Here is a 112,788-nt window from a genome sequence, read left to right on the forward strand (position 1 = left end):
CTGTGGTTACTTTAGCTAGAAAATCTATTGCCGGTTTTAAAATTCGTGATGGTTATCCAGTAGGATGTAAAGTAACTTTACGCCGTAACCAAATGTTTGAATTTCTTGATCGGCTAGTTACAATTGCTTTGCCGCGTGTTCGTGATTTTCGTGGTGTAAGTGGTAAATCTTTTGATGGTCGTGGTAATTATAATATGGGTGTGAGAGAGCAGATTATCTTTCCGGAAATTGAGTACGATAAAATTGATAATTTGCGTGGGTTGAATATTACAATTACTACAACTGCTAAAACTGATGATGAAGCTAAAGCATTGTTGTCTTTGTTTAAGTTTCCGTTTAAAGGATAATCATGGCTAAGAAAGCTCTAATTAATCGAGAAGCTAAACGTATTGCTTTAGCTCAAAAATATGCTGCGAAACGTTCGGCTATTTTTGCAGTAATTAATGACGCAAAAGTTACTGATGAAGAGCGTTTTGAAGCTCGTTTAAAATTACAAGCTATTCCACGTAACGCTGCTCCAGTTCGTCAACGTCGTCGTTGTGCGATTACTGGTCGTCCTCGTGGGACATTCCGTAAATTTGGCTTGGGCCGTATTAAAATCCGAGAAATCGCTATGCGTGGTGAAATTCCGGGTGTTATTAAAGCCAGCTGGTAAATAGGAGAGAATTAAAAATGAGTATGCATGATCCTATTTCCGATATGTTAACTCGTATCCGCAATGCTCAACGTGCTAATAAAGCTACTGTTTCTATGCCATCTTCCAAATTAAAATGTGCAATTGCAAAAGTTTTAGAAGAAGAAGGCTATATTGAAAAATATTCTGTTTCAAATGATTTGAAAAAAGTACTTGAAATTGAGTTGAAATATTACGCGGGTAAACCAGTTATAGAAAAAATTCAACGGATTTCAAAACCTGGGTTGCGAGTTTATAAAGGTTCTGGTGAGATTCCTATGGTTATGAATGGTTTGGGTGTAGCTATTGTTAGTACGTCCAAAGGTGTTATGACTGACCGTAAAGCCCGTGCTGTTGGAGTCGGTGGTGAATTATTGTGTGTGGTTGCTTAACTTAGGGAGAGTTTAAAGATGTCTCGCGTAGCGAAAAATCCAGTAACTGTTCCTACTGGTGTGGAAATTAAATTTGGAATAGATGCCTTAATTATTAAAGGTAAAAATGGCGAATTGTCGTTTCCTTTATGTGATGAAGTGAAAATTGAACAGAGTGCTGATCAGTTAACTTTTATTGCTGTTAATAGTAGTAAGCATTCTAGAGCAATGTCTGGCACAGCTAGGGCATTAGTTGCCAATATGGTAAAAGGTGTTTCTGAGGGGTTTGAGAAAAAACTCCAACTGATCGGTGTTGGCTATAGAGCACAAGCTCAAGGTAAAGTCTTGAATTTGTCGTTAGGCTTTTCTCATCCAGTTAATTATGAAATGCCAGAGGGTGTTACGGCACAAACGCCAACTCAAACTGAAATTGTATTAAGTGGTGCTGATAAACAAGTTGTTGGCCAGGTAGCTGCTGAAATTCGTGCATTCCGCCCACCAGAGCCCTATAAAGGTAAGGGTGTTCGTTATGTTGGCGAAGTAGTTGTGATGAAAGAAGCTAAGAAAAAATAATTGAGGTTCTATTAATGAATAAACATGCGACAAGACTTCGTCGTGCTAAAAAAACACGTGCGAGAATTGCAGATTTGAATATCGTTAGATTGTGTGTTTTCCGTACAAATAATCATATTTACGCACAAGTAATTAGTTCTAATGGTGAGCAAGTACTAGCTTCAGCCTCTACAGTGGAAGCTGATGTAAGAACACAGTTGAAATCAAGCTCGAATATTGAAGCTGCAATGCTTATTGGTAAGCGAATTGCTGAAAAAGCTAAAGCTGTTGGTATTAATTCGGTTGCTTTTGATAGATCCGGTTTCCAATACCATGGTCGAGTTAAGGCTTTAGCAGAAGCAGCTCGAGAAAATGGTCTGAGCTTCTAAAGATTTAAAAATTTTGGAGATCTGAAGATATGGCAAAACATGATACAGAAGACCGCGGTGATGGCTTGGTTGAAAAAATGGTTGCGGTTAACCGTGTAACTAAAGTAGTCAAAGGAGGTCGAATAATGGCTTTCTCTGCACTTACTGTTGTCGGTGATGGTGATGGTCGAATTGGCATGGGTAAGGGTAAATCTCGTGAAGTACCAGTTGCTGTTCAAAAAGCAATGGATCAAGCTCGCCGTTCAATGATTAAAGTTCCACTGAAAGATGGTACTATTCATCATGAAGTAATTGGCAAGCATGGCGCTACTCGGGTTTTTATGCAGCCTGCAAAAGAGGGTAGTGGGGTTAAAGCTGGTGGTCCCATGCGTTTAATTTTTGATGCAATGGGCGTTCATAATATATCAGCAAAAGTACATGGTTCAACTAATCCGTACAATATTGTTCGTGCAACCTTAGATGGTTTGTCTAAGTTGTATACTCCTGCTGAAATAGCAGCAAAACGTGGTTTGACAGTAGAAGAAATCTCTAGGTGATAATGATGAATGAGCAAAAAAAAATTAAGGTAACTTTAGTAAAAAGCCTAATTGGTACAGTTAGCTCTCATCGTAGTTGTGTCCGAGGTTTAGGGTTGCGTCATCGTCAACATACTGTTGAAGTTTTAGATACCCCAGAAAATCGCGGTATGATTAATAAAGTTAGCTACCTTTTAAAAGTGGAGTCATAAATGTTGTTAAATACTATTCAACCTGCTAAGGGTGCTACACATGCGAAACGTAGAGTTGGTCGTGGTATTGGTAGTGGTTTAGGTAAAACTTGTGGTCGTGGTCATAAAGGACAAAAAAGTAGGGCTGGTGGTTTTCATAAGGTAGGCTTTGAAGGCGGTCAGATGCCGTTACAGCGTAGATTGCCTAAACGAGGCTTTAAATCATTGATTGCAGGACTTTCAGCAGAAATCCGATTAAATGAATTGGATTTAGTTGCAGTCAAAGAAATTGACTTGTCAGTTTTAAAAAAAGCTGGATTAGTTCCTTCAAATACAATATCTGTAAAAGTGATAGCTTCGGGTGAAATCACAAATAGTATTCATTTGAAAGGAATTAGAGTAACAAAAGGTGCAAGAGCTGCTATTGAGGCTGTTGGTGGTAAGATAGAAGAATAAGGTTTAGTAAATTGGTTTATCAACAATCTAAAACAGGTTCTGTAAAGTTTAATGATTTAAAAAACAGATTGTTATTTTTACTCGGGGCGCTAATTATATATAGAATTGGTACTCATATACCTGTGCCAGGTGTTGATGCAGCTGTTCTTGCTAAAGCTTATGAGAATCAGAGTAGCGGAATACTGGGTATGCTAAATATGTTCTCCGGAGGTTCTTTGGAGAGATTTAGTATATTTGCAATTGGTATTATGCCTTATATTTCAGCGTCAATAGTAATGCAATTGGCGTCTGAAATATTACCTTCTTTGAAATCTTTGAAAAAAGAAGGGGATGCAGGTCGAAGGATTATTACCAAATATACGCGAATTGGTACTGTTTTATTGGCTACTTTACAAAGCATTGGTGTTGCAACTTTAGTTTATGGCCAAGAGAATTTAGTTGTCGTTCCTAAACTTGAGTTTTATATCTCTACTATAGTTTGCTTAGTCGGTGGAACTATGTTTCTAATGTGGCTGGGTGAGCAAATGACTGAGAGAGCAATTGGTAACGGCATTTCTTTACTAATTACTGCAGGGATCGCGGCAGGTATTCCTTCTGGAATTAAACAGTTATTTGTTTTAATGAGTAATGACTCTAGTAGCTTACTACAGGTTATTGCAATTGGATTAGGGATAGTTATTTTAGTTTATATCGTTGTGTGTTTTGAAAGTGCTTTGAGAAAAGTACCTGTTAATTACGCGAAAAGACAGATTATTGGTAACCAAAGCACACATATGCCATTTAAACTAAATATGTCGGGAGTAATTCCACCTATCTTCGCTTCTAGTCTAATTATGTTTCCTGCTACAATAGGAAGTTGGATTGGAAATAATCAAGATGAAACATGGTTGACACAATTAGTTTCCATGTTAGGACACGGGCAGCCTTTGTATTTATTATTATTTTCTTTTTTAATAATATTTTTTTGTTATTTCTATACTGCTCTTGTTTTTTCTCCTAAAGAAATGGCCGAAAATTTGAAGAAGAGTGGTGCTTTTATTCCCAATATCAGACCAGGGGAGCAGACCGCTGCTTATCTTGAAAAGCTTGTTATGCGCTTGACTTTTTTTGGTGCGCTTTACATAACAAGTATTTGCTTGTTGCCTGAACTTTTAACTTCTAAAGTTAATATTCCATTTTATTTAGGTGGTACATCTTTACTGATTCTTGTTGTTGTAACTATGGATTTTAGTGCACAGATTGCTTCTTATAAGATGACTGAAAGGTATGAGCATTTTAATATGAAGTCTTTGTCTCGTAAGTAATAAAATGGCTAAAGAAGATACTATACAAATGCAGGGCGAAATCTTAGAGACTTTGCCTAATGCTACTTTTAAAGTAAGGCTTGAAAATGATCATGTGGTTTTAGGTCATATCTCTGGAAAAATGCGTATGCATTACATACGGATTTCACCTGGGGATAAAGTAACAGTTGAACTAACTCCCTATGATTTAACTCGTGCTCGAATTGTTTTTAGAACACGATAATCTTGATGAAAGGAACTAATGATGCGCGTTCAGCCGTCTGTTAAAAAGATTTGTCGCAATTGTAAGGTTATTCGACGTAACCGAGTAGTTCGCGTAATTTGTACAGATCCTCGTCATAAACAGCGCCAAGGTTGATTTCTTGGTTTGAAGATTTTATGGTATAGTGACGAGTTTTGTCTTAAAGGAAATAAATATGGCTCGTATTGCAGGGGTTAATATCCCTAATAATTCCCACATCGTTATTGGCTTGCAAGCTATTTACGGTATTGGATCTACTCGTGCTAAATTGATTTGCGAAGCTGCTGGTGTACCTGCTAGCGCTAAAGTAAAGGATTTAGACGAAACTCAATTGGAAGCTTTACGTGAGCAGGTTGGCAAATATGAAATTGAAGGTGATTTGCGCCGTGAAGTAACAATGAGTATTAAGCGATTGATGGATATGGGATGTTATCGTGGATTCCGTCATCGTCGTGGTTTACCTTGTCGGGGTCAGCGTACTCGTACAAATGCGCGAACTCGTAAAGGTCCACGTAAAGCAATTGCAGGTAAAAAATAATTTTTTAAGGATTAATTTAGATGGCTAAAGCAAACACAGCTTCGCGTGTACGTAAGAAAGTACGTAAAACTGTGAGTGAAGGTATTGTGCATGTTCATGCATCTTTTAATAATACCATCATTACTATCACCGATCGTCAGGGCAATGCATTGTCTTGGGCTACCTCTGGCGGCGCTGGTTTTAAAGGCTCACGTAAAAGTACACCGTTTGCTGCTCAAGTAGCAGCAGAAGCAGCTGGTAAAGTTGCCCAAGAGTATGGCGTAAAAAATCTAGAAGTTCGCATTAAAGGCCCTGGTCCTGGTCGTGAATCTTCTGTGCGTGCCTTGAATGCTCTTGGTTTCAAAATTACCAGTATTACCGACGTTACTCCATTGCCTCACAATGGTTGCCGTCCGCCTAAAAAACGTCGTATTTAATTTTGGAGTGATTGAAACATGGCACGTTATACCGGCCCTAAATGTAAATTAGCTCGCCGTGAAGGCACTGATTTGTTTTTAAAGAGTGCTCGCCGCTCTTTAGAGTCTAAATGTAAAATTGATTCTGCTCCAGGTCAGCACGGTGGTAAAAAGCCTCGTCTGTCTGATTATGGTTTGCAGTTGCGCGAAAAACAAAAAATTCGTCGTATTTACGGTGTTCTAGAACGCCAATTCCGTCGTTATTTTGCTGAAGCATCTCGTAGAAAAGGTTCTACGGGTGAGTTGCTTCTACAATTGCTGGAATCTCGCTTAGATAATGTTGTTTATCGTATGGGATTTGGTTCTACCCGTGCAGAAGCACGCCAGTTGGTATCACACAAAGCAATTACTGTTAATGGACAAGTTGTTAATGTGCCTTCTTACCAAGTAAAAGCTGGTGATGTAGTTGCTGTACGTGAGAAAGCTAAAAAACAGGTTCGTATTCAAGAGGCATTGAGCTTGGCGGAGCAAATCGGTTTGCCTAGCTGGGTTTCTGTTGATTCTGCGAAGATGGAAGGCATATTTAAAAATATGCCAGAGAGATCTGAACTGTATAGCGATATTAATGAACAGCTAGTGGTAGAGTTCTACTCTAAATAACATTAGCTCAGTGAGGGACAGTTAAATGCAAAATAGCACTTCCGAATTTTTGAAACCTCGTCAAATTGATGTAGATACATTATCTGCTACCCGAGCAAAAGTATCTATGCAGCCTTTTGAACGTGGTTTCGGTCACACTTTAGGTAATGCTTTGCGCCGTATCTTACTGTCGTCCATGAATGGTTTCGCGCCTACAGAAGTTACTATTGCCGGTGTTTTGCATGAATACTCTACATTAGATGGTGTTCAGGAAGATGTTGTTGATATCTTGTTGAACATTAAAGGTATTGTATTTAAGCTTCACGGTTGTAGTGAAGTGTTATTGACTTTGAAAAAGTCTGGTGCAGGTCCAGTTCTGGCTAGTGATATTGATTTACCACATGATGTAGAGATCATTAATCCTGATCATGTGATTTGTCATTTGGCTAGCGCTGGTAGCATTGACATGGAAATCAAAGTCGAGCAAGGGCGCGGCTATCAGTCTGTCTCAGGTCGTCGTTTGGGTCGTGATGATAACAGAATTGGTTCTATTCAATTGGATGCAAGCTTTTCGCCTATTAGTCGAGTTAGTTTTGACGTAGAAGCTGCAAGGGTTGAACAACGTACGGACTTGGATCGATTAGTTTTAGATATAGAGACTAATGGTTCGTTAGATCCTGAAGAAGCAATCCGTAGTGCTGCACGCATCTTAATTGATCAAATGTCTATTTTTGCAGACTTGCAAGGTACCTCGGTAGAAGAAGTTGAGGAAAAAGCTCCTCCTATTGATCCGATTCTGCTGAGACCTGTCGATGATTTGGAATTGACGGTGCGTTCGGCTAACTGCTTAAAAGCTGAAGATATTTATTATATTGGTGATTTAATCCAGCGTACTGAAACGGAGCTGTTGAAAACTCCAAACTTAGGTCGTAAATCTTTAAATGAAATTAAAGAAGTATTGGCATCTAAGGGTTTGACGTTGGGTTCTAAACTAGAAGCTTGGCCTCCTGTTGGGTTGGAAAAGCCGTAAGTTTGAATATTAAAGGATAATGACATGCGTCATCGTAATGGTAACCGTAAATTAAACCGTACCAGCAGCCATCGTGCTGCAATGTTGCGCAATATGGCGAATTCTTTATTGTCACATGAAACAATTGTGACTACTTTGCCAAAGGCTAAAGAATTGCGCCGTGTTGTTGAACCTCTGATTACTTTGGGTAAAAAGCCTTCTTTGGCTAACCGCCGTTTAGCATTTAACCGCACACGTGATCGTGATGTTGTTGTTAAATTGTTTGACGATTTAGGTCCGCGCTTTGCTGCTCGTAATGGTGGCTATGTGCGTATCCTGAAATACGGCTTCCGCAAAGGTGATAATGCTCCTCTTGCTTTGGTTGAGTTGGTAGACAAAGCAGTAGAGGTGTCAGAGTCACTGTAAGTAAGTTTTATTCACTTAATACCGTTAGCAGTTTTAATTTGGCTTGCTAAGGGTTGAAAGGGCTGAAATCCATATTATTGGTTATGGAATTCAGTCCTTAAATGTTTTCAATGTATTATTTATGGTAAATAAACAAACCCTGTTATGGCTTGGATGTGGGGTAGTAAGTTTGTTTGCTATATCTTAAAAGTAAAGCGCAATTTTATAAGCTACTGAAGCAGTAAAAAATCGTGATGCTTGGCTGTCGCTCTGATGTCTGGTGCTTGCAGCAATTTTTAAAATTAAACAGCTATAGTAATCAACTTAACTTTTACTATGGCGTTGCTGCGCCTTAGCTTAAAGAGAACGATTTTGTAAGCTGCTAATGTATTGATTAACTATAAACCATGTTTTGTTGAAAATTATGTTTCAGACAGGGGTGGTTATGCTTGGTTGACTTATTTGGTTTGGACCAATGGGAAGAGGTAATTATTTACTCAAATCTTTTTTGACAAACAACGATTTAAATAAATTAAAATTTATACTTTCGAGAAATTCAGCTGTTTACCGCAGCAGAAGCAGACGATTTAACTCGGTAGTGTTTAATTTATCCTGCTTATGTGTTTTGATAGCTTATATTGATTAATCAGCCCCGCGATTACGGGTTTCCTGAAGGAAGTAGAACCTTGTTATGAAAAAAGTATTTATCCGTACTTTTGGTTGTCAGATGAATGAGTATGACAGCGAAAAAATGTTGTCAGTATTGGCTGAGGGTGAAGATTTAGAGCAAACTGATAATGCTGATGAAGCCGATATCATTTTGTTTAACACTTGTTCGGTGCGTGAAAAAGCGCAAGAAAAAGTGTTTTCCGATTTGGGGCGTGTGAGGCCTTTAAAAGAAAAGAATCCCAATTTGATTATCGGGGTGGGTGGGTGTGTTGCCTCTCAAGAAGGAGAGGCAATTGTCAAACGCGCCCCTTTTGTTGATGTGGTGTTCGGGCCGCAAACTTTGCATCGCTTGCCTCAAATGATTGACGAAAAGAAAGAAACCGGCAAATCTCAAGTGGATATTTCTTTTCCTGAAATTGAGAAGTTTGACCATTTGCCTCCTGCGCGTGTTGAAGGAGGTTCTGCGTTTGTTTCTATTATGGAAGGCTGTTCGAAATATTGTTCTTTTTGTGTGGTTCCTTACACACGGGGGGAAGAGTTTTCGCGCCCTTTAAACGATGTGCTAACCGAAATTGCAAATTTGGCGCAGCAAGGGGTGAAAGAGATTAATCTCTTGGGGCAGAATGTGAATGCCTATCGCGGATTGATGGATGATGGCGAAATTTGCGATTTTGCAATGCTGCTTCGGATTGTGCATGAAATTCCCGGTATTGAAAGAATGCGTTTTACCACCAGCCATCCGCGTGAATTTAACGATAGGATTATTGATTGTTATAAAGATTTACCTAAGCTGGTATCGCATTTGCACTTGCCGATTCAGAGTGGTTCCGACCGTGTGTTGAGTGCTATGAAGCGTGGTTATACGGCTTTGGAGTATAAATCGATCATCCGAAAACTGCGTGCCATCCGCCCGGATTTGTGTTTGAGCTCCGATTTCATAGTGGGGTTTCCGGGAGAAACCGAACAGGAATTCGAGCAGACTTTGAAGCTGGTAAAAGATATTGCTTTCGACTTGAGCTTTGTATTTATCTATAGCCCGCGCCCGGGCACTCCGGCGGCCAATTTGCCGGATGAGACGCCTCATGAAGAAAAAGTGCGCCGTCTTGAAGCTTTGAATGAGGTCATTGAGCAAGAAACGGCGCGCATCAATCAAACTATGCTGGGTACTGTACAGCGTTGTTTGGTTGAGGGCGTGTCTAAAAAGGATCCTGACCAGTTACAGGCGCGGACGGCAAATAACCGTGTTGTGAACTTTACCGGACATCCTTCTCTGATTAACCAGATGGTGGAATTGGAGATTACCGAAGCATTCACTTTCTCGCTGCGTGGTGAAATGGTGGCGGCTTAATGTATGAATGCCTGTCTGAAAACTTTCAGACAGGCATTCTGCATTTTTTATTAACTTCTATTTAATCCGAATGATTATGACTGACTCACAAAATAATCTGTTTGAAAAACTGTTCAAGCTTAGAGAAAACGGTACAAATGCCCGCACTGAGATATTGGCGGGTATAACCACTTTTTTAACCATGTGTTACATCGTGATTGTCAATCCGCTAACCCTGTCTAATACCGGTATGGATTTCGGCGCGGTGTTTGTGGCCACTTGCATTTCAGCGGCCATCGGGTGTTTCATTATGGGCGCGCTGGCCAATTATCCGATTGCGTTGGCTCCGGGTATGGGGCTGAATGCCTACTTTACTTATGCCGTGGTGGGCGGAATGGGGGTGCCTTGGCAGGTTGCGTTGGCAGCGGTATTTATGTCGGGCATCATTTTTATTGTGTTCAGTTTTCTGAAAGTGCGGGAGATGCTAGTTAACGCTTTGCCGATGAGCTTAAAAATGGCGATTGCAGCCGGTATCGGCATGTTTTTGGCGTTGATTGCGCTGAAAGGTGCGGGTGTGATTGTTGACCATCCGGCCACGCTGGTGGGCATGGGGCAATTCCGTATACCGTCGCCGGATAATCCTGAAGTGAAAGTGATTAACTGGCCGCCTGTTTTAGCATTGTTGGGCTTTTTTCTGGTGATTATGCTTGACCGCTTTCGTGTGAAGGGTGCGATTATTATTGCGATTTTAACGATTACGGCAATTGCGGCGGCTTTGGGTTTAACCAAGTTTGAAGGGCTGGTATCTGCGGTTCCCAGTATTGAGCCGACATTCATGCAGATGGATTTTAACGGTTTGTTTAACGGCAGCATGATTGCGGTGGTTTTCGTGTTTTTTTTGGTGGATTTATTCGACAGCACCGGTACTTTGGTCGGTGTGTCGCATCGGGCAGGGTTGTTGGTTGACGGCAAATTGCCGCGCTTGAAAAAGGCTTTGTTTGCCGATTCAACCGCTATTGTGGCCGGCGCCGCTTTGGGCACATCTTCCACCACGCCTTATATTGAAAGCGCTTCCGGTGTGGCGGCAGGCGGTAGAACCGGTTTGACGGCGGTTACCGTGGGTGTGCTGATGCTTGCATGTTTGTGGTTCTCTCCGCTGGCAAAAGCCGTGCCTGCGTTCGCTACCGCACCTGCTTTGCTTTATATCGGCGTACACATGATGCGCAGCGCAACGGAAATCGATTGGAACGATATGACCGAAGCCGCGCCCGCATTTATCACCATTATTTTTATGCCTTTCTCTTATTCTATTGCCGACGGCATCGCAATGGGCTTCATCACTTATGCCATCATCAAATTCATTTGCGGCAGAGCCAAAGAAGTTACGCCGATGGTTTGGGTGGTTGCAGTGGCTTGGGCGGCCAAATTCTGGTATTTGGGTACATAGTTTGAATTAAGGCGGTTATCTAAAAATGCCTGTCTGAAAGCAGTTTCAGACAGGCATGTTTGCTTTAATGGGCTGGGGGCTTATCAGCACACATCAACCAGCCAGCCGTATTTGTCTTCAACCACGCCGTATTGGATATCGGTAACGGCTTTGCGGATGGCGTAGCCGCGGTCTTGGCTTTGCACGGGGATTTCTTTGCCGTTGATAACGAACAAAGTTACCGGTGAAATCACTGCGGCTGTGCCGGTAAGGATGGCTTCCGCTCCGTTTTCCACGGCGGCTTTCAGCTCGTCGACGGTGAAGTTGCGCTCGCTCACGGTGTAGCCCAAATCTTTTGCTACGGTCAACACGGAATCGCGGGTAACGCCGTGCAGAAATTCATCGGTAAGTGGTTTGGTGATGATTTCGTTGCCGTTAATCAGGGCGAAGTTGGATGCGCCGGTTTCCTGCACATCGCCGTTGGGGCAGAACAAGACTTGGTTGGCACCGTATTCTTCTTTGGCTTTGAGCACCCAGGGCAGGGCTGAGGCGTAGTTGCCGCCGCATTTCACGCGGCCCATGTGCGGTGCGCAACGCATGTGTTCGGTTTCCACCAAAAGCTTCATGGGGGAACCGACTTTGAAATAGTCGCCCACGGGCGAGGCAAGGATGTAGAGCAAGGCGGTTTCGGAGGGTGTGCCGGCTTTGCCGATAACGGGGTCGGTGCCGATCAGGGTGGGGCGCAGATAGAGGGCGGCAGGTGCGTCGGGAACTTCGTCTGCCGCGCGTTTAACCAGCTCTACCAACGCGTTCAGATAGGCTTCGCTGTCGGGCACGGGCAGGTGCAGCAGGCGGGCACTTTGGCGCATGCGTTCGATGTTGGCCTGCGGGCGGAATAAAACGATGCGGCCGTTTTGCTGGCGGAAGGCTTTGAGCCCTTCAAAACATTCGCTGCCGTAGTGGATGGCGTGTGCGCCGGGGGATAAGGTGAGATCGTGTGCGGACTGCCAGCGCACGGGTTGCCATGCGCCGTTTTCATAAGCCAATACCGGCATTTCTTGGTGAAAGACGCTGCCGAATACGGCGGGAACGGTTCTGCTCATTGTTGTAACCCTTAATCGGAAATTTTCAAAACTATAAAGATACGCTTTCAGACAGGGGTTTGGCAAGGGCTTGCCCGGAATTGGGCGGCTGTGTGTAGTCGGTTGTAGCGGGGAGGAGTAGAATGCCTGTCTGAAAGGCGGTTTGATGCCTTGTGAATGTTTCGCGGCATGGTAACAATGATGCAGTTGGATTGGGAGCGGCCGGAATATTTCGGGTTTCAGAAGGCTTTGGCAATACTTCGGGCCGGTGTGCTTTCCGGAATGGTGTGTTTGGGAATAGGGATAACGGGCGGGCGGCTGCAAATGCCTGTCTGAAAGAATGATATGAAACCTTTTAGCCGTTTGTTGGGTGCTGCTGTTTTTCTGGTGGGCGTGTTTGCGTTTTTGCAGGTGTATGCGGTACAGGCGATTCTGCCTTTGCTGGTGCGGGATTTTCAGGCAACGGAAGTGCAGGCGGGCATGGCGGTGGGGGCGACCGTGCTCGGCGTGGCTTTGATGTCGCCGTTTATGGGCATGCTTTCGGATGCCGTCGGCCGCAAGGTGTTTATCGTAGGCTCGCTGTTTTTTCTGGCGCTGCCTACCGCGCTGCTGGCGGGCGTGCAGTCGATTGAGCAGATGATGGCATTCCGCTTTTTGCAGGGCGTGGCCGTGCCGGGGATTACGGTGGTGCTGATTGCCTATATCGGCGAAGAGTTTAAAACGTCAACCATGACGCGCCTGATGGCGTTTTATGTGGCGGGCACGGTGATGGGCGGCTTTATGGGGCGCTTTATGTTGGGGCATCTGAGCGAGATGACGGGCTGGCGCCCTGCGTTTTATGTGATGGCGGCGCTCACTTTGAGCAGCGCGTTTTTTGTGTGGAAGCAGCTGCCCGCATCGCGCCGCTTTGTGCCCAACCCGCATTTCAAAACAGCTTTGAACACGCTTTGGGGTCATCTGCACAACCGCTATGTGATTGCCGCCTGCCTGCTCGGCGCCTGTGTGTTGTGTTCGCTGGTGGGCTGCTTCACCTATATCAATCTGCATCTGGCCGCAGCGCCTTATCAGCTCAACAGTGCGGACTTGGCCAATCTGTTTTCCGTTTATTTAATCGGCATGGTGATAACGCCTTTGTCTGCCAAACTGATCAACCGTTTCGGCAGCGCGCGCACCATATTGATGGCGGTGGGCTTGTCTATGGCGGGCATGCTCGGCACGCTTGTGTCACCGTTGTCCGCAGTTATCGGCGCGCTGGCATTGATGTCGTCCGGCGTGTTTATCACACAGGCGGCTACCATCAGCTATATTGCGGCCAACGTGAAAGAAGGCCGCTCGCTCGCTTCCGGGCTTTACTACATGGCTTATTACGGCGGCGGCACCATCGGCGCCTGGCTGTGCGGGCTGGCTTATGCGCACAGCGGCTGGCAAGGCGTGGTGTGGGTGCTGCTGGGCGTGCAAACCGCGGCTTTGCTGATTACCTTCAAAGGCATGTTGAGGCCTGTCTGAAAACCCTTGCCGTACTTTTTCAGACAGGCATGCTCTACACGCCGGCGCAAATTAAGTTATGATGCGCCTTAAGTTTTCATCAACACGCACACTTATGCAGCCCACCATTTTCATCGCCGATCTCCACCTCTCCGACGACACGCCCGAGCTGAACCGCTTATTCTTACAAGCCTTAGAAAGCTGGCGCGGCAAAACCGGCGCGCTCTATATTCTCGGCGACTTGTTTGAAGTATGGCTGGGCGACGACATTCTCAGCGAAACCGCGCGCCAAACCGCCGCCGCTTTAAAAGCGTTCAGCCAAACCGCGCCCGTATATTTTATCTGCGGCAACCGCGATTTCCTGCTCGGCAAGCGTTACGCCGAAGCAGCAGGCATGACGCTACTGCCCGAAAACCAAATCATCGAGCTTTACGGCCAAACTTATCTGATTACCCACGGCGACGAAATGTGTACCGACGATATTTCCTACCAACGCTTCCGCCGCATCATCCGCAACCCGTGGCTGCGCAAAGCTTTGCTCTCCCTGCCGCAAAGCCGCCGCCGGAAAATCGCCGCTAAAATCCGCACCGCCAGCAAACAGAAAAAGCAGCAAATGGGTCGGACAGCGATTTCCGACGTTACCGAACAAGGCGTGCAGGCCGCCTTAAGTCGGCATCCGCAAGCACAGGCCATTATCCACGGGCACACACACAGGCCGCATGTGCACGGGCATGTGTTCAAGGGTAAAACGGTGAAGCGTTACGTGTTGCCGGATTGGCATGGTGCGCAGGGTGGGTATTTGTCGGTGTCGCCGGAGAGGGTGGAGATGGAGGTATTAGGAGAATGAATATTTTAACTGTTGGATAAAATAAAAAATGGTATGGCTATTTATGAAAAAAGGATAAATATAAATAAGAAAAATTTAATAACGATTAATATTAAATTTTAAGTTACAGTTACATGATTGATTTAGTCCTGTTAATAAATTAATATATTAACTAACTGATAAATAGCAGTTATTTTTTCATAAGCTTATAGGGATAGTATATTTTTAGGAGACTTAGAATGATTGGAACTTTGGGGAATAAAATGTATCCTTCAACATGTAGTTATGCTGCGGTTGCACACTATTTTTTTAATAGGAATATCTTATTGTTTTCTACTTTTGAGGAATGTATGACGGCATTGAAAGAAAGAAGCATTAATATAGGTGTTGTTCCTGCAGCATATCCCAAAATTAATCCTATCATTATGGATGACGATTTACAGGTTGCTGATACGTTCATGTATCGGATTCCTGATTTAGTTCTAGCTGCAAATCAGGAAAATAATATCAGGCATTTTCATCATTTATACTTTCATCCAGCAACAAAATCATTGTTTTCAAAAATTAATAGTCAATTTTCTTTTAAGGAAATAATTCCTGCTGATTCAAATACAGATGCAGCTTTAAAGGTTAAACAATCAGGACGAGAAAATAATCTGTGTATTACAAACGCATTGTGTGTTGCACAACAGGATTTAAAAGCATTACAAATTCTTAAAGAAGGGTTTGTAATGCCGTTTATTTGTTTTACACGAAAGGGGTTTTCTCCCAAATGAGTTTGTATACATTAATTTATTTCTTTGCTTCAAGCCTACTGATTGCCGCTCTGCCCGGGCCAGCGATGATGCTGGCGATACAAGGAGCGCTTAAAAGTGGCTGGCGCAAAGGTATAGAAGTTACAATAGGGATATTATTGGCTGATGCTGTGTTGTTGTTGGCTGTATGTGTAGGTTTGGGAGAGATGATGGCAGGCTCGCCCAAGCTATTGTTTATCATGGGTATTGCTGCTTCACTATATCTACTGTATTTGGGAGGCAGATCGTTATACGAAATTCGTCGTATTGTGGGTAATTTGCCGGAAAGTACAGACAATGCGGGCTGGAAAACAGGTTTTCTGATTACGGTGGTAAATCCGAAAACTATTGTTTTTCTGTTGGCATATTTTCCGCAATTTGTTAAGCCGCAAGAGCAGATACCGGAAAATGTACAGTTGATTGTGTTGTCGGTATTGTTTTTATTGGCGGTCGCGATAGTGATGACTGCTTATGTGTTTACGGCACACGCTGCAAGAAATCAGTTGTCGAAACCAGTTGTTCGTCGTTTGATATCTTTGATGTTCGGGCTGTTATTGATTTACATTGGTCTGGATGGGCTGATTGAAGTTTTCGGTTGATATATTTCTTAAGGATGCGGGCCGTCTGAACATATTTCAGGCGGCTTTTGTGTTGGTTTTATCTTTATTGAAAGAAAACCCCATTAGCCTTGTAAAACCGTTTAAAATAGCCTGCGTTTGGGCGGCTCTGCGCCGGTTTGGCCGCCTTGCTTTGAATACAAAGGAAAAATCATGAACTTCAACGACTTGTTCAACCAAAACGAATTTGCATCGCGCCACATCAGCTTTAAAGACGAAGTGGCTTTGCTGGAAGCGCTCGGCGAAAGCAGCATGGAAAGTTTTATCGACAACACCGTGCCGCAAAGCATCCGTATGCCGTCTGAACTCAACCTGCCCGAGGCCTTGAGCGAAGCCGATGCGTTGGCGAAGCTCAAAGGTGTGGCGGCGAAAAACAAGGTAAACAAAAGCTATATCGGCTTAGGCTATTACCCGACCCGCCTGCCGAATGTGATTTTGCGCAATGTGCTGGAAAACCCGGGCTGGTACACGGCTTATACGCCTTATCAGGCCGAGATTGCTCAGGGGCGTTTGCAGGCTTTGCTGAACTTCCAGCAGGTGTGCCTCGACCTCACCGGCTTCGACGTGGCGGGCGCGTCGCTGTTGGACGAAGCAACGGCGGCGGCCGAAGCGGTGGCGATGGCCAAACGGGTAAGCAAGTCGAAATCCAACCGTTTCTTTGTGGACGAGCGCGTGTATCCGCAAACTTTAGACGTGATGCAAACCCGCGCCAAATATTTCGGTTTCGAGTTGGTGGTGGGCGATTTTCAGACGGCCTCCGAAGGCGAATACTTCGGCGCGCTGTTCCAATATGTCGGCAAAGATGGCGACGTAGCGGATTTGGAAGCCGTGATAGGCCGTCTGAAAGAGCAAGGCGCGATTGTAGCGGTGGCGGCCGACGTGATGAGCTTGGTGCTGCTGAAATCGCCTGCTTCTTTGGGCGCGGACATTGCTTTGGGCAACACCCAGCGTTTCGGCGTACCGATGGGCTTCGGCGGCCCGCACGCGGCTTATTTTGCGTTTAAAGACGAATTCAAACGCTCGGCACCCGGCCGTATTATCGGCGTATCGAAAGACGCTTCGGGCAAGCCCGCGCTGCGCATGGCTTTATCGACCCGCGAGCAGCACATCCGCCGCGAAAAGGCGACTTCCAACATCTGTACCGCACAGGCCTTGCTGGCCAACTTGGCGGGCATGTACGCCGTTTACCACGGCCCCGAAGGGGTGAAACGCATTGCCAACCGCATTCACGCGCTGGCGGCGGCGTTTGCCGATGCGGTGGTTTCAGACGGCCTCAAAGTGGTGCATGAAGTGTTCTTCGACACCGTGGCCGTAGATTGCGGCGCGAAAGCCAACGAGATTTATCAAGCCGCCTTAAACGCGGGCTACAACCTGCGCCAAGTGAATGAAAACGTGTTGGCCGTGGCATTCCACGAAAAAACTTCTGCCGACGATTTTGCCAAGCTGGCGGAACTCTTCACCGGCAAAGCACAATGCCTGTCTGAAAAAGCCTCAAGCAAACTTTCAGACGGCCTGTTGAGAAAAGATGCCATCTTGCAGCACCCCGTGTTCAACAGCTACCACACTGAACACGAAATGCTGCGCTACCTGAAAAAGCTGGAAGAGCGCGACTTGGCGATGAACCGCAGCATGATTTCACTCGGCAGCTGTACCATGAAGCTGAACGCCACCAGCGAAATGCTGCCGATTACTTGGCCCGAGTTCAGCAGCATCCACCCCTTCGCCCCGCGCGACCAAGTGGCGGGCTACATGCAGATGCTTACCGATTTGCAAGACCAGCTCAAAGCCATCACCGGATTTGACGCGATTTCTATCCAGCCGAACTCCGGCGCGCAAGGCGAATACACCGGCTTGCTGTCTATCCGCCGCTATCACGAAGCCAACGGCCAGCCTAACCGCGACGTGTGCCTGATTCCCCAATCCGCGCACGGCACTAACCCCGCCACCGCGCAAATGTTGGGCATGAAAGTGGTGGTGGTGAAAACCGACGAGCAAGGCAACGTCGATATCGAAGACCTGAAAGCCAAAGCCGCCGAGCATCAACAAAACTTGGGCGCGCTGATGATTACCTATCCCTCCACCCACGGCGTGTACGAAGAAGGTATCCGCGACATCTGCACAATCATCCACGACCACGGCGGCCAAGTGTATATGGACGGCGCGAACATGAACGCCCAAATCGGCATCATGCAGCCCGCCGAAGTGGGCGCGGACGTGCTGCACATGAACCTGCACAAAACCTTCTGCATCCCGCACGGCGGCGGCGGCCCCGGTATGGGCCCCATCGGCTTGAAAGCCCATCTCGCCCCGTTTGCCCCGAGCCACACCGTATCGCCCGTTGAAGGCGCAACCGACGGCATGAGCGCGGTATCCGCCGCTCCCTACGGCTCCGCCAGCATCCTGCCGATTACTTGGATGTACATCACCATGATGGGCAAAACCGGCATGGAGCAGGCCACCCAATGGGCATTGCTGAACGCCAACTATGTCGCCAAAGAACTGAGCGCGGATTACCCGATTCTCTACACCGGCAAAAACGGCCGCGTCGCGCACGAATGTATCGTTGATCTGCGTCCGCTCAAAGCCGAAAGCGGCATCACCGAAACCGACATCGCCAAACGCCTGATGGACTACGGCTTCCACGCCCCCACCGTGTCGTTCCCCGTGGCCGGTACGCTGATGATCGAGCCGACCGAAAGCGAAAGCAAAGCCGAACTCGACCGCTTTATCGCCGCGCTGAAATCCATCAAACAAGAAGTGCTGAAAGTGCAAAACGGCATATGGCCGAAAGACGACAACCCGCTGGTGAACGCCCCGCATACTGCCGCCAACGTAACCGACAGCGAATGGACGCACCCCTACACCCGTGAAGAAGCCGTGTTCCCGCTGCCCTATGTGCGCGGAAACAAATTCTGGCCGAGCGTGAACAGGGTGGACGATGTGTACGGCGACAGGAATTTGGTCTGCTCTTGCCCGCCGATGGAAGTGTATGAAGAGTAAGCTTTAGACTGATGTGATAAGCACAAGTTGAATGCCTGTCTGAAAAAGTTTCAGACAGGCATTTTGTTTGATTGTTTAAATATGGAAGGCTCGTTAGTCAAAATAATTAACCGCTTGTCATTGACATTGTTATCAATTGTCGTGCAATATATCAGTACAAGTTTATATAAAAAAATTTTAAAGGCGAGTTGTCAAAGGAGAAACGATTATGAATCAGAAAAGCTGGATGACAGATGGTAGCGAGCGTGTTGTTTTGGTGTCAGACCCAAATCATTCGGGCAATATTTTGAATAATTTGCAACGGTCCGGCGAGTCGGTAAGCGTGCTTTCTTATCGTGTTCAAAACGGGGAAAGTATTAAAGTAGGTGCAGAACCGGTTAACGAATATGGTTATTACGACAATATCATCAAGATAGATTCGGACGGTTATTATTCGTTTGATGATTCTTATAAGAAATATCCTAAACAATATCCTTTGCGCGTGGATTATGTGTTGCAGCAAGGTAAAAACACAATCAGCTCTTTCATAGAATTTACGGATGGGAAAACTTTTTTCGGGCGTGAGAAACCGGTACCTAAATGGTATGATGCGCCGGAACATGTGGCCAGCAACCATTCTGAAAGCATTAAGGGTAATGTGCTTGATAATGTGGTGGTTTCGGAGGGTAAGAAACAAGATGTTTTTGTTGAATATTTTGGTATTCAGCCGGATTCCAAGCAGATTCCGCATGCAATAGTCAACGCGGGAGAGAAGCTGGTGTTGGCCGGAGTGGGCAGCATGCAGCTGAATCAGGACGGCTCTTATCTCTTTGTGCCGGAAAATGGTTACACAGGGCAGGTGCCCACGATCAATTATGCGGTAAAAAACAGCCGAGATAACAGTATTCAAACTTCAATGTTGGATTTATCTGTGCGTGCGGCAGAGCCCAACGATGCGGAGCGCACGGTGTTGTCCGATGGGGATGAACGCCTTGAGCTGGATTGGACAAACTGGAGAGTGAATCAATATTCAGTTAAGCTGCATACTGGAAATCTGTTGGATGCCGATGCCAATACTTTAGACGGCAAACCTACCGGCAAAGCCGAAATAGTTGATTTTACGTTGGATGGAAAAACTTATGCGGCAGGTGAAACGGCGATACATGATGATTTTGATTTAACGGTAAGGTCTGATGGTTTATATATTTTGTATCATAAGAATCAATATGATGGCCTTTGGCATAATATTCACTATACGCTAAGTAATGGGGTGCATAAGGATAAGTCTGTTTTTGAAGTATATATGTCCGGAGATTCTGACAGCATTTATGATCCGCCTTGGGATAGATATCAAGATCAATACATACCGAATCAAACAATAACGGTTAATGATACGAAATTAACAGGTTCGGTTTTTAAAGAACCCGTATATTTTTATGACGGCCTGATTTTAAGGGTGGAAAGCTATACCGTGGGCGGCATGAAATACAGAGTAGGGGAAACGGCAGCGATTTTCGGTGTGGGCACATTTACCTTAAACAAAAACGGCAGCTACACCGTTTCCATAGAAGGGCAGCGCCATACTGCATTTAAAATACCCGAAATTAAATATTCGATAGGTTGGGGCGGGCATGATATCCACTTTGGCGAAGGTGTTTTGAATGTCAATTTAAACAATAAAATCCCTGTTAACCATTATGCCGAAGCCAATGTTAAAGCAAACGGTCATGCTGATTTAACACAGACCAAGGTTTTGGAGAATTATATTGAAACCGGCAATGTGTTGGATGCTTATGGTGCAAAAGACAAACCTTATATTTCAGGCTTCAAAATAGGCGACACCTACTATGCAACCAATCAAAGCGTTGCGATTGACGGCGTGGGTGCGTTTACCCTTAACAGGGACGGAAGCTATTTTATCAATGTTACACAACTGCCCAACAGCGAACACAATTGGCAAATCCCTGATGTTGCGTTTACGGTAACCAACGGTTACAAAGCATCTTCTTCAAAATTGCATTTTCAGGCAGGCATTAAGTTGATGGAGAAAGAAAAGCCTGTTGTGGATGATGATGAAACGGTGATGTTGACAGGGCAGCAGTTGGAAGGCAGCGTGATTGAATCTCGCGAAGATGCTGCTTCGGAAGTAACCGCTTTTATTTTCGACGGAAAATCCTATCAAGCAGGACAAACTGTAGATAAGGAAGGAGTGGGTAGCTTTACCTTAAACGCAAACGGCACTTACCAATTTATTGCGGATTCTGCGCTGAAACACGACTTTGAGCTGCCTATTGTGTATAAGTTGGGTAGGGGAGGCATCAAGAGTGACGTTTCCGCTCTAACCATTAAATACGATCAAGCACACAATGCGGCATTGGCGGCCGATTTGAAAGATGTGGGAGAGTATTTGGCGCTTGATCCGTTTTGGGAAAAACAGGAAACCATTATTGTGCCCCACAAAGGCGGCTATTCGCCATTTGATGAAAACGGAATCCATGAATGGAAAGGCAATGTGTTGGCTAATGCCAGTAGCACGTTAAACGGCAAGCCGGTTGGTGAGTTGAGTGTGGTCGGTTTTACTGCCGATGGGCTTTATTATGATGCGGGTAGCACGGTTTATCTGAAGCAAGGTGTTTTCACTTTGAATGCAGACGGCAGCTTTGAATATAAAGATATTGGCTGGATTGCCGGGGATGGTGCCATTACTTATATTGTGAGCAATGGAGCAAAAACCACAGAGTCGGCCATGGAATATAGTTATTATGCCTATTGGAGGGAAGACTGGGTTACTGCTCCCCCTGATGTAGGCGAATCATCATATTATAAAGGTGAGGTTATAGCAGGTGATAATCGGAACGGCCTACCGGCAAAACTGGCTGCCAGCGACAGCCATGTGGCAGATTTGGTGGTAGGAGATGTTTATTCAAAAGAGGTTGCGACCACAGATGAACTGAATCCGGATGCTAAACCGAAGTTTATTAACAATCACGACGATATTTTTATAGGCGACCGTTTAAATATTGATAATCTGAGCTGGGATGTAGGCGGTGTAACTATAAAAGGTAGCAGCTATGAGAATTCTGTTGAAGGTTTGAGGGCTTATGTGAAAGCTGCTAAGATAGACGGTGGAGAGCATAAATATTTGAGTGAATGGGGCATGAGTGATAAGGATATTGTGGAATATGTTGCAGTTTCTTTTGTTCAGAGTAACTATGCCTCATTAATGGACACCAATCCGCAAGGAGGAGACGACACGATTATAGGCGGCAGAGGAGCTGATATCATCATTGGCAATGCAGGCAATGACACTTTAACCGGTAATTACGGAGAAGATACTTTCGTATTTATGTTCAACAGTAACAGTGGTCAAGATGTGATTACCGATTTTACAAAAGGTGCCGACAAAATCGTGTTCAGTGATGTGGTGGATACCTCCAAGTTGATTTGGGAGGCAGACATCCGCACGTTGAAATTCACTGGTGTACAAAACGGGCAAACCTACGAAAACAGCATTTATATTCAAAACGGTTCGGTTGACTTGAAACTGGAAGACTTGCTGGGCACCACTGGTTAATCCGTTCATGCCGTATGAACCATGCCTGTCTGAAAGCCGTATTCAAGGCTTTGCCGTTGTATGTTGTTAAGGTAGGGTTCGTTCCAATTTAAAAGTAAATTATCCTTAACCATGCCTGTCTGAAAACCTATATCCGGTTTTCAGACAGGCATTTTGTTTTGTCGCGGCAGGCGGTCGGTAAGCCAGGGCTGTTGAGCCGTTGCATGGGTTAGACCATTTCAGAAAGGAATAAAACAATTGTTGCGTGAAAGAAAACAATTTCGGGCGGAGTGTTAAATAGCTTAAATGCCTGTCTGAAACAACAACTTTTTCAGACAGGCATAGTCGTATGAAGAGAACAGTGTGAATGAATCTATAGTGCAAATAAGCTTATTCGGAAGTTAAGCAGTATAGAACTGGTTTCGGTGTCGACTTTTCAGCTTGCAAAACTCTTTGAGCTAAGGCACAGAATTAAGTTTGTTTGCCATAACAAATTTACCCCCACTTGAAACAGGAGAGTCTATATGAGCAATACCGATACCTTGCAAAACACAACAGTGCAACTTGCTGCTCAAAATGCGGCGGCCGAAGCCGGCAGAAAGCTGGTGGATGACAGCGAAGAGCTTCATGTGGTTTTGCCGCATGTCGATATCAAAACCGATATTCACACCGGTAATGTGTTGGACAATGCCCATTATTGGGAAGGCACGAATAAGGTTAAGGCGGAGGGTGCGTCTGTAACGGAGTTCACCTTAGACGGTAAAACTTATCAGCCGGGCGAAGTTGTGAAGGGCGGCGAATCAAGCAAGCTTAAGCATTTCACGCTGAATAAAGACGGCTCGTATGTGTTGGAAGTTGAAAACGGCGGCCAGATCAGCGGCTTGCAAATCGGCTATAAAGTTGCTGACGGCAATACTACGGTTGATTCAAATATCAACCTAAACATTGAAAGCTGGGGCGCCCATCTTGATCCTTCGGATGCCGCGGATATCATTGCCAACGACAAAGATTCGTTTTTGGATGCAGGCGAATGGGTGGACGACGCCACCGGCAAAGTGAGCGGCAATGTGCTGGAAAACACAGTAAACAAAGCCGGTAAAGAGTTAACGGTAGACGGCTTTGTAATCGACGGCATGAAATACGATGCCGGTGATGTGGCGGCTATTTTCGGTATCGGTACTTTCCAATTAAACGCAGACGGCAGCTATGAATTTTCAGTAGAAGGCCAGCGTGTGGATGCTGCCAAAATGCCGGTTGTCAGCTATATGATTAACAACGGCGAAGGTACGCAAAATGCCGTGCTTTATATTTCCATCGACCGCTGCCAGATTCCGGATGCGCCTTATGCCGAAGCCAACGACAAGGCCGATCCGATTGTGGATTTGAGTACCACGAAAGTACTGGGCGGCAGGGTGGACGGCAGCAATGTGCTGGATCAGTACGAAGGTGACGATAAACCTTATATTGCAGGCTTCCGTATCGGCAATGCCTATTATGCGGCGGGTCAAACCGTTACGGTAGAGAATCTGGGCGAGTTCACCATGAACCGCGACGGTTCTTACCGCATCAACGCCAGCGAGCTTGCGGATGAAAACGCTTGGGTGCCGAGCGTGGCTTATACCGTAACCAACGGTTATAAAGCATCTTCTTCGCTCATGCGCTTCCAGATTGATAAAGATGATCCGTCTGACGAAGATGAAAACGTAAACAGCACAGAGAAAACGGTAACCGGCCAAGTGTTGGAAAATACAAACTATACCGTAACCGAATTTACGGTAAACGACACCGCATATAAAGCCGGCGAAACCGTGCAGATCGAAGGCGTGGGCAGCTTTACTTTGAACGCCGACGGTACTTACACATTGGATGCAAGCAATGCCGCCGCCGGTGTAACCGTGCCCGAAATTGAATATACCGTGAGCAACGGCTTCAAAACCGACACTTCAAGCTTGGAGATTACACTGGGCAGCAGCGCACCCGAGCAACCCGCTCCTGAGCAACCTGCACCCGAACAACCTGCGCCGGAACAACCTGCGCCGGAACAGCCCGCTCCCGAACAGCCTGCACCGGAACAGCCTGCACCGGAACAGCCCGCTCCCGAACAGCCGGGTGGCAACGCTGCCCAAGCCGAGTTGGTTGATGAAGATGAAACGAATGGAGAAAATAACGGCAATGTGTTGGATAATGCTTCAAGCACATTAAACGGTCAGACTGTGGGTCAGTTGAGCGTAACGGGATTCACGGTTAACGGAATGAGTTATGCCGCAGGCGAGTCCGCACAATTTGATGCAGGCAGATTCACTTTGAATTCTGACGGCAGTTATAATTTTGATGCCAATGTTTCACAAACCGTTTACGACTCTCCTGAAATTACTTATACCGTAAGCAACGGTGCGAAAACCGATACTTCTACGCTGAAATTCGGCTATGACTGGGGACATCTTGAAGCAGACGGCCTCTTGCCGCTCCAACATGACTATGAAGTATTGGAAGGAGACAACCGTACAGGTGCGCCGTTTGACGCACGGGGCTTGCATTACGAAACCGATCTGATTATCGGCGACAATTATAAAGAAGCTCCTTCAACCGGCGACAAACTTGATGCGGGCAGCGTTTGGTACGGTACATCCAGTGATATTCTTGTGGGAGACCGTTTGAATATCGATTCGCTGGAATGGCAGTCCGGCACCACCACCATCAAAGGCAGCAGCTACAATGATGTGGAAGAAGGTTTGGACGACTACATGGAAACCCTCCGTCCTGGAGTGGACAGCGACGAGGCGGTGTACAACTATGTGCGCGAAAACTACGCCAAATTAATGGACACCAATCCGCAGGGCGGCGATGATGTTTTAATCGGTAGTCATAATGACGACATCCTGATCGGCAATGCAGGTAACGACACGCTTACCGGCAACGCAGGCAGCGATACTTTCGTGTTTATGATCAACAGCAACAGCGGTAAAGATACGATTACCGACTTTACCGTGGGCAAGGACAAACTCGAATTTACCGATTTAGTCGATAACAGCCAGCTGCTTTGGGATGCCGAAAGCCGCGTATTGAGCTTTACCGGCGAGCAGAATGGCCAAACCTATGAAAACAGCATCACGATCCAACATGCTTCAACCGATACGAAGCTGGAAGATCTGCTGATACCTGCCGCACCGCTTGTTTAACCGGGTAGCATGAATCAACGCCTGTCTGAAAACTTTTTCAGACAGGCATTGTCGTATCGGGAGAAACAGGATGAGTATGGCAAATAAACTTATTTTTGATACGGGGAAGAAAGCCGAAGACAGTACAGGTAGTACGGAACTGATTTTGTTGCTGCTTTGGCAGAGCTTACAAAATCGTTCTCTTTGAGCTAAGGGCAGAAACGCTGTAGCATAAATCAAGTTTATTTTTGATATAGATAAATACAGACAATTCAACAATGCCGTAATTATCTGTTTGGCATCGCCGCTCATGTTGTGGCGTAAACCGAATGCCTGTCTGAAAAGCTTTCAGACAGGCATTGATGATTCAAGCATCGGGCAAGCGGCTCATCCAGATGCCGCTGGCTAGGCAAATCACACCGGCAGCCGCGCCGATCCACCATTGTTCGGGGAAGCGGACGAACATAATTATGCAGGAAACCGTCATCATCGTCCAAGCCAGGTATTTGGCGCGGCGGGGGATGGCGCGATTGCGCTCCCAGTTTTGAATCATAGGGCCGAAGTAGCGGTGCTGATGCAGCCAGCGGTGAAGACGCGGCGAGGCGCGCGCCCAGCATACCGCAGCGAGCAAAACAAAAGGCGTGGTCGGCAACACCGGCAGAAAAATGCCGAGTATGCCCAGAGCCAAGGCAATCGCGCCGAAAAGCCAAAAAACAGAGCGGACTATCATAATCTTACCGTATGTGTGAGCGTGCCTGATGGCAGAGTATTATTTGTGTTTAACCGGGCAGGCTTGCGGAATTTCAAGCTTTTCCCAGCCTTCGTGCCCCATTTCTTCCAATAAAGCGATATTGCGGCCGAAAATCGCTTCGGCGTCGGGAAACGCTTCGGCAGCTTTGGCAATGCTGTCTTCCCTGATCAGATGCAGCGTGGGGTAGGGAGAGCGGTTGGTGTAGTTGCCGATGTCGTGTTCTTCCGTGCCTTCAAACATAAAGCCGGGGTGAAACGGTGCGATTTGGATGATGCCTTCCAAACCATTGTCGATAACCGCTTGGTCGGCAAAGTCAAGCATATCGTTAAACTGGTGGAAATCGGCGAACAATCCGGGATGAACCAGCAGGCTGGTTTCGGTTTCTTCCGGCGGCGTTTCTGCCAGAAGTTGCAGCTCGCGGTCGAGGTCTTCCAAAAATCCGTCAAGATGCTTGGCATGGCTCACGGCGATGCGCACGCGGTTTTTGGCATAGGGCGCTTTGGCAAACGGGCAGAGGTTCAGCCCGATTACGGCTTTTTCCAGCCAAATGCGGGTATGCTCGATAACGGTTTGGTCGGAAAGTGTCATAACACAATATTGCTTTATAAGAACGGGTTGCAATTATAACCATGCCTGTCTGAAAATACATAAGAAATTTTCAGACAGGCATGGTGTGGATATTTGTTGGAAAAGGCCTACAGCAACACTTTTTCAATACCGCCGTTATTGGCTTTTTCGACAAACTCGTTTTGCCAGTTGTCGCCGAGGATGTGTTTCGCCATTTCCACCACGATGTAGTCGGCGGGTATGGCGTTGTCGTCGGTGTAGCGGCTCAAACCTTGCAGGCAGGCGGGGCAGGAGGTGAGCATTTTGACCGGCTCGCCCTGCGGCAGCTGCTTGAGGTTTTTCTCGATTTCTTCCTGTTTGCGGAATTTCACTTGCGTGGCGATGTCGGGCCGTTTGACGGCAAACATGCCCGATTCGCCGCAGCAGCGGTCGCTCAACACCACTTCTTTGCCCATCAGTTCGCTGGTCATTTTGGTGGCGTTCATGGTTTTGATGGGGCTGTGGCAGGGGTCGTGGTAGAGATACTGCTGACCTGTGATGCCGTCGAGCTTGATACCTTTTTCCAATAAAAACTCATGAATATCAATGATGCGGCAGCCGGGGAAAATGTCTTCGAAACGGTATTTTTCCAGCTGGTCGTAACAAGTGCCGCAGCTTACCACCACGGTTTTGATGTCGAGGTAGTTTAAGGTGTTGGCCAAGCGGTGGAAGAGCACGCGGTTTTCGGTGGTCATCTGTTCGGCTTTGTCTTTGTTGCCGCCTGCGTCTTGCGGATAGCCGCAGCAGAGGTAACCCGGCGGCAGCACGGTTTGTACGCCGGCATGCCAGAGCATGGCTTGCGTAGCCAGTCCGACTTGGCTGAACAGCCGTTCGGAGCCGCAGCCGGGGAAGTAGAACACGGCTTCGCTGTCTTCGGAAAGCTGCGGGTTGCGGATAATCGGCACGGTTTTGTTGTCTTCGATGTTCAACCAAGCGCGGGCCGTTTTTATCGGCACATGGCGCGGCAGCGGGCGGTTGATGAAATGCACCACCTGCTCTTTAATCGGCGAACCGCCCGTGGTGGCTTTGGGGGCTTTTTTCAGGCGGCCTGCACCGATGTGGGCTTTCTTGCCCCAGTTGTAGGCCAGATTCTGCAATTTGAAACCGGCTTCCACCACGCCTTTGCGCAATACTTGGATGGTGCGCGGGTCTTTGGCGTTGAGAAAAGCCATGCCGGCGGCTACGGCGGGGTTGAATTTGCGTTTGCCGGCTTTGCGCAGATAGTTGCGGATGGCTACGGTTACGTCGCCGAAGTCGATGTTGACGGGGCAGGGCTTCACGCAGCGGTGGCACACGGTGCAGTGGTCGCCGACATCGTTCAGTTCGTCGAAATGGCGCAGCGATACGCCGCGGCGGGTTTGTTCTTCGTATAAAAAAGCTTCGGTGAGCAAGCCGACACCGAGGATTTTGTTGCGCGGGCTATAAAGAAGGTTGGCGCGCGGCACATGGGTGCTGCACACGGGTTTGCATTTGCCGCAGCGCAGGCAGTCTTTTACCGATTCGGCGATGGTGCCGAGGTCGGACTGCTCCATAATCAGCGATTCTACGCCGAGAAGCTCGAACGAAGGCGTGTAGGCGTTGCGCAAATCCGAGCCTTTCATCAGCTTGTGGCGGTTGAAGCGGCCCTGCGGATCGACTTTGGCTTTGTAGTCCCAAAAGGGCTGCATTTCTTCGTCGGTTAAAAATTCGAGTTTGGTGATGCCGATGCCGTGTTCGCCGGAAATCACACCATTGAGGCTGCGGGCGATGTTCATGATGCGTTCCACCGCTTTGTGGGCGGTTTGCAGCATCTCGTAATCATCTGAATTGACAGGGATATTGGTGTGGACGTTGCCGTCGCCCGCGTGCATGTGCAGGGCAACGAACACACGCCCGCGCACCACGCGGCTGTGAATCTTGGCCAAACCTTCCATGATTTTGGTGTCGGCCTTACCGCTGAAAATTTCAGACAGGGGTTTCATGACGTCGGCTTTAATCGACACGCGCAGGCGGAAATCGCGGAAAGCGATAAAACTGCTTTCTTCGTCTTTGGCTTCGGGCGCGGCGTGAACGGCATGGCCGTAACGCTGTTTGTATTCGGCCAGCGGTGCATCCAGATTGGCGAGCAGCCATTCCCAACGCTCTTTAACCGATTGAACGTGTGCCAATGCGTGTTTGGCGCGTTCGCCCAGCAATTCGCTGCTGGGCAGGTCGGTGCCCATTTTATCGACGGGCAGGTTGCCTTGCAGATATTGGATTAAGGCTTCGCACAAGGCCAGTTTGTTTTTAATCGACAACTCGATATTGATGCGCTCGATGCCGTCTGAATACTCGCCCAAACGCTCCAGCGGAATCACCACGTCTTCATTGATTTTAAAGGCATTGGTGTGTTTGGCGATGGCGGCGGTGCGGCTGCGGTCGAGCCAGAAGGTTTTGCGCGCTTCGGGCGTAACGGCGATAAAGCCTTCGCCGTCGCGGGCTTGCGCCAGTTTGACGATATGCTCGGCCGCTTCGATAACGGCGACTTCATCGTCGCTCACGATGTCGGCAATCAGCACCATTTTCGGGCGGCCTTTGCCCGCCGCTTTGGTGGCATAACCAACCGCGCGCACATAACGCCAGTCGAGATGTTCCAAGCCCGCCAGCTGTACCTGTTCGTGGCCGAGCAGATAATCGCGGATTTCTACGATAGACGGCGTGGCGTTGGCAACGGTGCCGAAAAACTCCAAACAAATGGTGCGGATGTGTTTCGGCATGGTGTGCAGCACGAAGGCCACACTGGTGATGATGCCGTCGGTGCCTTCTTTTTGCACGCCGGGCAGGCCGCTGAGGAATTTGTCGGTAACGTCTTTGCCGAGGCCGACTTTGCGGAATTGGCGGCCGGGGATTTCCAGCCGTTCGGTTTTAACGATGTTGAGGCCGTCTGAATCCAAAGTATGTACGTCGAAAACGGCGGTTTCTTCGTCGTGGATTTTGCCGAAGTTGTGGCGCACACGCTCGATTTTCAGCCACTCGCCTTGCGGGTTGACCATTTTCCAGTAGGCAAGATTGTCCAGAGCAGTGCCCCACAATACGGCTTTTTTACCGCCCGCGTTCATGGCCACGTTGCCGCCCACACAGGAAGCATCGGCGGAGGTAGGGTCAACCGCGAATACTAGTTTGGAGGCGGTGGCGGTTTCCTCCACCCGCCGCGTTACCACGCCCGCGCCGCAATGGATAATCGGGTGCTTGCCTTCCAATCCGGGCAGTTCCACATATTCCACGCCGTTGTGTTTGTCGAGTTTTTCGGTGTTGATGACCGCGCTCATGGCATCCAGCGGCACCGCGCCGCCGGTATAGCCCGTGCCGCCGCCGCGCGGAATAATGGTTAAATCGAGTTCGATTAAGGCTTTCACCAAAGGTGCGACTTCGGCTTCTGTGTCGGGATTCACCACCACAAACGGATATTCCACGCGCCAGTCGGTCGCATCGGTAACGTGTACCACGCGGGCGAGGCCGTCGAACATGATGTTGTGTTTTTTGGTGATTTTGGACAAGCGCGCCAGAATCTGTTCACGCTTTCTGCGGGTGGTTTCAAAGCTTTCGTCGAAACGGTGAACCGCTGCTTCTGCCGCCTGCAACAGTTCGGACACTTGTTCGTTGTTGTCGCGGCGTTTTTGGATTTCGTTCAAACGGTGGCGCATCTCCCGTACCAGTGCGGCAAGGCGGTTGGGGTGGTCGAGCAGGTCGTCCACCAGATAGGGGTTGCGGGTAACGACCCAAATATCGCCCAATACTTCAAACAGCATCCGTGCCGAACGGCCGGTTCTGCGTTGGCCGCGCAAGTCTTGCAATACGTTCCACGCTTCCGAACCCAGCAGGCGGACGACGATTTCGCGGTCGGAATAAGATGTGTAGTTGTAGGGGATTTCGCGTATGCGTTGCTGTGTGGCTGTGGTCATGGCGGGCGGTTCCGTTTTTCGATTTATTTGCTAATTATAAATTATTGGATTTGTTTTGATAGGTGATAGTTTGATTTTTATGTCCGGCAAATGAGGGTTTGCCGTGCCCTGGTGTCGGGTGGTTTACTCGGTTTTTTATCTGTTTTTGCTGCTTGGGCAAGGTGCTGCGTGTGCTGCCGGTATCTTGGTAAAGATGCTAATGTAGTGTAATTTAAGCTTTTTTTCAATTGAAATTTATAGTGGAAGTATATGCACTATTTTCATGAAGTGGAAAATTTGTCAACAATTTTCAATATGTTGGCAATCCAATCATGGGTGCTGCCGGCTTTGTAAATCGGTGGCTATCAGTTAGAATAAACCCTGATTTGAGAGCTGGTGTTTTCAGACAGGCATTGTGTGCATCCGATACAATGCCTGTCTGAAAACACCATTCGGTGCAAAATTTGTAGATATGTAGAGAAAGCTATGAGCCAATACGTTTATTCCATGCTGCGCGTGAGCAAAGTGGTGCCGCCGCAAAAAAACATTATCAAAGACATTTCCCTATCGTTTTTCCCAGGCGCGAAAATCGGCTTGCTCGGCTTGAACGGCGCGGGCAAATCCACCGTGCTGCGCATTATGGCGGGCGTGGATAAAGAGTTCGAAGGCGAAGCCGTGCCGATGAGCGGCATCAAAATCGGCTATCTGCCGCAAGAGCCGGAACTCGACCCGGAAAAAACCGTGCGCGAAGAAGTGGAAAGCGGTTTGGGCGAAGTGGCTGCCGCACAAAAGCGTTTGGAAGAAGTGTACGCTGCCTATGCCGATCCCGATGCCGACTTTGATGCGCTGGCGGAAGAGCAGGGCCGTTTGGAAGCGATTATCGCAGCAGGTTCTTCAAGCGGCGGCGGTATGGAGCATGAATTGGAAATTGCCGCCGATGCGCTGCGCCTGCCCGAATGGGATGCCAAAATCGGCAATCTTTCCGGTGGTGAAAAACGTCGCGTGGCCTTGTGCAAGCTGTTGTTGAGCAAGCCGGATATGCTGCTTTTGGACGAGCCGACCAACCACTTGGATGCCGAATCGGTGGAGTGGCTGGAGCAGTTTTTGGTGCGCTTTCCCGGCACCGTGGTGGCCGTTACCCACGACCGTTATTTCTTGGACAACGCCGCCGAGTGGATTCTCGAGCTTGACCGCGGTCACGGTATTCCGTGGAAGGGCAATTACTCTTCTTGGCTGGAGCAGAAAGAAAAACGCTTGGAAAACGAAGCCAAAACCGAAGCCGCCCGCCTGAAAGCCATGAAGCAGGAGCTGGAATGGGTGCGTCAAAATGCCAAAGGCCGCCAAGCCAAATCCAAAGCGCGTTTGGCCCGCTTTGAAGAAATGTCCAATTATGAATACCAAAAACGCAATGAAACGCAGGAAATCTTTATTCCCGTGGCCGAGCGTTTGGGTAATGAAGTGATCGAGTTTGTGAATGTGAGCAAGTCGTTTGGCGACAAACTCTTAATCGACGATTTGAGCTTTAAAGTGCCGCCCGGCGCGATTGTCGGCATCATCGGCCCTAATGGTGCGGGTAAATCGACCCTGTTTAAAATGATTGCAGGCAAAGAGCAGCCGGACAGCGGCGAAGTGAAAATCGGCCAAACCGTGAAAATGTCGCTGATCGATCAAAGCCGCGACGGTCTGCAAAACGATAAAACCGTGTTCGACAACATCGCCGAAGGCCGCGATATTCTGCAAGTCGGCCAGTTTGAAATCCCTGCGCGCGCTTATTTGGGCCGTTTCAACTTTAAAGGCAGCGACCAAAGCAAGATTGCAGAGAACCTTTCCGGCGGCGAACGCGGCCGCCTGCATTTGGCGAAAACCCTGTTGAGCGGCGGCAACGTGCTGCTGCTGGACGAACCTTCCAATGATTTGGACGTAGAAACCCTGCGTGCGCTGGAAGATGCTTTGCTGGAATTTGCCGGCAGCGTGATGGTGATTTCGCACGACCGCTGGTTCCTCGACCGTATCGCTACCCACATTCTGGCTTGCGAAGGCGATTCGAAATGGGTGTTTTTTGACGGCAACTATCAGGAATACGAAGCCGATAAAAAACGCCGCTTGGGTGAAGAGGGTGCCAAACCGAAACGGATTCGCTATAAACCGGTAACGCGTTGATTGCGGATTCAAGAAAATGCCTGTCTGAAAGCTGGTGTAGTTTGTTTTCAGACAGGCATTGTTTTGGATGCTATGCAAAAGCAGTTACTGCTCGATGCCGTTGTTTTTCAAGATTTGTGCAATCTGCTCGCGCACTTTTTGTTGCTTGGCTTCTTCGACCAGTCTTTCTTTAATTTGGCCGAAAGGCGGTATTTCAGGGCTGCGCTCTTCTGCGGCCAGCTTAATCAGATAAAACTTATCTTTGTATTGAACCGGCTCTTTGGTGACTTCGCCACGGGTCATGTGGGAAATGATTTTGCTGATGGCAGGGTCAAGCTCTTGCGGGTGAACAAAATTGCCCGAGTGCTGGTTTTGTTCGGGATAGCGCTTGATAAGCTCATCAAAACTGAGGCCTTTGCGCAATAGTTCTTGAGCTGCTTTGGCTTCCTCAGGAGTATTGAAGGCGATTTGCTGGATTTTTACCGTTCTGGCAATTTGGTCATAAAGTTGGCGTACGTCGTTTTCGCTCACTTCGGTTTTTTGTTCCAAATATTCGGTATAAGCGCTGGCATAAACTTCGGCTTCGATATTTTTCAATTGATTTTGCAGTTCGGTATCTTTATCCAAGCCGGCTTTGATGGCCTCGTTTTTCAATACTTCCATAGTTTGCAAACGGCGGATGGCCTGGCGGCGGATTTCTTCGCCGTCGATATTGCCTTTGCGGTTCGGATCCTGCTCGGCTTGTTTTAAAAACATGGCAGCCATGCTGTCGATGCGGGCTTTATCAATCTCGGGTGCGGCAAATGTGGCGCCGGTAAGGGTTAGGGTCAGTGCGGTTAATAATACTTTTCTTTTCATAATGTTTTCAGAAAATTGGGTTAACGGGCAGGTTGGATATTGGCTTTTTGCATCAGGTTGTCTACAGCTTCGGCAATGCGCGCTTCCTGCAGATCGCTGCCGATACGGGATTTGATTTGGTCAAAAGGCGGAATGGTAATGGCGCGTTTGTCATTTACATAAAAAATGGCATAGATTCCATTATTGTCTTGAAGCGGTTGCTCTGTGTAGGCGCCTTTGCGCAGATTGTGAACGGCTTGATACATCGGCGGGTTGGCCTGTTGTAAATCTTTAAGCGGAACATAAGTGGCTACGATACCGCCGGTCTGTTTGGCTTGCGGGTCAATCGAATATTTGGTGGCAACTTCTTGGAAGCTCTTTTTCTTTTTCAATTCGCCAAGGGCTTTTTGGGCATCATTGTTATTTTGGGTAACGATTTCCCCGAGCTGCACTTCTTGTGTGCCTTTGTAATGATTGGTCAAGCGGTCGTATGCTTGTTTGATTTCAGCTTCGGTAACAGGATTTTTTTTGGCAACATTGGCAAAGTAAGCCTGATTAAGGAGGTCGGTTTCATACATTGCCCATTCTTGTTTAAATGAAGGCTGTTTGTCTGCACCGGCTTTTTTTGCAGCAGCACGAGCCTGCTCGGCTGCCTGTTTGTATTCGGTGCTTTGATCAAGCTTCAATTTCTTTGCTTCTTGGGCAATGGCGGTGCTTACAGCCAAGCGGCGGGTAATTTCATTGCGCAGTTCTTGATTGTCGGTAATTTGGCCGTTGCTTTGCTGTTTAAGGTTTTGCACAACAGCATCTACGGTGCTGCTGTCGATTTTCGTACCGTTTACGGTAACAACGGTTTGAGCCATCAGACTGCCGGAAAACACGGCCAAAAAGGCGGCAAGATAAGTTTTTTGCATGTTTATTCTTTCTATGGGGGATTTTTTTAGGAAGTTAAGAGAAATACTCGTCAGGGGTTAGTGTACGCATGCTTAAAGCATGAATGAGGCCTTCGGAAAATAAATCGTGTAAAGCTTCTTTTACCATGCGTTGTCGGTTTAGACGGGAAATTTCGTTGAATCGTTCACTAACCACGACAATTGAATAGTGTCCGCCACCTTTATTGCCCGCATGTCCGATATGTAAATGGCTATCATCTTGAAACTCAAATACTTGAGGTTTAAGAAATTCGATGCGGCTTTGAATTGCGCTTTGTATGTCCATGATTTATCGATTTATTCAAACCGGAGTCAGAGAAACTAAAACACGGCTTTAAAGGGTTTGATCAATATTTCCTCATATACGCCTGCATCCACATAAGGGTCTGACTCCGCCCAAGCTTGGGCAGCATCTAAGTCTTCGAATTTGGCAATGATTAAGCTGCCGGACACACGCTCGGGATTCTCAGGAAGAGGGGTCGGTCCTGCAGTTAGCAGATCGCCTTGGGCTTTTAATTGTTCCAAGCGGGCGAGATGGTCTGGTCTGACGGCTATTCTCGCTTCATGTACATTTTCTCCGTCGGTCGCCAGTAGCATGAAATATTGTTTAGTCATTATTGCTGATTCTCCTGAGGAAGATGACGGCTTAAATAGAAGCCTTGTGCCAATACGAAGGCGAGCATTAAGCCGGTTGAACCATACATTTTATATTGAACCCAAATAGGTTCTCTTGCAGGGGTAAAAGGGTAAGCCACAGCTAAATTAATCACACCCATAATAAAAAGGAAGCCGATCCAGATGTAGGTTAAACGGTTCCAAATAGCATCGGGCAGCGTTAATTCTTTTCCCATCAAAGCTTTAAGCCCGTTTTTTTTCATGAGGTGGCTGATGCCGATGGCGATGGCTCCGGCCCAAAAAAGCAAAGTCGGTTTCCACATAATAAATGCGCCGTTTTTAAATAGAATGGTAGCACCGCCGAAAACCACTATTAAAACAAAGCTGACTTTCTGCATGGTATCAAGTTTTTTATGCTTCATCCATGTAAAGGCAGCCTGAATAATACCGATTACCAAAGCAACTGCAGTTGCCCAAATGATATTTTGGGTAAGAGAGTAGGTAATGAAAAAGAGTATAACAGCAATCAGATCACTTAGAATTTTCATAAATCGAATCTAAAGTATGTTTTTTGATGAAGTAACGACGGACTCGTCTGTTTGAGTAACAAATAGTTATCATAACAGAGTAAAAAGGGCTTGGACATCAAGATATGTTAAGACTGTTTCGTGAGAAATTCCGTTCGGATAAATTTCTTTGTGGGGAAATCAACGTAGCGTTTAAGTTGCAATTGTCCATTGTAATCGGAGTAAAAATATCAAGTTTGCTTGGCAATGCAGCCTAATCAAATATATCATACGGAAGTTATTTTAAATTGTTGTCAAATTTTGCAGAAGTTATCAGGATGATTTCTGCATGATATATACGAAGAATCCAGCTTGGGGGGCAAGTTTTGAAAATCAACAGTCGTATAAAACTGATCGCATTATCCGTTTCTATGATTGTTTCTTTAGGTGCCGTTGCGGCGCCCGAAGCAACCGTACCGGATCTTTCTGCGAAGCAGGAAAAGAGTCATTATACTGTTCGCCAGGGAGAAACTTTGGCTCAAATTGCTGCCCGTTTCCGCCCTGCTGATGCAAGTTTGCAAGAAACGATCCGTGCATTGGTAAAAGCCAATCCTAAAGCCTTTAGAAACGGTAATATTAACTTTATCCGTGCCGGTGATGTATTGGTTATACCATCTTCACTTGAATTGTCTAAGCTGGATGGGCAGCTTGCTCTTGATAAGAAACCTGCTCCTCTTGTTGCAGATTCAGCGGCGAGCCAAGTTAAGCAGTTTCCTGCTATTGTTGCGGTAGAACCGAAACCGGTTGAACCGGTTAAGCCCATTGAAACACCTAAACCAATCGAGCCCAAACCGGTTGAAGAGAAAAAAACAGCAGAAGTAAAAACATCAGAAGGTGTTACGGTTCAACCGGTGCAAAAAACAGAAGAGGTTGTTGTGCCGAAAACCGCTTCGGCAACACAACCGCATGCAGCTTCGGCAGAAGTTGTAACAACCACAACCAAACCGGTGCAACAAGAGCAAGCTTCCAAGAAAAAATCAGAGCCTTCGTCTTCTGTCAAACAGGAGGAGGAAGAAGGTAGCTCTTCTCTTGTATGGGTAATTTTATTCGGACTTGTATTGGCAGGATTGTTTGCTTACAACAAGATAAAGAATAAAGGAAGCAAAGATATTCTTGCTGGCGGGGAAGAAAAAGAGCCGGTTAAGGAAACACAAGACACAGTTCCTGCAGCTGGCGCAGCCGCTTCTTCCGTTGCTGTTAAAGAAGATGAAGACAGTATTTTCTTTAGTGATGTGGAGCAGGCTAAGCAACCTGAGGAAGTGCCGGCAGGTGAAGTAGATATTGACTTGAGCGCGTTAGGCGATCAAGGTGGTATTGTTAGTAGCTCGGTAACCAACGATGAAGAAACCAATAAGCGTCGTGATGCCAATTGGGATGAGATTGAATCAACAGACAGTGTTTATGAAGAAGAACCTCAACCTGTAAAAGCTGTAACTGATGACATCATTGATGTGGAAGTTGCGGTAGATGATGGTATTGAGGTTGCAGAGGAGCAACATAAACATACTCCTTTAGAGTTTGATTTATCGAAAGAAGCTGCTCCTGCAGAACAGGTTGTTGAAGAAAAAGCAGATTCACTTTTGATTGAAACACCTCCTGTCTCTGAAACTGCCGAAACTGTTATTGAAAAAACAGAAACTGATTTTGAAGTACCTGCGGTAAGTGAAAAGCAGCCGGTAGAGCAAGAAGAGGCGTTTAATGTTGCAGAGCCTGTTGAAGTGATAGAATCCAAAACAGAAAGCACTCAGGTGTTCTCTGAAGCGGAATCGGAAATTGAACAGGTAGGTGTACAGGCTGAAGATGATTCATTAAGCCTCGAACAATCAGACTTGGTTGTAGAATCAAGTGATGTGGCAGCGGAAGAGGACTTCTCCAACACGCATATTACTGAAGCAGATGATGATACTGTTATTGAATGGGATAGCGTCCAATTTAGTGACACTGATGAAGAGGTAGGTTTTGTATCAGAGTCTGTCGGTATGACGGCACCGTTGGAAGCTAAATACGAATTGGCTCAAATGTATATCGAAATCGGTGATCCGGAAGCTGCACGTGAAACATTGAATGAACTGGTGGAGGAAGCTAGTGGTGATATCTTGGCTAAATCCAAAGCACTTTTGGCAGAGTTAGGTTAATGCCTGTCTGAAAATGTTTCTGAAAAGCCTGAGTTGGACTCAGGCTTTTTGTATTATGCTTTTTTTCAAACGATAAGACTTACTGAGCCTAACAATTCATTTAAGTTTGCTGCCTTGCATCAATGTGTTGGTTGACGATAGTAGAAATATTGATTTACAGAATAATTATGAATTTCGGTATTAATTATGATAAATAAGACAATTGATATTGAAGATGACCTGCAAAGGTGGGCACTTATTTTGTCTTATGACGGTGGCCGTTTTTTTGGCTGGCAAAAGCAAGCTGATGGTGTGTTAACGGTTCAGGAAGCGTTGGAAAATGCATTAAGTAGTATTGCGGGAGAACCAGTTTATGTGGTTGCTGCGGGTAGAACGGATACGGGTGTACATGCAACTGCCCAAGTGGTTCATTTTGATACATCGGCAAAACGTCCGCAACAAGCTTGGATTCGTGGCGTAAATGCGTATTTGCCGTCAGGGGTAGCAGTGCTTCGAGCGATAAAGGTAGATAGAAACTTTCATGCGCGTTTTGATGCTTCGGGGCGTCGTTATCGTTATGTTTTGCAATCTTCTGCCGTGCGTTCCCCTTTGTTGGTGGGCAGAGTGGGGTGGACGCACAATGTACTGGATATAAAGGTCATGCAAGAAGCCGTTGCCTGTTTGGTTGGTCAGCATGATTTCTCTAGCTTTAGGGCTTCGCAATGTCAGGCAAAATCTCCGGTTAAAACACTCTATAGTGCAACGTTGAGCGGCAGTGCTTCTTTAATGATGCTGGATTTGCATGGCAATGCATTTTTACATCATATGGTTAGAAATATAATGGGCGCACTTGTGTATGTGGGTAGCGGCCGGTTAACAGTGCAACAGTTTCAGCATTTAATTTCAGAAAAAAGCCGTTTGAAGGCACCGCCTACATTCATGTCGGATGGTTTATATTTAACAGGTGTGGACTATCCTGACAAATGGGGTGTGGTAACGCCCCCTATACCCAACTGGCTTTGGTAAATTGGTAAATGTTAACAAGCAGATGCCTGTCTGAATTTTTCAGACAGGCATTGTTGGTATCATGAAGTGCGACAATGTAAAATAACCTGCAACGTGATGCTGCCAAGTTATGCTTCATAAAACGATATTTACAAAAGGAATCGTGTAATGGTTACTCGTCAGGAAATCCTTGATTGGTGTGGGAACACACTTCAAGTGGCAAATTTTACGGATTATGCTCCGAACGGCCTTCAGGTGGAGGGTTGTACCAATATTGGAAAAATTGTTACTTCCGTAACCGCAAGCCTTGCAGCCATAGAATATGCCGTTGCTCAACAAGCGGATATGCTGTTGGTACACCATGGGATGTTTTGGAAGAGTGAGCCCGTAACCATTACAGGTTGGAAAAAGCAACGCATTGCAACTTTGCTGCAACACCAAATTAATCTGGTAGGTTATCACCTGCCTTTGGACGCACATCCGGAGTTGGGAAATAATGCCCAGCTTGCCAAACGGATGGGTTGGGTATTGGAAAAACAGACAGGAGAGCAAAATCTGTTAAACATCGGATGCCTGTCTGAAAAACAATCTCTAACGGTAGTTGCGGCAATGTTAGCCCATACATTGGAGCGTGAGCCTGTGGTTGTGGGTGATCATTCTAAACAAATTAAAAAGCTGGCATGGTGCACAGGCGGTGCTCAGAATTTCTTTCAACAAGCCATTGATGAGCAGGTGGACGCTTATATCACCGGTGAAATTTCCGAATCGCAATACCATTTGGCAAACGAAACAGGAGTCGCATTTATCAGCGCGGGCCACCATGCAACCGAGCGTTATGGCGTACAGGCTTTAGGTGAAGCGATTAGAGGCCGTTTTGGTGTGGAACTCTATTGCTTTGACGAACAAAACCCTGCTTAAAATCAAAGTTTACTGTAAAACTTTACGTTATTTTAAATAATGCTTTAAGTCTATAGGCAAAATCGGTTAGAATTACACAGTTTAATGGCTCGGTATTCCCAAATAATTTAGGATGACTAAATAAATGGATAACAAAGAAATCAACACAAGCCGCCGCCGCTTTTTAACGTTGGCAACAGCAGGCGCCGGCGGTGTAGCAGCAGTTGGCGTAGTAACGCCGCTTTTGGCAAGCTTCTTTCCGTCGGAAAAAGCCAAGGCAGCAGGAGCGCCTGTAGAAATCGACGTAAGTAAAATTGAAGCAGGCCAGCTTACAACTGCGGAATGGCAAGGTAAACCGATTTGGGTGGTAAACCGGACGGAGCAGCAGATTAAAGATCTGCCAACTCTTGACGGCGCGCTGACTGACCCTAACTCAAATGACGAGCAGCAACCGGAATATTGTAAAAATCCGCTGCGCTCCATTAAACCTAATATTTGGGTTTCTATCGGTATCTGTACACATCTAGGCTGCTCGCCAACCTATCGTCCCGATATCGCGCCGGCCGATTTGGGTGCAGACTGGAAAGGCGGGTTCTTCTGTCCTTGCCACGGTTCGAAATTTGATTTGGCAGGCCGTGTGTATAAAGGTGTGCCAGCACCGACCAATCTAGTTATTCCTCCTTATAAATATCTGAGCGATACCACAATCTTAGTGGGCGAAGACTAAATAAAAGGGACTCATCATGGCAAACCAAACCAATAATGAAAACAAATCATTGTTAGGCTGGGTAGACGCACGTTTCCCTTTGTCTAAAATGATGAAAGAGCACGTAACCGAGTATTACGCGCCTAAAAACTTCAACTTCTGGTATTTCTTCGGCTCATTGGCCATGCTTGTACTGGTTATCCAAATTGTCAGCGGTATTTTCCTGACAATGAACTACAAGCCGGATGGCAACCTAAATTCTTACCACATGCCTGCAGCATTTACCGCAGTAGAATACATTATGCGGGACGTTTCCGGCGGTTGGATTATCCGTTATATGCACTCTACCGGTGCCTCCATGTTTTTTGTGGTGGTTTATCTGCATATGTTCCGTGGTTTGATTTATGGCTCATTCAAAAAGCCGCGTGAATTAGTTTGGGTGTTCGGTTCTTTAATTTTCTTGGCTTTGATGGCCGAAGCTTTCATGGGCTACCTGCTTCCTTGGGGGCAAATGTCATTCTGGGGTGCGCAGGTAATTATTAACCTGTTTGCAGCCATTCCTGTAATTGGCCCGGATTTATCTACTTGGATTCGCGGCGATTTCAACGTTTCCGATGCCACACTTAACCGCTTCTTTGCATTGCATGTGATTGCCGTGCCTTTGGTTTTGGTGGGTTTGGTTGTAGCTCACTTGATTGCATTGCATGAAGTTGGTTCTAACAACCCTGATGGTGTTGAAATCAAAAAACTGAAAGACGAAAACGGCGTACCTCTTGATGGTATTCCTTTTCATCCGTATTACACAGTAAAAGATATTTTGGGTGTTGTCGTATTCCTGATCGTTTTCTGTGCGGTTATGTTCTTCGCACCCGAGGGTGGGGGATACTTCTTAGAGGCGCCTAACTTCGATCCTGCGAATCCGTTGAAAACCCCTGCGCATATTGCGCCTGTATGGTATTTCACACCATTCTATGCAATTTTGCGTGCGGTACCTTCATTTGCAGGTACGCAAGTATGGGGTGTATTGGCCATGGGTGCGGCAGTCGTGTTGATTGCTTTGTTGCCGTGGTTAGACCGCTCACCGGTAAAATCAATTCGTTACCGCGGGCCGGTTTTTAAAGTGATGCTGGTGCTGTTTATCATTTCTTTTATCGGCTTGGGTATTTTGGGCGCCAAAGTTGCGACCGATACACGAACCATTGTGTCTCAGATTCTGAGCATCATTTATTTTGCTTTCTTCTTATTAATGCCTATTTATACGAAAAAGGATAAAACTCTTCCGGTTCCGGAGCGCGTTACAATGAGTACTACACGTAATAAGTTGTTATTCTTTGTATATGTTGCGATTACCGTAGTGGGTTCATATCTCTTTGCTACTTTAATTTGATGAGGGCAGTATAAAATGAAAAAGATTTGGAAAAACTGGTTTGCTGCCCTGTTATTGGCAGCACCCATGAGTATGGCGACAGCAGCAGGTGGTGGAGATTATCCGAAGGTAGACATTAATTTAGGCGATGAAGTGGCATTGCAGCGTGGTGCACAGATTTTCACAAACTACTGCCTTTCATGCCACTCTGCTACTGGCATGCGTTTTAACCGCTTGCAAGATATCGGTTTGACTGAAGATCAAATTAAAACAAATCTTATGTTTACCACCGATAAAGTTGGTGAAGTGATGCAGTCAGCAATGGCGCCTGCCGATGCGAAAAAATGGTTTGGAGCAGAGCCGCCCGACCTGACATTGATTGCGCGTTCTAGAGGAGCCGATTATCTTTATGCCTATTTAAGAGGCTTCTATAAAGACCCGACGCGTCCTACCGGCTGGAATAACACGGTATTTGATAAAGTAGGTATGCCGCATCCTCTTTGGGAACAGCAGGGTGTTAAAGCTGTTGAACTGGATGATAAAGGGCAACCTGTGTGGGTTAAAAATGAGCATGGCGTTTCAGTGCCCAAACTTTATTGGGAAACAACCGGCCTACACAGCCGACGCACACCCGACGGCAAAGTTATTGAGAAAGAATTTGATAACTATGCTAAAGATTTGGTGACCTTTTTGGTATACATGGGTGAACCTGCTCAATTGCAACGCAAACAACTCGGCTATATTGTGATGATTTTCCTGTTTGCGGTTATGTTGCCATTGGCTTATTTCCTGAAAAAAGAATACTGGAAAGATGTACATTGATTTAGTGAAATTTTGAAATGAAAAGCGAAACTTTAAGTTTCGCTTTTTTGTTGATGGTTAGGAAACAGGGCGCAGATTTTGATTTTTTAGAACAGCTTTTTGATAAACTGATGTATTGAAACCGACACGAAAGCCTGTCTGAAAATCTTTCAGACAGGCATTCGTGTGTAAGTGGTTTAGCTATGATATTTATTTCTGCTTCGGGCGAAATGCTTTGCACACCGATTCATCGGTTTCAATAAAGCCGCCGCCGATTAAGTCGACACAATAGGGTATGGCGCTGAATAACCCGTGTACCGCAACATTGCCTGATTCGTCACGCACGCCGCCTAGTGTTTCTTCAATGGCTTTGGGGCGTCCGGGTAAGTTGACAATCAGGCATTTGCCGCGGATGCCGGCTGTTTGGCGGGATAAGATTGCGGTGGGTACATAATGCAGGCTGATTTGGCGCATTTGTTCTCCGAAGCCGGGCATCTCTTTGTCGATAACGGCAAGCGTAGCTTCCGGTGTGATGTCGCGTAGGGCGGGGCCTGTGCCGCCGGTGGTAAAGATCAAATCGCAACCGTCTTCATCGGCCATGCGCTTGAGTGTTTTTTCTATTTCCTGCCTCTCATCGGGAATCAAGGCCTCGTGAAAGCGGATGGGGTTGGTTATGGCATGCGATAGCCAATTTTTCAACGCGGGAATGCCTTCGTCGGCGTAAACGCCCCGGCTGGCGCGGTCGCTGGTGGAAATTAAACCGATTTTGATTTCAGACAGGCATGACATGGCAAACAGCCTTTCTTCGGGTTACATATTGATCAAAAGTTGGCGTATGCTCTGCATCGCGTGATGTTCTTGGTTGTTTCTAAAATCAGGCGACTCGTTTTCGCAGCCGGCTTTGCCGATAACGCCGCAAAGATGAACATAGGGTAAATCGAGTTCGCGTGCCAGTGCGGCTTCCGGCATGCCGGTCATGCCCAAAATATCGACACCGTCTTTTTTATAACGCTGCACTTCGGCGCGGGTCGGCAGACGGGGGCCTTGGATGCAGCCATATACGGCTTGATGATGAATCAGAATGTTGCGCTCTTGGGCATGGTTGAGCAAAAGTTGGCGCAGTTCGGCATCGTAGGGGTAGAAAAAGTCGATATGGGTAACTTCACAGTTTTCGCCTTCAAAAAAAGTATCGTTTCTGCCGTAGGTGTAGTCGATTAAATCGTCCGGCAAAACCAATGCACCGACGGGCAGGCCGTTGAGTGTGGAAACGGCGGATACCGAAATGATGCCGGTGATGCCGAGCGAATCCAGTGCCCAAATATTGGCGCGGTAATTGATTTCGTGCGGCGCGAGTGTATGGTTCAAGCCGTGGCGTGCGAGAAAAACGATTTCGTGGCTGCCTAATTTACCGGTAATCACGGGCGAGCTGGGCAGGCCGTATGGCGTGCGGACAATTTGACGGTGTGTGATGTGGAGTTCGGGCAGTCGGGTAAGGCCGCTGCCTCCAATGATTGCGATCATGATGTTGCCTTAATTGGATAACGAAGGTTTCGGGTATTGTAATGGATTTGGCGGTGGGATGGGAAAAGGCTGTCTGAACAGGTTTTCAGACAGCCTTTGGTGAGCTGTGAAATAGCTACGGTTATTTGAGATGTGAGCCGATAATGTGCAGCATTTGCGCCAAAATTTTAGGATTGGCGGCGACGATGTTGCCGGTTTCCAACCAAGTTTGTTCGCCCTGCATGTCGGTAATGATGGCGCCGGCTTCTTTGGCAATCAGCGCGCCGGCGGCCACATCCCAGGGTTTCAGGTTGAACTCAAAAAAGCCGTCGAAGCGGCCGCAAGCCAGTGCGCATAAATCCAGAGAGGCAGCGCCTTCCCTGCGTGCGCCTGCCGTGCGCTCCAGAAAAGCGCGCAGGATATTGAGATAATCATCCATCATGCTTTGGTCGACTACTGGGAAGCCTGTGCCGATCAGGCATTGGTTTAAGTCAACGCGGGAAGAGACGCGGATACGGCGGTCGTTTAACAGCGCGCCTTGGCCGCGGGATGCCATGTATAAATCATTGCGTTCGGGTGCGAATACCAAAGCTTCCTGAAGTTGGCCTTTATGAAGCAAAGCCATAGAAACGGCATATTGCGGATGGCCGTGCAGATAATTGGTGGTACCGTCCAGAGGGTCGATAATCCATTCGTATTCGGCTTTGGCATTGCCGTGTGCGCCAGTTTCTTCGGTGGTGATTTTATGGTGGGGATAGGCTTCTTTGAGCGTTTCAATCAGAATGCGTTCGGATTCGCGGTCGACATCGGAAACAAAATCGTTAAACGCTTTGCTGTCTATTTTGATGGCGGAAAGGTTGTTGGACGCGCGGGTCATCATGCTGCCTGCTTTACGGGCGGCTTTCAGGGCGGTGTTGAGAATCGGGTTCATCGGAGTATCCTATATAAAATATTGCGGCAAGCCGTTACAATATGGCCAATCGTCTGAAAAAACGTATGGATTGGTATAACGGCTGCAAAACGTTTAACGATTTTTAAAGAACAGAGTCAGCTTGGGAGCCAATCAAATGATATGAATGCATTAAGTTGACGGCTGAAGGCGCAGGCCTTTTGCTGCTGAACCGTATTATACGCCTGATTAGAAAAATAACCACCAAATACAATGACAAAACCAACTATTCCCGATTATTTGAACAATATCCGCATCGTGTTAACCCGCACCAGCCATCCGTCCAATATCGGATCGGCGGCGCGTGCCATGAAAACCATGGGGCTGCATCATTTGGATATTGTGGCGCCCAATTTGATGCAGACGCCGATGACGGCGCAGCCGCCGCAATTCGATGCCGCCGCCCCGCAGAATTTCATGCTGCCGGAAGAAAGCTTTGTGTTGGCTTCTGGTGCGGCGGATGTGCTGCACAACGCGCGTATTTTTGCCACTTTGGAAGAGGCGGTATCGGATACCGTGCTCAGCTGCGCGTTAACCAGCCGCAAACGCGAGTTGACCGCGCCGCTGCAAACGCCGCGCGAACTGGTGCCCGAATTGCTGCAAACGGCTGCGGCAGGGCATAAAGTGGCTTTGGTGTTCGGCAACGAAACGTTCGGTTTGAGTATTGAAGAAGTGCAATGCTGCAACCGGTTGATGACCATCAGCGGCAATCCCGATTATTTTTCACTGAATCTGGCTCAGGCCGTGCAAGTGGTGTGCTACGAAATTTTCAGCCAAGTCGGCCTGCCCATGAACCACCTTGAAGCGGAAACCCATCCGGCTACCCACGAGCAGATTGCGGGTATGGTCAAACATATGGAAAGCCTGATGAACGACATCGGGTTTTTCAACCGCCGCAACGGCGAACGCATGATGCGCCGTATGCAGAGTTTGTTTGCGCGCGCCGGAACGGAAACCGAAGATATTGATTTACTGCGCGGTTTTTTTAATACCGTAAAGAAAAACCTGAAATAAGCCATGCCTGTCTGAAAGATTTTCAGACAGGCATTACCCGATTGTAATGAAACAGAAGAACAGGCTTGATATGAAGAACCGTTTGAAGCTGCTGCTGCCGATTTTTATTCTGCATGCGATTCCCATGGCTGTGATTTGGGGTGTTACCTTATCCATGAACCTGTTTGCCCGCCCGAGTGATTACCTGATGGTCGCTTATGCGGCAGGCGGTTTTTTGACCAGCATTTACAGCCTGATTTGGTTTTATTGGAACCCGAAAGTGAACGTGCGCAATTATTGGCTGCTCAATATCGGCGCATGGCTGTTTTACAGCGTGGTGATTACAGTGGCCTTGTATAAAGGGGGCGGGAAGATGATTGCGCCGGACTTGGGCTTTTTGTTCGGCGGCATCTTTACTTTGCTTTGGCTGCCGGTGAGCTATGTGTTTTGGTTCAGGAAAGAGCGCAAAGCCATGAGTGGCGCTTGAGGGGAAGCCCGCTTTTAAGCATCATGCGGCATTGTGTGCTATTAGAAATCAAACTCCTGCAAATCCACACATTCCCTGCGCTGCCATTCGTCGAGCAGGATTTTGCGCGGGAGCGGATAAGCATTGCCGACGCGGGCTTGGGTGATTCGGTCGGGGCGGAAATGGCGGTAATCCTGCCGCAGTTCGCACCAGGCCACCATCAGCCGCGCTTCGTTGAAATAGCCCACTGCCAGCGGCCAAACAGTGCGGCGGCTGGTTTGACGGTTGGCATCTGTGTAGTCGAAAGACAGGCGGCGGTTGGTTCTCAGGGCAAACCGGATGGTTTCCAAAATAGAATGTTCTTGCTCGGAATAGCTGTTTTTGCAGGTAGGAGCGGGGTAGAGCGCTTGCCGGTTGAGTGTTTCAGACAGGCTTTGCGGGAGCGCGGCGTCTATTTTTCCCAATGCGGATTTGGCCGACTCGGCCAGCGCCCCGTCCGCATTGGCTACCACCCAGCGCATGCCCAACACCACCGCTTCGATTTCGTTTTCGTCAAACATCAAAGGCGGCAGCACAAAGCCCGCTTTCTGCAATACAAAGCCAACGCCCGCGCCGCCTTCGATTTCCGCACCTTGCGCCCGCAGCGTTTCAATATCGCGGTAAACCGTGCGCGCGCTGATTTCCAGTTGCGCCGCAAGCTGTTCGGCGGAAACGGGATAACGGCTTTGCCGCAGAAGGTGTAGGAGAATCAGCAGGCGTTCGGAGCGGGTCATCGTTTAGTTTTACTGTTTTTCCAATTCCTGCACTCGGGCAAATGCAGGGCGCGCAAGATGGCGCGACATATATTCGGTAAACTCAGGTTCGGCAGGGATGATTTGGACGTAGGCAATCAACCATTCCAGCAGGCCGCTGTAATAAATGTCCAAAGCACTGAAGCGGCTGCCGACCATATATTCCCTGCCTTGCAGATGTCGGCGCAGGGTGTTCAGGGCAGTATCCAAGTCGCCGTAGCCTATGGCTTGCCGCTGCATATCATTATTGCTGATGCCGCGCCATTTATCCATTGCGGCGTATTCCAAGTGCAGCGAAAAGCACAGCCAGCGGTAATATTGCCCGCGTTCTACCGAGCCTGCTTCGGGGATTAGGTGTGTTTCGGGAAATTGCTCGGCAAGGTAGGTCAGGATGGCGGCGGTTTCGGTAAACGTTTCGCCTTTGTGCTGAAGCGCAGGCACTTTGCCCATCGGGTTGACCGCGAGATATTCCGGCGTTTTCAAATCCGCTCCCAACGACAGGGCAACCGTGTCATAATCCGCGCCGCATTCTTCCAGCATCCAGCGGATCATGCTGCCGCGCGAAGGGTTAACGGTGTAAAGCGTGAATATTTTCATATAGTGCCTCCTTAAGTTGTGTCGACTTACAAACGGTTGTTTCAGACAGGCATTATAAAAACGGGGCGTGTCAGTTTCTGTCAGGAGCATTTAGGGGTGGCAATGCCTGTCTGAAACGCTTTCAGACAGGCATTGCCCTTTAGAATACAACAAAGCAAACAGCCCTGTCGGAGGAACAGGGCTGTTTGCACACACGATTTTTTTAGGTTCGGCTTACGGTTTAGCCGGAGCCGGAGCCGGTGCAGCCGGACGCTCGAAACCTTTAGATTTCATACAAGCATCGAAAGCGGCGCGGTCGGCAGTTTCGCCGACAGTTTGTTTACATTCCTGCAAAGCCTGCTCTACGCTGGCTTGAGGCGCTTGTTCTTTGGCCGCAGCTTTGTCTTTGCCGCCCATAGAAGAGCAGGCGCTCAGCATCAGGCCGGCAGAGATAGCGGCAATCAGCATTTTATTCATAATCATAGTCCTTCATTTGGTTTGAAATATTTAGGTTTACTTATGCGCGTAAACACTCCTGTTTCAGAGTGCGGTAAGGATTATTAGTTCTTTGTAACAATGTAAAAAATTTTAGAAAGTGCGGAGCGGGTGTGTTTAAGTGCCTGCTATTTCTGAAAAAACAGATGGAAAAACAGAATAGGTAATAAAATGAAAAGAAATGTTATGGATGTGGGTGATGCCTGTCTGAAAATATCATAAAAGCAAGAAGTTGGGCCGCGCAATTTGTATTCCTGCCGCCCGTAGGCCCAGTCACCCGCAATGTGGTCGCAACGTGGGCGGAGGCGGGCAAAGTATGTCATAATATTTTACTCTCCCCGACGCATCAGGCGCGGCTATTCTTATTCCAACGGAGAACAACGTGAATCAATTTTCTGCACTCGGCTTAGGCGGCGAAATCGTTTCCGCCCTGACCGAACAGGGCTATGAAACCCCCACCCCCATTCAGGCGGCCGCCATCCCCAAAGCATTGGCCGGTCACGACTTGCTCGCCGCAGCCCAAACCGGCACTGGAAAAACCGCCGCGTTTATGCTGCCCAGCCTCGAGCGGCTCAAACGCTACGCCACCCCCAGCACATCGCCCGCCATGCACCCCGTGCGCATGCTGGTGTTGACGCCCACGCGCGAGCTGGCAGACCAAATCGACCAAAACGTGCAGGGTTACATCAAAAACCTGCCGCTGCGCCACACCGTTTTATTCGGCGGCGTGAGTATGGACAAACAAACCGCCGAACTGCGCGCGGGCTGTGAAATCGTCGTAGCCACCGTGGGCCGCCTGCTTGACCATGTCAAACAAAAAAACATCAACTTAAACAAAGTGGAAATCGTGGTGCTCGACGAAGCCGACCGCATGCTCGACATGGGCTTTATCGACGATATCCGGACCATCATGCAGATGCTGCCCAAGCCGCGCCAAACCCTGCTGTTTTCCGCCACTTTCGCCCCGGCCATCCGCAAACTGGCCAGCGATTTCATGAACCGCCCCGAGCAAGTGGAAGTGGCCGCGCAAAACACCACCAATGCCAATGTAGAGCAGCATGTGATTGCGGTTGACACCGCCAAAAAACGCAGCCTGCTGGAGCGCCTGATTGTAGATTTGAATATGAATCAGGTGATTGTGTTCTGCAAAACCAAGCAAAGCGTCGACCAAGTTACCCGCAATCTGGTGCGCAGCGAGATTGCCGCCCAGTCTATCCACGGCGACAAATCACAGCAAACCCGCCTTGAAACCTTAAATGCCTTCAAAGAAGGCAGCCTGCGGGTGCTGGTGGCCACCGACGTGGCGGCACGCGGGCTGGATATTGCCGAGCTGCCGTTTGTGATTAACTACGAAATGCCTACTCAGCCAGAGGATTATGTGCACCGTATCGGCCGCACCGGCCGTGCAGGCGCCGACGGCGTGGCGATTTCTTTGATGGACGAAAACGAGCAGAAAATGTTTGAAGCCATCAAAGCTTTAACCGGCAACGATATTCCGCTGGAGCAGATTGAAGGTTTCGAACCGCGCTTTCTGAACCCGGCTCAGGCGGAAAGCCAAACGCAGCAGCGCCCGCCGCGCGGCGAAAAAGCCGAACGCAGTGAGCGGCAAAGCTCGGGCAGCGAAGCCCGCAGCCGCCGCAACGAAGAAAAAGATGCCGGTTCGGCATGCGGCAAAATCGCAGGGCGCAGCCGCCGAAGCCGCCGCGAACGCCAAAAGTGTGCGCTGGTGCAGCCGAACTTCGGCCTGTAACCGCGCCCGTGCATAACCAATGCCTGTCTGAAAAGCCTTTTCAGACAGGCATTGGTTTAACCGGCAGAATGTGCGGACAAATCCTTGTGTTGAAAATCCGCCTGTTCGGTCTATAATCAAATCTCCCCTGACACATAGGAGCGTTATCATGTCTTCTTACAAAAATTGGACGGAGCACACCGCCCACGTTAAAGCCACTTTTGCCGCTTTGGGCAAAGACCATCCGAAAATGCTGCAAGCGTTCATTGCACTGGATCAGGCGTCGGCCGCCGAAGCGCTGGACGAAAAAACCCGCGAACTGATTTCGCTGGCCGTTGCCATTACCACCCGCTGCGAAAGCTGCATCAGCGTGCACGCCGAAGCCGCCGCCAAAGCGGGCGCCACCGAAAGCGAAATCGCAGGTGCGTTGGCTACCGCCATCGCTATGAATGCCGGCGCAGCTTACACCTATGCGCTGCGTGCTATGGAAGCGGTTAAAGCGCAAAGCTGATTGAGCGTCATGTTGCCGATAAAGGCTGTCTGAAAATGTTCAGGCGGCCTTTTTGTTTATGCCGGATAAACTTAAAAAAGCTGATCGACTTCAGCCCTTTATTTTTCAGACAGGCATACTCATTACTCCAACCGAAAACAGTCCCGTTTCACAACCGCCAATCCGACACACTTGTCTTACATGCCGCCTTTGGGGCAAAATCCTTTTTTAAAAATCCTATTTGCATATTTGTTATGAAGCGTGCAGCTTTGCTGTTGATTTTATGTTTGTCGCTCCGATGCGTTTTCGCAGCGGACGACGACGTGCAGTCCGCTTCCGCCGACCTGCCTTACCGCCCGGCCGAGCCGGCGCAGCCTTCCGATCAAGAGCTGAAATCCGGGCTGGAAGCCGCGCTGGCCGAGCAGGATTGGCAAAACATGCCCGAATTATTGCAGCAATACCGCAGCCGCTTTCTGACCGATCAGGTGTTTGCCGATTATGTCGAGGCCCGCTGGCGCAGCAGCAAAGGGGAATACGCGCAGGCGCAGGCCTTGTTCCGCCGCGTATTGGCGCAGCGCCCGGAGTGGCAGGAAGCGCGGATGGCCAGCATTACCAATCTTTCCGCCGCGCGCGCGCAACCGCGCGCAGGCGATTTCGGCAGGCGGTTGCAGGCTTCCGATGTGTGGCAGCTTCCGATCAGCCTGAGTCAAGTTCACAATAATCAGGGCTACCGTTCGCGCAGCTCAAATGCTTCGCGTGCCGCTTATCCCCATCAAGAAAAAAACAATGATGCTTTGCGCTTCAATCTGGGCGCGGAACACGATTTCAGCCTGAAAGGCAACCACCGCCTGCGTCTCGGCCTGACCAGCGGCGGCACGCATTATTGGGATTATTACGACCGCAGCACCCATTTCGTCCGCTTGGCGGCAGGCTACCGCAGCAGCTCGGGCAAACAAAGCTGGTCGCTCACGCCCTATACCGAGCAAAGCTGGCTGGGCAGCGAGAAATACACGCTCAACACAGGCGCTTCCGCGGCGTATCACAATAAACTCAATGACAACTGGCGGGTGTCGCTTTCCGCGTCCAGCGTTAACCGCAGCTTTAACAATCCCAACCATGCAAAATATTTCGACGGCAATATCAACAGCATATCGGGTACGGCCGAATGGCGTCCCGACAGCGCATGGTTAATCAGCGCCGGCGCGGATTACCGTGCCGATCTTACGCGCAACGCAACGCGAGCTTCTGACCGAACCGTGCTGCGCACCGGTATTTCGCGCCAATTTGAAAGCGGGTTTAAGGCCGGCGCTTCTTTCCAATACGGGCGGCGCGAATTCGACCATTCCGAGCCGCTTTACGGCATCGGCCGGCGCGACAACGAATACAATGCCAGTGCGTCGATTTCATACCAGCCGCGGCGCTGGAAAGGCGTGGCGCCCAAAATCGATTACCGTTATTCCAAGGTTGACAGCAATATCGGCTCGTCATCAAAGGAAAACTCGCAATGGTTTATGAGCTTGGAAAAAAAGTTTTAAGACTTTCGTCTCTCTATATAATGCCTGTCTGAAAACCTGAATAACAACAAAGAATGAATGATGAATTACGCTTTAAACGCACTGTGGTGGTGGCTTACCGATAAGGATGTGCGCGCACTTGCCTCCATCCTCACCGCGCCTGCGTTGTGGGAAACCGGCTGCGAGCTGCCGGTGTGCAAACTGTTGGGCAGGCAGGGTTTCCGTTATCTGCTTGAATTGGACGGCAATCCTGCGCCGCTCAAGCAGCATTTGGCTGCCGAAGCGCCTTTCGGCCACCGCTTGGGGTTTTATGCAGAAAGTTTACTGGCCTTTTGGCTGGCTCATGCGCCGCACGCAAACCTGCTGGCGCGCAATTTGCCGGTTCGGGATGAATCGGGCAAACAGACTTTGGGCGCGCTGGATTATTTGGCAGAGCTGGATGATGAGGTTTATCACATTGAATTAACATGCAAATATTATGGAAGCATTCATGCGGAACCCGAAACAATGGTCGGTTTGAATGCTGCCGATAGATTGGCCGACAAAGCAGCCAAATTGCTTAAGCAGCTTGCTTTGCCAAGCAGCGGTGCGGGAAAGCGGGCGCTTGCCGAAGCAGGAATAGAAACCGGCCGATGCCGGTCGGTATCGCTGGTGAAAGGCATGGGATTTGCCGCAGAAGGGCATGGGTTTACCGCCGCTCCGTTAAACCCCTGCGGCTGGCACGGGCGATATTTTGAGCAGGACGGGCTTTTGTCTTTCGGAGAGCAGGCGGTATTTTATGTTTTGCCGCAGATGGACTTGCTCGCTCCGGCCCGCGTCGAACCCGAACAATGCTGCGGCGGCGAGGAAATCGAACCGTTGTCGGGCAGATTTGTCGCGCTGATGGAGCAACGGTCCGACGGTATGATGCACGAAATTCTGCGTATCATGAAACCGGGTCGGCCGGTAAATTGATATATGTCTGTCTGAAAAGGGTTTGCGGCAAAATGTATCGGCCGGGAGCATTACCGTTTCCATATCATTCTTAACAACACTATGATACAATTTGCGTTTTAAATTTTTGCCCGGCTTCGGCCGGCATACGGATATTGCCGGGCGGCCGGATGCCTGCCGGCTTGTTAACAAAACAAATTTAAGGGTTTACGATGAGCGTGACTGTTGAAACATTAGAAAATTTGGAACGCAAAGCCATCTTGTCGCTGGCTTGGAGCGAAGTGAATGCCGAAGTGGAAAAACGTCTGAAACAAACTGCGCGCCGTGTGCGCATCGACGGCTTCCGCCCCGGTAAAGCGCCTTTGAAAATCGTAGAGTCTATGTATGGTGCAGGCGTTCAAAACGAAGTGTTGAACGAAATGGCTCAAAAAGCATTTTATGATGCCGTGGTGGCGCAAGAATTGAAAGTGGCCGGCTACCCGCGCTTGGAAGCGGTTGAAGAGCAAGACGATAAAGATGCGCTCAAAGTAGCAGCCGTGTTTGAAGTATTCCCGGAAGTGAAAGTGGGCGATTTGTCTGCACAGGAAGTTGAAAAAGTAACAGCCAAAGTTGGCGATGAAGAAGTAGAAAAAACCGTAGACATCCTGCGCAAACAGCGTACCCGTTACAACCATGTGGAACGCGAAGCCAAAAACGACGACCGCGTGATTATCGATTTTGAAGGTAAAATCGAAGGCGTTCCGTTTGAAGGCGGCACTTCGCAAAACTATCCTTTCGTTTTGGGTTTGGGTCAAATGCTGCCTGAATTCGAAGCCGGCATCTTGGGCATGAAAGAAAACGAAGCGAAAGACGTAGAAGTAAACTTCCCTGAAGATTACCACGGTAAAGACGTAGCCGGTAAAACCGCTGTGTTTACCATCACGCTGAAAAACGTGTCTGAGCCGGTGTTGCCGGAAGTGGATGAAGAGTTTGCCAAAGCTTTGGGTATCGCCGACGGCGACGTGGCCAAAATGCGCGAAGAAGTGAAGAAAAACGTAGAACGCGAAGTAAAACGCCGCGTTGACGCGCAAACCAAAGAAGCTGTTATGGAAGCCCTTTTGGCCGCTACCGAAGGCCTGCAAGTACCGCAAGTACTGGTAAGCGAAGAAGCGAAACGCCTGGCCGAGGAAATGAAACAAAACTTCCTTAACCAAGGTATGGCTGATGCTGCCAAAATGGATCTGCCTGCCGAAATGTTTAACGAACAAGCAGAGCGCCGCGTAAAACTGGGCTTGATTTTGGCCGCACTGGTAGAAGAAAACAAACTGGAGCCGACCGAAGAGCAAATCAAAGCCATTGTGAGCGAATTTGCAGAAAGCTACGAAGACCCGCAAGAAGTGGTTGACTGGTATTTTGCCGACCAATCACGTTTGCAAGGCCCGACTTCTTTGGCTGTTGAAGCCAATGTGGTGGATTATGTGTTGGGCAAAGCAAAAGTGAGCGAGAAAGCTTTGTCGTTTGACGAAGTGATGGGCGCGCAAATTTAATCGCTGCTTCTGCAATCCAAGCCATGCAGTTATGAGCAAAGCACCGAAGTGGCAACGCTTTGGTGCTTTCCAACTTTTAAAATAAGGAGTTGTGATGATTCCCGAAATTACAGCCAATACCCTGATTCCTACCGTGATAGAACAAAGCGGCCGCGGTGAACGCGCTTTTGATATTTACTCGCGCCTGCTGAAAGAGCGCATCATTTTTTTGGTAGGTCCCGTTAATGACCACACTGCCAATTTGGTGGTGGCTCAGATGCTGTTTCTGGAAAGTGAAAATCCCGATAAAGACATTTATTTCTATATCAACTCTCCCGGCGGCTCGGTAACAGCGGGTATGTCGATTTTCGATACCATGAATTTCATTAAACCGGATGTATCCACTTTGTGCTTGGGTCAGGCAGCCAGCATGGGTGCATTTTTGCTTTCCGCAGGCGCAAAAGGCAAGCGGTTTGCTCTGCCCAACAGCCGGATTATGATTCATCAGCCGTTAATCAGCGGCGGTTTGGGAGGGCAGGCTTCCGACATTGAAATTCATGCGCGCGAATTGATTAAAATTAAAGAAAAGCTGAATCATTTTCTTGCTAAGCACACCGGTCAGCCTCTGGAAAAAATAGAACGCGATACAGACCGTGATAATTTTATGTCGGCCGATGCCGCTAAAGAATACGGTTTGGTTGACGAAGTGATAGAAACCCGGGAAGATGCCGCTAAAGCGGTGGCAAATCAATAAGGTTTAGCGGAAAACAATGCCTGTCTGAAAACTTTCAGACAGGCATTTATTTGGCCGTTTGGCGAATCAATCAGCAAATGAACTTGATATAGCCAATTCATTTGCATAACAATAACAACGTTATAGTCAATTCACCTCACTTAAGTTTAATAACGATACCGTCATACTCGGGCTTGGCCCGAGTATCTCCCGAACTTGCTAAAACTCAAGATACCCGGTCAGCCTGAGTATGGCAGGTGTGCTGTTTTTAAGCTGATTGACTATAACTGTGCCGCCCCGCGGTTGGCCAGCTCATCGGCGCGCTCGTTTTCAGGGTGCCCGGCATGGCCTTTAATCCATTGCCAAGAAACTTCGTGCTCGTCTACTAAAAGATCAAGCTCACGCCATAAGTCTTCATTTTTTACCGGTTTTTTGGCGGCGGTTTTCCAGCCGTTTTTTTTCCAGCCGTGTATCCAGCTTTCCATGCCGTTTTTAACATATTGCGAATCGGTGCAAATGATGACGCGGCAACGCCGCTTGAGTGCTTTCAAACCTTCTATAACCGCAGTCAGTTCCATACGGTTATTGGTGGTTGCCGCTTCGCCGCCGAAAAGCTCTTTTTCATGGCCGCCGTAACGCAGCAATACGCCCCAGCCGCCTGCGCCGGGGTTGCCTTTGCAAGCACCGTCTGTATAGAGGTATACGGTTTTGTCCATATATGTGTTTGGTTATTCTTCGACAGGTTCTACTGTGTAACCGTGTCGGCGGAGTTGGAGAATCAGGCCGCTGTCGTCAACCAGATGGGCGGCACCTACTGCGATGAGGGTCTTTTTATCGGGCAATATCTGTAAGAGCTTCGGCCCCCATTTTTGGTTGCGTGAAGCCAGTAAATCCTGCTCCAGCCAGTTTTTCCAAAATAGGATGCTTTCTTTGGGGAAATCGGGAATATGGTTATAGCGGCTGTAATCCGCGTTGAGGCGGAATAATTCGATGTATTTTTTATCGTAATATAACTCGGACATTTTAATCAGTATGTCGTGGCTTTCTTTTTTGTAGCGCGCTGAAAAATCTATCTGCTCAATGATGCGGGATAAGGGTAGTTTTTTGAAATGATAGGGAAGCTCCGTGTAGCGCTCCAAGCTGTCGCGTTTCACTTTGTGGCGGACTGCGGCCTTGCTGAGCAGATAGTCCACGCCGTATTCGGATTCGTAACCTTCGGGGCGGATATTCATATCCATCATCATGGCAGCCCACGGCTCGGCACTTTCGATATTTTGGGTAAAGGCGCTGAGTTTGGGTGAGTTTTTAAAGCGTTGTGTAAGTTGCTGAACCCGGTGGTCGCCGATTTTTTGGCTGAGTGGGTCGCCGTTCAAGTCAAACATTTGTTTTTGCATGGCTTGAATGTCTTTTGTAAGCGCCCGGCTGGGTTTGATGGGTAAGATCACTTCTGAAACGAATAAATCGCTTTGTTTAACAATATTGTCAAGTTTGGGCGGAAGTGTGCCGTGTTCGGCTTTGCCGATATGGAAAGTGCCAACCAGATAAGAATCGGGCTGGCCGCTTTTGCTGATTTTCCATAAACGGCTGGTGATTTCGGGCGTGTGCCAGTTAAAAGCCAAAGCTAACGCGCTACCTGCCAGTAAGGTAAAGAGTAAAGTAAGTTTTTTTAGCATATTTCGTCATGCCTGTCTGAAAGTTAAGGAAGCAGTTTTCCCGGGTTAAGAATGTTATGTGGGTCAAGTCGGGCTTTGATGGCGCGCATCAGGTTGATTTCGGCTTCGGTGCGCACTTGCGGCAGCCATTGGTTTTTGACCTGGCCGATGCCATGCTCTGCGGCAATGGTTCCTTTTAAACGGATTACATGATTGTAAACAATCGTATTGATGCTGTCTTCATATTGATAAATATCATTGCTTAAAATGTGTGGCAGGAATGTATTGTAGTGCAGGCTGCCGTCGCCGAGGTGGCCGAAAACGACAATTTGAATGTCGGGATAGGCGGTTTTTAAAGCTTCTGCGCAATATTCGACAAATTCGGCAACGTGTTTGATCGGCAGGGCAATGTCGTGTTTGATACTGGCGCCGAGTTTGCGTTGAGATGCGGAGATGTTTTCACGCAAAGTCCATAAATCAATACGCTCGGCTTCGGAGCGGGCCAATACGGCATTTTCAAAACCGTGTTCATACAGAAATTCAGCGAGAATGTCTGCCAAATCCTGATGCGGTAGGGAGTCGGCCAATTCGATTAAAACGTGCCAAGGTGCTTGTGTGGGCGCAGTGAGGCAGCTGAATTCGGAAGAGAGGTTTAACGCAAAATCACTAATCAGTTCGTAACTGATCAAACGTTCGGCAAAGCGGGCTTGAATAAGTGATAAAAGATGAATGGCAGATGCTATATCGGCAAGCCCCACCCAGGCGGTGGCCTTGCTTTTGTTCAGAGCAAAAAGTTTGAGCGTGGCACCGGTAATAATGCCTAAGGTGCCTTCGCTGCCGATAAATAAATGGCGCAAGTCGTAGCCGGTGGTGTTTTTGTGTAAAGGCGTAAGGTGCTCGACCAGCTCGCCGTCGGGCAGCACCACTTCCAAGCCGATGACCAAATCACGCATGGTGCCGTAGCGTAAAACATTGAGTCCGCCTGCATTGCAGGCAATATTGCCACCGATTTGGCAAGAGCCTTCGCTAGCCAGGCTTAATGGAAAAAACCGATCCGCTTCTTCGGCGGCCTGTTGCACATTTTTCAAAATGCAGCCGGCATCAACCGTTATGCTGTTGTCGGCAAGATTGATATCGCGTATGCGGTTGAGTTTGTTTAAATTCAGAAGTACGCCGCCATTCGGCACGGCTGCACCGCATAAGCCCGTGTTACCGCCTTGCGGAGTGACCGGAATTTTGTGTTCAAAGCAAAAGCGCATAATTGCTTGTACGCTTTCAATGCTTTGGGGCTGCACCACAATATCGGCCAAGCCGGTATAGCGGCGCCTTTGGTCTGTAAGTAACGGGGTGGTGTCGGTTATGATTTCGGAGGCATCCAGCAGGTTTGTAAGCCTGCTGAAAGGATTGCTGGCGGACATGGTGTGTTCTGAAAAATAAAACCGTCATATTAACGGAGGGATGCTTGCAAGTTCAAGCTTTTCAGACAGGCATATTCAATGAAACGCCTGTCTGAAAGCAAAAAACAGGATGCTTTAAAGCATCCTGTTTTTTTGTATTTAACGCACTGCTTATTTGGTAGCAGAAGCAACAGAAGCGGCAGCTTCTTGAACTTTAGAAGCGGCAGCGTCAACAGCAGCTTCAACTTTAGAAGCGGCAGAAGCAGCAGCAGTTTCTACTTTAGAAGCAGCGGCATCAACGTTAGAAGCGGCGGCAGAAGTAGCAGCTTGAGCTTCAGAAGCAGCTACATCGGCGGCAGAAGCAGCAGAAGCGGCAGCAGTTTCAGCTACGGAAGCAGCAGAAGCGGCAGCTTCGCTTGCTGATTGGGCAGCTGGTTTGTTATCGCAGGCAGCCAAAGCCAAAGACATCAGGGCGGCAGCAAACAAAGTTTTTTTCATTTTAATGTACCTTCTCTTATTTGATCAATTAAGGGAGTTAAAACTATCAAAAAGTTAAACATATTAAATGTCTAGCTTGATTTGATTACAAATTCATTATTGAATTTTCCATAATTATGCACGAGCGCTGATTGCAATGCAATCAGTTGGGGCACCGTGCTTAATTTTTGGGGTATGGAAACTTAGTCAGTAAGAATGTGCCAAGAGTTCCCTGTTGATGTGAAATAATTTCAGATTTACAGAATTAATACCTTTTTATTGATTTATTTCAATAGCTTATTGTGTTGTAACGATGCGTAAAATTATGTCATCATAAAATAAAAACAGCATTTTTTGTATAGTTTGTGTTGTTGATTGGCAACAAAAGTATTATAGATAACCGATTAGATAATCTTGAAGAATATGATTAATATTTAACACCATGGTTTTTTGCTGATGGTAGGTGTTGATTATGATTGAATTTATATTTGGATACTAATACGGAATATAACAAATTACTGAAAAAGCTTTGCTTGATATGACGTCGTATTTTCAGGGTGGGGTATGTTACAATGCCTGCTCAAACCTGAATTAATACCGAGGGAATATATAAAAGATGAGTATTGTGAAAGACACAGTGGTAACACTGCATTATGAAATGTTTGATGCCAATGACCAATTAATTGATAAAACCGAAGAGCCGATTGCTTATCTGCATGGCGGCTACGACGGTATTTTTCCTTTGGTGGAAGAAGCGCTGCATGAGAAAAAAGTAGGTGATACGGTAGATGTGGTTATGCAGCCGGATGAAGCATTCGGCGAACAAGATGCGCAATTGGTTCGCATTGAACACGCAGATGCGCTGCCTACGGAGCCTGAGGTGGGTATGATGTTTGAAGCGGATGATCCTGAATTTGGCGTGATTGTGTTCCGTGTTACCGATGTGGCGGACGGTAAGGTGGTGATGGACGGCAACCATCCTCTGGCCGGTATGAAAATCCGTTTTAAAGCGACGGTTGAAGATGTCCGCCCGGCTACTGCCGAGGAGATCGACCACGGTCATGTGCATGGTGAGCATGGCCATCATCATTAATTGATAAGCCGTTTAATATCAGCTTGTTGGAATGCTTCGGATTAAACGGATATTTAAGTTCGGGTAATGCCTGTCTGAAAGTTTTTAGACAGGCATTATTTGTGGTGCCGCCGATAAAAAGCCTGCCAAATCCATAGGCATTTGGCAGGTAATAGTTAGGAGTTAAGGTGTTTCGGGTAAAACCCGCTTGAAGCCTTATGCAGGGTCAAAGGCAGCTTTGAAGATGCCGATGATTTGCTGTTTGTCGGCTTGAATCGGGTTGGTAAAACCGCACACGTCTTTCAAGGCGTTGTCGGCCAACACATCGAAGTCTTCTTCTTTCACACCCAATTCTTTCAATGATTTGGGGATGCCTACGATGCCTGCCAGTTTGGTAATGGCGTCAATGACATCCAAGCCTGCGAGGTCTTTGTTGTTTTTGGCTAGGATTTCGCCGATCTCATCCAAGCGCTCTTTGGCAGCTTGCTGGTTGAAGCGCTCTACATGCGGCAACAGCAGGGCGTTGCAGACGCCGTGGGGCAGGTCGTAGAAGCCGCCCAGTTGGTGGGCCATTGCGTGTACATAGCCTAATGAGGCATTGTTAAACGCCATACCGGCCAAGAATTGGGCATAGGCCATTTGCTCGCGGGCTTCTTTGTTTTTCGGCTCGTGTACTGCGGTAGGTAAGTAGCGGGCGATGAGTTCGATGGCTTTTACTGCGCAGGCATCGGTGATTGGGGAGGCGCCGGTTGATACATAGGCTTCCACTGCGTGGGTTAATGCGTCCATACCGGTTGCGGCGGTTAGCGGCGCAGGCATGTTTTCCATCAAAGACGGGTCGTTCACCGATAGCAGGGGTGTAACGTTTTTATCGACAATGGCCATTTTCACATGGCGCGATTCGTCGGTAATGACGGCAAAGCGGGTCATCTCGGATGCCGTGCCGGCAGTGGTGTTGATGGAAATCAGAGGCAATTGCGGTTTTTTGGCTTTATTCAAGCCTTCGTAATCTTCGATTTTGCCGCCGTTTGACGCTACGATGGCAACGGCTTTGGCACAGTCGTGTGATGAACCGCCGCCCAAAGAAACGATAAATTCAGCACCTGAGCTTTTCAGCTGCTCCAAACCGGCATTTACATTGGATACGGTCGGGTTGGGCTGTGCTTTGTCGAACACGGCGTAGTCGATGCCTTTGCCTTTCAACAGGCTGCCGATTTGGTCGGCTACGCCGAGTTTGCTCAAACCTCCGTCGGTAATAATCAGGGCTTTTTTCAAGCCGAGGGCGGAGATAACGTCCATTGCTTCGTCTAAGGCGCCGGCTCCCAAAATGTTTTGTACGGGCATGAAGAATTGTGTTGCCATGGTTTTGCTCCTCGTTTAGTTTTTATGAGTTAGTCCGTTAATAATCAATGCGCTCCTTTAGCTTGCTGCTTTGCATTGATGTATTCAAAGTGCCATAAGCCGATTTAATCTGCAAGCCGATTTCTATAATGAAGGTTAAATTTGCAATTTATTTATTTTAAATAAGCGATAGTAAGCATTTTTATATCAAGAATTTGTTATTTGAAAGAGGCTTATTTCTTTGTGCAGTTGTGCTGAAACTTGTCGGTTAGGGGTGTGGATTATCAATTATGTAATTGTTTTGTTTGGTTTTGTTTTCAGACAGGCAATAAACCAATCAGCCAGTCGATATCGCTTTCCTGCATATCGGCGGTTAATGAAAAGCGCAGGCGGGCGGTGTTGCGGGGGACTGTGGGCGGGCGGATGGGCAGAACGTGGCAGCCTTGCTGTTGCAGCTCTGCTGCGAGCTGTTCGGCTTTTTGGTTGCTGCCGGTTATGTAAGGCACGACGTTGCTTTGGCTCGGCATGGGTAGGCCGCGTTGCCGGATGGCGGTTCTTAATTTGGTTGAGATGTGGTTGAGATGCTCTCGCTTTGCCTGCCAGAAAGGGAATTTTTGGAACACGAAATCCGACCATGCTGCGTTGAGCGGGGGCAAGGCGGTGCTGAAAATCAGCGGGCGCATGGTGTTGATGAGGTAGGATTTTAAAGTATCGTTGCAAATGGCGTACGCGCCGATGGAGGCGGCGGCTTTGCCGAATGTTCCAATTAAAATATCAATGCTTTTCAGACAGGCATAGTGCTCTGCCAGCCCTAAGCCGCTCGTGCCGTATACGCCGACGGCATGGGCTTCATCCAAATAAATCAATGTGTTGGGATGTCGGTTTTTAAGATTGACGAGTTCGGCAAGCGGGGCAAAGTCTCCGTCCATACTGAAAATGCTTTCGGTAACGATGATGACATGGCGGTATTGGGCGGCATGTTCGTTTAGCAGGCGGGCGAGTTGGGCGGTGTCGTTATGGCGGAAGCGTTTGTAGGGTGCGCCGGATAAGCGGATGCCGTCTATCAGGCTGGCGTGTACCAGTTTGTCGGCCAAAATCAAGGTGTGTTTGTCGGCGATGGCTGGCAGGATGCCGATATTGGCATGATAACCGCTGTTGAAGAGCAGGGCGGGGCGGCCGTAGGCTTGTTGCAGCGTGGCTTCGAGCGCTTCGTGATATTCGGAATTGCCGGCAAGCAGGCGGGATGAGGTGCTGCCGAAAGCAGGCAAATGCCTGTCTGAAAAGCGGTTGAGGAACTCGGCCTGCAATTCGGAGGATTGGCTTAAACCGAGATAATCGTTGCTGCTGCAATTGAGGCGGCACTCGGAAATGCGGGAAAGGCGGCGCAGTTGGTTTTGCGCTGCCAATTGTTCGAGCCGGGTTTGGAAATACTGCATGCTAAATCCCGTATTCCTGCTGCAATGATTTGAGCAAGCCTTCTGCCAGGCGGGCAAGCTCTTCTTGGCTGATGGTGAAAGGCGGCATGATGTAAACCAGTTTGCTAAACGGCCGTACCCACACGCCGTTGGCAACGAAGCGGGGCTGTAAAGTGTTCATGTTTACCGGCCCGTTGAGTTCGATCACGCCGATGGCGCCCAGCACGCGCACGTCGTTTACCACAGGCCACTGCGCCGCAGGTGCGAGCAAGGTTTTCAGACAGGCCTCGATGGTGTTGACGCGGTTTTGCCAATCGCTTTCGATGAGCAGGTCTATGCTTTCGGCGGCAATGGCGCAGGCCAGCGGGTTGGCCATAAAAGTGGGGCCGTGCATCAGGCAGGATGAGGCGCTTTGGCTGATGGTGTGCGCCACTTGTCGGGTGGTAACGGTGGCGGACAGTGTAAGGTAGCCGCCGGTCAGCCCTTTGCCGAGCGTGATGATGTCGGGCGTGGTGGCGGCGTGTTCGAGGGCAAACAGTTTGCCGGTGCGGCCGAAGCCGGTGGCGATTTCGTCGAATATCAGCAACACGCCGTGCTCGTCGCACAGGCGGCGCACTTGGCGCAGATATTCGGGATGATAGAAATACATGCCGCCGGCGCCTTGCACGATAGGCTCTAAAATCAGCGCGGCGATGGTGTCGGCATGTTCGGCCAGCAGGTTGTGCAAAGGCGCCATGCTTTCCGGCTGCCAGGGTTCGTGAAAACGGGTAGCGGGTTGGGGCAGGAAATATTGCACGGGCAGGCTGCTGCCGAACAGGCCGTGCATGCCGGTAACGGGATCGCACACCGACATGGCGTGCCAAGTGTCGCCGTGGTAGCCGGAGCGGACGGCGGCGAAGCGGCGTTTTTCAGACAGGCCTTTCGCCTGTTGGTATTGCAGTGCCATTTTCATGGCTACTTCTACGGCGACGGAGCCGCTGTCGGCAAAGAAAATGGTGTTCAGATTTTCCGGCAGCAGGGCAACGAGTTTTTCTGCCAGACGCGCGGCAGGTTCGTGGGTCAGCCCGCCGAACATCACATGCGACATTTTTTCCAGCTGAGCCTGCGCGGCGGCATTCAGGCGGGGATGGTTGTAGCCGTGGATGGCGGCCCACCATGACGACATGCCGTCTATCAGCTGTGTACCGTCGGCCAGCGTGAGCGTGCAGCCTTGTGCGTGTGAAACGGGATACACGGGCAGGGTGTTGGGCATGGCGGCGTAGGGGTGCCAGATGTGTTCGCGGTCTATGTGGAGCAGGTGTTCGGGTGTCATAAAAGCAAAGTCTGTATAGCAAATGCCTGTCTGAAAAATGTTTCAGACAGGCATTGGTGTTTTCGGGGCTAACGGCGCAATACCGCTTTTGCCAGATAAGACTTGATGCCGCCGGAGATGGCGTCGGCGCATTTTTCGCGGAAACTGTTGCCGGCGAGCATACTTTCTTCGGTGGGGTTGGAAATAAACGCGGTTTCCACCAGAATCGACGGAATATCCGGTGCGCGCAATACGGCGAAGTTGGCGCGGTCGACATGGCCTTTGTGCAGTTTGTTGTGTTTGCCCAGCTCGCTCAACACGCCTTCGCCAAGCGTGAGGCTGTCTTTGTTGGTTACGGTTTGGGTCATGTCAAGAATAGTGTTGTCGACGTGGCGGTTGCCCACGGTGCGCACGCCGCCGATTAAGTCGGCATTGTTCTGCGTTTGGGCGAGGAACTTGGCCGCCGCGCTGGTGGCGCCTTTGGTGCTGAGCGCATAAACGCCCGTACCGCGCGCGCTGGGGCTGGTGAAAGCATCGGCGTGAATGGAAACGAAAACGTCGGCTTTCAGTTTGCGCGCTTTGGCCACGCGCACGCCCAACGGAATGAACACATCTTCGTTGCGCGTGAGGTAGGTTTTGTAGCCCATGGAATCCAAGCGTTTTTTGGCCATACGCGCGATGGCGAGCACCACATCTTTCTCGCGCAGGCCGCTCGGGCCGATTGCGCCCGGATCCTCGCCGCCGTGCCCGGGGTCGAGCACCACAATAGCTTGGCGCTTTCTGCCTCTGGGTGGCGCGGAAGGTTCGTAATCGGCGGTATCGGGTTGCTGCACAGGCGGCGTGCCGCTGCCTGTGCCCTGATTGGTGATTTTGCCTTGCGAATAGTCTTCCAAAAGCGCCATCAAAGGGTCGCGCGCATCGGGTGCTACGGTGGGGTAGAGATCGACCACCAAGCGGTGTTTGAAGTTGGCCACCGGATTCAGGCCGAATACCTGCGGGTTGACCGCTGTTTTCAAATCAATCACCACACGCACCACGTTGGGCGAGTTCTGCCCGGCGCGGATACTGGCAATATAAGGATCGTTTCCTTGAACTTTGCTGCCCAGCCCTTGCAGTGCGCTGTTGAGCGTGACGCCGCTGATGTCGATAACCAGGCGGCGCGGGTTATCCAGCGTGAAGAATTTGTATTCGAGCCGCTGGCTGGCTTCGATGGTGAGGCGGGTATAGGCGCTGGCAGGCCAAATGCGCACGGCAATAAACTGCGGTGTAGCCTTTTTGCCCAAGGCAATCGGCGACACGCTTAAAAGCAGGCTGGCTGCTGCACCGCGAACGATTTGGCGGCGGGTTAATTTTTTTTCCATGTTTCCAAACTTTGCCGGCCGGCGGTTGTGTGGGCGGTGAGCGTGCACAGCCTGCCGGTTTCCTGATGCTCGATATTTACGGTAATGTCGGCCGCGGGTACCAATGCGCCGCCTTGCTGCGGCCACTCGATCAGGCACACGCTCGCGGCGCCGAAAAGCTCGTCCAGCCCGGCATCTTCCCACTCTTCGGGAGAGGCAAAGCGGTAGAGGTCGAAATGGTGCAGGGTGAATTTATCCAGCGGATAAGATTCGACTAAGGCGTATGTGGGGCTTTTTACCGTGCCGGTATAGCCCGCGCCGCGCAAAAGACCGCGTGTGAATGTGGTTTTCCCGGCCCCTAACCCGCCTTGCAGATAAACCACCAAAGGTGCGGCCAACGCAGGTGCGAGAGCGGCGCCAAGTGTGGCGGTGGCTGCTTCGTCGGGCAGAAAAATAGTGTGGGCTGGGGAAAACGCCATATGTAATCGGTTGAAACTTTATAAAGCGCTAATTATGCGTGAATTGGCACGCTTTGCAAACCCTTGCCGATTGCTAAATTTGATTAAAATTGCGTCGGTAAATCGGTGTACAATAACGGCTTTGATAAACCGTTTGTCTTGCTTCTTGTCTTGCTTCTGAAGAGTTTAAGGGCGAATTTATGAACACAATCAACCGGCGCCCCATCGGCGTTTTTGATTCCGGCGTGGGCGGGCTGACCGTGGTGCGCGCGCTGATGGAGCGGCTGCCGATGGAAAATATTGTTTATTTCGGCGATACCGCGCGCGTGCCGTATGGTGTGAAATCGCGAGCCACGATTGAAACGTTTACTGCGCAGATTGTCGATTTTCTGCTGCAAAACGAAGTGAAGGCATTGGTGATTGCGTGCAACACCATTGCAGCGGTAGCGGGTCAGCGCGTGCGCCAGATGGCGGGCAATATGCCGGTGCTGGACGTGATTACCGCCGGCGCGGAGACAGCGCTTGCGGTAACGAAAACCAACCGTATCGGCGTGATTGCCACCAATACTACGGTCAACAGCAATGCTTATGCCCGCGCCATTCATTCGCACAATCCGCAAACGCGTGTGCAGTCGCAGGCCTGCCCTTTGTTTGTGCCGCTGGTGGAGGAGGGGTGGCTGGATCATGAAGTTACCCGCCTGACCGCGCGCGAATATTTGAAACCGCTCTTGGCGGAAGACATTGACACGCTGGTGTTGGGCTGCACGCACTATCCGCTGCTCAAGCCGCTTTTGCGCGAGGAAGCGCCGGGCGTTACTTTAGTGGATTCGGCTTTAACCTCTGCCGAAGCGACTGCGCAGGCTTTGGCGCAAAACGGTTTGCTTCATGATAACGGCGGCATGCAGGCGGACTACCGTTTTTATGTGAGCGACATCCCTTTACGTTTCCAAACAATCGGGGAGCGTTTCCTGGGTAGAAGCTTGGAGCAATTGGAGATGGTAAGCTTGGGGTAAGCCTTTGTTTTGAAATAATGCCTGTCTGAATAATTTCAGACAGGCATTGTTGTTTGCGATGGGCTTGAGAAATGTAAAAACCGTTTAAATCCGAAAAAATAGGAACTTTTTATTCTGAAAGCATTCTTACTTTGCAAATGGCATAAGTTTTATGTTGTTTTGTCAAAAATATGTGAATTGTAACTTTCGATAAAGAAGGAAGAATTATGAAAAAATATGTTGCTATCGTTGCTGCTACTTTAGTGTCCGGTTTGGCTTTGGCTGCACCTAAAGCTGATGCGCCTGTAAAAGTAGGTTCTGCCAGTGCTCCTGTTGACGCTGCCAGCGCTCCTGTAGATGCCGCCAGCGCACCTGCTACCCTGAAGAAAAAATAAGCAGCCGTAAGGATTTGCTGAATCCGGATTCTTTTGGGAATCCGGTTTTTTATTGCCCTGCGACGGCGGAACTGTTCTGAATCGATTCACCGAAGCAGTCATAATGCCTGTCTGAAAGCCGTTTCAGACAGGCATTATTCGGTTAAAATGTGCTTATCCTGTTTCTTCATGAAAGCCAAGCGCCATGTATTCATTCTTGCAACCGTTTCTGTTTCAAATCGATGCTGAGAAAGCCCACCATTTCACGCTGGCCGCGTTGGACAAAGCCTACCAATTCGGCATACTCGGTAAGACCGAAAACCAAACCAACCCCACACGGCTGATGGGCTTAAACCTGCCCAATCCGGTGGGTTTGGCAGCCGGCTTGGATAAAAACGGCGAACACATTGACGCGCTGGCCGCATTGGGTTTCGGCTTTATCGAAATCGGCACGGTTACGCCCAAACCGCAAGAAGGCAACCCCAAACCGCGCCTGTTCCGCGTGCCGGAGCACATGGCGGTAATCAACCGGATGGGCTTTAACAATCACGGCATCGATGCCATGATACGCAATATTCAGCGCAGCAAATTCAAAGGCATTTTAGGCATCAATATCGGCAAAAACGCCGTTACCCCGATTGAACAGGCCGCCGATGACTATTTAATCTGCCTTGAAAAAGCCTATCCGCACGCAAGCTACATCACTGTAAATATTTCCTCGCCCAACACCAAAAACCTGCGTGCGCTGCAAGGGGGCGACGAATTGAGTGCGCTGCTCGAAGCCTTAAAAAACAAACAGGCTAATCTCGCGGCGCAGCATGGCAAATATATACCGTTGGCCGTGAAAATCGCTCCCGATTTGGATAAGGCACAAATCGCCGACATTGCCCATGTGGTGAAACAAGTGGAAATGGACGGCATCATCGCCACCAACACCACCATAGACAAAACGGCTTTGGGCAACCACAAGCTGGCAAACGAAGCCGGCGGCTTGAGCGGACGGCCGGTTCGGGAGAAAAGCAATGCCGTGTTGAAAGAATTGGTGGCGCAGATTGACGGCAAACTACCGGTTATCGGCGTGGGCGGCATTACGCAGGGCGGCGATGCGGCGGAGAAAATGCGGCTGGGTGCAGCCGCCGTACAGATATACAGCGGCTTGGTTTACCGCGGGCCGGAACTGGTAAAAGAATGCCTACGGGCTTGCTGTTAAACATTTGATTATATAGTTAAAACACTTAATTTTAGTAGCATTTCCGTCATACTCGGGCTTGACCCGAGTATCTTGAATTCTGCTAACTTTAGGAGATACTCGGGTCAAGCCCGAGTATGACGAACGTACTATTTTTAAGTTGATCCACTATAGAAGACAATGCCTGTCTGAAAACGGGAAACGCAGAATTCTGCGAAGCCCAAACTGTTTTCAGACAGGCATTTTTGTTTTGTTACGCCGCTTAGCTGCCCATTGTTGCTACCAATACGGCTTTGATGGTGTGCATGCGGTTTTCGGCTTGGTCGAATACGATGCTGGCTTCGCTTTCAAACACGCTTTCGGTAACTTCCACGCCGTCGAGGCCGAAGTTTTGGTAGATCCATTCGCCTACGGTGGTTTCGCGGTTATGGAAGGCGGGCAGGCAGTGCATGAATTTGACTTTGGGGTTGCCTGAGGCGGCCATCAGCTCGGGCGTAACGCGGAACGGGTTGAGCAGGGCGATGCGTTCTTTCCACACTTCTTCCGGCTCGCCCATGGATACCCAAACGTCGGTGTGGATGTAGTCGGTGCCTTTTACGGCTTCTTCGGCGCTTTCGGTAAGCAATACGCGCGCACCGCTTTGGCGGGCCAACTCGTGTGCTTTGTTAATAAGCTCTTCGGCGGGCCAAAGGTGTTTGGGGGCGCCGATGCGCACGTCCATGCCGAGCAGGGCGCCGGTAAGGAGCAGGGAGTTGCCCATGTTGGAGCGGGCATCGCCCACATAGGCGTAGGTGATTTGGTTGAGGGGTTTGTCGCTGTGTTCGCGCATGGTAAGGGTGTCGGCCAGCATTTGGGTGGGGTGGAATTCGTCGGTTAAGCCGTTGAACACGGGTACGCCGGCGTATTGTGCCAATTCTTCTACGATGGTTTGGCCAAAGCCGCGGTATTCGATGCCGTCGTACATGCGGCCGAGCACGCGGGCGGTGTCTTTCATACTTTCTTTGTGGCCGATTTGGGAGCCGCTGGGGCCGAGGTAGGTTACTTTGGCGCCTTGGTCGTAGGCGGCCACTTCAAAGGCGCAGCGGGTGCGGGTGCTGGTTTTTTCAAATATCAAAGCGATGTTTTTGCCTTGCAGCCGCTGGGTTTCGCGGCCTGCTTTTTTATCGGCTTTGAGCTGGGCGGATAAATCCAGCAGGTAGTTGATTTCTTCGCGGTTGAAATCAAGCAGTTTGAGAAAATGGCGGTTTTTCAGGTTGATGCTCATAGAATCTCGCTTTGGTATTTTTGTTGGTTGGAACAGTTTGATATGTTGAAGTGTAACGTATTTTGCCGTCAAGCCGAAAGGTTTGGCTTGACGGCAACCGTATTGCCTGTTTCAGACAGGCATCGGCATATTAAAGCGTGCGTGTTTCGGGCAGCCAAACGGGCTCTGTGTGGAGGGTTACGCCGAATGTGTCGGATACGGTTTGCCGAACATGCAGGGCGAGTTGGCGGACATCTTCTGCGGAGGCGTGGTTTTTGTTAACCAAAACCAGAGCTTGTTTATCGTGCACGGCTGCGCCGCCTATGGTGTGGCCTTTTAAGCCGCATTGGTCGATCAGCCAGCCTGCTGCGAGCTTGACCGAACCGTCGGCCTGCGGGTAGGCGGGCATATTGGGATATTGTTCAGCCAGTTTTGCGGCATGCTCTGAGGATACAACGGGGTTTTTGAAAAAACTGCCCGTATTGCCCAACACTTTCGGGTCGGGCAGTTTGGACGAACGGATGGTGCACACGGCACGGGAAACATCTATGGCTTCAGGTGAACGGCTGCCGCAGGTTCCCGCCAATACTGCGGCCAAATCGCCATAGCGTATATTGGGTGTGAATTCGGTTTTCAGTGCAAATACCACGGAAACAATCACATAGCGCCCTTTGCCCGCCTGCTTGAACAGGCTTTCCCGATAGCTGAAGCGGCAGGCGGCGTTATCCAGCTCGACAAACTGCTGCGTATCCAAATCAAAGCAGCGCACCGATTCGATAACATCTTTAACTTCCACGCCGTATGCGCCGATATTCTGTACGGGCGATGCGCCGACCGTGCCGGGAATCAGGCTCAGGTTTTCCAAGCCGCTCAAGCCCATGTCGATCGTGCGCAGCACAAAATCGTGCCACACTTCGCCCGCCTGCGCTTCGATATAGGCCGAACCATTTCCGCGCTTGATTTCGCGTATGCCCTTATTGGCCATTTTAACCACCAGGCCGGGATAGTCTTCCGTGAGCAAAATGTTGCTGCCGCCGCCCAGCCACAAAACGGTGTCGCGTTGAAATTCAGGCAGTCTGCACAATGCGGGCAGCTCTTGCGGGTCGGTTAATTCGATAAAATGGCGTGCGCGTGCGGGCAGGCCGAAAGTGTTGAAGGGTTGCAGGTCAACATGATGCTGAAGATTCATGCGCGGCTCCGTAGCGCCGTTTGTCGGCTGTGTTTTTCCAAAAGCCACACCAATACAAAAGCCGCTACGCTGAGCGAGAGTACCAATGCGGTCCAATATCCGTAAATGCCCATGCCTGCCGCGTCGGCCAAAATATAGCCGGGCAGCAGCCCCAATCCCCAGAAGGCAATGGCATGCACCACCATGGGGGCTTTGGTTACTTTATAGCCGCGCAGGGCATAAGAAGCAATACATTGCGTGAAGTCAACCAGCTGGAATACGGCGGCAAACAGCAACACTTGCGTGGCAATCGCCAACACGCCGGCATCGTTGGTGTACATGGCGGCGAGCGGGTGGCGCAGCAAGGTCAGCAACAGCAGGGTACACACCGCCAACACCGCGCCTACCGCCATAGAAACGCCCGAGATATAGCGCGCGCGCTGCTTTTGCAGCTTGCCCAAAGCATAGCCTACGCGCACGGTGGCCGCGGCGCCTACTGCCTGAGGAATCATATAAATCACGCTGGTCAAGCTGATAACCACTTGTTGCGCAGCCACATAATCTTCGCCGAATTTGGCAATCAGAAACACGATAAATGAAAACAGGCTCACTTCCAAAAAGAAAGACAAGCCGATCGGCCAGCCCAGCTTCCAGATTTGTTTTAACACAGCCCAATCCGGTTTGGAAAAGCCGCCGCTCAAGCCGAACGGTTGGAAATAGGCGTTTTTTTTCACATAAAGCCACAAGGCAAGCGCGTTGAACCAAAACACCAAAGCCGAAGCCAAGCCGCAGCCGGCGCCGCCCAGCTCGGGCATGCCGAATTTGCCGTACACAAACATATAATTGAGCGGAATATTCAGAAACAGCGCCGCCCAGCTCACACACATAATCGGCTTGGGGCGGTTCAGGCTGGAAGCATAAGCGTGCAGCGAACGGTGCAGCATGGCGGCGGGCATGGCGAGCGCCACGAAAAAAAGGTATTGCGCCAACATGCTTTCCACGTTTGCCGATAAGGTGAGATACCACATAAACGGCTTGATCACAGCCAGCAGCAGCACCATGCCGGCCAAGCCGAGAAACAGGCCGAACCACAGGCCCTGCCTGCCGGTTTCGCCCACTTCGGTATGCCTGCCGGCACCGAACAGCTGGGAGAGGATGGGATTGAGCGCGTTCATCACGCCCATGAAGGTAATGAAGACGGTAACGAAAGCGGAGCTGCCCAAAGCCACGGCGGCCAAGTCGTCTTTACCGGCGGCGCCTGCCATCACGGTGTCGACAAAGCCCACGCCCACCGCAGCAACTTGCGCCAGCATCATGGGCAATGCCAGCGCAATCAGCAATCGGGTTTCTTTTTTGAACACCGCCGGAGAGTGGCGGTTGATGTCTAACAACATAAATACTCCGCTTCAAAACTTTTCAGACAGGCATTAATGCCTGTCTGAAAAGTTTTTAAGGATGCTTATCTGGTAACCACAAGCATATACAGCATTTCATCCACAAATAATTGGGCGATTTCTTTGTCTTCAAAATAATTGAGCGGCAGCTCCCATCTGACCGGCCGGTCATCTTCACCCTTGAGTTCTACTACCAGCTTGCCGATGGTGCGGTAGTATTTCGGGTTTTCCACATAAGCGTCGAGAATCTGCTTCCAGGGCATGTCTTGCTGCACATAACACCGCTCGTCGTCGTTTTCTTTATAGTCGTAAATCGCCGCGCTGTATGCGTCGTAATAAAGCCAGCGTATGCCGATTTCATCCATCATCACCAAAAGGCGCAGGCTGTCCGCTTTGGCGCGGTGTTTGCGAGAGGAGCGCCAAGTGATGTAGGAAAAATAGAGTAACACCGAGAGCAGGGCAAACAGCATGTATTTCTGCGCATGGCCGCCGCCTGCCAAAAGGTTGAGGCCGATCAGCACCCACATCAGGCCGAAACCGACCGTAACCATGCCGGATACAATCACGGCAGTGTTTTGGCGGTGGGTGAGCGGGTAAATTTTCGGCGACATAAAACAGTAAAACAATAAAAACGCACTATCTTACCTGATAACAGTGCGTGTTAAGTGAAATTTTTGATAAAAGGCATGGCTGTTAAACAGCCGTTTGGCGATAATGCTTGTCTGAAACCGCTTCCGTTTCGTGCAGGCATTATAAACAGTTTTATACCGAATTAATAAATTAAATCATACGCCGGATTTGATTAAACTCAAAAGCCGCTACAATGATGCGGCTTCTAAAATATATCGGCAGCAAACCATGAGCGAACCTATCACCCTGTTATCCCTTTTTATCATCGGTTTTTTCGGCGGCGGCCATTGTGTGGGCATGTGCGGCTCGCTTTCTTCGGCATTTGCACTTCAGCTGCCGCCGCACATCAACCGCTTTTGGCTGATAGTGCTGCTCAATCTCGGGCGGATAAGCAGCTATATCGTGATTGGCGTGTTGGTGGGCGCGCTCGGCCAAATCGGCGCTTCGCTCGACCAAACCCGCGTGCTGCAAAACGGTTTGCTGATTGCCGCCAATGTGTTGCTTTTGTTTTTAGGGCTTTATCTTGCAGGGATTTCCGGCGCAGCGAGGAAAGTTGAAAACTTGGGCCGCCCGATTTGGCGGCGGCTGAATCCGGTGTTGAATAAGCTTTTGCCCATCAAAAGCGTTCCGGCCTGTTTCGGTGTCGGGCTTTTGTGGGGTTGGCTGCCTTGCGGATTGGTTTACAGCGCTTCGCTTTATGCTTTGGGCAGCGGCAGCGCGGCCAAAGGCGGGCTGTATATGCTGGCATTTGCGCTCGGCACCCTGCCGAACCTGCTGGCTATGGGCTGGTTTGCCGCCCAGTTGAAAGGTGTTTTGCAGAAACGCAGCATCCGCTTGATAACCGGCCTGCTGGTTGCCGCTTGGGCGGCTTGGCAATTGGTGAAGTTTTTTATGCCTGTCTGAAAAACTGCTTTGGTTCTGTTGAAACGTTTTCAGACAGGCATGTTGATCGGGCGGCGAAATTGCGATTTACTGCTTGGCATTTTGCCGCAAACCCAATATAATTCTGTTTCTTTATGGCGGGTCTCCCTGCATGGTAATTTGGAGCAACGGGTCAGGAGCGGAAGCTAGCAGCCCACTCTGAGGAATCAGTGCCAGGGGTTTGGCTCGCCACCCTCATTTAGGCGCCGGTAAGTTTTGACTTGCCGGCGTTTTATTATGGTTGTGTTGCTATGGTAGTTTAAGAGCATAGGGCAAGGTGGGAAGAACAGCTTAGATTAAAAAATCAAATGTTCTGAAGCATGGGTTGGCTTATGGTGAATCAACTTAAAAATAGTACACTCGTCATACTCGGGCTTGTCCCGAATATCTTGAGTTCCGATAAGTTTGGGAGATACTCGGGTTAAGCCCGAGTATGACGGTATCGTTGTTAAACTTAAGTGAATTGACTATCTAGGCTTCACGCCGTAATACGATGTAAAAGCATTAAACAATGCCTGTCTGAAACGGCTTTCAGACAGGCATTGTTGTATTAAGCAGGCAATGCTCTATCATGATTCTTTTTCTTGTTGCACTTGCTGTTCTTGCTGTTGCTGGCGTTGTTCTTCGTAGATGGCCATTTGCGCCAAGACTGAGCCTTCGGGGGCTTCCGAAGTTTCGCCGTGCTCCCAGGGGGAGTTGTCGGGCAGCTCTTCGATGTGGATGGTGCGCAGCGAGTAGTCGGGCTGGTAATGCAGGTCGTATTTGGCGGCTTTGATGATGGAGGCCATCATCAGCGACATGATAATCAGCAGCGGCGCGCCGGCGAAGATCGAAGCGGTTTGCAGGGTGGACAGGCCGCCGAGAAACATCAGTGCGGCAGGCATAAAGCAGAGTGAAAACGCCCAAAAGAGGCGGTTCCAGCGGTGAGGTTCGCCGTCGACTTCATGTTGCACCACGGAAGCGAGGATGTAGGAAATCGAGTCGAATGTGGTGGCGGTAAACAAAATTGCCAAAAACACAAAGGTGGCTGTTACGATTTTGGCCATCGGCAAAGTGCCTAACACGGCGAAGATGGCGGCGTTGGCGCTTTGGTTGTTGAGTATTGCCACCACATCCATGGCGCCGCTCAATTGCAGATACATGGCGTAGTTGCCCAATACGATGAAAAACACCGCGCAACCGAGCGAGCCGAAAAAGATGGAGCCGGCCGTCATCTGGCGGATGGTGCGGCCGCGTGAAATTTTGGCGATGAAAAGGCCGATGGTCGGCGCGTAAACCAGCCACCATGCCCAATAGAATACAGTCCAGTCTTTCGGAAAGTTGGTTTGTTTGAAGCCGTGGCTGTCGAATTCGCCGAAAGCTTCCGTCCAAGTCATCATCGGTACGATGTTGGAAATGGAGCGTCCGATGGATTCGATGCCGGTGTTGAGGATAAACACGGTGGGGCCGCAAACCAATACGAAAACGATAAAGCCGAGAGCCAAATAGAAATTGATATTGGAAAGTTTTTGAATACCCTGCTTCATGCCTTGATAAGCGCTGTATGCAAAAATCATGGTGGTAACCAGCAGGATGGCCAGCTGCATGTGAATGGAGTTGGGCGTGCCGAGCAAGGTGTGCAGCCCTTCGGTAATCATGGGTGAGGCGAGGCCGAGCGTGGTGGCGCCGCCGCCTATCATACCGAACACGAAAAACACATCAACCAGTTTGCCCCAGTTGCTGCGGGCCAGGCGTTCGCCCAATAGCGGCATCATGCTGTGGCTTACTTTTAACACAGGCGAATTGCGCACATGGCTGAAATAGGCGATGCCGATGGCGGGCACCATATAAATCGCCCAAGCGACCGGACCCCAGTGGAAAATACCGTAGGAAGACGCCCAGCGCACGGCATCGGGGGATTTGGGTTCGATGCCGAAAGGCGGGCCTTGATAGTAATACGCCCATTCGAGGATGCCCCAATAAAGGATACTGGCACCGATGCCGCCGCAAAACATCATGGCGGCCCAAGAGCCGGTTTTGTATTCCACATCTTCTTCCGGCCGCCCCAGCTTGATATTGCCGATGTCGGAGCAGATGATATAAATCACGAATATCACGGAAATAATGCCGAAAGCCAGATAGGCAAAGCCCAGCTTGTCGGTAACGAAACGCTTGGTCTGCGCCACCCATGCCGCACCTTCTTCGGGAAAGGCGATTAAAGGCAGAGTTACGCTGAGAAGGATAAGCAACACGCCGAAAAACGTGAATTTGTCTATGCGGGTGTCCGGCTGGTCGGATTTAATCGGGGAGGGGGCTTCCGATGCGTCCCTGAATGATGTTGCTTTGTGTGGTTTGGGTGCGGGGGATTTGGCGGTCAATGTCTGCTCCTTTCATTTGTAGTGCATAACCGGTTCAAGCCGGCATGGTTGTTTTTAGTGAGTGACCTTTGGTCGCAATGACAGCAAATACAGATAAAAGCGTTAAGCGCTTTTTTATATTTGGTAAACATCATTATAACATATTTGCAAATATTTGATTTTAATAAAAAACTTTAATTTTGGCAGTTAAGGGGGAAATCGGGCGGTCAGGGCCAAAGCGAGGTTTGCCGGCCGTCGGGTTCCAGATGGCTCACGCCCAGCCCGATAAGGCGGTAGGTGGTGTGGTTGGAGAGGGGGAGGCGGGTTGAAATCTGTTGCGCGGCCTGCAAAAGCGCGGCGGTGTCGGGCAGGGGTGAGGAAAACGTTTGGGAACGGGTGATGATGCGGAAATCGGCGGTTTTCAGCTTGAGCGTTACGCTGCGGAAAGCCGCTTTTTTACGCGCTGCCTGCTGCTGCAAATCTTCCGCCAGTTGCGGCAAATGCAGCAGGATTTGGTTGAGCGGCAAATCTTCGGGCAGCGTGATTTCGGTGGAAATCTGCACGCGTTCGCGGCTGGGTTTGACTGTGCGGTTGTCTATGCCGCGCGCCAAGTCATAGAGGCGGTAGCCCCATTTGCCGAACAAATTGGCCAATTCGCCGCGTTCGAAACGCAGCAGGTCGCCCACTGTATTGATGCCTAAAGACTGCATTTTGAGGCGGGTTACTTTGCCCACGCCGGGGATTTTTTCCGGTGGCAGGGTGTGTAAAAATTCTGCCACTTTTTCCGGCGGCAACACAAACTGTCCGTTCGGTTTGCGCCAATCGGAAGCGATTTTGGCGAGGAATTTGTTTGGCGCCACGCCTGCCGAAGCGGTAAGCCCGGTTTGCCGGAAAATTTCGGCGCGTATGGTTTTGGCAACTTGACTGGCGTAAGGGATATTCTGAAAATTCCGGGTTACGTCGAGGTAGGCTTCGTCGAGCGACAAAGGTTCGATTAAATCGGTGTGTTGCCGGAAAATAGCGTGAACTTGTTGCGAAATCTCGCGGTAAAGCGGGAAATTCGGCGGAATGTACACGGCTTGCGGGCAGAGCCTTTTGGCGGTGGCAACCGACATGGCGGAGTGCAAACCGAAGCGGCGGGCTTCATAAGACGCAGCGCAAATCACCGAGCGCGGCCCCTCCCAAGCCACAACCACGGGCAGCCCTTTCAGATGCGGCTGCTCGCGCAGTTCTACCGAGGCATAGAACGCGTCCATATCAATATGGATGATTTTGCGTGGGTTCATAATCGCTACCAATGCCTGTCTGAAACATGCTTAACGAAGCTTGAAAGGCTTTTCGAGGTTTTCAGACAGGCATTGCCGGTGCAGTGTTGCCAATCACGGATAGCCGTTTATACGGTAGTGTAACTGTACCGTTTATCACGGCAAACACTTCTTCGCCGTCGTTGATGTGCCATGTCGGGCTTAGCTTTTCAGACAGGGGTTGGCTAATGCCAGCAATTCTGCCAGCCGGGTCACAATCGCTGCCGCTGCCTGATTTTTATCGGTTTCGGGAAACGCGGTTTCGCCTGCGTCGTCGATAATGGTAATCCGGTTGACCGCTTTGCCCATCGCCACGGCCACGTCGTTGGCCACCAGCATGGGGATGTTTTTGCGCAAACGTTTGGCGCGGGCGTGTTCGATAATGTTTTCGCTCTCGGCGGCAAAGCCCACGCAGAAAGGCGGCCTGTCGAGCTTGGCAACGGATGCGAGGATGTCGGGGTTTTCGGCCAGCTCGATGACGGGTGGTTTGCCGCTTTCTTTTTTCAATTTTTGCGTGCTGCTGTTTTTGACTTTGTAGTCGGCCACGGCGGCCACCGAGATAAACACGTCTTGCTGCTTCACCTGCTTCATCACGGCCTGATACATGGCTTCGGCGCTTATGGCCTGTTCCGCATGCGCCAAGCCTGCGGGAATGCCTGCCTGAACCTGCCCGTACACGAGCGAAACTTCGGCTCCGGCGGCGCGGCAGGCGCGGGCGATTGCCATGCCCATTTGGCCGCTGGAAATATTGGTGATGCCGCGCACGGGGTCGATGGCTTCAAAAGTGGCACCCGCGGTAATCAGCACTTTTTTGCCTTGCAGGGATTTTTCGGCCCACAAATCGGGCAGCAGCTCGGCCAGCTCGGCCGCTTCGGGCATGCGCCCCACGCCGGTTTCGCCGCAGGCTTGTTCGCCGGATACGGGCTGGAACACGGTGATGCCGTCGCTCTGCAGGCGGGCGATGTTGCGCCGGTTGGCGGGGTTGAACCACATTTCCACATTCATGGCGGGCGCCACGGCCAGCGGGCATTTGCGCGCGGCGGCAAGGTTGGTGAGCAGGTTGTCGGCAATGCCGTTGGCGATTTTGGCGATGGTGTTGGCGCTGGCGGGCGCAATCAGAAAAATATCCGCTTCGCGGGTGAGGTTGATATGCGCCATGCCGTTGCCGCCCGATTCCCCGTTGTGCGTTTCCGATAAAACGGGATTGCCGCTGAGCGCTTGGAACGTGAGCGGCGATACGAATTCCGCCGCTGTGCGGCTCATGGCAACGGTAACGCGGTGGCTTTGCTTTTTCAGCAGGCGCACAAGTTCGCAGGATTTATAGGCGGCGATGCCGCCGCTGATGCCGAGAAGGATGTGTTTGCTCATGGATTGTGTCGGGTGAAATGAAAAAGGCCTGTCTGAAAGGGTTTCAGACAGGCCTTAAATATAGCATGAATCGCTTGATGCCCGCGGCTCTTTGTGCGGCATTATGCTGAGGCGGTAAATTGCGTGCAGGTTGTGTGAGGCGTATGATGGCTGCAACTGAATGTTGTATGGCAAATCAAGTTGCTTAACTGGAGAACATGCCTGTCTGAAAACAAGCCGTATGTGGTTTGCGAAGTGAAAAGGTTTCAGACAGGCATCATCATTGCAGCGAACCACAACATCATGAACATCAAAATGTTGGGGTTCGTATTTCGCTCTAACCGCCAAGCTACGGTTAATACGGTTTTATGATGATTTGGCCATGGCGGAAAAGCGGTGGCTTTTCAGGTAGCCTTGATCTAAAAATTGCCCAGAATGTCGGCAATCTGCGCCCGCAGCCAGCACAGGGCCGGGTCGTGCGCGTTGCGCGGGTGCCAGATCTGGCCGAACACGAAAGGCGGGATCGGCAGTGGCGGCTCGAAGCGGCGCAGGCCGGGAGTTTGCGTCTCGGGCGGCAGGCTGCGACGGGCGATGGTCAGGATGAATTCCGTGCCGGGCAAAAGCTCGGCGGCCACGCGCCAATGCGGCAGGCTGACGGCGATGCGGCGGCGCAAATGCCGCTGTTGCAGGGCGCGTTCGATTTCACCCTCCATGCCCGGGCGCATGGCCACCGCCACGTGCGGGCGTGTCAGCCAGGCTTGCAGAGACAAGGTGCCGCCCGGCGGCAGGCTGGCGGCATCGGCCACGCTGACGAAGCGTTCTTCAAACAGCGGCTCGTGCTGCACCTGTGCGGGCGGTTGCGGGAAAACGCCCAGCGCCAGATCGGTTTGGCCATCGGCAACGGCGGCCAGCATGGCCTCGCGGCTGCCTTGGCTGATGCCCAGCGTGATGTGCGGGGCGTGTTCGCGCAGTCGCCGCAGCAGGGCGGGCAGCAGCAGCGTGGCCGTGTAATCGGACATGGCCAGGCGGAAATGCCGCCGGCTGTGCGCGGGCGTGAATGGCTCCGGCATCACCACCTGCTGCAAGCCGGCCAGCGCCTGTTGCAGCGGTTGCTGCAAGGCCTGCGCCTTGGCACTGGGGCGCAGCGTATTGCCTTCGCGCACCAAAAGCGGGTCGTCGAACAGCTCGCGCAGCCGCGCTAGGGCATGGCTGACGGCGGGCTGGCTTTTATGCAAACGCGCGGCAGCGCGGCTGATGTGCCGCTCCTGCAATAGCACGTGCAGGGTCAGCAGCAGGTTGAGGTCGATGCGGCTCAGATTATTCATGGCAAGAATACCCAATATTCAAAAATAGAATTTCCATAAACTCAAAGAATAATGAATCATGCCGCCTGAGCGAAATATTTTCAATAGGAGGCGATATGCAACCCCTGTTTTTATTGGCCGCTTTTTCAATCGGCATGGCGGTACCGTTTCAGGCCGGTGCCAATGCCTTGCTTGGTCGAACCCTGGGGCATCCCTTGTGGGCGACTTTGGTGTCGCTGCTGGTCAGTTTGTTGTGCGTGCTGCCCTTGTTGCTGTGGTTTCGCGTGCCCGCCGCCAAATTCTCGGCAGTGTCCGCGCTGCCGTGGTGGGCATGGTCGGGCGGGCTTTTGGGGGCGGCCTTCGTAACCGGCGCATTGTTGCTGGTGCCGCGCATCGGCGCGGCGCCGTTCATGCTGTGCGTGGTGGCCGGGCAGGTGTTGATTTCGGTCGCCATCGACCATTTCGGTCTGATGGGCTTGCCGGTGAAAGCGGCCAATCCGGGGCGCATCGGCGGAGTGGCGCTGGTGCTGCTCGGCGCGGCCTGGCTGCAATGGGCCGGGCGAGGCGAAGGTTGAATCCACGGAGTGTGGATGCCCTCTGCGCACGCGGTTTGCGCTCAATTTCGCCGCGTGCGTGTGTGCTTGCGTCCGCACAACCTACGGGCGTGGCAAACCGTTTGCCCTATCGAATGGAGGACTTATGCAAGCGATAAAACCATTATTGGCACACCCCGATGTTTCGTTTTCTCCACTGGAGCAAGGGATTGAAGTGAACAACCCGGCCACGGGCGAAACGCTGGCCTATGTGCGCAAAACCGATAAAGCCGCGCTCAGCGCTTTGATTGAACGCGCCGCGGCGGCGCAAAAAGTTTGGGCGGCCAAAACCGCATTGGAGCGCGCCGATATTTTGTGGCAATGGTACGGTTTGATTAAAAGCAATCGAGAAAACCTCGCCCGCCTGATGACGATGGAGCAGGGCAAAAGCCTCACGGAAGCGCGCGGCGAAATCGATTATGCGGCGGGCTTTATCCGCTGGTTTGCCGAAGAAGCGCGCCGCATCGACGGCGATGTGCTGACCAGTGTGAAACCCACGCAGAAGCTGCTGGTGATCCGCCAACCGATCGGCGTGGCCGCCGCAATCACACCCTGGAATTTTCCCGCAGCCATGATTACCCGCAAAGCGGCTCCGGCTTTGGCGGTGGGTTGCGCGATGTTGGTTAAGCCGGCAAGCCTCACGCCTTTGAGCGCGTATGCGTTGGCGGTGTTGGCATACAAAGCAGGCATTCCGCGCGATTTGCTGGCGGTGGTGAGCGGCAGCGCGGGCGAAATCAGCCAAACGTTCGCCGAAAATGAAACCGTGCGCAAAATCAGCTTTACCGGTTCGACCGAAACCGGTGTCAAAATCTTTGCCGCGAGTGCACCGCAGATTAAAAAACTCAGCTTGGAGCTGGGCGGCAATGCGCCGTTTATCGTGTTTGATGACGCCGATTTGGATAAAGCCGTGGAAGGCGTGTTGGCCAGCAAGTTCCGCAACAGCGGCCAAACCTGCGTCTGCACCAACCGCGTGTATGTGCATGCCTCGGTTTATGATGCGTTCTGCAACAAGCTGGCCGCGCGCATGGCTGCGTTCAAATTGGGCAACGGTTTGGAAGAGGGCGTGAACCAGGGGCCTTTGATTGATGAAAAAGCGGTTGCCAAAGTGGAAGAGCATATCGAAGACGCGCTGGCCAAAGGCGCGGAATGTTTGGTCGGCGGCAAACGCAGCAGCTTGGGCGGCACTTTTTTCGAGCCGACCTTGTTGTGCGGCGTTCACGCCGGTATGAAAGTGGCCTCGGAAGAAACCTTCGGCCCGCTGTGCCCTGTGTTCCGGTTTGAAACCGAAGAAGAAGCCGTGGCTGCCGCCAACAACACCGAATTCGGCTTGGCCGCTTATTTCTACACGGAAAACGCCGCCCGCCAATGGCGCGTGGGCGAAGCCTTGGAATATGGCATGGTGGGCGTGAACACAGGCTTGATCAGCAACGAAGTTGCCCCGTTCGGCGGCGTAAAATCAAGTGGCTTGGGGCGCGAGGGCAGCAAATACGGAGCAGACGAATATTTGGAATTGAAATATCTTTGTATCGATGTGGCCGGGTAATAATAAATGCCTGTCTGAAAAAGTTTCAGACAGGCATTCTTGTGTTTTCCGGATTGACCGCTTTAATTGGTTAGGCATTTCTGTTTGTCTATCGCCTGACCCACGCTTACGCCGTATTGGTAATTGGGGTTTTTGGCATTGCCGGGCAAACGCTGGTTCACTTCGGCATGAGCCAGATAATCGGCCAGAATTTCTTTTTCTTCATCAGTTAACATGCTCAATTTACCGGCATGCTTTTGAATATCTTCTTTGCTGTTCAATACGACATTTTTAGGATCGCCAAAGAATAAAGTAAGTAGTTTGCGCATTTTATTTACCGTAGTTGTAGGATAACCTTAAAACACAGGCATTACCTTTAAAATTTTAAAGAACGAGCCTGTTTTTGTGTTGTTGTGAAGCTGACGTTGATGCAGCCATATTATAGATATTCGGTTAAAAAATCAACTAAACGGTATTTTTATTTTAGTTAAGCTGATTCAAGCAGGCTTAAAAATTTGGCTAAATTGATATTTCTATGAGCTTAGCCGAGTGTTGTCTGATTTGTAGGGTGTTGGAAAAATGCCGGATAGAATCAATAGCGCGGCACCGACGGATCAACCGTTTGCGACCATTCGTCAATACCGCCTTTCAGATTATACAGTTTGTCAAAACCGGCCTCGGCCAGATACATGGCGCAATGCAGGCTGCGTATGCCGTGGTGGCAGTAAAGCACGATGGGTTTGTCGTCGGGCAATTCATTGTGGCGCAAAGGAATCATGTTCATCGGAATGTGCACATGATTCGGCAGACTGCAAAAAGCCACTTCTTCATCTTCGCGAACATCCAATAAAACCGCGTCAGGATGCTTGGAGAGAAAAGCTTTTAGTTCAATGGGGGAGAGTTGGACAATATCGTTCATAATCGGGTGGATGTGTTAAGTGTGGCGTTATTCCTGCCGGGTTATGCAAACCCGCTATAAAAACAAGCTGCTTATTCAAGCAGCTTGCGGGAATGACAGACTTTTAAAAATGAAATTTCGAAGGCTTGGCAACGGTAGGCGCCTGAAGGCCTGCAACCGAAGTGTCAAATAAAGTAACCGAAGTATATTCATCACCGTTGCGCGTGATTTGCAGCGCGTGTTGAACTGGCGAGCCGCCTGTAATGATGACCAAACGGCCGCCGTCTTTCAATTGGCTTTTCAACACTTCAGGCACATCCGGAACGCTGCCGCCGACATAAATCGCATCGAAAGGCGCGCCGCCCACTTGCCCGGCCAAGCCGTCGCCGTTTTGATAAATAATGTTGGTCAGCCCCACTTTATCCAAAGCAGCTTTGGCCAATGTTTGTTGCGCCGCATCCATATCAATCGACACCACTTGCCCGGCAAGCGTGGCCAAAAGCGCAGTGGCATAGCCCGAACCGGTACCGATTTCCAATACGTTATCGGTTTTCTTCAGAGCAAGCCCCTGGATCAGGCGGGCAACGATTCGCGGCTCCAGCATTTTGCCTCCGTTGGGCAGAGGCAGGCACACGTCGGCATAGGCGTAAGGCTTTTGCTCTTCGGTAACGAATTCTTCGCGCGGAATGGCATCCAGGGCATCCAAAACATCAAAGTCCAGCACGTCCCACGGACGGATTTGCTGTTCTACCATATTGAAACGTGCTTTTTGAAAGTCCATTGATTTACTCCATTGATTTTATAGTGTGAATAGTGGTTTGGCGCTGATTATAATGCTTTTGCCTTCGTTTTAACAACAATGCCTGTCTGAAAAGACGGGTGCGCAAAATAAACGGCAAACTGCTTTTTCAGACAGGCATTTAGATTATGTTGCCGAAAAATGCCGGCTGCCGATTAAAAGGCAGATTTTTTGCAGAAACTCAGCATCCGTTTGGTCGAACTGGCCGGTGGTTTCGGAATCGACATCCAACACCGCCGCAACCTTCCCGCCTTGACCGAAAACAGGCACAACGATTTCCGATTGGGAAAGCGAGGAGCAGGCAATATGATCAGGATGTTGGTTAACATCGGACACAATCACCGTTTGCGCTTGCGCCAAGCTCTGCCCGCACACCCCGCGGCCATAAGCGATACGGGTACATGCCGGCGGGCCCTGAAAAGGGCCGAGCACCAAGCCGCCATCTTGTTCAACCAAATAAAAGCCGACCCAGAGCCAGCCGAACGAGCTTTTCAACACAGCCGTGATGTTGGCCAAATTGGCAATCAAATTAGGTTCACCGTCAATCAAAGCTTCGATTTGCGGTAAAATTTCCCGATACATTTCAGATTTATCGGATGATGAGAAAGTGATTTCGTGCATATCTGATTTTCGTTTTGGTATGGATTCGAATATTTTAAACGGGTTGCCGGTTGAAACCGTGATCTTGCTGAAACACCGTTTCAGCCTTTCGCCGTCTTTTCGCTACCGAAAAAGCAGGCACAGCGCGGCAAACCGAAAACCGGATTACTATATCATGTCGAGTTACAGCCTGCTACAAAACTTCAAGACGCTACAAATAATTTGCGGTACAATTCGCCAAAGTCGGCAATGCCTGTCTGAAAAACAGATAAGAAAGGAAGCAAACCATGTGGGATAAAAAATGGGTGATCGGCAATTGGAAGATGAACGGCCAGTTGCAGAATAATAATGCATTGGTTCACAAACTGCGCTCTTTACCCAAAATGGAGAAAGTATGTATCGGCATATCTCCGCCCACCGTATATCTTTCCCAAGTGCATAACGCCGTAAATATCGTGCTCGAAAACAAAATCCATACCTGCGCGCAGGATGTCAGCCGATTTAACGGCAGCGGTGCCTACACAGGGGAAGTGTCCGCCGAAATGATGAAAGATGTGGGCGTTGACATCGTATTGATCGGCCATTCCGAGCGCAGCCTCTATTTCAACGAAAAAAACGATGTGCAGCGCCATAAAATCGAAAACGTGCTCAATGTGGGCCTAACCCCGCTTTTATGCGTGGGCGAAAGCCTGAAAGAGCGTGAAGACGGTCGGGAGAAAGAAGCGGTGGCCTATCAGCTTTCCGTATTCAAGGGGCTGAAAACCAAACATTTTGCCGTAGCCTATGAGCCCGTGTGGGCAATCGGAACCGGCAAAGTGGCCACAAAAGAACAAATTGCAGATATGCACGATTTCATTTACAACGAAATCTTGTCATTGTGCGGAGAAGATGCTAATATCCGCATTCTTTACGGCGGCAGTGTAAACGATAAAAACGCAGCTGAAATTTTTACCGTTCCGCATGTGGACGGTGCTTTGGTAGGCGGCGCATCACTTAAATACGAATCGTTTACCGCGATTATCCAAGCCGCCCAAGATGCTTGAAGAACATTTATGGAAACCATTAAAACCGTTATTTGGTTATTGAATATTTTTGCTTCGATTACCGTGATTATCTTGGTGCTGATGCAGCAAGGTAAAGGCGCAGATGCAGGTGCCACATTCGGAGGAAGCGGTAGCGCGCAGGGCGTTTTCGGTTCGGCCGGCAGCGCAAATTTCTTAAGCCGCGCCACAGCCATTGCCGCAACGGTTTTTTTTGCCAGCTGCCTTAGCTTGGTATACATTAACACCCATGTTCCGAAACACGGAATAGACTTCAGTACGGTGCAGCAGCAAAACGCACCGGCACAAACGGAACACAATACAAAAATCCCGACCAAACCGGCTTCGGGTGCACAGTAAAAATCATTATGCCGACATGGTGAAATTGGTAGACACGCCATCTTGAGGGGGTGGTGACCTTAGGTCGTATGAGTTCAAGTCTCATTGTCGGCACCATCAAAAGAAAACAGCCCAATTTTCGGGCTGTTTTTTTACGTCTAATACCGTCTAACGCCATAAACCAAGATTCAAGCATAGCAAGGCTTTCAGACCGATTAAGGGTGTTTTCAGACGGCCTTAATTATCCGATACAGTAAAATCCCGTCCAATTGAATAAACCAAAAAACGGGGGTATATTTAGGGGTATCTGAAAAACACCCCTAAAAAAATACCCCCAAATGCCGCTAAATGACCGCCAAATAAGGAATGCCAAGCCCGCTGCCAAGCCATACAAACTAGCAGATGGCAAGGGCATGTTTTTACAGGTTACACCAGCGGGCGGGAAGTTATGGCGGCTGAAATACCGCATAGACGGCAAAGAAAAATTACTTTCAATCGGCAAATATCCCACCGTTTCTTTAAGCGAAGCCCGAGAAGCCGCCGAAAATGCCCGCCGCCTGATTGCAACAGGGCAAGACCCCAGCGCAGCCAAGCAACAGGCCAAGCAAGAGCGGCAGGCTGCCCTACTGAATACCTTTGAAGCAATAACGCGCCGATGGCATAGCGAGAATCTGCACCGTTGGAAGCCTGACAATGCCGCCCGCATTCTCAATCACTTTTCAAAAGACGTTTTCCCGTATATCGGCGGGCAACAGATAGACGGCATAGCCGTATCAGACGTGAAAGCCGTAATTGAGCGTATAGCCGCCCGCAATGCAACGGCCACCGCAGAGAAAATCAGACAATGGATAGCAGCCGTTTACGGCTATGCCGCCATGTTGGAAATAACCGACCGTAACCCTGCCGCCCCATTGCGTGGCTTTTTGGCCAAAGCGGAAACCCGCCATTTACCCGCTTTGCCTCGTGAAGAACTGGCCGAGTTTTACCGCCGCTTGATATTGGCCGATATTGACCCGCAGAACCGTATAGCCGTAATGCTGGTTATGCTGGTGTTCATAAGAAGCACCGAATTACGCGGCGGGCAATGGAGTGAGATAGACTGGCAGGCAAAAACATGGACTATCCCCGCCGAGCGAATGAAGCTACCCCGCGCCCATGTGATACCGCTTTCAGATTGGGCGCTGGAATTATTGCAAGAGCTACACGGCCACACAGGGCAAACGCCTTATCTATTCCCTAGCCGCACAAAAACGGCAGGCTTTATCAGCGAAGCTACCTTAAACCGCATTATTGAGCGGCTAGGTTACAAAGGAACGGCCACGCCGCACGGTTTCCGTAGCTTGGCAAGCAGTATATTAAACGAACAGAACTTTAACCCCGATGCCATAGAACGGCAGCTTGCCCATGTGCCGAAAGATAAAATCCGCGCCGCCTACAATCGGGCGGAATACTGGCCGCATAGGGTAGAAATGATGCAATGGTATTCAGATTATTTGCGTGAGCGTTGCAACCAAGCCCGCACCATGATTGAAACAGATAGCCAAGAATAGGTTGTTTTAAGAACGCATAACACCAGCCCGCCGCTGGTGTTTTTTTATGCCGTTATACGATATTGGATTGTTTTAGATGATACTAAGTAGTAACATAGAAACAAATGCAAGAGAAAGGAGTTGAATCATGGCAGCCATTATGACGAGCAGGGAATTTAACCAAAACACCAGCCGGGCAATGCGCGAAGCAGACAATGCACCGTTGATGATAACCAACAGGGGCAAGCCCTCGTTTGTACTGTTGAGCTATGCCGAATATCAAAAGCTGGCAGGCAAACCCCAAAGCGCACTTGATGTATTGATGGCTATAGAATGCCCCGATGCGGCCGATATAGAACTTGAAGTACCACCGAGAAGCCAAGCACAACGCCGCAAAGTGGATTTTGGGGAGTAACCGTGTATTTACTGGACACCAACATAATCAGCGAAATGCGGAAAATAAAACGGGGCACCGCAGATAAAGGTTTGACTGCATGGCTTGCCGATACCGGCAGCGGCATTTTCTACACCAGCCCCGTTGTTGTTATGGAGCTTGAGCGGGGCGTATTACGCATGGAGCGCAAAGACCAAACACAAGGGCAGGTATTGCGGGCATGGCATACCGCTGTAATGCAGGAACTGTTCGATAAGCGCATTTTACCGATAGACGAAACCACCGCTGCCATTTGCGCCCGATTGCATACCTCCGATCCGGCACCTGAAAACGACGCATGGATAGCGGCAGCGGCCATACAGCACCGCTTGATACTGGTAACGCGTAATACCGCCGATTTTGAGCATACCGGCGTGAAATTGTTTAACCCGTTTGAAGTGGTTTGAAAAATTTACAGTCTTGGCCCGCATCGTGATTGATACGGAGCAAAAGGCTCTCTGCAAAGTTACCGATAGGAGCAATTACATTGATTGATAAATCAGATTATGTGGATTTTTTAGACTGTTTGGATAGGGTAAACAGAGCGGCAAGGATCAGTTTCCATGAAAGGAATGATTCTAAAAAGCTTGAGACAGAAGAAACTCTTTTTGCTGCATTTTTGGAGGAGGCTGAAGAATTTGATGAATACTGGAAAGAGATAGCGGAAAGTAAGATTTTCAAATACTACACAGATTTACCACACTTTAAAATCTACCGCAAAAAGGCGGTCAAGTTTTGGAAAACAGCGAAACAAATCAGATTTAAAACACTTGAAGAATTTGCAAGGGATATTGTTCAAAGATGGTTTGAAAATCCTGAATATTTATCAAGTGAGAAATGGTTTTTTGCGAATATGGCAGAATGTTATTGTTTAGATGGAATGCCTGCCCAAACCGTTTTAAATACAGTTTTAGTTATGGCACAAAATGAGTTTGAACCGACTGTTACAACAGCAGAAGCAAAGAAAGCCGCTGAATATCTTAAAAAGCATCAATCAGAAATATTAAAACAGCGGGATATATTAGATCGCTATTTGAAACAGCAAGGATTTACCGGCAACTCCGTATCTTCGAGGAGCATGCTTAAAAAATACTACCTTAAGCAGGAGGAAAGAGCGAGAAAAGCAGAGTATCTAATTGAGCCTGATTTGCTGAACACTGTATTGAAACAGCATGATACAAAAACTATTGCCGCCAAACGAGTTGCGGGTAGTTTGTTTATGCTTGATAAGTTTGTTAAATATAATCCGCCTGTTTCCGCTATCACGGAATTATCAAATCTGATAAGCCAAGAATTAATCTCAGATGATACAGTTAGCAGACATGTTAAATCATTGAGAGCTATCCGTAACAGTTTGAAAAAATAACCGCAAAATTTACTCTTTTTGATACAGAATATGCGGAGCAGCTCTACACAATAAAAGTGGTAAAGATGCCCTGCAAAATTCTATGATAAAACAGTAATCTTTGCCGATACACCCGCCCCATGAGGGCGGTATCTTTTTGCCATATTCCAATCACGCCTTATCAGGCAGAAAGAGATTGATTTATGGCAACCATCTTACGCCAGCACGAAGTAACCAAACGTCTTGGCATTTCATCAAGCACGCTTTGGTATCGTCTCGACCCCAAAAACCGCCGCCACGACCCCGATATGCCCCGCCCGTTTAAGTTATCCGGCAGCGGTAATGCAATCGGCTGGCTGGAAAGCGAAATAGACGACTATATCGCCAAACAAGCGGCTAAACGTATCTAAAGGGGACAAGCGATGAAAAAAGAAACCGCCCAAAATACACAAGGCATTTCAGACGGCAGCATCCCTACAAAAACAGGCCGACATTATGCACCGTTTGCCCCTGATTCACAATGCGGCGAAATCCTAAGCCATATCCGAACCTACGGCAGCATCACGAGCTATCAGGCCGCGCAGATGGGCATTATGGGCTTTAACGCGCGTATCAAGGATTTACGCGATGCCGGTTATCCCGTTATCTGCACCATGCAACCGCATATCAACAAACGCGGCAGAACCGTTAAACGCGGTATCTACACGCTAGCCATAGGGAAAGGGGCGGCATGATGAAACCGATCACACTCGACTATCAAGGCTTGCCCATTCATGCCACCCGCGAAGCATGGTTTAACGCTACTGAAATAGCTGAATACCACGGTAAGCGGCTTGATAACTTTTTTGGCCTGAAACGCACGCAGAAATATATTCAAACCATAGCCAAACAGAAAGTTTCAAATCCCTTAGATCGCAGGGATTTAAAAACACCATTCAACCCTGCCGACTATCCCGAATTGATACAGACCAAACGCGGGCGGTATAACGGCGGAACATGGCTGCACCCTGATTTAATGGTGTGTTTCGCCCGCTTTATTAGTCTTGAGACCGCATAGCGACGCAGGATAACCATGATGAATTACACAAATAACTTACCTTACAGCAAATTAATGGTTCAAGCCCAAGCCAACATTAAGAACCTGAAACCAAACCAACTAACGCAAGCTAAAGAGCTATTGGCTTTAATGAAAGCTGAAAGCAACGGCGCCACCAGTCTGTATAAAGCTGTTTTAGAAGCGGCTAAAGCCGGTGTGGAACCGACCCTTGTGTTACAGCAAGCCCGTATCGCGATTCAACAACATCAGGCCGATATTCAAGCATTAAGCCACGCTATTGCACGGCAGGATTCAGTAACAGAACGCAGGGGATAAACTGTTTTTTATATCGTTCGGAAACCTTAAGCGTATAAAAAGCGGCGCAGCGCTTGACAAACCGAGACCGGAGAATCACAATGCAGATTCTCTCTCAAAAACATAGCCCAAATCAGCAGGGTAAACGCTGATTTTTTCACGCCAAAATTTCACATTGAGCGGCCACATTTTCAGATGGCCTATCAAGTCAAGTTATGGCGGTGTCGGTAAGCAGCAATGCCCCGGCTGGTGACTATGTACCAGAGAGAGCACCGCCCCCTAATGGGATTCTCAAACTCTCAACAAACATAGGAGCATTCAAAATGCAAAACATTCAAACCGCGCAACAAGCGCAAAACACCCAACAGCAAACTATCGCCGTTTCCCGCGAACTGGTATGCAATAGTGCCGATTCATTGTGGGCTTTATACCGCATTTCAGAAGCAGCCGAAACAATCGCCCTAACCATCAAAGAGCTTTCCCAAAGCAATACCCTAATTGCGGCACAAGCCGATTTACTGCTTCAGATCAATGAAGAAATCCAAGCACATCACAGCCCAAAATCATACAGCTATCAGCTTTGGGAGCTTGTAGAAGAAGCAGACGCGGCAACAAGCAAATAACCCCCTTTGCTATTCCCCCGGCTTTGCCCCATGCGGGCAAGGCGGGGTTGTTGCAACCTTACGTTTTCAGACAGGCATAGCTAAAACTGCCTGAAACCGCACATTTAGGGAGAGAAGTTATGAAGCCCGATTTAAACACTATCCGATCTGCCGCACATGGCCGCTGGCCTGAAATCCATGCAGCGCTTGGTGTGCCTGCCGAGCTACTTAACACCCGTAAACACCAGCCTTGCCCCTATTGCGGCGGCAAAGACCGTTACCGCTATACCGACTATCAAGGCACGGGCGCGTTTATCTGCAACCAATGCACCCCCGACGGCGGCAGCGGCTTTGATTTATTGATGCTGGTGTTTGGTTACGACTTTGCCACCGCAGCCAACGAAACCGCCGCTTTATTGGGCTTTTCAGACGGCCAAGCAGGGCAACACCAGTCCCGCGCCTCGTTGCCGCCTGCCAAGCCTGCCACCCCGCCGAAAGACAAACAGGCCGCCTTACTTGCCCTATGGCACGAAGCGCAGCCCATCAACAGCCAAGACCCAGCCGCGCAATATCTGCAAGGGCGGGGCATACCTGATACCGCTTTTCAGACGGCCTCAAATATCCGCTATCACGCAGCCTTACCCCTATGGGCAACCGACACCGACGGCCAAACGGCCAAGCCGCTGTTAATCGGCCATTTCCCCGCCATGCTGGCCGCTGTAACCACCGCCGACGGCCAATTACAGGGCTTGCATAAAACCTACCTTAATGCGGTTTATACCAAGCCATACGGCGATAACGGCAACCATATCCCCGCCTTTACCAAACTGAATATCCACCACCCGCAGACAGGCGAGCCGTTGCCCGCCAAAAAGATGCAATCCCGCTTACCCGATGCCCTGAAAGGCGCAGCGGTACACCTTTTCCCGCCTGATACACAAGGCCGCCTGATTGTGGCCGAGGGCATAGAAACCGCCTTTGCCGCCCGCGCCCTTTTCGGCCTGCCAGCCGTTGCCGCCTTATCTGCTTACGGCATGGCTTCGTTTGTATGGCTGTCTGAAACACAGGAACTGTTTATTTGCGCCGACAACGACGACAACCGCACGGGCATGAAAGCCGCCCACAGCTTGGCAGTAAGAGCCATCAAAGCGGGTATCAAGGCGCGGATATGGCAGCCCGAAACAGCAGGCTTTGACGCTTTAGACGAACTGAACTGCCGCCAAGACGAACAGACCGCCCCGCCGTAAACCGCCGTATTTGCGTTTTCAGCCCGTTTCCCTTTCAGACGGCCTTACCTCTTACCTAAGCGGATAACGCCCCAAACAGCGAAGATTTACCCGCCTGCCGTCTGAAATACACCAGCAAACCAAAAGGGCAGCCGATACAGGCCGCCCAAAACAGGAAAAATCAGGAATACCATCATGAAAAACGAAACTATACACGACAACACCGCCGACACCAGCCCCGAAACCATTCAGGCCACCGCCCTTGCCGAGTTTGAACAAGCAGAATTACGCCCGCATTTCCAATGTACCAAAAACGGCGTTTTCTACATTGCCGTAGAAACCGACAAGCACGGCGAAGTTCACGAAAAACCCCCGCTGAAACTGGCCGACCCAATCGAGCTTATCGGGCGCGGCACCGACGAAACGGGCAGCCATTACCGCATTATCCGCTGGCGCGATGCCGTAACCCGCAAAGCCCGCATAGAAGCCCTGCCGATGGCCGAAATCGGCAACAACTGGCAACGCCTGCAATCACACGGCATTACCGTTATGGCAAGCCGCAGAAAACGCGAATTACTGGCCGATTATCTGCAAACCGACGGCAGCAACGAACGCTACACCGTAACCAACCGCGCGGGCTGGTGTGCCGACAATACAGCCTATATCCTGCCCAACGGCGAAGCCATAACCGCCAAAAAACAGCCCGCCAAAGTGATTTATAACGGCGACAAATCACAGGCCGACAGCTACACCGAAAGCGGCAGCCTTGAAGACTGGCAGCAAGGCATAGCCCGCTATATGGCAGGCAACAGCCGCCTATGCTTGGCAATCGGCACAGCCCTAGCCGCCCCGCTTGCCCGCCTGTTGAATATCGAAGCAGGGGGATTCCACCTTTTCGGCGATTCACGCGACGGTAAATCAACCGCCGCCAAAGCCGCACTATCTGTATGGGGCAATCCTGAAACGCTTATGCTGACATGGACAGGCACAGGCTTAGGCTTTACCAACACCGCCGCCGCCCGCAATGACGGCCTATTGGTATTAGACGAAATCGGCCAAGCCAACGCAAAAGCCGTAGCACAAACCGCCTATTCCGTGATTAACGGCGTTTCCAAAGTACAGGGCGCAAAAGACGGCGGCAACCGAGAATTAAGCCGCTGGCGCATTTTCATGCTTTCCACCGGCGAAAAGCCCCTAAACAGCTTTCTGAAAACGGCAGGCGTAGAATGGAACGCAGGCCAAGCCGCCCGCCTGCCCGATATTCCCAGCGACGCAGGCAAAGGCTTCGGCATTTACGATACCCTGCACGGCCACGAAAAAGGCGCAGCCTTAAGCGAAGCCATTACCGCCCACGCCGCCCGATACCACGGCACAGCAGGCCGCGCCCTTATCCGCCTGCTATTGGAAGACCCTAAAGCTATCGACGAAGCCCGCGCCACAATGGCCGACTTTATGGCCATGTTGCCCGATACCGACGGCCAAAGCCGCACCGTTGCCTTACGCTTTGCCATAACCGCCGCCGCGCTGGAACTGTCCGCCAAACACGGCATTACAGGCTTAGGCACAGGGGTAGGCATGATAGGCATCAAGCAATGTTTCGACGCATGGCACAGCCGTACAGGCACGGGCAAGTATGAAGACAGCCAAATCATCAAACAGGCCATAGACTTTATGCAACTTTACGCAGAATCCATGCGCTTTGTGGATTGGAACAGCGAATTTACCAATCAAGACCACGCAGGCTACCGCCGCCGCGCCGAGCAAGAGAATGACGATGAATTTTGGATAATCCCCGCCGTATTTGAAAGTGAAATATCGAAAGGTTTTGAGCCGAACAAAGCTTGTAATGTACTTCACGCTATAGAATGGTTGAAACGCAATGAAACGGCAGGCCGCTGGAAATTTCAACGCTTTGGTAAAGGGCGGTTTTATGTATTGGTAGGCATAGAGCCACCAAACCAAGAAGAACAATAGGCCGTCTGAAAATCTTTAAGCTTCCCGGGCAGAAACCCACTTTTCTGAATTTTTAGAGTCCATAAAAAAGCAAAGTCTGAAAATCTTTAAGGTTTACCGACAGACAACCAACCCGACACCAGCCCGCGCCGCTGGTGTTTTTTCATGCCTGAAACTAGCTAAGCGTTGTAATGTTTCCTATTGGGAAACAATAGCCATCAAAAACGCCTTATTGTTTCATAAAAAAATTTTTGCTATACGGAATAACCAAAAATTAGCGGTTATAGCGGTTATTACAATTAAAAACAGCCTGAAAGCCTTTATTTATAAGTATTTTAAGCATAACCACTTACATAAATTAACGCGGTTATGAGTGGTTATGAGTGGTTATTTCTTTATATTTATAGACTTATAGTGTTAAGAAGCAAGGCATAACCGCTGATACCCGGTCTGTTTTCATGCAGTGGTTATGATTTAACCTTTTAATATCAGAATGTTAAGTAATTTATAACCGCATAACCGCCATAACCGCTATGTTTTGCATATATAGCAATGTTTTTTAGAGTGTTTTAGAGTGATAGATACGTTGCTGAATGGAGGGTAAACCCCGCTGTTACTGGTGTTTTGAACGGGGTAATTTAATGACACATATCAGGTTTGTGTAGATCAATTTGCAAATTTTGCACATGCAAAACAGCCGATACCTTGCCCGACTACCCATGTAAAACATGAAGCAAACACAATAAATTGCAAGACCTTTAAAACGCAATCTGGAGCGAAAATGGGCGGGTTTCGGAGCATTTTAAAAACACAGACACCGGTCAAACGCCAAAATAGCAGATTCACCGCCATAAATTTCAGAACCTTTTAACAGCCAAAAAACCTTTCTTACATGGGGTTGTATTTCAAAATGAAAAAAGTCCAATAAAATCAAAGATAGATTTAAAGAACCACTCGAACGACTTTCCTGCCTCGCCCAATTTTGCTATTCAAGTAAAATCAAATACTTGTAAAAAAACGCGACGGCTAAGCTTAAACAGGAAAAGTGGAATTTAATGACACATTGGCTGCCTGAAAAACATCAAAAAATTTGTTATACTCAATCTAGCAAAACCTCATACCCCAAAGCTGCCAAAAAACCACAAAACCAGCCGAAAAACGCTTTGACTTTTGCAAGATGGGGGTATATTTGGGGGTATTTATCAAATATTGAAATAAAATATATAATAAAATCAAAAATTTAAATGGTAGATTCAAGTCTCATTGTCCACCATCAAAAGAAAACAGCCTAATTTTCGGGCTGTTTTTTTATGCCTGTTATAATCCGATAACATACATTGTGAAATCACATGCAACAGAGAGAAGGTATTTGAATGCTCAAAATTTTATGGATCATTGTGATACTGGTGGTTGGCGTGCTGCTTACTGCTTTGATCACTTATAAAAGCCTGCCTGAAAATGTTGGGCGCAAAGAGTCGATACGTTTGCCGGTGAATCCCGAAGGTAATATGGCCAAGCATTTGGTTCGTGAGGTGACGGCGCACAAGGGGGAGAGTGGTTTGTATCCTTTGGCTGGCGGGCGTGATGCTTTTGCTGCGCGCCTGGCTTTGGCCGAGAACGCACAGTATTCGATAGATGTGCAGTATTACATATGGCACGATGATGTTTCCGGCCGTTTGTTGATGCAGAGCTTGAAAAAGGCGGCCGACCGCGGGGTGCGTGTGCGGATGTTGTTGGATGACAATACTATGGCGGGTATGGACGGCCTGCTTGCGGCTTTAAACAGCCATCCGAATATTGAAGTGCGCCTGTTTAACCCTTTTATGCAGCGCGGTTTCCGCCCTTTGGGATTTCTGAGTGATTTTTTTCGTTTGAACCGCCGTATGCACAATAAATCGTTTACTGCCGACAGTGTGGTCAGCATTGTGGGCGGCCGCAATATCGGTGATGAATATTTTGATGTGGGCAGCGGGGTGCTGTTTGCGGATTTGGATGTTGCTGCGGTGGGTAAGGCTGCCGAGGATGTTTCGGAAGACTTCGACCGCTATTGGGCGGACATGGCGGCTTATCCTTTGGAAACGATTACGGGCAAGATTCAGGAGGCGGATTTGGATACCGTGCCTTCCGGCGATCCTGTTACCCAGGCCTATCTGAAAACATTGGCGGAATCTGATTTTGCGGGGCATTTACGCGGGGGCAATTTGCCGTTGGTGTGGGCGAAAACGCAGTTGATCAGCGACGATCCGGCCAAGGTGCACAATAAGGCGCTGGCGAAGGATACGGTGATGGCGAAGATTGCTCCGATTATGGCAGGCGCGGAGAAAGAATTGTTGATTGTTTCGCCTTATTTTGTGCCCGGAAAACGGGGCACGGCTCTGCTCAACGGTGTGGCTGAAAAAGGCGGCAATGTGGCGGTGTTGACCAATTCGTTGGCGGCAAATGATGTGGCGGTGGTTCATTCGGGCTACGCCAAGTATCGGAAAGACTTGCTCAAAGGCGGCGTGGCGCTTTATGAATTGAAGGCGGATGCTACTGTCCGGCCGAAAAGCAACCACTTTTTAGGCAGCAGCAGCGGGGCGAGTTTGCATGCGAAAACGTTTTCCGTGGACGGGCAGTATTTGTTTGTCGGTTCGTTCAATATGGATCCGCGCTCGGCGATTTTGAATACGGAAATGGGCTTGATGGTTGACAATGAAGAATTGGCGGCGCAATTGGGCAAAGGTTTGAAGGCCGGAAAGCATCAATACACCTATATGGTTGAGGCGGGTGATAAAGGCGGCCTGCAATGGCGTACTGGGGAAAACGGGCGGGAAGTGGTTTATAACGACGAACCGCACAGCACATGGGTGCAGCGGGCGACTGTTTGGGTTGCGTCAAAATTGCCGATTGAATGGCTGCTTTGATTGGGGATGCAGATGAATGCCTGTCTGAAAACTTTTTCAGACAGGCATTTGGTTTGTTGGGGGTATTGATCAGCGCTTCACAGGCTGTGTGCCGACTACGGTTTCCACCCAGCCGTTTTCACGGACTTGGGTTTGGCTGCTGATGCGCGGTGTGGTGCCTTCCGGAGTATCCACTTGAACGGGCAGGTTGGGCTGCGGGGCGGGTTCGATGCGCTCGATTAAGCCGTCGGGGCGGGTGGTAACGGTGGGTTGCGAGCCTTTGGGCGGCTCGGGCTGGTAGCGCTTGCTGTCTATCATTGTGGGGATGCCGGGTTGGCGGGGAATTCCGACCACGGAAATTTCTACGCGGCGGTTGGGCATATTGCATTCGTCGCGGCGGGCTTTGTTTTTGGCGAAGCGCTCGTTACAATCGTCTACAACCAGATTGCTGCTGCCGCGGCCTTCGGTTTGAATCAGCTTGGCAGGTACGCCGCTGCTTTCCAACACACGCGCCACGGCTTGCGCGCGTGCCTGCGAGAGGGCGCGGTTGGCTTCGGCATTGCCGATGGGGTCGGTATAACCGCTTACATGAATGCTGCGTACATAAGGCAGGTTGTTGACGATTTCTCCGGCAATGCTTTGGGTTTGCGCGGTGCCTTTTACGGAGATGTCGGATTTGTTGAAATCAAACAGGGAGGCGGCATCCAGCGTGAATTTTTTCAGCTCCTTCGGCTCTTGTTGAACAACCGGTTGCGGCTCTTGGTATTTAATCGGCACATATTCCCAAGCATGCGGCATTTTGTGGTCGAAAGTTTGTACGTGGGAATACTGACAAGCAGCCAAAAACAGCAAAGAGGCAGAAAGGGCAAGGGCTTTTTTGTTCATCGACACACTCCTGAATGAAAACGTTGAGATTCAATATTCGAGTTAAGCCGTCCGTGATGTTTGGAAAAGTTTAATATCTTGAATTTTCAAGGAAAGTAAAGTTTGTGCAGGTATATTTGGGTTTGTGTAAACATTTCTTATAGGGTTATCATACCCGAAAACGCTCAAATGATGTAGCCGCAAAACATATTTGCTTCATTTGCTTGGCTGCTTGGTCGTGAAATTCAAACCGTTTGTATTTTTTTATTGACATGCTGGTAATGCCTGTCTGAAAGGGCATATTGTGAAACTGAAACAATTTTTAAAACAAGCTTCTTCCGTGTTAAACCGTTTGGATGCGGTGTTGCCGCCGGAAACGAAAGAGCCGGATTGGCATGCGCTGGCCTACCGCTGGCAGAGCGTCGGCAAGAAAGGCGTGCTCGAGAGCCTGCCGAATCCGCACACTTTTCCTTTGAGCAGGTTGGCGGCGGTGGAGGGGCAAACGGCGAAACTGGTGCGCAATACGGAGCAGTTTCTAAGCGGCCGCCCCGCCAACAATGTGCTGATGACGGGTGCACGCGGCACAGGCAAGTCTTCGTTGGTAAAAGCTTTGCTGCACGAATATTCGGAGCAAGGGCTGCGCCTGATTGAAGTGGACAAAACCGATTTGGCCACGCTGCCTGCGCTGCTCGCGATTTTGCAGCATAGGCCGGAGAAGTTTATTGTGTTTTGCGACGATTTGTCGTTTGAAGACGGCGAACACGCTTATAAAGCCCTGAAAACCGCGCTCGACGGCGGCTTGTCGCTGCGCTGCGAAAATGTTTTGGTGTATGCCACATCCAACCGCCGCCACCTGATGCCGGAATATATGGATGAAAACACAGGCGGTGAAATCGGCGCGCGTGGCGAAATCCACCCGAAAGAAGCGGTAGAAGAAAAAGTATCGCTTTCCGACCGTTTCGGCTTGTGGCTGAGTTTTTACCCTTTCAGCCAAAACGAATATTTGCAGGCAGTGGAAAACTGGTTGCAGGCGTTTAACCTGCCTTTTGATGAAACCGCCCGCCATGCCGCGCTTTTATGGGCGCAAACCCGCGGCAGCCGCTCCGGCCGTACCGCTTGGCAATTTGTGTGCGACTGGGCGGGCAGGTTGCCCGGGCAGCGGGTACCGGATTGAGATTGGATTGTTTGGCCGGCCCCGGAGGCAATGTTCAGAAGTGTAAAAGCCGGGCCGGATTATAAGAATTCAGACAGGCATTCCGTCTAACCAAACAGCATCAACCTCTCAATTGACTGATTAAGGAGTATATCCAAGATGGAACCGCGGTTTAAACATGCTAAAAATTTTGCATTGCTGGCCGCTTCCGCCGCCACGGCTTTTGCATTGATCTGGCACTTGCCGCAGGCAGGCGCGGAGCGGGTAACGGAAAAACAGGTGGCCGCTTTATCCGTGTTGCACGATACGGCGGGAAAATCTGCGGCCAATTACATTCAGGCAGGCAAGCCTACTTTGGTGAAGTTTTGGGCGAGCTGGTGTCCGCTGTGCCTGTCTGAATTGGAGCCGACCGAAGCATGGGTAAAAGACCCGCGTTTTAAAAAGGCTAATTTGGTTACCGTCGCATCTCCCGGCTATCTCGGCGAAAAAGCCGCCGGCGATTTCGAAACATGGTATAAAGGCTTGAACTACCCCGCATTGCCGGTGCTGTCCGATCCCGGCGGCAAGCTGGCGCAAAGCCTGAATATCGGCGTTTACCCCTCTTGGGCACTATTGGATAAAAACGGCAAAGTCGCCCGCATCATCAAAGGGCGCATCAACGAAGCGCAGGCTTTGGCACTTCTGGAGAACCCAGAAGCCGATTTGGGCAAACTGCAAAACACATTTTACAAATCAGAGAAAAAGGAATCCGTAGCGATGAATACCCGAACCATTTATCTGGCCGGCGGCTGCTTCTGGGGCCTGGAAGCCTATTTCCAACGCATCAACGGCGTGGTTGACGCCGTATCCGGCTATGCCAACGGCAAAACCGACAGCAAACCATCTTACGAAGACGTGGTTTACCGCAACACCGGCCACGCCGAAACCGTGAAAGTTACCTACGATGCCGACAAGCTGAGTTTGGACGATATTTTGCAATACTATTTCCGCGTGGTTGACCCGACCAGCCTCAACAAACAAGGCAACGACACCGGCACGCAATACCGTACCGGCGTGTATTACACCGATGCGGCCGAGCAGAAAACCATTGCCGCCGCGCTGGCAAAAGAGCAGAAAAAATACGGCAAACCGCTGGTGGTGGAAAATCTGCCTTTGGCTCAGTTTCACGAGGCCGAGGAATACCATCAGGATTATCTGCTGAAAAACCCCAACGGCTATTGCCACATCGACATCCGCAAAGCCGATGAGCCGTTGCCCGGAAAAAGGGCGCCTGCCGATAAAAAAGGCTTCGATGCCGCAGCTTACCGCAAGCCCAGCGACAACGAGCTGAAAAGCAAGCTGACCGCCGAGCAATACCGCGTTACCCAGCAAAGCGGCACGGAATACGCTTTCAGCCACGAATACGACCACCTCTTCGCGCCGGGCATTTATGTGGATGTTGTCAGCGGCGAGCCTCTGTTCAGCTCCGCCGACAAATACAACTCGGGCTGCGGCTGGCCGAGCTTTACCCGCCCGATTGAAGCCGCCGCGGTAACCGAACATGAAGACAACAGCTACAACATGCAGCGTGTAGAAGTGCGCAGCCGCGCTGCCGATTCACACTTGGGCCACGTTTTCCCCGACGGCCCGAAAGACAAAGGCGGCTTGCGCTACTGCATCAACGGCGCCAGCCTGCGTTTTGTGCCTGTGGATAAAATGGACGCCGAAGGCTACGGGCATTTGAAAGCTTTGGTGAAATAAGGAAGAGGGGATAGCAATGCCTGTCTGAAAAAGTTTTCAGACAGGCATTTTGCTGGATATATAGCCAATCCGTTTAGATAACAACAACGTCATACTCGGGCTTGACCCGAGTATGACGAGAGCGGGCTTTTCTGATGTCGGATAGAAATGCCGCCCGACTATCGCATTGCGTGTTTAAAAAACAAACATGCCTGTCTGAAACGAGCAAAGCAAGTTTTCAGACAGGCATGTTTTATCAAACGGGCTTCAGCTGCGTTTGGGGTCGTTCGGGCGCAGTTGGGCGGCCAGTTTGTCGAGGATGCCGTTGATGAACTTGTGGCTGTCGGTGCCGCCGAAAGTTTTGGTAACTTCGATGGCTTCGTTGATGATGACCGGATACGGCGTTTCGGGCATGACCGAAAGTTCGTGGCAGGCCATCAGCAATACGGCGCGCTCAACGGGGTTGACGTCTTTTTCGTCGCGGTCGAGCAGCGGGCGGATAATCTGCATGTATTCGCTTTGCTTGTTGGCTGCGCCGAAAAAGAGGGCGGTAAACAAAGCGTCGTCTGCTTTGGCGAAATCCTGGCTTTCGCGGATGTTTTTGGCGGTTTCGGGTGCGCCGGCTTGGTTGAGCGCGGCTTGGTAGAGTGCCTGCACGGCAAACTCGCGGGCGCGGCGGCGTGGGGTTTTCATGGGTTTTCCTTCTTAAAATTCGATTTTTTGCGGGCGGGCGCTTGCGGTTTCAACCGAATGTTCAGTCGTCTTGTTCGGAAAGCAGCAAGTTGACCAGGTTGCCGCATTCCACGGCGACAATGGCGGCATCGGTGGCTTTTTCCACAATGCGCGCGTGCGCCTGCTCGTCGTTTTCGGTGGTGAGGATGGCGTTGGCAATCGGGATGTTGTAGTCCAAACCGACGCGGGTTACGGCGGCGCCGGATTCGTTGGCGACCAGCTCGAAATGGTAGGTTTCGCCGCGGATGATGGCGCCGATGGCAATCAGGGCGTCAAAGCGTTGAGAGCTGGCGAGGTTCATCAGCACAATCGGCACTTCCAATGCGCCGGGCACGGTGACGAGGGTGATGTTGTCGGGCGACACGCCGAGCTCTTGCAGCTTTTTCACGGCCACGTCAACCATGGCGCTGCCCACTTCGTTGGTGAAGCGCGCCTGCACGATGCCGATGCGCAGGTCTTTGCCGTTGAGGTTCGGTTGGATGATATTCATTGTTTTTCCTTGTCGTTTAACGGGAGTCGGGTGTTTCAGACAGGCATTCGGTCGGTATGCCTGTCTGAAAAAAGTTTATTCTTGGGGTTGCCAATCGGCGGCGGGTAGGAAACGGCCTGTTTCGTCGGCCTCCCATGCGCCTGCGGTTTCTTGCAGTATCGGCAGCAGGGCGGGGCAGCGGTCGGTGATTTCGTTGATGCCGCATACGGTGAAGTTGTCGGGATTGTCGGTGTATTCGTCGGTTTCGTTGCCGCTGAAAAAGCGCCAGCCGCTGTCGTGTTCAAACACGGGGGCTTCGCGGTAGGCAAAGCCGACCGGCTGTTTTTCTTCAGTGATGGCTTTGCTGGCAACGCAGCGTTCGAGTGCGGCGGAAAGGGCGTTGGCGAATTTGTTCATGCGCGTTGGGGAAATGGTGCTGAAAAGGGCTTGATTTTATCATGCTTTGAGCGGTTTCGGCTTGAGCGAGCCCAGATAAATCGCCAACATGGTTAACGCGGCGCCGCTCCATTGCAGGCCGTTGATGGTTTTGCCGAGAAAGAAATAATCAATGAAAAGTGCGGCTACGGGTTCGCTCAAGAACAGCAAACCGGTCAGCGCAAGCGGCAGCAGCGGCACGGCATAGGCAATCAGCCCCCATGCGAAACACTGCATCACCGCACCGTAAATCAAAACCAAGCCGATATCCCGTGGGGTGGCTGGAAAGAGTGAATCGGTATTGAATATCAGCGCGGGCGGCAACGCTGCCGCCATACCGCCCAAGCTTACCAGCATCATTAAGGCAAATAGCGGCGTGGGCTCGGTTTCGTGGGTTTTGCGCACATAAACCATAGATGCCGCCAGCATGGCACCCGATAAAATGCCGCTGATAAAGCCCCAGGCGGCATTGTGGTTGCGGCTGAATTCGGGGCTGCCGATCAAGGCTACGCCGGTTATGGCGATAAACAGGCTGGCCAGCTGCAGTCTGCTTTGTTTTTCGCCAAACCGGAAAAAGCCGATGGCGGCCAAAAAGAAAATCTGCAGGCTGTTGAGCAGGGTGGAAATGCCGGGGCCGACGGCATAAACGCTTTCATGCCAAAGCGAGAGGTCTATGCCGAAAAACGCACCGGCAACCAGCCCGCAGCACAGGCCTTTTTTCGATTGGGGTAGCCGTTGCCCGAATCTGCGGGCGAGCAGCGAGAAAATGATGCCGGCGATGCAGAGCCGCCAAAATGCGACGGCGTAAGCACCCACGGGCACGGTTGCAACAATCACGCTGCCCATGCCGAATACGATGCTGCCTACAATCAAGCCGGGTGCGGCGTATTTCTGCATATTCATAGCGAAAAACAAAAGTAATTTTTTGAAAAAAAATGCCGGTATAAGTAAAATAGAGCCGGTCGGTAAGCTTTTAGGGAATGCCTGTCTGAAAAAGCGTTCAGACAGGCATGGCCGAAAGCTAACATATCCGGCATAAATAAGCCACGACCGGGAAAGCGGTTCAAACACAACGTATGCGTCATACCCGCATCAGGCCCTGCACAATATATTTGGGAAACTTAAGGAAAAATCATGACAATCCGTACCAAAATCTGCGGGTTTACCCGCCCGGAAGATGCACGCGCGGCAGCCGAGCTGGGCGCGGATGCGGTGGGTCTGGTGTTTTTTGAGGGCAGCAAGCGGCATGTTTCGATTGAACAGGCGCAGCAGATTGTGTGCGTGCTGCCGCCGTTTGTGAGCGTGGTGGCCTTGTTTGTGAACGAAACGGAAGCGCGCATCCGCCAAATTTTGGCTGAAGTGCCGATAGACATGATTCAGTTTCACGGCGATGAACCTGCCGAATTCTGCCGCTTGTTTGACCGCCCTTATCTGAAAGCCGTCCGCGTGCGCAATGCCGATGATATTGCGGTCGCGGCCGCAGCTTACCCCGATGCGCGCGCCGTGCTGTTTGACGCACACATCGCAGGTGAATACGGCGGCACGGGGCACAGCTTTGATTGGAAGATGCTGCCGGCCGGATTGGGCGGACATTGGATACTTTCCGGCGGCCTCAATCCTGAAAATATCAGCCGGGCGCTGCGTATCACAGGCGCTCGGGCGGTGGATGTGTCCAGCGGGGTCGAAAGCGCGCCGGGGATTAAATCGCGTGAAAAAATGGCGGCTTTCTTAGAGGCGGTGCGGTCGGAAGTTGCTTGAAAACGGCCGATAGAATATACGGAAAGCGTTGATTGAAAGGGGGGACGGGTTGATTTGCGGGCATAAGCAATGCGACCCGACAGAAACTGTGGAAAGCAAAGCGTACTTACACAATCTATGCCTTTTGTCCAACTAAAAGGAAAAACGGGAAACACAATAAAATAAAACAGGATAACAATAATGACTGAATACCAAACACGCAAAAGTTTAAACGTGCCTTACAGCGACAGCATCTTTAAAGAATTCTACATGGAGGAATTGGAAAAAAACCCGCTCTACCGCCATCTGCTCACCGCCATGCAGGCGGAGCCGCAGTGGCCGCAGGAAACATGGCGGGAAGCGTTGGGCGATCTGCATGATTACGAGTCGGCCTGCTTTCAAAAAGCGTTTGCCCGCATGCAGGAGATTTGCGGGGCGGAAAGCGACAGCTCGGTTAAGCTGAACGAATTTGTTTTTTACCGCAGCATGTTTTGATGCGTTCAGACAGGCCTGTCTGAATATCGTTTGCCGCTTTGGCTCGGCCCGGTTCGGCGGAAGAATGCCCGGCATAAACTGCGTTTCCTTTATAATGCAGCCTGCGTTTTTTATAATACGCTGATAATTGATTGTTTACTGATTTAGGAGATACTTGGATGGAAAAATACCAATTTCCAGATAATCAAGGATTTTTTGGAGAGCATGGTGGTATGTATGTTTCAGAAACTCTGCTTACTGCTATGAAAAAATTAGCTCAGGCATACCAGGAGGCCAAAAACGATCCCGCATTTTGGGAAGCGTTCCGCTCCGATTTGAAACATTATGTCGGCCGCCCCAGCCCCGTTTACCACGCACAACGCCTGTCTGAAAAGCTCGGCGGGGCGCAAATCTGGCTTAAGCGCGAAGACCTTAACCACACCGGCGCGCATAAAGTGAACAACACCATCGGTCAGGCGCTGCTGGCCAAGCGCATGGGCAAAAAACGCGTGATTGCCGAAACCGGCGCGGGGCAGCACGGCGTGGCGAGTGCCACCGTGGCTGCACGTTTCGGCATGGAATGCCATGTTTATATGGGCGCGGACGACATCCAACGCCAAGCGCCGAACGTGTTCCGCATGAAGCTGTTGGGGGCGAACGTGGTGAGTGTGGACAGCGGTTCGCGCACGTTGAAAGACGCCATGAACGAAGCCATGCGCGAGTGGGTGGCGCGGGTGGACGACACGTTCTACATCATCGGCACCGCCGCCGGCCCCGCGCCTTATCCCGAAATGGTGCGCGATTTCCAATGCGTGATCGGCAACGAAGCCAAAGAGCAGATGCTCGAAGCCATAGGCCGCCAGCCCGATGTGGCCGTGGCCTGCGTGGGCGGCGGTTCCAATGCCATCGGCTTGTTCCACCCCTATATCGGCGAAGAAAACGTGCGCCTGGTCGGCGTGGAAGCGGGCGGTAAAGGCGTGGACACAGACGAACATGCCGCGCCGATTACCAGCAAAGCCCCGATCGGCGTGCTGCACGGTTTCCGCAGCTACCTGATGCAGGACGAGCACGGCCAAGTGGTCGGCACCCATTCGGTATCCGCCGGTTTGGACTACCCGGGTATCGGCCCAGAGCACAGCCATTTGGCCGACATCGGCCGCGTTGAATACTATGCCGCCAACGACGATGCCGCACTGGAAGCCTTTGATTTGCTGTGCCGATACGAAGGCATTATCCCCGCGCTGGAAAGCAGCCACGCGCTGGCGTGGGCGGTGGCCGAAGCGCCGAAGATGGGCAAAGACCAAGTGATACTGGTGAATTTGTCCGGCCGCGGCGATAAGGATATTAATACGGTGGCAAGGCTGAAAGGAATTGAGCTTTAATGAAATGCCCGTCTGAAAAAGTTTTCAGATAGATATTTGTATAATCTGAATTGTTTTATTCTTATGCTCGGTTTTAAACCGAGTTTTTTATTTTTTCATTTATGAAAGGTATATATAGTCAATCAACTTAAAATAGTACGCTCACCATAATCAGGCTTGATTCCAATATTTCCTAATACTTACCAGAGCTCAAGAGCCTGAGTCAAGCCGTCATATTACGAAATTATGATAGACAATAAGTTTGTTTACATACTTTGAAGATTTTTTATTTATTTTTTATTTTTAGAAAAGAAATTGGAAATTTAGTGTTTTTGTTTATTGATATTTTATGTTATTATAATGTATATTAATATTAATCTTGGTTAACTTTTAATTACAAGGAGGAGTTGTTAAAATGGATAGCAATAGTTCATTATACGAAACTGCATTAAGAAACGTTGAGAATATGAAGAGCAAGTGTATTTCGGACAAGGAAATTTTGAAGAAGCAGAACTTCGTTGTCTCGGAATTAGAGATTGATAAAACCTTGCCATTAACACCCATTGAAAGTGGATTTGTCAAAAATTCTGAAATACCAATTACAGCAATTAATCTATTAAGTTACATTTGTGCGTTAGAGCTATATCCTGTGGTGTATCAGGGTGAGAATGAAGGTCAGTTAATACGACATGTTGTACCTAGACTTGGTTTAGAAAAACAAATTAGCTCATATGGTTCTTCAATGGATTTCTTTCCACACGTTGATAATCCGGATCTGAAGCTTAGGAATGAAAAATCTAGTAACTATCTAAAAACGCCAGTGCCAGATACTCTTTCTTTATTATGTTTAAGACAGAATAAAGAAGTTGCTACTAGTATTTTATTACTGGATACTGTTTTAGCAGAGTTTAATGTAGAGGAAAAGAAACTTTTAGAAGAACCGGAGTTTACTATTAATAGACCTGCTTCCTTTACGAAAGGAAGTTCTAATAATCAAGTTCCTTTATTAGTAAAAGATAATAATGGTTTATATTTATCGCGTTTCGATTTTCATAATGTTAGTACAAAGAATCCTGTTCATTCAGAAATACTAGAAAAATTTAAAAAAATTAGTCTTAATCCTGATATTTGGATTTCTTTGTATTTAGAACCTGGACAAATAGTTACTTTTGATAATCAAAGAGTTTTACATACTAGAAATGGGTTTCAACCAAAATTTGATGGTTATGATAGATGGCTTTTAAGGGTTTTTGGTCTATTTACAAAATGCGCATATGAGACTTTATTATCTCCTAATAAATGTTTACATCATCTGCGTACAAATTAAAAATTGAATAGTTTGTAGGAGAATGTAATGGAAAATATATTTGTGGATGGTAGTATTCTTTCTGAATATTTTTATTTAGGTATTTTTCTTTTAATACTAGTTTCTTTGATAGCTGGTTACGTTGATGCAATTGCGGGAGGTGCAGGTTTAATTTTAATTCCTACATTTTTAATGATTGGCTTACCTCCTCAGACTGCATTGGCGCAGGAAAAATTGGTTAGTACGGTAGGTACGCTTGCAGCTATTAAAAATTTTATGAGGAGTAGCTCAATTATTTGGAAAATAGCACCTGTGGGTATAATTGCAGCATTGATAGGAGCGTTTATTGGAGCAAAAATAATTCTTGTACTACCGGAAGACATTATTAATTACATTATTTTAGCTTTTTTACCTATTGGATTACTTGCTACTTTATTTAAAGGAGTATTACTAAAAAAAAATAATGAAACAACTAAAATTAAAGAATCTGCCATAGCCGTGTTTTTTACTTGTTTAATAGTAGGTTTTTATGACGGTTTTTTTGGGCCTGGGACGGGTAGCATTTTCATTATTGCGCTATTCGTTATTAATAAGTTATCACTTCTTCAAGCGTCAGCTACGTCAAAAATTTTCAATTTTGCATCTAATATAGGTGCTTTTGTAGCATTCTTATTTGCAGGCAAGATGGCAATAGTAATTGGTATACCTATGATCATAGCAAATCTAATTGGAAATCATTTTGGTAGTTTGCATGCAATCAATTCTGATGGTGAAATTATTCGAAAGGTGTTAATAGTAACAGTATTGTTAATTATTTGTTCTATGATATATAAAGTAATTTTTAGTTGGTAAGAAGCTTATTATCATGTAATAAATTAGGGTAACAAAAATGCCTGTCTGAAACTTTTTTCAGACAGGCATTGTGTTTGCGGCAGGGCTATTCCAATGCGTCGTTTAACCTTTGTTCAATTGCATCGGCATCAAACGATTTGGCAATCAGCTCGAAGCGGCTGTCGCGACGCCATGAAACTTGGTTGGCGCCCCATTGCCCGTCAACCCAGTTGAGCCAAACCCAAGTGCCGAGCACGCGGAACACGCCTTTGGCGCGCACGAGGCCTTCGGTCATTTTGGGCAGGTCGTTGAAAAAGTGAGTGAGTTTTTCGCCGTCGAAATCGCGGTCGGCGGGGAAGGTGAAGCCTTGCGATTGCAAGCCCATGGTGTTGTCGGGCAGGGCTTTGACGCGGTAGCGTGATTTTTCGACCACGGGGATGTCGAGCCAGGCGATGTCCATTTGCGCGTTTTGCACTTCAGCCACTTTGGCTTTGGGCGGAAACAGTTTGGCCGCCTGCTCGCGGAATGCGGCCATCTGTTCGGGCGTGCACAGGTCGGTTTTGCTGGCGACCAGCACGTCGCACACGCCGATTTGGTCTTTGTAAAGCGCCTGTCTGGCGTAATCGGGGTCGGTAAACTGGCGCGGGTCAACCACGGTAAACACGGCGCCGATGTCGAGCATTTGGTCGAAAGGCGGGGTTTTGAGTTCGTCGATAACGGTGGCGGCGTGTGCGAGGCCGCTGGCTTCAATCAGTATGCGGTCGGGTTTGTTGCCGGTAACCATGCGGTTGATGGTGTTGCCCATTTGCGGGCCGGCCACACAGCAGAGGCATCCGCCGGCAATTTCTGCCACAGGGATGCCGTTGTCGCTCAACACGGCACCGTCGATGCCGATTTCGCCGAATTCGTTAACCAGAATCACCCATTTTTCATCAGGATTTTTTTGTGCCATCAGGCTTTTGAGGGCGGTGGTTTTGCCGGTGCCGAGAAAGCCCGAAATCAGGTGGACTTTGGCTTTTTTTATTGTTGACATTGTTTGCATATTCCTGTGAGTACAACATGTTCTTCTTTTACGGCAAAGCCGTTGGCGGCCACGGCTTTTTGCAGCGCCGTCCATTCTTTGCTGAGCGATTGTTCGTCAACCGCGCCGCATTCGGTGCAAACCAGAATGAATGCGCTGTGGTGCAGGTCGGCCGAGCTTTCGTGGCAACGGCTGCTGCATTCGTGTTGCGCATGGCTGCATAAAACGTAGCCGTTGACGGCGGCCACTTTGTGCAGCACGCCTTGCTCCACCCAGAAATCGAGCGCGCGGTAGGCGGTGGGCGGAGCCACGGGTGTGTCGCTTTGCTGCTGCATCAGCGACAAAACGGTGTAGGCTTTAATCACGCCGCTTTGCTGCAAAACCAAGTCGAGCACCTGCTCGCGCAGCGCGGTAACTTGGGCGCCGGTTTCGCGGCAGCGGTCGAGGATTTTTTGTTTGTGGTTCATTCCGTAAGCTTTCTGCAGGCCTGAAAAATCATGAATGGCGGTGTTTCATTATAACCGAATGCCTGTCTGAAAGGTATGTTCAGACAGGCATTCAACAGGAGCGGGGCATTAGCCGCGGGTAACGGGCAGCGGGCCGAATGCCTGCGCCACGGGCATGATTTCGATGGTGTTCACGTTCATGTGCTTCGGGTTGTTGTAGAGCCAGAGGGCGGTGTCGGCTATGTCTTGCGGGCTGATATATTGCACGTTTTCGTAGAGTTTTTGTGCGCGCTCGTCATCGCCTTTGAAGCGGACGTTGGAAAATTCGGTGCCGCCGCACAAGCCCGGCTCGATATTGCTCACGCGCACGCCCCTGCCTTGCAGATCGGCGCGCAGGTTGAGGGAAAACTGGCGCACAAACGCTTTGGTGGCGCCGTAAACATTGCCGCCGGGATAGGGGTAGGTGCCGGCGACGGAGCCGATATTGATGATGTAACCGTCTTTGCGCGCCACCATTTGCGGCAGCACTTGGCGGGTAAGGTAGGTCAGGCCGATAACATTGGTTTGAATCATGGTCTGCCAGTCGTTGAAATCGGCTTCGGGGGCGAAGTCCAAACCCAGCGCCAAGCCGGCATTGTTGATAAGGCAGTCGATTTGGGCAAAATCTTCGGGCAGGCTTTGCAGGGCGGCATCAATGGAGACGTTGTCGGCCATATCCATTTGCAGCGGATGGAAACCCGCGCCCAATGCTTTTTGCAAATCTTGCAGCTTATCCAAACGCCGCGCCGCGCCGATGACTTTGAAGCCCGCACGAACAAAGGTTTCGCACATCGCTTTGCCGAAACCGGCCGATGCGCCGGTGATTAAAACAGCCATGATTTTCTCCTTTTCTTAAGGTGTTTTCGGGTATTATACGCAAGCTGAAAAATATTCTAAGTATTTATGTTAAAGGAACGCGAAATGAATTTCAAATTATTACCTGCATTAGCCGCCGGTGTTTTCTTGTTGGCCGGTTGCGGCGGCAGCGGGGAGGGCGTAGGCGCGAAAGGGCCGGTTTCGGAATCGCGTACCGCCGCGTTTAAAAGCATGATGCCTGAATATCTGAGCATGGGTAAAGTGGTGAAAGGCGAGGAAGAGTTTGATGCGGCAAAATTCCAGGCAAACGCTGCCGCTTTTGCGCAAAATGCGCGAAAGCCTTTCGAGCATTTCCAAAACGACCCCGAAGGCAACGGTTACACGCTGCCGACAGTGTGGCAGAAACCCGCCGAATTCAAAGCGGAAGAGGAAAAATTCATTGCTGCAGTAGATGAGCTGAACGCGAAAGCGCAAAGCGGCGATTTTGAAGCCATTAAAGCGGCCTATGCCAAAACGGGGGAAAGCTGCAAATCCTGCCACAGCGTGTTTAGAAGCAATTGATACGATGCCTGTCTGAAAGCTTTTCAGACAGGCATTTTTACTGCTGTTAAAATCAAAATGCCTTTTAAGTAAAAAGGAGAAAACACATGAAGAACATCCGTGATTATTCCCTTTTGCTGCTGGGTTTGGCCGCATGGCCGGTGTGTGCCGACGTGGCGGACGCAGTTGAAGAGGATACTTGGATAGACCGCCAGCGCGGCTCGGTGCAGAGCGGCATACGCGGCTTGGCGCACAATATGGACGATTGGTTCGGCACGCCCGATCCCAACCGACCGGCCACTGCCAATCTGCGGGTGATGCTGGATACGGAATGGAACAAATACGACGATTTTTCCGTAAAGCCCCGTGTGCGCGGGCGCGTGCGGCTGCCGGTTTTGGAGCGGCGCCTGAATGTGATTTTCGGCGATGATTCGCTGGATGACGAGCCGCAGCAAAACGCCCATGTTTACAGCGAGCAGCCGCGCCACAACGAAAAAGCGTTTGACCGCCGCCAAAGCCGTGATGAAAACTCGTCGCTGGCTTTACGTTGGTCGGATTTGACCAAGCGCTTGGGCGTGGAAACGGATTTTGATTTGGGCGTGCGCTCTGGCGACGACATTTACGCACGCGCCAAGTTGGGCAAAGAATGGGTGCTCAATCCCGAGCTGGATACCCGCGTCGAACAAATCTACCGCTACGGGCTGGACAGCAAACATCATGTGCGCAGCAACTGGGAAATCCGCCACGGCGGGGAAAACAAACCTTTCATCGCCAACCAAATGCATGTGCAGTACGAACATGATCGCGAAGAGCTTTGGACTTGGGGCAACAGCCTCTACCGCCAGCATGATTTGGCAGGCATGATGAAGCGCTTGAACTACGGTGTGTACGCTGGCGGCGATATTGAAAAACGCAAAGTCAAGCTAAATAGTTACGGCCCGTTCGCAGGCTGGCGCCAGCCGGTGTGGAAAGACTGGCTGTTTATGCAGACCGAGGTTAATTATTTGAACGATAAGAAACACAGCCGTAACCACCATGTGGGCGCGCTGCTGCGGTTTGAGGCTTTGTTTTAGCGGCGTATAAAAATGGCAAACTTGTCATATCCGTATATAGTAAAAAACTTAATTTTAGTAGCATTTCCGTCATACTCGGGCTTGACCCGAGTATCCTGAGTTGCGCTGACTTTAGGAGATACTCGGGTCAAGCCCGAGTATGACGAACGTACTATTTTTAATTCATCCACTATATATACTTGCCCCGGGTATGACGGTGTTGTTATTTTTGAAGTTGGTAGGCTGTTACGATATTAATGCCTGTCTGAAAGCAGTTTTTCAGACAGGCATATTCAAGTGGGCAGGGTTAGCGTTTGGTGCCGCTGAGGCAGGCCCAGCCGTTGTCGGTTTGTGCGGGGGCGATGTCGAACCATTGGCTGTAAATGTCGCTCATTTCTGCTACTTGTTCTTCCAAAATGCCGGATAACACGATGCGTCCGCCTGTTTTGGTGCGCGAAGCCAGCATGTCGCCGAGCATACGCAGCGGGTTGGCAAGGATGTTGGCAATCACGATATCGAAGCTGCCTTCTGGCA

117 protein-coding genes, 1 tRNA gene and 1 other RNA gene (2 of these 119 only partly in view) are annotated in these 112,788 nt (G+C 49.6%); 74 read left to right on the forward strand and 45 right to left on the reverse strand.

The features are described 5' to 3' along the window. The 18 genes from rplE to EL143_RS05435 all read left to right on the forward strand — a co-directional run. Positions 1 to 347, forward strand: partial view of a 50S ribosomal protein L5 gene (gene rplE, locus EL143_RS05350; RefSeq protein WP_085415759.1) — the 3' portion only. Its footprint begins 193 nt before the window's first position; the window shows 347 of its 540 coding nt (coding positions 194-540); its start codon lies off the left edge, out of view; it ends in the stop codon at positions 345 to 347. A gap of 2 nt (positions 348 to 349) precedes the next feature. After that, complete coding sequence (gene rpsN / locus EL143_RS05355; RefSeq protein WP_085415758.1) at positions 350 to 655, forward strand: 30S ribosomal protein S14; 306 nt, start codon at positions 350 to 352, stop codon at positions 653 to 655. A gap of 17 nt (positions 656 to 672) precedes the next feature. After that, positions 673 to 1,065: a 30S ribosomal protein S8 gene (gene rpsH / locus EL143_RS05360; RefSeq protein WP_085415757.1), complete on the forward strand. Its 393-nt coding sequence runs from the start codon at positions 673 to 675 to the stop codon at positions 1,063 to 1,065. Between the two features lie 18 nt (positions 1,066 to 1,083). Further along, entirely contained in the window at positions 1,084 to 1,617 is a 534-nt protein-coding gene (gene rplF, locus EL143_RS05365) for a 50S ribosomal protein L6 (protein ID WP_085415756.1), read from the forward strand. 14 nt (positions 1,618 to 1,631) lie between these two features. Further along, the gene (gene rplR / locus EL143_RS05370; protein WP_085415755.1) at positions 1,632 to 1,985 is read left to right on the forward strand and encodes a 50S ribosomal protein L18; all 354 of its coding nucleotides are present in this window, start codon (positions 1,632 to 1,634) and stop codon (positions 1,983 to 1,985) included. 29 nt (positions 1,986 to 2,014) lie between these two features. After that, positions 2,015 to 2,521 carry a 30S ribosomal protein S5 gene (gene rpsE, locus EL143_RS05375; RefSeq protein ID WP_085415754.1) on the forward strand — a complete coding sequence of 169 codons (507 nt, stop codon included), beginning with the start codon at positions 2,015 to 2,017 and terminating at the stop codon, positions 2,519 to 2,521. Between the two features lie 5 nt (positions 2,522 to 2,526). Beyond that, complete coding sequence (gene rpmD / locus EL143_RS05380) at positions 2,527 to 2,712, forward strand: 50S ribosomal protein L30 (protein WP_085415777.1); 186 nt, start codon at positions 2,527 to 2,529, stop codon at positions 2,710 to 2,712. Further along, positions 2,713 to 3,147, forward strand: a complete 435-nt coding sequence (gene rplO / locus EL143_RS05385) for a 50S ribosomal protein L15 (protein WP_085415753.1) — start codon at positions 2,713 to 2,715, stop codon at positions 3,145 to 3,147. An 11-nt stretch (positions 3,148 to 3,158) separates the two neighbouring features. Next, positions 3,159 to 4,451, forward strand: coding sequence for a preprotein translocase subunit SecY (gene secY / locus EL143_RS05390; protein ID WP_085415752.1), 1,293 nt, complete (start codon positions 3,159 to 3,161; stop codon positions 4,449 to 4,451). A gap of 4 nt (positions 4,452 to 4,455) precedes the next feature. Next, complete coding sequence (infA, locus tag EL143_RS05395; protein ID WP_085415751.1) at positions 4,456 to 4,674, forward strand: translation initiation factor IF-1; 219 nt, start codon at positions 4,456 to 4,458, stop codon at positions 4,672 to 4,674. Positions 4,675 to 4,695: 21 nt separating this feature from the next. Next, positions 4,696 to 4,809 carry a 50S ribosomal protein L36 gene (gene rpmJ / locus EL143_RS05400; protein ID WP_049259016.1) on the forward strand — a complete coding sequence of 38 codons (114 nt, stop codon included), beginning with the start codon at positions 4,696 to 4,698 and terminating at the stop codon, positions 4,807 to 4,809. A 58-nt stretch (positions 4,810 to 4,867) separates the two neighbouring features. After that, on the forward strand, positions 4,868 to 5,230 hold the full coding sequence (gene rpsM, locus EL143_RS05405) for a 30S ribosomal protein S13 (RefSeq protein WP_085415750.1): 363 nt from the start codon (positions 4,868 to 4,870) through the stop codon (positions 5,228 to 5,230). A gap of 20 nt (positions 5,231 to 5,250) precedes the next feature. Further along, complete coding sequence (gene rpsK / locus EL143_RS05410; protein WP_002216249.1) at positions 5,251 to 5,646, forward strand: 30S ribosomal protein S11; 396 nt, start codon at positions 5,251 to 5,253, stop codon at positions 5,644 to 5,646. Between the two features lie 18 nt (positions 5,647 to 5,664). Beyond that, entirely contained in the window at positions 5,665 to 6,285 is a 621-nt protein-coding gene (gene rpsD, locus EL143_RS05415) for a 30S ribosomal protein S4 (protein WP_085415749.1), read from the forward strand. Between the two features lie 25 nt (positions 6,286 to 6,310). Further along, the gene (locus tag EL143_RS05420) at positions 6,311 to 7,294 is read left to right on the forward strand and encodes a DNA-directed RNA polymerase subunit alpha (protein ID WP_085415748.1); all 984 of its coding nucleotides are present in this window, start codon (positions 6,311 to 6,313) and stop codon (positions 7,292 to 7,294) included. 24 nt (positions 7,295 to 7,318) lie between these two features. Continuing rightward, complete coding sequence (gene rplQ / locus EL143_RS05425; protein ID WP_085415747.1) at positions 7,319 to 7,699, forward strand: 50S ribosomal protein L17; 381 nt, start codon at positions 7,319 to 7,321, stop codon at positions 7,697 to 7,699. A gap of 670 nt (positions 7,700 to 8,369) precedes the next feature. Then, the gene (gene miaB, locus EL143_RS05430; protein ID WP_085415746.1) at positions 8,370 to 9,695 is read left to right on the forward strand and encodes a tRNA (N6-isopentenyl adenosine(37)-C2)-methylthiotransferase MiaB; all 1,326 of its coding nucleotides are present in this window, start codon (positions 8,370 to 8,372) and stop codon (positions 9,693 to 9,695) included. A 76-nt stretch (positions 9,696 to 9,771) separates the two neighbouring features. Continuing rightward, on the forward strand, positions 9,772 to 11,121 hold the full coding sequence (locus EL143_RS05435; protein ID WP_085415776.1) for an NCS2 family permease: 1,350 nt from the start codon (positions 9,772 to 9,774) through the stop codon (positions 11,119 to 11,121). Between the two features lie 83 nt (positions 11,122 to 11,204). Here EL143_RS05435 and ilvE read toward each other — a convergent pair whose 3' ends face one another. After that, positions 11,205 to 12,203, reverse strand: coding sequence for a branched-chain-amino-acid transaminase (gene ilvE, locus EL143_RS05440; protein ID WP_085415745.1), 999 nt, complete (start codon positions 12,201 to 12,203; stop codon positions 11,205 to 11,207). Between the two features lie 324 nt (positions 12,204 to 12,527). Here ilvE and EL143_RS05445 point away from each other — a divergent pair, with 324 nt between their 5' ends. The 7 genes from EL143_RS05445 to EL143_RS05475 all read left to right on the forward strand — a co-directional run bounded on the left by EL143_RS05445 (position 12,528) and on the right by EL143_RS05475 (position 25,615). Continuing rightward, positions 12,528 to 13,688 (forward strand): MFS transporter, encoded by a 1,161-nt coding sequence (locus EL143_RS05445; RefSeq protein ID WP_085415744.1) that lies wholly within the window; start codon positions 12,528 to 12,530, stop codon positions 13,686 to 13,688. 94 nt (positions 13,689 to 13,782) lie between these two features. Further along, on the forward strand, positions 13,783 to 14,514 hold the full coding sequence (locus EL143_RS05450) for a UDP-2,3-diacylglucosamine diphosphatase (RefSeq protein ID WP_085415775.1): 732 nt from the start codon (positions 13,783 to 13,785) through the stop codon (positions 14,512 to 14,514). Between the two features lie 218 nt (positions 14,515 to 14,732). Beyond that, positions 14,733 to 15,269 (forward strand): prephenate dehydratase domain-containing protein, encoded by a 537-nt coding sequence (locus EL143_RS05455; RefSeq protein ID WP_085415743.1) that lies wholly within the window; start codon positions 14,733 to 14,735, stop codon positions 15,267 to 15,269. Then, the gene (locus EL143_RS05460) at positions 15,266 to 15,886 is read left to right on the forward strand and encodes a LysE family translocator (RefSeq protein WP_054618944.1); all 621 of its coding nucleotides are present in this window, start codon (positions 15,266 to 15,268) and stop codon (positions 15,884 to 15,886) included. The genes EL143_RS05455 and EL143_RS05460 overlap by 4 nt, the downstream gene beginning before the upstream one ends. A 171-nt stretch (positions 15,887 to 16,057) precedes the next feature. After that, positions 16,058 to 18,904: an aminomethyl-transferring glycine dehydrogenase gene (gcvP, locus tag EL143_RS05465; protein WP_085415741.1), complete on the forward strand. Its 2,847-nt coding sequence runs from the start codon at positions 16,058 to 16,060 to the stop codon at positions 18,902 to 18,904. A 208-nt stretch (positions 18,905 to 19,112) separates the two neighbouring features. Then, positions 19,113 to 22,457: a M10 family metallopeptidase C-terminal domain-containing protein gene (locus EL143_RS05470; RefSeq protein WP_085415740.1), complete on the forward strand. Its 3,345-nt coding sequence runs from the start codon at positions 19,113 to 19,115 to the stop codon at positions 22,455 to 22,457. Between the two features lie 503 nt (positions 22,458 to 22,960). Further along, a complete protein-coding gene (locus EL143_RS05475) occupies positions 22,961 to 25,615 on the forward strand; it encodes a hypothetical protein (RefSeq protein WP_085415739.1) in 2,655 nt (884 codons plus the stop codon). A 346-nt stretch (positions 25,616 to 25,961) separates the two neighbouring features. On the opposite strand, the gene EL143_RS05480 is transcribed toward EL143_RS05475, so the two are convergent. The 3 genes from EL143_RS05480 to EL143_RS05490 form a co-directional block, all read right to left on the reverse strand. Continuing rightward, positions 25,962 to 26,324: a YbaN family protein gene (locus tag EL143_RS05480; RefSeq protein WP_085415738.1), complete on the reverse strand. Its 363-nt coding sequence runs from the start codon at positions 26,322 to 26,324 to the stop codon at positions 25,962 to 25,964. Positions 26,325 to 26,363: 39 nt separating this feature from the next. Then, positions 26,364 to 26,933, reverse strand: a complete 570-nt coding sequence (locus EL143_RS05485) for a DUF1415 domain-containing protein (protein ID WP_085415737.1) — start codon at positions 26,931 to 26,933, stop codon at positions 26,364 to 26,366. A 107-nt stretch (positions 26,934 to 27,040) separates the two neighbouring features. Beyond that, positions 27,041 to 30,871 carry a DUF3683 domain-containing protein gene (locus EL143_RS05490; protein ID WP_085415736.1) on the reverse strand — a complete coding sequence of 1,277 codons (3,831 nt, stop codon included), beginning with the start codon at positions 30,869 to 30,871 and terminating at the stop codon, positions 27,041 to 27,043. Positions 30,872 to 31,336: 465 nt separating this feature from the next. Here EL143_RS05490 and ettA point away from each other — a divergent pair, with 465 nt between their 5' ends. After that, the gene (gene ettA, locus EL143_RS05495; RefSeq protein WP_085415735.1) at positions 31,337 to 33,010 is read left to right on the forward strand and encodes an energy-dependent translational throttle protein EttA; all 1,674 of its coding nucleotides are present in this window, start codon (positions 31,337 to 31,339) and stop codon (positions 33,008 to 33,010) included. Positions 33,011 to 33,094: 84 nt separating this feature from the next. On the opposite strand, the gene EL143_RS05500 is transcribed toward ettA, so the two are convergent. From EL143_RS05500 to EL143_RS05520, 5 genes are read right to left on the reverse strand one after another with little or no spacing between them, the layout of a single operon-like run. After that, positions 33,095 to 33,847 carry a peptidylprolyl isomerase gene (locus EL143_RS05500; protein WP_085415734.1) on the reverse strand — a complete coding sequence of 251 codons (753 nt, stop codon included), beginning with the start codon at positions 33,845 to 33,847 and terminating at the stop codon, positions 33,095 to 33,097. Positions 33,848 to 33,867: 20 nt separating this feature from the next. Beyond that, on the reverse strand, positions 33,868 to 34,740 hold the full coding sequence (locus tag EL143_RS05505) for a peptidylprolyl isomerase (RefSeq protein ID WP_085415733.1): 873 nt from the start codon (positions 34,738 to 34,740) through the stop codon (positions 33,868 to 33,870). 34 nt (positions 34,741 to 34,774) lie between these two features. Next, positions 34,775 to 35,044: a BolA family protein gene (locus EL143_RS05510; RefSeq protein ID WP_085415732.1), complete on the reverse strand. Its 270-nt coding sequence runs from the start codon at positions 35,042 to 35,044 to the stop codon at positions 34,775 to 34,777. A 35-nt stretch (positions 35,045 to 35,079) separates the two neighbouring features. Next, positions 35,080 to 35,373 carry a YciI family protein gene (locus tag EL143_RS05515; protein ID WP_085415731.1) on the reverse strand — a complete coding sequence of 98 codons (294 nt, stop codon included), beginning with the start codon at positions 35,371 to 35,373 and terminating at the stop codon, positions 35,080 to 35,082. Next, entirely contained in the window at positions 35,373 to 35,921 is a 549-nt protein-coding gene (locus tag EL143_RS05520; RefSeq protein WP_085415730.1) for a septation protein A, read from the reverse strand. Before EL143_RS05520 ends, EL143_RS05515 begins: the two co-directional genes overlap by 1 nt. A 344-nt stretch (positions 35,922 to 36,265) precedes the next feature. Between EL143_RS05520 and EL143_RS05525 the strand changes: the two genes are divergently transcribed. From EL143_RS05525 to EL143_RS05550, 6 genes are all read left to right on the forward strand, one after another. Then, positions 36,266 to 38,074: a FimV/HubP family polar landmark protein gene (locus EL143_RS05525; RefSeq protein WP_126326642.1), complete on the forward strand. Its 1,809-nt coding sequence runs from the start codon at positions 36,266 to 36,268 to the stop codon at positions 38,072 to 38,074. 186 nt (positions 38,075 to 38,260) lie between these two features. Continuing rightward, complete coding sequence (gene truA, locus EL143_RS05530) at positions 38,261 to 39,079, forward strand: tRNA pseudouridine(38-40) synthase TruA (RefSeq protein ID WP_085415728.1); 819 nt, start codon at positions 38,261 to 38,263, stop codon at positions 39,077 to 39,079. A 147-nt stretch (positions 39,080 to 39,226) separates the two neighbouring features. After that, complete coding sequence (locus EL143_RS05535) at positions 39,227 to 39,976, forward strand: Nif3-like dinuclear metal center hexameric protein (RefSeq protein WP_085415727.1); 750 nt, start codon at positions 39,227 to 39,229, stop codon at positions 39,974 to 39,976. 124 nt (positions 39,977 to 40,100) lie between these two features. Then, positions 40,101 to 40,682 (forward strand): ubiquinol-cytochrome c reductase iron-sulfur subunit, encoded by a 582-nt coding sequence (gene petA, locus EL143_RS05540; protein ID WP_085415726.1) that lies wholly within the window; start codon positions 40,101 to 40,103, stop codon positions 40,680 to 40,682. A gap of 16 nt (positions 40,683 to 40,698) precedes the next feature. Continuing rightward, positions 40,699 to 42,048: a cytochrome b gene (locus EL143_RS05545; RefSeq protein WP_085415725.1), complete on the forward strand. Its 1,350-nt coding sequence runs from the start codon at positions 40,699 to 40,701 to the stop codon at positions 42,046 to 42,048. Positions 42,049 to 42,063: 15 nt separating this feature from the next. Then, complete coding sequence (locus tag EL143_RS05550) at positions 42,064 to 42,849, forward strand: cytochrome c1 (RefSeq protein WP_085415724.1); 786 nt, start codon at positions 42,064 to 42,066, stop codon at positions 42,847 to 42,849. 189 nt (positions 42,850 to 43,038) lie between these two features. On the opposite strand, the gene mog is transcribed toward EL143_RS05550, so the two are convergent. The 3 genes from mog to EL143_RS05565 form a co-directional block, all read right to left on the reverse strand. Further along, positions 43,039 to 43,617: a molybdopterin adenylyltransferase gene (gene mog, locus EL143_RS05555; protein ID WP_085415723.1), complete on the reverse strand. Its 579-nt coding sequence runs from the start codon at positions 43,615 to 43,617 to the stop codon at positions 43,039 to 43,041. A gap of 21 nt (positions 43,618 to 43,638) precedes the next feature. Next, positions 43,639 to 44,349 carry an S-methyl-5'-thioinosine phosphorylase gene (locus EL143_RS05560; protein WP_085415722.1) on the reverse strand — a complete coding sequence of 237 codons (711 nt, stop codon included), beginning with the start codon at positions 44,347 to 44,349 and terminating at the stop codon, positions 43,639 to 43,641. Between the two features lie 121 nt (positions 44,350 to 44,470). Further along, positions 44,471 to 45,259: an inositol monophosphatase family protein gene (locus EL143_RS05565; RefSeq protein ID WP_085415721.1), complete on the reverse strand. Its 789-nt coding sequence runs from the start codon at positions 45,257 to 45,259 to the stop codon at positions 44,471 to 44,473. A gap of 231 nt (positions 45,260 to 45,490) precedes the next feature. Between EL143_RS05565 and EL143_RS05570 the strand changes: the two genes are divergently transcribed. Then, entirely contained in the window at positions 45,491 to 46,291 is an 801-nt protein-coding gene (locus EL143_RS05570; RefSeq protein WP_085415720.1) for an RNA methyltransferase, read from the forward strand. Positions 46,292 to 46,361: 70 nt separating this feature from the next. Next, a complete protein-coding gene (locus tag EL143_RS05575) occupies positions 46,362 to 46,757 on the forward strand; it encodes a hypothetical protein (RefSeq protein ID WP_126326644.1) in 396 nt (131 codons plus the stop codon). 41 nt (positions 46,758 to 46,798) lie between these two features. Here the strand turns inward: EL143_RS05575 and EL143_RS05580 are convergent, their stop codons facing one another. The 3 genes from EL143_RS05580 to EL143_RS05590 form a co-directional block, all read right to left on the reverse strand. Beyond that, positions 46,799 to 47,509 (reverse strand): helix-turn-helix transcriptional regulator, encoded by a 711-nt coding sequence (locus EL143_RS05580; protein ID WP_085415718.1) that lies wholly within the window; start codon positions 47,507 to 47,509, stop codon positions 46,799 to 46,801. 9 nt (positions 47,510 to 47,518) lie between these two features. Then, positions 47,519 to 48,124 (reverse strand): glutathione S-transferase family protein, encoded by a 606-nt coding sequence (locus EL143_RS05585; protein ID WP_085415717.1) that lies wholly within the window; start codon positions 48,122 to 48,124, stop codon positions 47,519 to 47,521. A gap of 213 nt (positions 48,125 to 48,337) precedes the next feature. Then, positions 48,338 to 48,580: a hypothetical protein gene (locus tag EL143_RS05590; RefSeq protein WP_085415716.1), complete on the reverse strand. Its 243-nt coding sequence runs from the start codon at positions 48,578 to 48,580 to the stop codon at positions 48,338 to 48,340. A gap of 400 nt (positions 48,581 to 48,980) precedes the next feature. On the opposite strand from EL143_RS05590, the gene EL143_RS05595 reads away from it, so the two are divergent. The 6 genes from EL143_RS05595 to clpP all read left to right on the forward strand — a co-directional run bounded on the left by EL143_RS05595 (position 48,981) and on the right by clpP (position 55,523). Then, positions 48,981 to 50,348: a DEAD/DEAH box helicase gene (locus tag EL143_RS05595; protein WP_085415715.1), complete on the forward strand. Its 1,368-nt coding sequence runs from the start codon at positions 48,981 to 48,983 to the stop codon at positions 50,346 to 50,348. Between the two features lie 148 nt (positions 50,349 to 50,496). Further along, positions 50,497 to 50,838, forward strand: a complete 342-nt coding sequence (locus tag EL143_RS05600) for a carboxymuconolactone decarboxylase family protein (protein ID WP_085415714.1) — start codon at positions 50,497 to 50,499, stop codon at positions 50,836 to 50,838. Positions 50,839 to 51,071: 233 nt separating this feature from the next. Then, on the forward strand, positions 51,072 to 52,352 hold the full coding sequence (locus EL143_RS05605) for a surface lipoprotein assembly modifier (RefSeq protein WP_158087811.1): 1,281 nt from the start codon (positions 51,072 to 51,074) through the stop codon (positions 52,350 to 52,352). A 60-nt stretch (positions 52,353 to 52,412) separates the two neighbouring features. Next, a complete protein-coding gene (locus tag EL143_RS05610; protein ID WP_085415712.1) occupies positions 52,413 to 53,285 on the forward strand; it encodes a DUF1853 family protein in 873 nt (290 codons plus the stop codon). Positions 53,286 to 53,476: 191 nt separating this feature from the next. After that, positions 53,477 to 54,790, forward strand: coding sequence for a trigger factor (gene tig, locus EL143_RS05615; RefSeq protein ID WP_085415711.1), 1,314 nt, complete (start codon positions 53,477 to 53,479; stop codon positions 54,788 to 54,790). Positions 54,791 to 54,884: 94 nt separating this feature from the next. Then, a complete protein-coding gene (clpP, locus tag EL143_RS05620; RefSeq protein ID WP_085415710.1) occupies positions 54,885 to 55,523 on the forward strand; it encodes an ATP-dependent Clp endopeptidase proteolytic subunit ClpP in 639 nt (212 codons plus the stop codon). Between the two features lie 260 nt (positions 55,524 to 55,783). Here the strand turns inward: clpP and rnhA are convergent, their stop codons facing one another. The 4 genes from rnhA to EL143_RS05640 all read right to left on the reverse strand — a co-directional run bounded on the left by rnhA (position 55,784) and on the right by EL143_RS05640 (position 59,049). Further along, complete coding sequence (gene rnhA / locus EL143_RS05625; protein ID WP_085415709.1) at positions 55,784 to 56,218, reverse strand: ribonuclease HI; 435 nt, start codon at positions 56,216 to 56,218, stop codon at positions 55,784 to 55,786. 12 nt (positions 56,219 to 56,230) lie between these two features. Beyond that, complete coding sequence (locus tag EL143_RS05630) at positions 56,231 to 57,175, reverse strand: TraB/GumN family protein (protein WP_085415708.1); 945 nt, start codon at positions 57,173 to 57,175, stop codon at positions 56,231 to 56,233. A gap of 23 nt (positions 57,176 to 57,198) precedes the next feature. Next, positions 57,199 to 58,572 carry an FAD-binding oxidoreductase gene (locus EL143_RS05635; RefSeq protein WP_085415707.1) on the reverse strand — a complete coding sequence of 458 codons (1,374 nt, stop codon included), beginning with the start codon at positions 58,570 to 58,572 and terminating at the stop codon, positions 57,199 to 57,201. 150 nt (positions 58,573 to 58,722) lie between these two features. Beyond that, on the reverse strand, positions 58,723 to 59,049 hold the full coding sequence (locus tag EL143_RS05640) for a hypothetical protein (RefSeq protein WP_085415706.1): 327 nt from the start codon (positions 59,047 to 59,049) through the stop codon (positions 58,723 to 58,725). Positions 59,050 to 59,644: 595 nt separating this feature from the next. Between EL143_RS05640 and EL143_RS05645 the strand changes: the two genes are divergently transcribed. Further along, complete coding sequence (locus EL143_RS05645) at positions 59,645 to 60,121, forward strand: FKBP-type peptidyl-prolyl cis-trans isomerase (RefSeq protein WP_085415705.1); 477 nt, start codon at positions 59,645 to 59,647, stop codon at positions 60,119 to 60,121. A gap of 195 nt (positions 60,122 to 60,316) precedes the next feature. On the opposite strand, the gene EL143_RS05650 is transcribed toward EL143_RS05645, so the two are convergent. From EL143_RS05650 to tsaE, 5 genes are all read right to left on the reverse strand, one after another. Then, positions 60,317 to 61,462, reverse strand: a complete 1,146-nt coding sequence (locus tag EL143_RS05650; RefSeq protein WP_085415704.1) for an iron-containing alcohol dehydrogenase — start codon at positions 61,460 to 61,462, stop codon at positions 60,317 to 60,319. A gap of 296 nt (positions 61,463 to 61,758) precedes the next feature. Further along, positions 61,759 to 62,877 (reverse strand): aminotransferase class I/II-fold pyridoxal phosphate-dependent enzyme, encoded by a 1,119-nt coding sequence (locus EL143_RS05655; RefSeq protein ID WP_085415703.1) that lies wholly within the window; start codon positions 62,875 to 62,877, stop codon positions 61,759 to 61,761. A 1-nt stretch (position 62,878) separates the two neighbouring features. Then, on the reverse strand, positions 62,879 to 64,168 hold the full coding sequence (gene bioA / locus EL143_RS05660; protein WP_085415702.1) for an adenosylmethionine--8-amino-7-oxononanoate transaminase: 1,290 nt from the start codon (positions 64,166 to 64,168) through the stop codon (positions 62,879 to 62,881). A gap of 68 nt (positions 64,169 to 64,236) precedes the next feature. Further along, positions 64,237 to 65,508 carry an N-acetylmuramoyl-L-alanine amidase gene (locus EL143_RS05665; RefSeq protein ID WP_085415701.1) on the reverse strand — a complete coding sequence of 424 codons (1,272 nt, stop codon included), beginning with the start codon at positions 65,506 to 65,508 and terminating at the stop codon, positions 64,237 to 64,239. Next, complete coding sequence (gene tsaE, locus EL143_RS05670; RefSeq protein WP_085415700.1) at positions 65,493 to 65,966, reverse strand: tRNA (adenosine(37)-N6)-threonylcarbamoyltransferase complex ATPase subunit type 1 TsaE; 474 nt, start codon at positions 65,964 to 65,966, stop codon at positions 65,493 to 65,495. Before tsaE ends, EL143_RS05665 begins: the two co-directional genes overlap by 16 nt. A gap of 179 nt (positions 65,967 to 66,145) precedes the next feature. Between tsaE and murI the strand changes: the two genes are divergently transcribed. The 3 genes from murI to EL143_RS05680 all read left to right on the forward strand — a co-directional run bounded on the left by murI (position 66,146) and on the right by EL143_RS05680 (position 68,521). Beyond that, on the forward strand, positions 66,146 to 66,958 hold the full coding sequence (gene murI, locus EL143_RS05675; protein WP_085415699.1) for a glutamate racemase: 813 nt from the start codon (positions 66,146 to 66,148) through the stop codon (positions 66,956 to 66,958). Positions 66,959 to 67,164: 206 nt separating this feature from the next. Continuing rightward, positions 67,165 to 67,332 (forward strand): hypothetical protein, encoded by a 168-nt coding sequence (locus EL143_RS12360; protein WP_158087810.1) that lies wholly within the window; start codon positions 67,165 to 67,167, stop codon positions 67,330 to 67,332. Positions 67,333 to 67,516: 184 nt separating this feature from the next. Next, a complete protein-coding gene (locus EL143_RS05680; RefSeq protein ID WP_085415698.1) occupies positions 67,517 to 68,521 on the forward strand; it encodes a quinone-dependent dihydroorotate dehydrogenase in 1,005 nt (334 codons plus the stop codon). Between the two features lie 241 nt (positions 68,522 to 68,762). On the opposite strand, the gene EL143_RS05685 is transcribed toward EL143_RS05680, so the two are convergent. The 4 genes from EL143_RS05685 to EL143_RS05700 form a co-directional block, all read right to left on the reverse strand. After that, positions 68,763 to 69,758: an ornithine carbamoyltransferase gene (locus EL143_RS05685; protein WP_085415774.1), complete on the reverse strand. Its 996-nt coding sequence runs from the start codon at positions 69,756 to 69,758 to the stop codon at positions 68,763 to 68,765. A gap of 136 nt (positions 69,759 to 69,894) precedes the next feature. Beyond that, the gene (gene murB / locus EL143_RS05690) at positions 69,895 to 70,932 is read right to left on the reverse strand and encodes a UDP-N-acetylmuramate dehydrogenase (protein WP_085415697.1); all 1,038 of its coding nucleotides are present in this window, start codon (positions 70,930 to 70,932) and stop codon (positions 69,895 to 69,897) included. Further along, the gene (locus tag EL143_RS05695) at positions 70,929 to 72,305 is read right to left on the reverse strand and encodes an MATE family efflux transporter (RefSeq protein WP_085415696.1); all 1,377 of its coding nucleotides are present in this window, start codon (positions 72,303 to 72,305) and stop codon (positions 70,929 to 70,931) included. The genes murB and EL143_RS05695 overlap by 4 nt, the downstream gene beginning before the upstream one ends. A 65-nt stretch (positions 72,306 to 72,370) precedes the next feature. Continuing rightward, positions 72,371 to 72,916 (reverse strand): hypothetical protein, encoded by a 546-nt coding sequence (locus EL143_RS05700; protein WP_085415695.1) that lies wholly within the window; start codon positions 72,914 to 72,916, stop codon positions 72,371 to 72,373. A gap of 247 nt (positions 72,917 to 73,163) precedes the next feature. On the opposite strand from EL143_RS05700, the gene EL143_RS05705 reads away from it, so the two are divergent. Both EL143_RS05705 and ffs read left to right on the forward strand, forming a co-directional pair. Next, positions 73,164 to 73,838, forward strand: coding sequence for a sulfite exporter TauE/SafE family protein (locus tag EL143_RS05705; protein WP_085415694.1), 675 nt, complete (start codon positions 73,164 to 73,166; stop codon positions 73,836 to 73,838). Positions 73,839 to 73,953: 115 nt separating this feature from the next. Beyond that, positions 73,954 to 74,050, forward strand: an RNA gene (ffs, locus tag EL143_RS05710) — signal recognition particle sRNA small type. A 375-nt stretch (positions 74,051 to 74,425) separates the two neighbouring features. On the opposite strand, the gene EL143_RS05715 is transcribed toward ffs, so the two are convergent. From EL143_RS05715 to coaBC, 3 genes are all read right to left on the reverse strand, one after another. Continuing rightward, complete coding sequence (locus EL143_RS05715) at positions 74,426 to 76,213, reverse strand: BCCT family transporter (RefSeq protein ID WP_085415693.1); 1,788 nt, start codon at positions 76,211 to 76,213, stop codon at positions 74,426 to 74,428. A gap of 206 nt (positions 76,214 to 76,419) precedes the next feature. After that, on the reverse strand, positions 76,420 to 77,478 hold the full coding sequence (gene dinB / locus EL143_RS05720; protein WP_085415692.1) for a DNA polymerase IV: 1,059 nt from the start codon (positions 77,476 to 77,478) through the stop codon (positions 76,420 to 76,422). 180 nt (positions 77,479 to 77,658) lie between these two features. Continuing rightward, positions 77,659 to 78,864: a bifunctional phosphopantothenoylcysteine decarboxylase/phosphopantothenate--cysteine ligase CoaBC gene (coaBC, locus tag EL143_RS05725; protein WP_085415691.1), complete on the reverse strand. Its 1,206-nt coding sequence runs from the start codon at positions 78,862 to 78,864 to the stop codon at positions 77,659 to 77,661. Between the two features lie 180 nt (positions 78,865 to 79,044). On the opposite strand from coaBC, the gene EL143_RS12365 reads away from it, so the two are divergent. Continuing rightward, complete coding sequence (locus EL143_RS12365) at positions 79,045 to 79,215, forward strand: hypothetical protein (RefSeq protein WP_158087809.1); 171 nt, start codon at positions 79,045 to 79,047, stop codon at positions 79,213 to 79,215. A 47-nt stretch (positions 79,216 to 79,262) separates the two neighbouring features. Here EL143_RS12365 and EL143_RS05730 read toward each other — a convergent pair whose 3' ends face one another. Continuing rightward, the gene (locus EL143_RS05730) at positions 79,263 to 80,168 is read right to left on the reverse strand and encodes a LysR family transcriptional regulator (RefSeq protein WP_085415690.1); all 906 of its coding nucleotides are present in this window, start codon (positions 80,166 to 80,168) and stop codon (positions 79,263 to 79,265) included. A gap of 95 nt (positions 80,169 to 80,263) precedes the next feature. Between EL143_RS05730 and EL143_RS05735 the strand changes: the two genes are divergently transcribed. Both EL143_RS05735 and EL143_RS05740 read left to right on the forward strand, forming a co-directional pair. Next, positions 80,264 to 80,722 carry a DMT family transporter gene (locus EL143_RS05735; protein WP_085415689.1) on the forward strand — a complete coding sequence of 153 codons (459 nt, stop codon included), beginning with the start codon at positions 80,264 to 80,266 and terminating at the stop codon, positions 80,720 to 80,722. 124 nt (positions 80,723 to 80,846) lie between these two features. Beyond that, complete coding sequence (locus EL143_RS05740) at positions 80,847 to 82,283, forward strand: NAD-dependent succinate-semialdehyde dehydrogenase (protein WP_085415688.1); 1,437 nt, start codon at positions 80,847 to 80,849, stop codon at positions 82,281 to 82,283. A 62-nt stretch (positions 82,284 to 82,345) separates the two neighbouring features. On the opposite strand, the gene EL143_RS05745 is transcribed toward EL143_RS05740, so the two are convergent. The 4 genes from EL143_RS05745 to EL143_RS05760 form a co-directional block, all read right to left on the reverse strand. Beyond that, positions 82,346 to 82,591 (reverse strand): hypothetical protein, encoded by a 246-nt coding sequence (locus EL143_RS05745; RefSeq protein WP_085415687.1) that lies wholly within the window; start codon positions 82,589 to 82,591, stop codon positions 82,346 to 82,348. A 263-nt stretch (positions 82,592 to 82,854) separates the two neighbouring features. Further along, positions 82,855 to 83,181: a rhodanese-like domain-containing protein gene (locus tag EL143_RS05750; RefSeq protein WP_085415686.1), complete on the reverse strand. Its 327-nt coding sequence runs from the start codon at positions 83,179 to 83,181 to the stop codon at positions 82,855 to 82,857. 103 nt (positions 83,182 to 83,284) lie between these two features. Then, entirely contained in the window at positions 83,285 to 83,941 is a 657-nt protein-coding gene (locus EL143_RS05755; RefSeq protein ID WP_085415685.1) for a protein-L-isoaspartate O-methyltransferase family protein, read from the reverse strand. Positions 83,942 to 84,085: 144 nt separating this feature from the next. Then, positions 84,086 to 84,580, reverse strand: coding sequence for a GAF domain-containing protein (locus EL143_RS05760; protein ID WP_085415684.1), 495 nt, complete (start codon positions 84,578 to 84,580; stop codon positions 84,086 to 84,088). Between the two features lie 266 nt (positions 84,581 to 84,846). On the opposite strand from EL143_RS05760, the gene tpiA reads away from it, so the two are divergent. The 16 genes from tpiA to EL143_RS05840 all read left to right on the forward strand — a co-directional run bounded on the left by tpiA (position 84,847) and on the right by EL143_RS05840 (position 97,280). Continuing rightward, complete coding sequence (gene tpiA / locus EL143_RS05765; RefSeq protein ID WP_085415683.1) at positions 84,847 to 85,602, forward strand: triose-phosphate isomerase; 756 nt, start codon at positions 84,847 to 84,849, stop codon at positions 85,600 to 85,602. Between the two features lie 9 nt (positions 85,603 to 85,611). Further along, entirely contained in the window at positions 85,612 to 85,959 is a 348-nt protein-coding gene (gene secG / locus EL143_RS05770; RefSeq protein ID WP_085415682.1) for a preprotein translocase subunit SecG, read from the forward strand. Between the two features lie 10 nt (positions 85,960 to 85,969). Then, positions 85,970 to 86,055 (forward strand) — tRNA-Leu (locus EL143_RS05775). Positions 86,056 to 86,276: 221 nt separating this feature from the next. Continuing rightward, entirely contained in the window at positions 86,277 to 87,488 is a 1,212-nt protein-coding gene (locus tag EL143_RS05780) for a tyrosine-type recombinase/integrase (RefSeq protein ID WP_085415681.1), read from the forward strand. 127 nt (positions 87,489 to 87,615) lie between these two features. Then, on the forward strand, positions 87,616 to 87,882 hold the full coding sequence (locus tag EL143_RS05785; protein WP_085415680.1) for a type II toxin-antitoxin system prevent-host-death family antitoxin: 267 nt from the start codon (positions 87,616 to 87,618) through the stop codon (positions 87,880 to 87,882). Positions 87,883 to 87,884: 2 nt separating this feature from the next. Beyond that, positions 87,885 to 88,307 (forward strand): type II toxin-antitoxin system VapC family toxin, encoded by a 423-nt coding sequence (locus EL143_RS05790; protein ID WP_085415679.1) that lies wholly within the window; start codon positions 87,885 to 87,887, stop codon positions 88,305 to 88,307. A gap of 80 nt (positions 88,308 to 88,387) precedes the next feature. Continuing rightward, positions 88,388 to 89,266: a hypothetical protein gene (locus tag EL143_RS05795; protein ID WP_085415678.1), complete on the forward strand. Its 879-nt coding sequence runs from the start codon at positions 88,388 to 88,390 to the stop codon at positions 89,264 to 89,266. Positions 89,267 to 89,448: 182 nt separating this feature from the next. Further along, positions 89,449 to 89,655, forward strand: coding sequence for a helix-turn-helix transcriptional regulator (locus EL143_RS05800; protein WP_085415677.1), 207 nt, complete (start codon positions 89,449 to 89,451; stop codon positions 89,653 to 89,655). A 12-nt stretch (positions 89,656 to 89,667) separates the two neighbouring features. Continuing rightward, the gene (locus tag EL143_RS05805; RefSeq protein ID WP_085415676.1) at positions 89,668 to 89,979 is read left to right on the forward strand and encodes a helix-turn-helix domain-containing protein; all 312 of its coding nucleotides are present in this window, start codon (positions 89,668 to 89,670) and stop codon (positions 89,977 to 89,979) included. Continuing rightward, positions 89,976 to 90,302, forward strand: a complete 327-nt coding sequence (locus EL143_RS05810; RefSeq protein WP_085415675.1) for a KilA-N domain-containing protein — start codon at positions 89,976 to 89,978, stop codon at positions 90,300 to 90,302. The genes EL143_RS05805 and EL143_RS05810 overlap by 4 nt, the downstream gene beginning before the upstream one ends. A 15-nt stretch (positions 90,303 to 90,317) precedes the next feature. After that, positions 90,318 to 90,617, forward strand: a complete 300-nt coding sequence (locus EL143_RS05815) for a hypothetical protein (protein ID WP_126326646.1) — start codon at positions 90,318 to 90,320, stop codon at positions 90,615 to 90,617. A gap of 302 nt (positions 90,618 to 90,919) precedes the next feature. After that, on the forward strand, positions 90,920 to 91,219 hold the full coding sequence (locus EL143_RS05820; RefSeq protein ID WP_085415673.1) for a hypothetical protein: 300 nt from the start codon (positions 90,920 to 90,922) through the stop codon (positions 91,217 to 91,219). 119 nt (positions 91,220 to 91,338) lie between these two features. Further along, complete coding sequence (locus EL143_RS05825; protein ID WP_085415672.1) at positions 91,339 to 92,445, forward strand: DUF7146 domain-containing protein; 1,107 nt, start codon at positions 91,339 to 91,341, stop codon at positions 92,443 to 92,445. Positions 92,446 to 92,619: 174 nt separating this feature from the next. Further along, positions 92,620 to 94,398, forward strand: coding sequence for a DUF927 domain-containing protein (locus tag EL143_RS05830; RefSeq protein WP_085415671.1), 1,779 nt, complete (start codon positions 92,620 to 92,622; stop codon positions 94,396 to 94,398). Between the two features lie 1,034 nt (positions 94,399 to 95,432). Next, on the forward strand, positions 95,433 to 95,621 hold the full coding sequence (locus EL143_RS05835; protein ID WP_126326648.1) for a hypothetical protein: 189 nt from the start codon (positions 95,433 to 95,435) through the stop codon (positions 95,619 to 95,621). Positions 95,622 to 95,750: 129 nt separating this feature from the next. Continuing rightward, positions 95,751 to 97,280, forward strand: coding sequence for a phospholipase D family protein (locus EL143_RS05840; protein ID WP_085415670.1), 1,530 nt, complete (start codon positions 95,751 to 95,753; stop codon positions 97,278 to 97,280). 69 nt (positions 97,281 to 97,349) lie between these two features. Here the strand turns inward: EL143_RS05840 and EL143_RS05845 are convergent, their stop codons facing one another. Continuing rightward, positions 97,350 to 98,144, reverse strand: coding sequence for an OmpA family protein (locus EL143_RS05845; protein WP_085415669.1), 795 nt, complete (start codon positions 98,142 to 98,144; stop codon positions 97,350 to 97,352). A 283-nt stretch (positions 98,145 to 98,427) separates the two neighbouring features. On the opposite strand from EL143_RS05845, the gene EL143_RS05850 reads away from it, so the two are divergent. Both EL143_RS05850 and msrAB read left to right on the forward strand, forming a co-directional pair. Further along, positions 98,428 to 99,297 carry an ATP-binding protein gene (locus EL143_RS05850; RefSeq protein WP_085415668.1) on the forward strand — a complete coding sequence of 290 codons (870 nt, stop codon included), beginning with the start codon at positions 98,428 to 98,430 and terminating at the stop codon, positions 99,295 to 99,297. 138 nt (positions 99,298 to 99,435) lie between these two features. Beyond that, the gene (gene msrAB / locus EL143_RS05855; protein WP_126326650.1) at positions 99,436 to 101,016 is read left to right on the forward strand and encodes a bifunctional peptide-methionine (S)-S-oxide reductase MsrA/peptide-methionine (R)-S-oxide reductase MsrB; all 1,581 of its coding nucleotides are present in this window, start codon (positions 99,436 to 99,438) and stop codon (positions 101,014 to 101,016) included. 246 nt (positions 101,017 to 101,262) lie between these two features. Here the strand turns inward: msrAB and nusB are convergent, their stop codons facing one another. The 4 genes from nusB to EL143_RS05875 all read right to left on the reverse strand — a co-directional run bounded on the left by nusB (position 101,263) and on the right by EL143_RS05875 (position 103,534). Next, positions 101,263 to 101,688 carry a transcription antitermination factor NusB gene (gene nusB, locus EL143_RS05860; RefSeq protein ID WP_085415667.1) on the reverse strand — a complete coding sequence of 142 codons (426 nt, stop codon included), beginning with the start codon at positions 101,686 to 101,688 and terminating at the stop codon, positions 101,263 to 101,265. A 61-nt stretch (positions 101,689 to 101,749) separates the two neighbouring features. Beyond that, complete coding sequence (gene ribH, locus EL143_RS05865; protein WP_085415666.1) at positions 101,750 to 102,217, reverse strand: 6,7-dimethyl-8-ribityllumazine synthase; 468 nt, start codon at positions 102,215 to 102,217, stop codon at positions 101,750 to 101,752. 75 nt (positions 102,218 to 102,292) lie between these two features. After that, positions 102,293 to 102,613, reverse strand: coding sequence for a DUF2185 domain-containing protein (locus tag EL143_RS05870; RefSeq protein ID WP_085415665.1), 321 nt, complete (start codon positions 102,611 to 102,613; stop codon positions 102,293 to 102,295). A 39-nt stretch (positions 102,614 to 102,652) separates the two neighbouring features. Further along, complete coding sequence (locus tag EL143_RS05875; protein ID WP_085415664.1) at positions 102,653 to 103,534, reverse strand: DMT family transporter; 882 nt, start codon at positions 103,532 to 103,534, stop codon at positions 102,653 to 102,655. 231 nt (positions 103,535 to 103,765) lie between these two features. Here EL143_RS05875 and EL143_RS05880 point away from each other — a divergent pair, with 231 nt between their 5' ends. The 5 genes from EL143_RS05880 to EL143_RS05900 all read left to right on the forward strand — a co-directional run bounded on the left by EL143_RS05880 (position 103,766) and on the right by EL143_RS05900 (position 108,361). Beyond that, the gene (locus EL143_RS05880) at positions 103,766 to 104,389 is read left to right on the forward strand and encodes a phosphoribosylanthranilate isomerase (RefSeq protein WP_197719622.1); all 624 of its coding nucleotides are present in this window, start codon (positions 103,766 to 103,768) and stop codon (positions 104,387 to 104,389) included. Positions 104,390 to 104,569: 180 nt separating this feature from the next. After that, positions 104,570 to 104,863: a hypothetical protein gene (locus EL143_RS05885; RefSeq protein ID WP_085415662.1), complete on the forward strand. Its 294-nt coding sequence runs from the start codon at positions 104,570 to 104,572 to the stop codon at positions 104,861 to 104,863. Between the two features lie 158 nt (positions 104,864 to 105,021). Further along, positions 105,022 to 106,224, forward strand: coding sequence for a tryptophan synthase subunit beta (trpB, locus tag EL143_RS05890; RefSeq protein ID WP_085415661.1), 1,203 nt, complete (start codon positions 105,022 to 105,024; stop codon positions 106,222 to 106,224). A 394-nt stretch (positions 106,225 to 106,618) separates the two neighbouring features. Continuing rightward, positions 106,619 to 107,530, forward strand: coding sequence for a TauD/TfdA family dioxygenase (locus tag EL143_RS05895; RefSeq protein WP_197719623.1), 912 nt, complete (start codon positions 106,619 to 106,621; stop codon positions 107,528 to 107,530). Positions 107,531 to 107,557: 27 nt separating this feature from the next. Then, complete coding sequence (locus EL143_RS05900) at positions 107,558 to 108,361, forward strand: sulfite exporter TauE/SafE family protein (RefSeq protein WP_085415660.1); 804 nt, start codon at positions 107,558 to 107,560, stop codon at positions 108,359 to 108,361. An 85-nt stretch (positions 108,362 to 108,446) separates the two neighbouring features. On the opposite strand, the gene EL143_RS05905 is transcribed toward EL143_RS05900, so the two are convergent. From EL143_RS05905 to EL143_RS05915, 3 genes are all read right to left on the reverse strand, one after another. Continuing rightward, positions 108,447 to 109,373: a CobW family GTP-binding protein gene (locus tag EL143_RS05905; RefSeq protein WP_085415659.1), complete on the reverse strand. Its 927-nt coding sequence runs from the start codon at positions 109,371 to 109,373 to the stop codon at positions 108,447 to 108,449. Next, positions 109,361 to 109,828, reverse strand: coding sequence for a Fur family transcriptional regulator (locus EL143_RS05910; protein ID WP_085415658.1), 468 nt, complete (start codon positions 109,826 to 109,828; stop codon positions 109,361 to 109,363). Before EL143_RS05910 ends, EL143_RS05905 begins: the two co-directional genes overlap by 13 nt. Before the next feature lie 108 nt (positions 109,829 to 109,936). Further along, a complete protein-coding gene (locus EL143_RS05915) occupies positions 109,937 to 110,683 on the reverse strand; it encodes an SDR family oxidoreductase (protein ID WP_085415657.1) in 747 nt (248 codons plus the stop codon). Between the two features lie 84 nt (positions 110,684 to 110,767). Here EL143_RS05915 and EL143_RS05920 point away from each other — a divergent pair, with 84 nt between their 5' ends. Beyond that, positions 110,768 to 111,223 carry a c-type cytochrome gene (locus EL143_RS05920; protein WP_085415656.1) on the forward strand — a complete coding sequence of 152 codons (456 nt, stop codon included), beginning with the start codon at positions 110,768 to 110,770 and terminating at the stop codon, positions 111,221 to 111,223. Between the two features lie 86 nt (positions 111,224 to 111,309). Continuing rightward, positions 111,310 to 112,275, forward strand: coding sequence for a hypothetical protein (locus EL143_RS05925; protein WP_085415655.1), 966 nt, complete (start codon positions 111,310 to 111,312; stop codon positions 112,273 to 112,275). A gap of 286 nt (positions 112,276 to 112,561) precedes the next feature. Here EL143_RS05925 and prmA read toward each other — a convergent pair whose 3' ends face one another. Beyond that, a protein-coding gene (gene prmA / locus EL143_RS05930; protein ID WP_085415654.1) for a 50S ribosomal protein L11 methyltransferase crosses the window boundary here: on the reverse strand, positions 112,562 to 112,788 show its 3' portion. Its footprint extends 661 nt past the window's final position; only the last 227 of its 888 coding nucleotides appear in the window; its start codon lies beyond the right edge, outside the window — the gene reads right to left on this strand; the stop codon is at positions 112,562 to 112,564.

The organism is Neisseria canis (assembly GCF_900636765.1).
GTDB lineage: Bacteria > Pseudomonadota > Gammaproteobacteria > Burkholderiales > Neisseriaceae > Neisseria > Neisseria canis.

Bases quoted from the DNA above. Each gene is read 5' to 3' on its own strand.
- rpsN (WP_085415758.1), top strand. From the start codon at position 350: ATGGCTAAGAAAGCTCTAATTAATCGAGAAGCTAAACGTATTGCTTTA.
- rpsH (WP_085415757.1), top strand. From the start codon at position 673: ATGAGTATGCATGATCCTATTTCCGATATGTTAACTCGTATCCGCAAT.
- rplF (WP_085415756.1), top strand. From the start codon at position 1,084: ATGTCTCGCGTAGCGAAAAATCCAGTAACTGTTCCTACTGGTGTGGAA.
- rplR (WP_085415755.1), top strand. From the start codon at position 1,632: ATGAATAAACATGCGACAAGACTTCGTCGTGCTAAAAAAACACGTGCG.
- rpsE (WP_085415754.1), top strand. From the start codon at position 2,015: ATGGCAAAACATGATACAGAAGACCGCGGTGATGGCTTGGTTGAAAAA.
- rpmD (WP_085415777.1), top strand. From the start codon at position 2,527: ATGAATGAGCAAAAAAAAATTAAGGTAACTTTAGTAAAAAGCCTAATT.
- rplO (WP_085415753.1), top strand. From the start codon at position 2,713: ATGTTGTTAAATACTATTCAACCTGCTAAGGGTGCTACACATGCGAAA.
- infA (WP_085415751.1), top strand. From the start codon at position 4,456: ATGGCTAAAGAAGATACTATACAAATGCAGGGCGAAATCTTAGAGACT.
- rpmJ (WP_049259016.1), top strand. From the start codon at position 4,696: ATGCGCGTTCAGCCGTCTGTTAAAAAGATTTGTCGCAATTGTAAGGTT.
- rpsM (WP_085415750.1), top strand. From the start codon at position 4,868: ATGGCTCGTATTGCAGGGGTTAATATCCCTAATAATTCCCACATCGTT.
- rpsK (WP_002216249.1), top strand. From the start codon at position 5,251: ATGGCTAAAGCAAACACAGCTTCGCGTGTACGTAAGAAAGTACGTAAA.
- rpsD (WP_085415749.1), top strand. From the start codon at position 5,665: ATGGCACGTTATACCGGCCCTAAATGTAAATTAGCTCGCCGTGAAGGC.
- EL143_RS05420 (WP_085415748.1), top strand. From the start codon at position 6,311: ATGCAAAATAGCACTTCCGAATTTTTGAAACCTCGTCAAATTGATGTA.
- rplQ (WP_085415747.1), top strand. From the start codon at position 7,319: ATGCGTCATCGTAATGGTAACCGTAAATTAAACCGTACCAGCAGCCAT.
- miaB (WP_085415746.1), top strand. From the start codon at position 8,370: ATGAAAAAAGTATTTATCCGTACTTTTGGTTGTCAGATGAATGAGTAT.
- EL143_RS05435 (WP_085415776.1), top strand. From the start codon at position 9,772: ATGACTGACTCACAAAATAATCTGTTTGAAAAACTGTTCAAGCTTAGA.
- ilvE (WP_085415745.1), bottom strand. From the start codon at position 12,203: ATGAGCAGAACCGTTCCCGCCGTATTCGGCAGCGTCTTTCACCAAGAA.
- EL143_RS05445 (WP_085415744.1), top strand. From the start codon at position 12,528: ATGAAACCTTTTAGCCGTTTGTTGGGTGCTGCTGTTTTTCTGGTGGGC.
- EL143_RS05450 (WP_085415775.1), top strand. From the start codon at position 13,783: ATGCAGCCCACCATTTTCATCGCCGATCTCCACCTCTCCGACGACACG.
- EL143_RS05455 (WP_085415743.1), top strand. From the start codon at position 14,733: ATGATTGGAACTTTGGGGAATAAAATGTATCCTTCAACATGTAGTTAT.
- EL143_RS05460 (WP_054618944.1), top strand. From the start codon at position 15,266: ATGAGTTTGTATACATTAATTTATTTCTTTGCTTCAAGCCTACTGATT.
- gcvP (WP_085415741.1), top strand. From the start codon at position 16,058: ATGAACTTCAACGACTTGTTCAACCAAAACGAATTTGCATCGCGCCAC.
- EL143_RS05470 (WP_085415740.1), top strand. From the start codon at position 19,113: ATGAATCAGAAAAGCTGGATGACAGATGGTAGCGAGCGTGTTGTTTTG.
- EL143_RS05475 (WP_085415739.1), top strand. From the start codon at position 22,961: ATGAGCAATACCGATACCTTGCAAAACACAACAGTGCAACTTGCTGCT.
- EL143_RS05480 (WP_085415738.1), bottom strand. From the start codon at position 26,324: ATGATAGTCCGCTCTGTTTTTTGGCTTTTCGGCGCGATTGCCTTGGCT.
- EL143_RS05485 (WP_085415737.1), bottom strand. From the start codon at position 26,933: ATGACACTTTCCGACCAAACCGTTATCGAGCATACCCGCATTTGGCTG.
- EL143_RS05490 (WP_085415736.1), bottom strand. From the start codon at position 30,871: ATGACCACAGCCACACAGCAACGCATACGCGAAATCCCCTACAACTAC.
- ettA (WP_085415735.1), top strand. From the start codon at position 31,337: ATGAGCCAATACGTTTATTCCATGCTGCGCGTGAGCAAAGTGGTGCCG.
- EL143_RS05500 (WP_085415734.1), bottom strand. From the start codon at position 33,847: ATGAAAAGAAAAGTATTATTAACCGCACTGACCCTAACCCTTACCGGC.
- EL143_RS05505 (WP_085415733.1), bottom strand. From the start codon at position 34,740: ATGCAAAAAACTTATCTTGCCGCCTTTTTGGCCGTGTTTTCCGGCAGT.
- EL143_RS05510 (WP_085415732.1), bottom strand. From the start codon at position 35,044: ATGGACATACAAAGCGCAATTCAAAGCCGCATCGAATTTCTTAAACCT.
- EL143_RS05515 (WP_085415731.1), bottom strand. From the start codon at position 35,373: ATGACTAAACAATATTTCATGCTACTGGCGACCGACGGAGAAAATGTA.
- EL143_RS05520 (WP_085415730.1), bottom strand. From the start codon at position 35,921: ATGAAAATTCTAAGTGATCTGATTGCTGTTATACTCTTTTTCATTACC.
- truA (WP_085415728.1), top strand. From the start codon at position 38,261: ATGATAAATAAGACAATTGATATTGAAGATGACCTGCAAAGGTGGGCA.
- EL143_RS05535 (WP_085415727.1), top strand. From the start codon at position 39,227: ATGGTTACTCGTCAGGAAATCCTTGATTGGTGTGGGAACACACTTCAA.
- petA (WP_085415726.1), top strand. From the start codon at position 40,101: ATGGATAACAAAGAAATCAACACAAGCCGCCGCCGCTTTTTAACGTTG.
- EL143_RS05545 (WP_085415725.1), top strand. From the start codon at position 40,699: ATGGCAAACCAAACCAATAATGAAAACAAATCATTGTTAGGCTGGGTA.
- EL143_RS05550 (WP_085415724.1), top strand. From the start codon at position 42,064: ATGAAAAAGATTTGGAAAAACTGGTTTGCTGCCCTGTTATTGGCAGCA.
- mog (WP_085415723.1), bottom strand. From the start codon at position 43,617: ATGTCATGCCTGTCTGAAATCAAAATCGGTTTAATTTCCACCAGCGAC.
- EL143_RS05560 (WP_085415722.1), bottom strand. From the start codon at position 44,349: ATGATCGCAATCATTGGAGGCAGCGGCCTTACCCGACTGCCCGAACTC.
- EL143_RS05565 (WP_085415721.1), bottom strand. From the start codon at position 45,259: ATGAACCCGATTCTCAACACCGCCCTGAAAGCCGCCCGTAAAGCAGGC.
- EL143_RS05570 (WP_085415720.1), top strand. From the start codon at position 45,491: ATGACAAAACCAACTATTCCCGATTATTTGAACAATATCCGCATCGTG.
- EL143_RS05575 (WP_126326644.1), top strand. From the start codon at position 46,362: ATGAAGAACCGTTTGAAGCTGCTGCTGCCGATTTTTATTCTGCATGCG.
- EL143_RS05580 (WP_085415718.1), bottom strand. From the start codon at position 47,509: ATGACCCGCTCCGAACGCCTGCTGATTCTCCTACACCTTCTGCGGCAA.
- EL143_RS05585 (WP_085415717.1), bottom strand. From the start codon at position 48,124: ATGAAAATATTCACGCTTTACACCGTTAACCCTTCGCGCGGCAGCATG.
- EL143_RS05590 (WP_085415716.1), bottom strand. From the start codon at position 48,580: ATGAATAAAATGCTGATTGCCGCTATCTCTGCCGGCCTGATGCTGAGC.
- EL143_RS05600 (WP_085415714.1), top strand. From the start codon at position 50,497: ATGTCTTCTTACAAAAATTGGACGGAGCACACCGCCCACGTTAAAGCC.
- EL143_RS05605 (WP_158087811.1), top strand. From the start codon at position 51,072: ATGAAGCGTGCAGCTTTGCTGTTGATTTTATGTTTGTCGCTCCGATGC.
- EL143_RS05610 (WP_085415712.1), top strand. From the start codon at position 52,413: ATGAATTACGCTTTAAACGCACTGTGGTGGTGGCTTACCGATAAGGAT.
- tig (WP_085415711.1), top strand. From the start codon at position 53,477: ATGAGCGTGACTGTTGAAACATTAGAAAATTTGGAACGCAAAGCCATC.
- clpP (WP_085415710.1), top strand. From the start codon at position 54,885: ATGATTCCCGAAATTACAGCCAATACCCTGATTCCTACCGTGATAGAA.
- rnhA (WP_085415709.1), bottom strand. From the start codon at position 56,218: ATGGACAAAACCGTATACCTCTATACAGACGGTGCTTGCAAAGGCAAC.
- EL143_RS05630 (WP_085415708.1), bottom strand. From the start codon at position 57,175: ATGCTAAAAAAACTTACTTTACTCTTTACCTTACTGGCAGGTAGCGCG.
- EL143_RS05635 (WP_085415707.1), bottom strand. From the start codon at position 58,572: ATGTCCGCCAGCAATCCTTTCAGCAGGCTTACAAACCTGCTGGATGCC.
- EL143_RS05640 (WP_085415706.1), bottom strand. From the start codon at position 59,049: ATGAAAAAAACTTTGTTTGCTGCCGCCCTGATGTCTTTGGCTTTGGCT.
- EL143_RS05645 (WP_085415705.1), top strand. From the start codon at position 59,645: ATGAGTATTGTGAAAGACACAGTGGTAACACTGCATTATGAAATGTTT.
- EL143_RS05650 (WP_085415704.1), bottom strand. From the start codon at position 61,462: ATGGCAACACAATTCTTCATGCCCGTACAAAACATTTTGGGAGCCGGC.
- EL143_RS05655 (WP_085415703.1), bottom strand. From the start codon at position 62,877: ATGCAGTATTTCCAAACCCGGCTCGAACAATTGGCAGCGCAAAACCAA.
- bioA (WP_085415702.1), bottom strand. From the start codon at position 64,168: ATGACACCCGAACACCTGCTCCACATAGACCGCGAACACATCTGGCAC.
- EL143_RS05665 (WP_085415701.1), bottom strand. From the start codon at position 65,508: ATGGAAAAAAAATTAACCCGCCGCCAAATCGTTCGCGGTGCAGCAGCC.
- tsaE (WP_085415700.1), bottom strand. From the start codon at position 65,966: ATGGCGTTTTCCCCAGCCCACACTATTTTTCTGCCCGACGAAGCAGCC.
- murI (WP_085415699.1), top strand. From the start codon at position 66,146: ATGAACACAATCAACCGGCGCCCCATCGGCGTTTTTGATTCCGGCGTG.
- EL143_RS12360 (WP_158087810.1), top strand. From the start codon at position 67,165: ATGAAAAAATATGTTGCTATCGTTGCTGCTACTTTAGTGTCCGGTTTG.
- EL143_RS05680 (WP_085415698.1), top strand. From the start codon at position 67,517: ATGTATTCATTCTTGCAACCGTTTCTGTTTCAAATCGATGCTGAGAAA.
- murB (WP_085415697.1), bottom strand. From the start codon at position 70,932: ATGAATCTTCAGCATCATGTTGACCTGCAACCCTTCAACACTTTCGGC.
- EL143_RS05695 (WP_085415696.1), bottom strand. From the start codon at position 72,305: ATGTTGTTAGACATCAACCGCCACTCTCCGGCGGTGTTCAAAAAAGAA.
- EL143_RS05700 (WP_085415695.1), bottom strand. From the start codon at position 72,916: ATGTCGCCGAAAATTTACCCGCTCACCCACCGCCAAAACACTGCCGTG.
- EL143_RS05705 (WP_085415694.1), top strand. From the start codon at position 73,164: ATGAGCGAACCTATCACCCTGTTATCCCTTTTTATCATCGGTTTTTTC.
- dinB (WP_085415692.1), bottom strand. From the start codon at position 77,478: ATGAACCCACGCAAAATCATCCATATTGATATGGACGCGTTCTATGCC.
- coaBC (WP_085415691.1), bottom strand. From the start codon at position 78,864: ATGAGCAAACACATCCTTCTCGGCATCAGCGGCGGCATCGCCGCCTAT.
- EL143_RS05730 (WP_085415690.1), bottom strand. From the start codon at position 80,168: ATGAATAATCTGAGCCGCATCGACCTCAACCTGCTGCTGACCCTGCAC.
- EL143_RS05735 (WP_085415689.1), top strand. From the start codon at position 80,264: ATGCAACCCCTGTTTTTATTGGCCGCTTTTTCAATCGGCATGGCGGTA.
- EL143_RS05740 (WP_085415688.1), top strand. From the start codon at position 80,847: ATGCAAGCGATAAAACCATTATTGGCACACCCCGATGTTTCGTTTTCT.
- EL143_RS05745 (WP_085415687.1), bottom strand. From the start codon at position 82,591: ATGCGCAAACTACTTACTTTATTCTTTGGCGATCCTAAAAATGTCGTA.
- EL143_RS05750 (WP_085415686.1), bottom strand. From the start codon at position 83,181: ATGAACGATATTGTCCAACTCTCCCCCATTGAACTAAAAGCTTTTCTC.
- EL143_RS05755 (WP_085415685.1), bottom strand. From the start codon at position 83,941: ATGGACTTTCAAAAAGCACGTTTCAATATGGTAGAACAGCAAATCCGT.
- EL143_RS05760 (WP_085415684.1), bottom strand. From the start codon at position 84,580: ATGCACGAAATCACTTTCTCATCATCCGATAAATCTGAAATGTATCGG.
- tpiA (WP_085415683.1), top strand. From the start codon at position 84,847: ATGTGGGATAAAAAATGGGTGATCGGCAATTGGAAGATGAACGGCCAG.
- secG (WP_085415682.1), top strand. From the start codon at position 85,612: ATGGAAACCATTAAAACCGTTATTTGGTTATTGAATATTTTTGCTTCG.
- EL143_RS05780 (WP_085415681.1), top strand. From the start codon at position 86,277: ATGCCGCTAAATGACCGCCAAATAAGGAATGCCAAGCCCGCTGCCAAG.
- EL143_RS05785 (WP_085415680.1), top strand. From the start codon at position 87,616: ATGGCAGCCATTATGACGAGCAGGGAATTTAACCAAAACACCAGCCGG.
- EL143_RS05800 (WP_085415677.1), top strand. From the start codon at position 89,449: ATGGCAACCATCTTACGCCAGCACGAAGTAACCAAACGTCTTGGCATT.
- EL143_RS05805 (WP_085415676.1), top strand. From the start codon at position 89,668: ATGAAAAAAGAAACCGCCCAAAATACACAAGGCATTTCAGACGGCAGC.
- EL143_RS05810 (WP_085415675.1), top strand. From the start codon at position 89,976: ATGATGAAACCGATCACACTCGACTATCAAGGCTTGCCCATTCATGCC.
- EL143_RS05815 (WP_126326646.1), top strand. From the start codon at position 90,318: ATGATGAATTACACAAATAACTTACCTTACAGCAAATTAATGGTTCAA.
- EL143_RS05820 (WP_085415673.1), top strand. From the start codon at position 90,920: ATGCAAAACATTCAAACCGCGCAACAAGCGCAAAACACCCAACAGCAA.
- EL143_RS05825 (WP_085415672.1), top strand. From the start codon at position 91,339: ATGAAGCCCGATTTAAACACTATCCGATCTGCCGCACATGGCCGCTGG.
- EL143_RS05830 (WP_085415671.1), top strand. From the start codon at position 92,620: ATGAAAAACGAAACTATACACGACAACACCGCCGACACCAGCCCCGAA.
- EL143_RS05835 (WP_126326648.1), top strand. From the start codon at position 95,433: ATGACACATTGGCTGCCTGAAAAACATCAAAAAATTTGTTATACTCAA.
- EL143_RS05840 (WP_085415670.1), top strand. From the start codon at position 95,751: ATGCTCAAAATTTTATGGATCATTGTGATACTGGTGGTTGGCGTGCTG.
- EL143_RS05845 (WP_085415669.1), bottom strand. From the start codon at position 98,144: ATGAACAAAAAAGCCCTTGCCCTTTCTGCCTCTTTGCTGTTTTTGGCT.
- msrAB (WP_126326650.1), top strand. From the start codon at position 99,436: ATGGAACCGCGGTTTAAACATGCTAAAAATTTTGCATTGCTGGCCGCT.
- nusB (WP_085415667.1), bottom strand. From the start codon at position 101,688: ATGAAAACCCCACGCCGCCGCGCCCGCGAGTTTGCCGTGCAGGCACTC.
- ribH (WP_085415666.1), bottom strand. From the start codon at position 102,217: ATGAATATCATCCAACCGAACCTCAACGGCAAAGACCTGCGCATCGGC.
- EL143_RS05870 (WP_085415665.1), bottom strand. From the start codon at position 102,613: ATGAACAAATTCGCCAACGCCCTTTCCGCCGCACTCGAACGCTGCGTT.
- EL143_RS05875 (WP_085415664.1), bottom strand. From the start codon at position 103,534: ATGAATATGCAGAAATACGCCGCACCCGGCTTGATTGTAGGCAGCATC.
- EL143_RS05880 (WP_197719622.1), top strand. From the start codon at position 103,766: ATGACAATCCGTACCAAAATCTGCGGGTTTACCCGCCCGGAAGATGCA.
- EL143_RS05885 (WP_085415662.1), top strand. From the start codon at position 104,570: ATGACTGAATACCAAACACGCAAAAGTTTAAACGTGCCTTACAGCGAC.
- trpB (WP_085415661.1), top strand. From the start codon at position 105,022: ATGGAAAAATACCAATTTCCAGATAATCAAGGATTTTTTGGAGAGCAT.
- EL143_RS05895 (WP_197719623.1), top strand. From the start codon at position 106,619: ATGGATAGCAATAGTTCATTATACGAAACTGCATTAAGAAACGTTGAG.
- EL143_RS05900 (WP_085415660.1), top strand. From the start codon at position 107,558: ATGGAAAATATATTTGTGGATGGTAGTATTCTTTCTGAATATTTTTAT.
- EL143_RS05905 (WP_085415659.1), bottom strand. From the start codon at position 109,373: ATGTCAACAATAAAAAAAGCCAAAGTCCACCTGATTTCGGGCTTTCTC.
- EL143_RS05910 (WP_085415658.1), bottom strand. From the start codon at position 109,828: ATGAACCACAAACAAAAAATCCTCGACCGCTGCCGCGAAACCGGCGCC.
- EL143_RS05915 (WP_085415657.1), bottom strand. From the start codon at position 110,683: ATGGCTGTTTTAATCACCGGCGCATCGGCCGGTTTCGGCAAAGCGATG.
- EL143_RS05920 (WP_085415656.1), top strand. From the start codon at position 110,768: ATGAATTTCAAATTATTACCTGCATTAGCCGCCGGTGTTTTCTTGTTG.
- EL143_RS05925 (WP_085415655.1), top strand. From the start codon at position 111,310: ATGAAGAACATCCGTGATTATTCCCTTTTGCTGCTGGGTTTGGCCGCA.